The 102,564-nt window shown below is 72.8% G+C and carries 86 protein-coding genes and 3 pseudogenes (1 of these 89 cut by a window edge); 41 read left to right on the top strand and 48 right to left on the bottom strand.

From position 1 onward, the window contains the following. Nucleotides 1-382, top strand: a pseudogene (locus tag EMA09_RS28580) (NAD-dependent epimerase); the annotation flags it as partial. Between the two features lie 162 nt (nucleotides 383-544). Here the strand turns inward: EMA09_RS28580 and EMA09_RS27965 are convergent. After that, the gene (locus EMA09_RS27965; protein ID WP_129843738.1) at nucleotides 545-1,459 is read right to left on the bottom strand and encodes a helix-turn-helix transcriptional regulator; all 915 of its coding nucleotides are present in this window, start codon (nucleotides 1,457-1,459) and stop codon (nucleotides 545-547) included. 147 nt (nucleotides 1,460-1,606) lie between these two features. Here EMA09_RS27965 and EMA09_RS27960 point away from each other — a divergent pair, with 147 nt between their 5' ends. Then, entirely contained in the window at nucleotides 1,607-2,560 is a 954-nt protein-coding gene (locus EMA09_RS27960; protein ID WP_129843737.1) for an aldo/keto reductase, read from the top strand. 302 nt (nucleotides 2,561-2,862) lie between these two features. Here the strand turns inward: EMA09_RS27960 and argG are convergent, their stop codons facing one another. The 3 genes from argG to EMA09_RS27945 all read right to left on the bottom strand — a co-directional run bounded on the left by argG (nucleotide 2,863) and on the right by EMA09_RS27945 (nucleotide 7,577). Beyond that, nucleotides 2,863-4,311, bottom strand: coding sequence for an argininosuccinate synthase (gene argG / locus EMA09_RS27955; RefSeq protein WP_129843736.1), 1,449 nt, complete (start codon nucleotides 4,309-4,311; stop codon nucleotides 2,863-2,865). Between the two features lie 236 nt (nucleotides 4,312-4,547). Continuing rightward, entirely contained in the window at nucleotides 4,548-5,594 is a 1,047-nt protein-coding gene (locus tag EMA09_RS27950) for a hypothetical protein (RefSeq protein ID WP_129843735.1), read from the bottom strand. Between the two features lie 600 nt (nucleotides 5,595-6,194). Then, a complete protein-coding gene (locus EMA09_RS27945; protein ID WP_129843734.1) occupies nucleotides 6,195-7,577 on the bottom strand; it encodes a serine/threonine-protein kinase in 1,383 nt (460 codons plus the stop codon). A 158-nt stretch (nucleotides 7,578-7,735) separates the two neighbouring features. Here EMA09_RS27945 and EMA09_RS27940 point away from each other — a divergent pair, with 158 nt between their 5' ends. Next, the gene (locus EMA09_RS27940) at nucleotides 7,736-9,325 is read left to right on the top strand and encodes an NAD(P)/FAD-dependent oxidoreductase (RefSeq protein WP_129843733.1); all 1,590 of its coding nucleotides are present in this window, start codon (nucleotides 7,736-7,738) and stop codon (nucleotides 9,323-9,325) included. Between the two features lie 52 nt (nucleotides 9,326-9,377). Here the strand turns inward: EMA09_RS27940 and EMA09_RS27935 are convergent, their stop codons facing one another. After that, nucleotides 9,378-11,852 carry a hypothetical protein gene (locus EMA09_RS27935; protein WP_129843732.1) on the bottom strand — a complete coding sequence of 825 codons (2,475 nt, stop codon included), beginning with the start codon at nucleotides 11,850-11,852 and terminating at the stop codon, nucleotides 9,378-9,380. Between the two features lie 446 nt (nucleotides 11,853-12,298). Between EMA09_RS27935 and EMA09_RS27930 the strand changes: the two genes are divergently transcribed. The 3 genes from EMA09_RS27930 (at nucleotide 12,299) to EMA09_RS27920 (ending at nucleotide 15,264) form a co-directional block, all read left to right on the top strand. Further along, nucleotides 12,299-13,672 carry a hypothetical protein gene (locus tag EMA09_RS27930; RefSeq protein WP_129843731.1) on the top strand — a complete coding sequence of 458 codons (1,374 nt, stop codon included), beginning with the start codon at nucleotides 12,299-12,301 and terminating at the stop codon, nucleotides 13,670-13,672. Nucleotides 13,673-13,863: 191 nt separating this feature from the next. Continuing rightward, nucleotides 13,864-14,298, top strand: coding sequence for a peptidoglycan-binding domain-containing protein (locus EMA09_RS27925; protein ID WP_129843730.1), 435 nt, complete (start codon nucleotides 13,864-13,866; stop codon nucleotides 14,296-14,298). 81 nt (nucleotides 14,299-14,379) lie between these two features. Continuing rightward, nucleotides 14,380-15,264, top strand: a complete 885-nt coding sequence (locus EMA09_RS27920) for a GNAT family N-acetyltransferase (RefSeq protein WP_129843729.1) — start codon at nucleotides 14,380-14,382, stop codon at nucleotides 15,262-15,264. Between the two features lie 63 nt (nucleotides 15,265-15,327). Here EMA09_RS27920 and EMA09_RS27915 read toward each other — a convergent pair whose 3' ends face one another. Next, the gene (locus EMA09_RS27915) at nucleotides 15,328-15,801 is read right to left on the bottom strand and encodes a pyridoxamine 5'-phosphate oxidase family protein (RefSeq protein WP_129843728.1); all 474 of its coding nucleotides are present in this window, start codon (nucleotides 15,799-15,801) and stop codon (nucleotides 15,328-15,330) included. 11 nt (nucleotides 15,802-15,812) lie between these two features. After that, nucleotides 15,813-16,649 carry an HAD family hydrolase gene (locus EMA09_RS27910; protein WP_129843727.1) on the bottom strand — a complete coding sequence of 279 codons (837 nt, stop codon included), beginning with the start codon at nucleotides 16,647-16,649 and terminating at the stop codon, nucleotides 15,813-15,815. Between the two features lie 265 nt (nucleotides 16,650-16,914). Here EMA09_RS27910 and EMA09_RS27905 point away from each other — a divergent pair, with 265 nt between their 5' ends. From EMA09_RS27905 to EMA09_RS27895, 3 genes are all read left to right on the top strand, one after another. Further along, nucleotides 16,915-17,751: an MBL fold metallo-hydrolase gene (locus EMA09_RS27905; RefSeq protein ID WP_129843726.1), complete on the top strand. Its 837-nt coding sequence runs from the start codon at nucleotides 16,915-16,917 to the stop codon at nucleotides 17,749-17,751. Nucleotides 17,752-17,850: 99 nt separating this feature from the next. Continuing rightward, nucleotides 17,851-18,060: a hypothetical protein gene (locus EMA09_RS27900; RefSeq protein WP_129843725.1), complete on the top strand. Its 210-nt coding sequence runs from the start codon at nucleotides 17,851-17,853 to the stop codon at nucleotides 18,058-18,060. Between the two features lie 220 nt (nucleotides 18,061-18,280). Further along, nucleotides 18,281-18,745: a DUF6194 family protein gene (locus tag EMA09_RS27895; RefSeq protein WP_129843724.1), complete on the top strand. Its 465-nt coding sequence runs from the start codon at nucleotides 18,281-18,283 to the stop codon at nucleotides 18,743-18,745. Between the two features lie 59 nt (nucleotides 18,746-18,804). Here EMA09_RS27895 and EMA09_RS27890 read toward each other — a convergent pair whose 3' ends face one another. Together EMA09_RS27890 and EMA09_RS27885 are read right to left on the bottom strand one after the other, a co-directional pair. After that, the gene (locus EMA09_RS27890) at nucleotides 18,805-20,409 is read right to left on the bottom strand and encodes a carbohydrate-binding protein (protein WP_129843723.1); all 1,605 of its coding nucleotides are present in this window, start codon (nucleotides 20,407-20,409) and stop codon (nucleotides 18,805-18,807) included. A 355-nt stretch (nucleotides 20,410-20,764) separates the two neighbouring features. Next, nucleotides 20,765-22,450, bottom strand: a complete 1,686-nt coding sequence (locus EMA09_RS27885; protein WP_129843722.1) for a cellulose binding domain-containing protein — start codon at nucleotides 22,448-22,450, stop codon at nucleotides 20,765-20,767. Between the two features lie 492 nt (nucleotides 22,451-22,942). Here EMA09_RS27885 and EMA09_RS27880 point away from each other — a divergent pair, with 492 nt between their 5' ends. The 3 genes from EMA09_RS27880 (at nucleotide 22,943) to EMA09_RS27870 (ending at nucleotide 25,156) form a co-directional block, all read left to right on the top strand. Beyond that, nucleotides 22,943-23,719 (top strand): SDR family NAD(P)-dependent oxidoreductase, encoded by a 777-nt coding sequence (locus EMA09_RS27880; protein WP_129843721.1) that lies wholly within the window; start codon nucleotides 22,943-22,945, stop codon nucleotides 23,717-23,719. A gap of 50 nt (nucleotides 23,720-23,769) precedes the next feature. Then, on the top strand, nucleotides 23,770-24,393 hold the full coding sequence (locus EMA09_RS27875) for a TetR/AcrR family transcriptional regulator (RefSeq protein WP_129843720.1): 624 nt from the start codon (nucleotides 23,770-23,772) through the stop codon (nucleotides 24,391-24,393). Between the two features lie 118 nt (nucleotides 24,394-24,511). Then, nucleotides 24,512-25,156, top strand: a complete 645-nt coding sequence (locus EMA09_RS27870) for an HAD-IA family hydrolase (RefSeq protein WP_129843719.1) — start codon at nucleotides 24,512-24,514, stop codon at nucleotides 25,154-25,156. A 28-nt stretch (nucleotides 25,157-25,184) separates the two neighbouring features. Here EMA09_RS27870 and EMA09_RS27865 read toward each other — a convergent pair whose 3' ends face one another. Together EMA09_RS27865 and EMA09_RS27860 are read right to left on the bottom strand one after the other, a co-directional pair. After that, nucleotides 25,185-26,624, bottom strand: coding sequence for a sulfatase-like hydrolase/transferase (locus EMA09_RS27865; RefSeq protein ID WP_129843718.1), 1,440 nt, complete (start codon nucleotides 26,622-26,624; stop codon nucleotides 25,185-25,187). Then, nucleotides 26,621-27,601 (bottom strand): TauD/TfdA family dioxygenase, encoded by a 981-nt coding sequence (locus EMA09_RS27860; protein ID WP_129843717.1) that lies wholly within the window; start codon nucleotides 27,599-27,601, stop codon nucleotides 26,621-26,623. Before EMA09_RS27860 ends, EMA09_RS27865 begins: the two co-directional genes overlap by 4 nt. Nucleotides 27,602-27,944: 343 nt before the next feature. On the opposite strand from EMA09_RS27860, the gene EMA09_RS27855 reads away from it, so the two are divergent. From EMA09_RS27855 to EMA09_RS27825, 7 genes and pseudogenes are all read left to right on the top strand, one after another. Continuing rightward, on the top strand, nucleotides 27,945-29,153 hold the full coding sequence (locus tag EMA09_RS27855) for an ROK family protein (protein ID WP_129843716.1): 1,209 nt from the start codon (nucleotides 27,945-27,947) through the stop codon (nucleotides 29,151-29,153). A 355-nt stretch (nucleotides 29,154-29,508) separates the two neighbouring features. Then, nucleotides 29,509-31,089, top strand: a complete 1,581-nt coding sequence (locus EMA09_RS27850) for an ABC transporter substrate-binding protein (RefSeq protein ID WP_129843715.1) — start codon at nucleotides 29,509-29,511, stop codon at nucleotides 31,087-31,089. Nucleotides 31,090-31,099: 10 nt separating this feature from the next. After that, nucleotides 31,100-32,044 (top strand): ABC transporter permease, encoded by a 945-nt coding sequence (locus tag EMA09_RS27845; RefSeq protein ID WP_129843714.1) that lies wholly within the window; start codon nucleotides 31,100-31,102, stop codon nucleotides 32,042-32,044. A gap of 5 nt (nucleotides 32,045-32,049) precedes the next feature. Continuing rightward, a complete protein-coding gene (locus tag EMA09_RS27840; protein ID WP_129843713.1) occupies nucleotides 32,050-32,910 on the top strand; it encodes an ABC transporter permease in 861 nt (286 codons plus the stop codon). After that, nucleotides 32,907-34,847: an ABC transporter ATP-binding protein gene (locus EMA09_RS27835; RefSeq protein ID WP_129843712.1), complete on the top strand. Its 1,941-nt coding sequence runs from the start codon at nucleotides 32,907-32,909 to the stop codon at nucleotides 34,845-34,847. Before EMA09_RS27840 ends, EMA09_RS27835 begins: the two co-directional genes overlap by 4 nt. Before the next feature lie 140 nt (nucleotides 34,848-34,987). After that, a pseudogene (locus EMA09_RS27830) lies at nucleotides 34,988-35,752 on the top strand (SUMF1/EgtB/PvdO family nonheme iron enzyme); the annotation flags it as partial. Nucleotides 35,753-35,786: 34 nt separating this feature from the next. After that, nucleotides 35,787-37,604, top strand: a complete 1,818-nt coding sequence (locus tag EMA09_RS27825) for a sulfatase (RefSeq protein ID WP_129843711.1) — start codon at nucleotides 35,787-35,789, stop codon at nucleotides 37,602-37,604. A 58-nt stretch (nucleotides 37,605-37,662) separates the two neighbouring features. On the opposite strand, the gene EMA09_RS27820 is transcribed toward EMA09_RS27825, so the two are convergent. Further along, nucleotides 37,663-38,184, bottom strand: a complete 522-nt coding sequence (locus EMA09_RS27820; RefSeq protein ID WP_129843710.1) for an RICIN domain-containing protein — start codon at nucleotides 38,182-38,184, stop codon at nucleotides 37,663-37,665. Nucleotides 38,185-38,285: 101 nt separating this feature from the next. Then, nucleotides 38,286-38,894 (bottom strand): TetR-like C-terminal domain-containing protein, encoded by a 609-nt coding sequence (locus tag EMA09_RS27815; protein WP_346655862.1) that lies wholly within the window; start codon nucleotides 38,892-38,894, stop codon nucleotides 38,286-38,288. A gap of 144 nt (nucleotides 38,895-39,038) precedes the next feature. On the opposite strand from EMA09_RS27815, the gene EMA09_RS27810 reads away from it, so the two are divergent. Then, entirely contained in the window at nucleotides 39,039-40,067 is a 1,029-nt protein-coding gene (locus EMA09_RS27810; RefSeq protein WP_129843709.1) for a zinc-binding dehydrogenase, read from the top strand. Nucleotides 40,068-40,105: 38 nt separating this feature from the next. Here the strand turns inward: EMA09_RS27810 and EMA09_RS27805 are convergent, their stop codons facing one another. The 5 genes from EMA09_RS27805 to EMA09_RS29205 form a co-directional block, all read right to left on the bottom strand. Beyond that, nucleotides 40,106-41,461: a sugar ABC transporter substrate-binding protein gene (locus EMA09_RS27805; protein ID WP_129843708.1), complete on the bottom strand. Its 1,356-nt coding sequence runs from the start codon at nucleotides 41,459-41,461 to the stop codon at nucleotides 40,106-40,108. A gap of 12 nt (nucleotides 41,462-41,473) precedes the next feature. Further along, the gene (locus EMA09_RS27800) at nucleotides 41,474-42,358 is read right to left on the bottom strand and encodes a carbohydrate ABC transporter permease (RefSeq protein WP_129843707.1); all 885 of its coding nucleotides are present in this window, start codon (nucleotides 42,356-42,358) and stop codon (nucleotides 41,474-41,476) included. Beyond that, nucleotides 42,355-43,296 carry a sugar ABC transporter permease gene (locus EMA09_RS27795; protein ID WP_129843706.1) on the bottom strand — a complete coding sequence of 314 codons (942 nt, stop codon included), beginning with the start codon at nucleotides 43,294-43,296 and terminating at the stop codon, nucleotides 42,355-42,357. The genes EMA09_RS27800 and EMA09_RS27795 overlap by 4 nt, the downstream gene beginning before the upstream one ends. Nucleotides 43,297-43,473: 177 nt before the next feature. Further along, nucleotides 43,474-43,902, bottom strand: coding sequence for a hypothetical protein (locus EMA09_RS29210; RefSeq protein WP_240796604.1), 429 nt, complete (start codon nucleotides 43,900-43,902; stop codon nucleotides 43,474-43,476). Nucleotides 43,903-44,199: 297 nt separating this feature from the next. Then, nucleotides 44,200-45,069 carry a hypothetical protein gene (locus EMA09_RS29205; protein WP_240796603.1) on the bottom strand — a complete coding sequence of 290 codons (870 nt, stop codon included), beginning with the start codon at nucleotides 45,067-45,069 and terminating at the stop codon, nucleotides 44,200-44,202. On the opposite strand from EMA09_RS29205, the gene EMA09_RS27780 reads away from it, so the two are divergent. Beyond that, a complete protein-coding gene (locus EMA09_RS27780) occupies nucleotides 45,059-45,964 on the top strand; it encodes a sugar phosphate isomerase/epimerase (RefSeq protein WP_129843705.1) in 906 nt (301 codons plus the stop codon). The genes EMA09_RS29205 and EMA09_RS27780 overlap by 11 nt on opposite strands. A 23-nt stretch (nucleotides 45,965-45,987) precedes the next feature. On the opposite strand, the gene EMA09_RS27775 is transcribed toward EMA09_RS27780, so the two are convergent. From EMA09_RS27775 to EMA09_RS27765, 3 genes are read right to left on the bottom strand one after another with little or no spacing between them, the layout of a single operon-like run. Further along, nucleotides 45,988-47,208, bottom strand: coding sequence for an ROK family transcriptional regulator (locus tag EMA09_RS27775; RefSeq protein ID WP_206306019.1), 1,221 nt, complete (start codon nucleotides 47,206-47,208; stop codon nucleotides 45,988-45,990). A 22-nt stretch (nucleotides 47,209-47,230) separates the two neighbouring features. Then, entirely contained in the window at nucleotides 47,231-48,211 is a 981-nt protein-coding gene (locus tag EMA09_RS27770; protein ID WP_129843704.1) for a sugar phosphate isomerase/epimerase family protein, read from the bottom strand. Then, nucleotides 48,204-49,367 (bottom strand): Gfo/Idh/MocA family oxidoreductase, encoded by a 1,164-nt coding sequence (locus EMA09_RS27765; RefSeq protein WP_168220823.1) that lies wholly within the window; start codon nucleotides 49,365-49,367, stop codon nucleotides 48,204-48,206. The genes EMA09_RS27770 and EMA09_RS27765 overlap by 8 nt, the downstream gene beginning before the upstream one ends. Before the next feature lie 226 nt (nucleotides 49,368-49,593). Here EMA09_RS27765 and EMA09_RS27760 point away from each other — a divergent pair, with 226 nt between their 5' ends. After that, on the top strand, nucleotides 49,594-50,178 hold the full coding sequence (locus EMA09_RS27760; protein WP_129843703.1) for a TerD family protein: 585 nt from the start codon (nucleotides 49,594-49,596) through the stop codon (nucleotides 50,176-50,178). 59 nt (nucleotides 50,179-50,237) lie between these two features. On the opposite strand, the gene EMA09_RS27755 is transcribed toward EMA09_RS27760, so the two are convergent. Then, nucleotides 50,238-50,903, bottom strand: a complete 666-nt coding sequence (locus EMA09_RS27755) for a hypothetical protein (protein ID WP_129843702.1) — start codon at nucleotides 50,901-50,903, stop codon at nucleotides 50,238-50,240. 127 nt (nucleotides 50,904-51,030) lie between these two features. Continuing rightward, nucleotides 51,031-51,663, bottom strand: coding sequence for a GNAT family N-acetyltransferase (locus EMA09_RS27750; protein ID WP_129843701.1), 633 nt, complete (start codon nucleotides 51,661-51,663; stop codon nucleotides 51,031-51,033). Between the two features lie 124 nt (nucleotides 51,664-51,787). Between EMA09_RS27750 and EMA09_RS27745 the strand changes: the two genes are divergently transcribed. From EMA09_RS27745 to EMA09_RS27735, 4 genes and pseudogenes are all read left to right on the top strand, one after another. Then, complete coding sequence (locus EMA09_RS27745; protein WP_129843700.1) at nucleotides 51,788-54,250, top strand: serine/threonine-protein kinase; 2,463 nt, start codon at nucleotides 51,788-51,790, stop codon at nucleotides 54,248-54,250. A 76-nt stretch (nucleotides 54,251-54,326) separates the two neighbouring features. Beyond that, nucleotides 54,327-54,692 (top strand): annotated as a pseudogene (locus EMA09_RS29530) (pyridoxal-phosphate dependent enzyme); the annotation flags it as partial. A gap of 47 nt (nucleotides 54,693-54,739) precedes the next feature. Continuing rightward, complete coding sequence (locus tag EMA09_RS27740) at nucleotides 54,740-55,465, top strand: pyridoxal-phosphate dependent enzyme (RefSeq protein WP_346655861.1); 726 nt, start codon at nucleotides 54,740-54,742, stop codon at nucleotides 55,463-55,465. A gap of 127 nt (nucleotides 55,466-55,592) precedes the next feature. Continuing rightward, the gene (locus EMA09_RS27735) at nucleotides 55,593-56,522 is read left to right on the top strand and encodes a dioxygenase (RefSeq protein ID WP_129843699.1); all 930 of its coding nucleotides are present in this window, start codon (nucleotides 55,593-55,595) and stop codon (nucleotides 56,520-56,522) included. On the opposite strand, the gene EMA09_RS27730 is transcribed toward EMA09_RS27735, so the two are convergent. Further along, nucleotides 56,470-57,078, bottom strand: coding sequence for a UbiX family flavin prenyltransferase (locus EMA09_RS27730; RefSeq protein WP_129843698.1), 609 nt, complete (start codon nucleotides 57,076-57,078; stop codon nucleotides 56,470-56,472). The genes EMA09_RS27735 and EMA09_RS27730 overlap by 53 nt on opposite strands. 45 nt (nucleotides 57,079-57,123) lie before the next feature. Beyond that, nucleotides 57,124-58,650, bottom strand: a complete 1,527-nt coding sequence (locus EMA09_RS27725) for a UbiD family decarboxylase (protein ID WP_129843697.1) — start codon at nucleotides 58,648-58,650, stop codon at nucleotides 57,124-57,126. Nucleotides 58,651-58,865: 215 nt separating this feature from the next. Here EMA09_RS27725 and EMA09_RS27720 point away from each other — a divergent pair, with 215 nt between their 5' ends. Both EMA09_RS27720 and EMA09_RS27715 read left to right on the top strand, forming a co-directional pair. Continuing rightward, nucleotides 58,866-60,068 (top strand): hypothetical protein, encoded by a 1,203-nt coding sequence (locus EMA09_RS27720; protein ID WP_129843696.1) that lies wholly within the window; start codon nucleotides 58,866-58,868, stop codon nucleotides 60,066-60,068. An 18-nt stretch (nucleotides 60,069-60,086) separates the two neighbouring features. Next, complete coding sequence (locus EMA09_RS27715; RefSeq protein WP_129843695.1) at nucleotides 60,087-60,671, top strand: hemerythrin domain-containing protein; 585 nt, start codon at nucleotides 60,087-60,089, stop codon at nucleotides 60,669-60,671. Nucleotides 60,672-60,723: 52 nt separating this feature from the next. Here the strand turns inward: EMA09_RS27715 and EMA09_RS27710 are convergent, their stop codons facing one another. The 5 genes from EMA09_RS27710 to EMA09_RS27690 are packed head-to-tail and all read right to left on the bottom strand — an operon-like array spanning nucleotide 60,724 to nucleotide 68,239. Then, entirely contained in the window at nucleotides 60,724-61,320 is a 597-nt protein-coding gene (locus EMA09_RS27710; RefSeq protein ID WP_129843694.1) for an HPP family protein, read from the bottom strand. Beyond that, nucleotides 61,317-62,066 carry a respiratory nitrate reductase subunit gamma gene (gene narI, locus EMA09_RS27705; protein WP_240796602.1) on the bottom strand — a complete coding sequence of 250 codons (750 nt, stop codon included), beginning with the start codon at nucleotides 62,064-62,066 and terminating at the stop codon, nucleotides 61,317-61,319. Before narI ends, EMA09_RS27710 begins: the two co-directional genes overlap by 4 nt. A 43-nt stretch (nucleotides 62,067-62,109) precedes the next feature. Continuing rightward, nucleotides 62,110-62,802, bottom strand: coding sequence for a nitrate reductase molybdenum cofactor assembly chaperone (gene narJ, locus EMA09_RS27700; RefSeq protein WP_129843692.1), 693 nt, complete (start codon nucleotides 62,800-62,802; stop codon nucleotides 62,110-62,112). After that, nucleotides 62,799-64,517: a nitrate reductase subunit beta gene (narH, locus tag EMA09_RS27695; protein ID WP_129843691.1), complete on the bottom strand. Its 1,719-nt coding sequence runs from the start codon at nucleotides 64,515-64,517 to the stop codon at nucleotides 62,799-62,801. Before narH ends, narJ begins: the two co-directional genes overlap by 4 nt. Next, nucleotides 64,517-68,239 carry a nitrate reductase subunit alpha gene (locus EMA09_RS27690; protein ID WP_129843690.1) on the bottom strand — a complete coding sequence of 1,241 codons (3,723 nt, stop codon included), beginning with the start codon at nucleotides 68,237-68,239 and terminating at the stop codon, nucleotides 64,517-64,519. The genes narH and EMA09_RS27690 overlap by 1 nt, the downstream gene beginning before the upstream one ends. 181 nt (nucleotides 68,240-68,420) lie before the next feature. On the opposite strand from EMA09_RS27690, the gene EMA09_RS27685 reads away from it, so the two are divergent. Both EMA09_RS27685 and EMA09_RS27680 read left to right on the top strand, forming a co-directional pair. Further along, on the top strand, nucleotides 68,421-69,041 hold the full coding sequence (locus EMA09_RS27685) for a PadR family transcriptional regulator (protein ID WP_129843689.1): 621 nt from the start codon (nucleotides 68,421-68,423) through the stop codon (nucleotides 69,039-69,041). Further along, on the top strand, nucleotides 69,038-70,039 hold the full coding sequence (locus EMA09_RS27680; RefSeq protein ID WP_129843688.1) for a hypothetical protein: 1,002 nt from the start codon (nucleotides 69,038-69,040) through the stop codon (nucleotides 70,037-70,039). The genes EMA09_RS27685 and EMA09_RS27680 overlap by 4 nt, the downstream gene beginning before the upstream one ends. 66 nt (nucleotides 70,040-70,105) lie before the next feature. Here the strand turns inward: EMA09_RS27680 and EMA09_RS27675 are convergent, their stop codons facing one another. Then, entirely contained in the window at nucleotides 70,106-70,882 is a 777-nt protein-coding gene (locus EMA09_RS27675; RefSeq protein WP_129843687.1) for a class I SAM-dependent methyltransferase, read from the bottom strand. Nucleotides 70,883-70,999: 117 nt separating this feature from the next. On the opposite strand from EMA09_RS27675, the gene EMA09_RS27670 reads away from it, so the two are divergent. From EMA09_RS27670 to EMA09_RS27650, 5 genes are all read left to right on the top strand, one after another. After that, on the top strand, nucleotides 71,000-71,491 hold the full coding sequence (locus EMA09_RS27670; protein WP_168220822.1) for an Lrp/AsnC family transcriptional regulator: 492 nt from the start codon (nucleotides 71,000-71,002) through the stop codon (nucleotides 71,489-71,491). Between the two features lie 354 nt (nucleotides 71,492-71,845). After that, nucleotides 71,846-72,790, top strand: coding sequence for a sugar ABC transporter permease (locus tag EMA09_RS27665; RefSeq protein ID WP_129843685.1), 945 nt, complete (start codon nucleotides 71,846-71,848; stop codon nucleotides 72,788-72,790). Continuing rightward, nucleotides 72,783-73,679 (top strand): carbohydrate ABC transporter permease, encoded by an 897-nt coding sequence (locus EMA09_RS27660; protein WP_129843684.1) that lies wholly within the window; start codon nucleotides 72,783-72,785, stop codon nucleotides 73,677-73,679. Before EMA09_RS27665 ends, EMA09_RS27660 begins: the two co-directional genes overlap by 8 nt. 43 nt (nucleotides 73,680-73,722) lie before the next feature. Continuing rightward, nucleotides 73,723-75,060, top strand: a complete 1,338-nt coding sequence (locus EMA09_RS27655; protein WP_129843683.1) for a sugar ABC transporter substrate-binding protein — start codon at nucleotides 73,723-73,725, stop codon at nucleotides 75,058-75,060. Between the two features lie 114 nt (nucleotides 75,061-75,174). Further along, nucleotides 75,175-75,804, top strand: a complete 630-nt coding sequence (locus tag EMA09_RS27650) for a polysaccharide deacetylase family protein (protein ID WP_129843682.1) — start codon at nucleotides 75,175-75,177, stop codon at nucleotides 75,802-75,804. 7 nt (nucleotides 75,805-75,811) lie between these two features. Here EMA09_RS27650 and EMA09_RS27645 read toward each other — a convergent pair whose 3' ends face one another. Both EMA09_RS27645 and EMA09_RS27640 read right to left on the bottom strand, forming a co-directional pair. Continuing rightward, entirely contained in the window at nucleotides 75,812-78,301 is a 2,490-nt protein-coding gene (locus EMA09_RS27645) for an FtsX-like permease family protein (RefSeq protein WP_129843681.1), read from the bottom strand. Then, nucleotides 78,298-79,050: an ABC transporter ATP-binding protein gene (locus EMA09_RS27640; protein ID WP_129843680.1), complete on the bottom strand. Its 753-nt coding sequence runs from the start codon at nucleotides 79,048-79,050 to the stop codon at nucleotides 78,298-78,300. The genes EMA09_RS27645 and EMA09_RS27640 overlap by 4 nt, the downstream gene beginning before the upstream one ends. 130 nt (nucleotides 79,051-79,180) lie before the next feature. Here EMA09_RS27640 and EMA09_RS27635 point away from each other — a divergent pair, with 130 nt between their 5' ends. Both EMA09_RS27635 and EMA09_RS27630 read left to right on the top strand, forming a co-directional pair. Next, on the top strand, nucleotides 79,181-79,825 hold the full coding sequence (locus tag EMA09_RS27635; protein WP_129843679.1) for a TetR/AcrR family transcriptional regulator: 645 nt from the start codon (nucleotides 79,181-79,183) through the stop codon (nucleotides 79,823-79,825). A gap of 145 nt (nucleotides 79,826-79,970) precedes the next feature. Beyond that, nucleotides 79,971-81,644 carry a catalase gene (locus tag EMA09_RS27630; RefSeq protein ID WP_129843678.1) on the top strand — a complete coding sequence of 558 codons (1,674 nt, stop codon included), beginning with the start codon at nucleotides 79,971-79,973 and terminating at the stop codon, nucleotides 81,642-81,644. Nucleotides 81,645-81,766: 122 nt separating this feature from the next. Here EMA09_RS27630 and EMA09_RS27625 read toward each other — a convergent pair whose 3' ends face one another. The 4 genes from EMA09_RS27625 to EMA09_RS27615 all read right to left on the bottom strand — a co-directional run bounded on the left by EMA09_RS27625 (nucleotide 81,767) and on the right by EMA09_RS27615 (nucleotide 86,787). After that, the gene (locus tag EMA09_RS27625; RefSeq protein ID WP_129844346.1) at nucleotides 81,767-83,131 is read right to left on the bottom strand and encodes an RICIN domain-containing protein; all 1,365 of its coding nucleotides are present in this window, start codon (nucleotides 83,129-83,131) and stop codon (nucleotides 81,767-81,769) included. A 247-nt stretch (nucleotides 83,132-83,378) separates the two neighbouring features. Then, nucleotides 83,379-84,608 (bottom strand): acyl-CoA dehydrogenase, encoded by a 1,230-nt coding sequence (locus EMA09_RS27620; protein WP_240796601.1) that lies wholly within the window; start codon nucleotides 84,606-84,608, stop codon nucleotides 83,379-83,381. Further along, nucleotides 84,542-85,231 carry a hypothetical protein gene (locus tag EMA09_RS29200; RefSeq protein WP_240796600.1) on the bottom strand — a complete coding sequence of 230 codons (690 nt, stop codon included), beginning with the start codon at nucleotides 85,229-85,231 and terminating at the stop codon, nucleotides 84,542-84,544. Before EMA09_RS29200 ends, EMA09_RS27620 begins: the two co-directional genes overlap by 67 nt. 101 nt (nucleotides 85,232-85,332) lie before the next feature. After that, nucleotides 85,333-86,787, bottom strand: coding sequence for an MFS transporter (locus EMA09_RS27615; RefSeq protein WP_129843677.1), 1,455 nt, complete (start codon nucleotides 86,785-86,787; stop codon nucleotides 85,333-85,335). A 350-nt stretch (nucleotides 86,788-87,137) separates the two neighbouring features. Between EMA09_RS27615 and EMA09_RS27610 the strand changes: the two genes are divergently transcribed. Next, complete coding sequence (locus tag EMA09_RS27610) at nucleotides 87,138-87,953, top strand: nucleic acid/nucleotide deaminase domain-containing protein (protein WP_129843676.1); 816 nt, start codon at nucleotides 87,138-87,140, stop codon at nucleotides 87,951-87,953. A 12-nt stretch (nucleotides 87,954-87,965) separates the two neighbouring features. Here the strand turns inward: EMA09_RS27610 and EMA09_RS27605 are convergent, their stop codons facing one another. The 9 genes from EMA09_RS27605 to EMA09_RS27565 form a co-directional block, all read right to left on the bottom strand. Continuing rightward, a complete protein-coding gene (locus EMA09_RS27605; protein WP_129843675.1) occupies nucleotides 87,966-88,343 on the bottom strand; it encodes an SH3 domain-containing protein in 378 nt (125 codons plus the stop codon). 128 nt (nucleotides 88,344-88,471) lie between these two features. Further along, a complete protein-coding gene (locus EMA09_RS27600) occupies nucleotides 88,472-89,296 on the bottom strand; it encodes a universal stress protein (RefSeq protein ID WP_129843674.1) in 825 nt (274 codons plus the stop codon). Between the two features lie 127 nt (nucleotides 89,297-89,423). Continuing rightward, nucleotides 89,424-90,368, bottom strand: coding sequence for an amino acid ABC transporter permease (locus tag EMA09_RS27595; protein ID WP_129843673.1), 945 nt, complete (start codon nucleotides 90,366-90,368; stop codon nucleotides 89,424-89,426). Then, nucleotides 90,365-91,009 (bottom strand): amino acid ABC transporter permease, encoded by a 645-nt coding sequence (locus EMA09_RS27590; RefSeq protein WP_129843672.1) that lies wholly within the window; start codon nucleotides 91,007-91,009, stop codon nucleotides 90,365-90,367. Before EMA09_RS27590 ends, EMA09_RS27595 begins: the two co-directional genes overlap by 4 nt. Nucleotides 91,010-91,019: 10 nt before the next feature. Beyond that, nucleotides 91,020-91,886, bottom strand: coding sequence for a glutamate ABC transporter substrate-binding protein (locus tag EMA09_RS27585; protein ID WP_129843671.1), 867 nt, complete (start codon nucleotides 91,884-91,886; stop codon nucleotides 91,020-91,022). 18 nt (nucleotides 91,887-91,904) lie between these two features. Beyond that, nucleotides 91,905-92,687 (bottom strand): amino acid ABC transporter ATP-binding protein, encoded by a 783-nt coding sequence (locus EMA09_RS27580; RefSeq protein ID WP_129843670.1) that lies wholly within the window; start codon nucleotides 92,685-92,687, stop codon nucleotides 91,905-91,907. Between the two features lie 102 nt (nucleotides 92,688-92,789). Next, nucleotides 92,790-94,274: an FAD-dependent tricarballylate dehydrogenase TcuA gene (tcuA, locus tag EMA09_RS27575; protein ID WP_129843669.1), complete on the bottom strand. Its 1,485-nt coding sequence runs from the start codon at nucleotides 94,272-94,274 to the stop codon at nucleotides 92,790-92,792. 170 nt (nucleotides 94,275-94,444) lie between these two features. Further along, on the bottom strand, nucleotides 94,445-95,119 hold the full coding sequence (locus EMA09_RS27570; protein WP_206306018.1) for a GntR family transcriptional regulator: 675 nt from the start codon (nucleotides 95,117-95,119) through the stop codon (nucleotides 94,445-94,447). Between the two features lie 174 nt (nucleotides 95,120-95,293). Beyond that, the gene (locus tag EMA09_RS27565; protein ID WP_129843668.1) at nucleotides 95,294-96,826 is read right to left on the bottom strand and encodes a PQQ-dependent sugar dehydrogenase; all 1,533 of its coding nucleotides are present in this window, start codon (nucleotides 96,824-96,826) and stop codon (nucleotides 95,294-95,296) included. Between the two features lie 298 nt (nucleotides 96,827-97,124). Here EMA09_RS27565 and EMA09_RS27560 point away from each other — a divergent pair, with 298 nt between their 5' ends. Beyond that, a complete protein-coding gene (locus EMA09_RS27560) occupies nucleotides 97,125-98,321 on the top strand; it encodes a GntR family transcriptional regulator (RefSeq protein WP_129843667.1) in 1,197 nt (398 codons plus the stop codon). Between the two features lie 237 nt (nucleotides 98,322-98,558). Here EMA09_RS27560 and EMA09_RS27555 read toward each other — a convergent pair whose 3' ends face one another. Further along, complete coding sequence (locus tag EMA09_RS27555) at nucleotides 98,559-99,797, bottom strand: SpoIIE family protein phosphatase (protein ID WP_129843666.1); 1,239 nt, start codon at nucleotides 99,795-99,797, stop codon at nucleotides 98,559-98,561. Between the two features lie 174 nt (nucleotides 99,798-99,971). On the opposite strand from EMA09_RS27555, the gene EMA09_RS27550 reads away from it, so the two are divergent. After that, a complete protein-coding gene (locus tag EMA09_RS27550) occupies nucleotides 99,972-100,475 on the top strand; it encodes a DUF4396 domain-containing protein (protein ID WP_129843665.1) in 504 nt (167 codons plus the stop codon). A gap of 18 nt (nucleotides 100,476-100,493) precedes the next feature. On the opposite strand, the gene EMA09_RS27545 is transcribed toward EMA09_RS27550, so the two are convergent. Then, complete coding sequence (locus EMA09_RS27545) at nucleotides 100,494-102,260, bottom strand: ABC transporter ATP-binding protein (RefSeq protein ID WP_129843664.1); 1,767 nt, start codon at nucleotides 102,258-102,260, stop codon at nucleotides 100,494-100,496. A 169-nt stretch (nucleotides 102,261-102,429) separates the two neighbouring features. Between EMA09_RS27545 and EMA09_RS27540 the strand changes: the two genes are divergently transcribed. Further along, on the top strand, nucleotides 102,430-102,564 hold the 5' portion of the coding sequence (locus tag EMA09_RS27540) for an MFS transporter (RefSeq protein WP_240796599.1). 1,203 nt of this gene lie beyond the right edge of the window; 135 of the gene's 1,338 nt are visible here — the first part of the coding sequence; the start codon lies at nucleotides 102,430-102,432; its stop codon lies beyond the right edge, outside the window.

Genomic DNA, 102,564 nt, shown 5'->3' with positions numbered 1-102,564 from the left:
GGTCCGCGACGGTCAACTGGCTCTTGTCCACGGCAACCCCGATGCGGCGCATTCGCTCTCCTACACGGAGGACGTCGCGGCGGCGCTGGTGGCGGTCGGCAACGACGAGCGAGCCTGGGGCCGGGCCTGGCACGCCCCGGTGATCACCACGACCGTGCGTCATGCCGCAACCGGCCTCGCCGAACTTCTCGGAGCGCCCGAACCCCGGTTGGAGCCGCTCACCGAACGGGACCTGACCCTGCTGTCCTTCACCGATCCACTGTGGCGGGAGTTCGCCGAGATGAGCTACATGTCCGAGCGGCCGTTCATCGTGGACGACAGTGATATCCGCGAGACCTTCGGTATCAAGCCTTCAACGCTCCGCGAAGCGCTGGCGGCCTGATGCGGCAGTGGGCGGGCCGGAACTCCCGGCCCGCCCAGACCGCACATGAGGGGTGCGCAGAACTGTGGGAATCCGTGGTGCAGAACAGGAAGGCGTCACACTGATCAGTCGGGCGATGCCGCCGTTGCCTCGATCCTCGGCGGGAATGGGCTGGGCCGTGCTTCAGTGCCCGGGCTGAGGGGAGTGGGTGGGGTGTGTTGTTCGGGGATGCGTAGCTGCCCACATGGTGAGGAGTTTGAGCCGGTCCTCGGATGCGGTGCCGGGCTCGGCGGTATAGATGATCAGGTCGTGCACGGCTCGGCCCGGCAAAGGTAGGACGAGGGACTGGAAGGTCACTTCCAAGGGGCCGACGTCGGGGTGCTGGAGCCGTTTGACGCCGTCGTGGCGCATCAGGACGTCGTGCGCAGCCCATTGGCTGCGAAACTCCGGGCTGAGCGTGGACAGCTCGCCGACGAGTTCGCGCAGTGCCCGGTCGCGGGGCTCGCGCCCGACCTCAGCGCGCAGCAGGGCGGCGGTGGCGACGCCGGCGGCGCCCCAGTCGACGAAGAAGCCGCGGGCACCCGGGTCGAGGAAGACGTAGCGGGCGATGTTGGGGCGGCCGCGCTTGTCGACGGTGACGCTGTCGAACATCGGCGCGAGCAGGGCTCGGGCCAGGGGGTTGCCGGCGACGATGTCCGTGCGGCCGTTGCGTACGAACGCCGAGGACATCGTCATGGAGTCGAGCATCCACTGGACCTGGGGCGGGACCTCGACGTCCCTGCGCCGCGACGGCGTGCGACGTGCGTGCCGCGATGACCGGGCCAGGTCGAACAGGTAGGTGCGTTCGTCGTCGTCCAGTCGCAGGGCACGGGCGACCGCGTCGAGGACGTCTTCGGAAACGCCACCGATGTGCCCCTTCTCCAGTCGCGTGTACCACTCCGTGCTCACGCCGGCAAGGACGGCGACCTCTTCGCGCCGCAGCCCGGCGACCCGGCGGCGGGTGCTGGTCGGCAGTCCGACCTGCCCCGGGGTGATTCTGGCGCGTCGGCTCGCAAGGAAATCCCGGATCTCGCCGCGGTTTCCGGGCTGCTGGTCCATGTCATCGATGGTAGCCGCCGGTCACAGCGTGAGGGGGGTCGAGGTTGTACCCCCCATAGACGCGACCTTCTCCGGTGGCGGCGATCGCGGTCTTCTGGGGTGCGAACGTCCCGACACGATCCCGGGAACGGGCAATGGAGGTAGGACATGACGAGCAAGGCGCTCACTGTGCCGGCGGTGGCGTTGGGCACGTGGGCCTGGGGAGACAGCGGCGAGGCGGGCGACGGCTACTTCGGCAGCGAGATGAGCGAGTCCGGCCTGCGAGAGGTCGTCGAGAAGGCGCAGTCGAACGGGTTCACCCTGTGGGACACCGCGGTGGCATACGGCATGGGCCGCTCGGAGAGCGCCCTCGCCAAGGCACTGGCGGGCTACCACCGCAGCGAGTATCAGCTGTCGACGAAGTTCACTCCGCAGATCGCGGGTGACGGCGACGATCCGGTCGCGGACATGCTGGAGCAGAGCCTCGACCGGATGCGTACGGACTATGTGGATATTTTTTGGATCCATAATCCTGCTGACGTGGCGCGGTGGACGCCGTTTCTGATCCCGCTTCTCAAGAGCGGCAGAATCAAGCATGTCGGCGTCTCGAACCACAATATGGAGGAAATTGCTCTCGCCGATCGTATTCTCGGCGAGGCCGGTTTCCGCGTGGAGGCGGTCCAGAACCATTTCAGTCTTTTGTACCGTCGGTCTGAGCGCGCGGGAATCCTCGATTACTGCCGCGAGCACGACGTGCGGTTCTTCTCCTACATGGTTCTCGAGCAGGGGGCGCTGACCGGCAGGTACGGTCCGGCCGATCCGTTGCCGGAGGGCAGCAGCCGGGCGGCGGTGTACAACGGCATCCTGCACCGGCTGCAGGCCCTGACGGACCGGATGGGGGCGATCGGCGAGGATCGCGGCGCGTCCGCCGCTGATGTCGCCACGGCTTGGGCCATCGCCAAGGGGACCACACCGATCATCGGGGTCACGAAGGCGGGTCACGTCGACGGGTTGGTCCGGGCCGGCGGCATGCAGCTCGCTGACGCGGAGATCGCGGAACTCGAAGCGCTGGCGGATGCCACGGACGTCGACACGCGCGGCTGGTGGGAGCAGGAGATGTAATAGCAGCCGTCTGACTCATCCACGATGCCTTCGGCCAGCCGCACGGTGGGAGAAGCTGGTTCGGGGGTCGGAGTCGGCTGGGCGGAGAAGGCGTGCGAGGCGGCCGGGGCGGTCCGGATCGGTCGAGGACCCGGCGGCAGGCTGATCTTGCCCGGTGTGCGGTCCCAAGGCAGTCGTCGGTGCCATGTTCGGCCCGTCTCCGCGACGTCGCGGCCGAGGCAGTGGCCCGGGATCGCCTCGGCCTTGTGCGCAGACCGACCCGTGGTCTGCGCACAAGGCTTGTGGTTCCTCGGGTGGTGTGCTCAGTCGGTGCCGAATTCCATCGCGGCGCGGTCGAGCATCTCCTCGTCGTCGGAAACCTCGCCGCGCGAGGCGATGGCCTCGGCGCCACCCTGCGGCATCGCACCGATCAGCCCGGTCGACGCCGCCTGGGCGGCACCGACGAGCGCGGACTGGCCGGAGCCGACCATGCCGAGGTCCGCGTACTGTTCGAGCCTGGCGCGGGAATCGGCGATGTCGAGATTGCGCATGGTGAGCTGGCCGATCCGGTCCACCGGGCCGAACGCCGAGTCCTCGGTCCGCTCCATCGACAGCTTGTCCGGGTGGTAGCTGAAGGCCGGGCCGCTGGTGTCGATGATCGAGTAGTCCTCGCCGCGCCGCAGCCGGAGCGTGACCTGGCCGGTGACCGCCGAGCCGACCCAGCGCTGCAGCGACTCGCGCACCATCAGCGCCTGGGGGTCGAGCCAGCGGCCCTCGTACATCAGCCGGCCGAGGCGCCGCCCCTCGTTGTGGTACTGGGCGAGGGTGTCCTCGTTGTGGATCGCGTTGACGAGCCGTTCGTAGGCCGCGTGCAGTACTGCCATGCCGGGCGCCTCGTAGATGCCGCGGCTCTTGGCCTCGATGATCCGGTTCTCGATCTGGTCGGACATGCCCATGCCGTGGCGGCCACCGATCGCGTTCGCCTCCATCACCAGGTCGACCGGGGAGGCGAACTCGCGGCCGTTGATCGTCACCGGGCGGCCCTGGTCGAAGCCGAACGTCACGTCCTCGGTGGGAATCTCGACCTCGGGGTCCCAGAACCGCACGCCCATGATCGGGTCCACGGTCTCGACGCCGGTGTCCAGGTGTTCCAGGGTCTTGGCCTCGTGGGTGGCGCCCCAGATGTTGGCATCGGTCGAGTACGCCTTCTCGGTACTGTCGCGGTAGGGCAGCCCGTGGCTGAGCAGCCACTCCGACATCTCCTTGCGACCGCCGAGTTCGGAGACGAAGTCCGCGTCCAGCCAGGGCTTGTAGATGCGCAGGTGGGGGTTGGCGAGCAGGCCGTAGCGGTAGAACCGCTCGATGTCGTTGCCCTTGAAGGTCGAGCCGTCGCCCCAGATCTGGACGTCGTCCTCGAGCATCGCCCGCACCAGCAGGGTGCCGGTGACGGCGCGGCCGAGCGGTGTGGTGTTGAAATACGCGCGCCCGCCCGAGCGGATGTGGAAGGCGCCGCAGGCGAGCGCGGCGAGGCCCTCCTCGACGAGGGCCGCACGGCAGTCGACCAGGCGTGCGATCTCGGCGCCGTACAGCTTGGCGCGGCCGGGCACCGAAGCGATGTCGGGCTCGTCGTACTGGCCGATGTCGGCGGTGTAGGTGCAGGGGACGGCACCCTTGTCGCGCATCCATGCGACGGCGACCGATGTGTCGAGGCCGCCTGAGAAGGCGATGCCGACGCGCTCGCCACTGGGCAGTGAGGTGAGAACCTTGGACATGGAGAGAGTATGCAACCCTCTGCATGATCATGCAAACACTGGTGCGGACAGCCGTGCCCGGCCCACCGGCCGGCGCCCCCGAGGGGACGCCGCGGGCTGGGCTTCGTGCCTCGAGACGGCTTCACGGCCTGGGCGGGCGGCGCGGACGGTCGGCTTCCGGCAGGCGCGGAGATGTCGATGAGGAGGAGCGGGCCGACCGGCTGCGGTCCGGCGGGTCGGCCCGGCTGCCGGTCTCCTCAGGACGGTCCCTCGCCCGCGGCGCAGCCGCTGGCCGACTCCTGCGCGGGCACGCGGTCGTCGAGGAGAACCGTGACCGGGGCGCCCTCGGCGCGCAGTCCGCGGAGGGTCTCGGCGATCCGCGCGTAGATCGTGCTGGCGAGCATCCAGTCGGCCTGGGCCGCCATACGGTCGGTGTCGCCGTCGTACGCCGTCTCCCAGCGGTTGCGCAGCGCGATCAGGGAGGCGACGACCGACCGGCCCGACAGCTCGACGGCGACCCGGCCGTCCCCGGCATCCGTGAACTGCGGAGGTGTGCGGAAGTGGGAGTGTGCTTCGGCGACGGAGGCCAGGAACTCCCAGGTGTCGCGGTGGCAGGTGAGCGTGATGCGGGAGACGCCTGCTGCGCGCAGCAGGTGGCGGGCGTGGCCGGCGCTGCTGTAGACGGGCGGCTCGCTGCCGGGGTGTGTGTCCTCGTGGGTGAGGAGGCGGGTGAGCTCCGCCTCGTCGAGGACGTCGATGTCGGAATCGTCCTGGTCCGTGACGGTGTCCCGTTCCTCTTCGGCGGCGCCCTCCAGGGGCGGCTCGGCCGGCCGGCTCTCCGGTGCGGCGTGGCCGGTGGCGTCGTGGTCGGCCTGGCGGGGCGCGGGCAGCGTGACGTCGACGGCCGGCGCTTCGGGATCGGCATGCGGGGCGGCGGCCGCGGGGTGGGGGTGCGGCCCGGTGAGCGTGGTGCATGCCTGGTGGACGTGCGCGACGGTCTGGGCGTCGCTCGCGGTCTTGCGGACGATGTCCGCGAGTTCCTGGACCGTCTCTCGCAGCGCCGTGATCTCCCGGCGCAGCGAGGCGGCCTCGTTGGTCGCTTCGGTGGCCTTGGTGACCGCAGTGACGACCCGGTTGCGGGTTTCCCGCGCGTCGGCCTTCAGCGCTTCCTCAGTCTGGCCGAGCCGATCCTGGAGGCTGCTGAACGCCCCGTCGAAACCGCTGCTGAGTTCACCTACGGCGTTCACGATGTTGTTCCGGGTGTCCACCAGGACGGTGACGAACTCGCCTGCTCCGCGTGCCACTTAGCTCCTCTGATCTTGATCGGTGGATCATCTGCCACCCGCAGTCTGCCGATGGAGGGCGCCGCGGCGGGGCGATCGGCTGGAGATCACCCGGGAGAGTGAACTCCGGCCTCTGCCGATCCCGGTGGTGGGAGGGGCGGCTGCGGTGGCCGGGCGTGGTTCTGTTCGGTGGGCCGGCTGCAGCCACGGTTTCGGTGTCCGCCCGGGATTGGTCGGTTTCCGCTTTCAGGAGCGGACCGCAGCGTCCTGAGCCACCCTCTCGGTCCTGAACGGCTCGCGCACGACTCCGCGATCACGATTCCGTGCCCGAGCAGGCTCAGCCGCTCCTCGATTCCCGCGGCGGCGGCCGCGAAGAAGCGCGGCAGGGCCTCGGCGGGTTCGTGGACGACCGTCAGCTCCTGAGTCACCTCGAAGGCGAGGTCCTCGGCCGCGGGCTCGAAATCGACTTCGGTCTCCGCGAAGTGCGGCGCGCAGTTCTGCCGCCGGTGCAGCACCCGTACGCCGCGGATCGGTCGCGGCGGGAACCGCAGCGACTCTGGTGTCATGCCGGAACGCCACTCCCCCGCCGCCGCGCCTCGGGAGCTGCCGGCTCCGGCCGTGTCACGACTCCCAGGAGCCGACGTCGACCTGGAGAACCAGCTCGCCGTCCTGGCTCTCGGTCAGGGCGAGGAGGATGGTCGGTTCGGTGTAGCCGTCCTGGAGGTCGACGGCCCAGACGCACCCGATCCCGTCGGTCATGCAGGAGGGGTTGATGGTCGGCATCCCGACCAATTCGACGCCCGGCGCAGCCTCCAGCCACCCCGCCATGTCCTGCCACTGTGTGGAACTCGGCTCGCCGGTGATAGGTCCTCCTGCGTAGACGATCCGCGCCCTGTCGCCGTCGGCACGGTTTTCGGATTGAACGGTGAAGGTCGGCGGGTGGCCCATCTCCTCGGCAGCCTGGCGATTGCGCTGGTAGGCCGCGTCCCCTCCGTGGGAGGCCAGGACGGAGGACACCACCAGGGCCAGCACTGCCGCGGCGCTCCATCCGGCCCAGCGGGGTATGCGGCGGCGGGCGGTGGGTGTTCCGCCGAGGGCCGCGGGCCGCGCCGGGACGGCGGGCGCCTGTGCGGGGGCCGTGGGCCAGTGGGCCGGGTCGACGGGCGCCGCTTTGGGAGTCGGCGGTGTGCCGACCACCCTGTCCAACTGGTCGTGGAGCTGCTCCATGGTCAGGCGCTCGGCCGGTTCCTTGCGGAGCAGGCCCGCCAGTGTGGGGGTGAGAGGCCCGGCCTGTACGGGAGGGTCAGGAGGCTCGGTCGCGACGGCGACCAGTACGGCGCTCGGGGCTGACCCGGCGAAGGGCGGGTGCCCTTCCACAGCCGTGTAGAGCGTGGCCCCGAGTGACCAGAGGTCGGAGGCGGCGGTGGCCGGCAGGCCCCGCACCTGCTCCGGCGCCATGAACGCGGGTGTACCCATGATCGAGCCGGTGGCCGTGAGGGTGACGTCGCCGTCCAGGGCTGCGATCCCGAAGTCGGTCAGGACGGCCCGCCCGTCCTCGAGGAGGATGTTGGCCGGCTTGATGTCCCGATGGGTGATTCCCTTCCGGTGCGCGGCATTCAGCGCGGCGGCCACCTGTCGTCCTATGGCAGCGACATGCTGTGGAGAGAGGGGTCCCTGCCGGCGCAACAGGTCTTCCAACGACCCTCCGGTCACCAGCTCCATGACGATCCACGGCCGCCCGTCCGCACCGGTGATCCGGTCGTGGACAGTCACGATCCCCGGGTGCTTCAGCCGTGCTGCCGCCCGCGCTTCGCGATCCATCCGGGCGATCCACGTCGCCCGCTCCTCGCCCCTCAGATGTTCGGGCAGGCGCAGTTCTTTCAGGGCCACGTCCCGCCCCAACTGTTCATCGTACGCACGCCAGACCGCGCCCATCCCGCCCTGGCCGAGCAGACTCGTCAACCGGTATCTGTCCGCGAGCAGTTGCCCGTGTTCGTGGTCCATGCGGGGAGACTAGACGGGCCGGTCGGCGCAGGGCGGGGCCACCCGTAACGACCGGCCCCCGACGGCTGCGCGGACCGGTTCCGGGGGCGCACGAATGGTGTTCGCCGTGCGTGTTCACGCCATTTCGTGAGGTGGCGAGTCGTGTCACACTCCGGACCATGGGACGCGGAGACGTGGTGGTGATCGGCAGTGGCCACAACGCGCTGGTCGCGGCGGCCTTCCTGGCCAGGGCCGGCTGGGGTGTCGTCGTCCTGGAGCGGAACGACCGGGCCGGCGGCCTGGTGCGCACCGATGAGCTGACCTTGCCCGGTTTCCTGCATGACACGTACTCCTCACTGCACCCGCTGTTCGTGTCCGGCCCGGCCTACGCCGAACTGGGCGCCGAGCTGGTCGGGTTCGGGCTCGTCTATCGCGGGTTCCGCTACAGCTTCGGTGTTTCGCTGCCCGGTGGGAGCGGCAGCGCCGTCTTCTCCACGGACGCGGCCGAGAACGTGGCGGAGGCCGAGCGGCTCGCGCCCGGCGACGGGGCCGCGCTCGCCGCCCTGTTGGCCGACTTCGAGCCCCATGCCGGTCCGGTGTTCGGTCTGTTCGGCGCCGAGCTGGCCAGCCGGGCATCGGCTCGCGTCATCCGCGACCTGATGCACGACGGCAGCACGTACTCGACGTTCGCCCGCGACTTCCTGCGCACCGCGCGCGATCTGCTGGAACACCGTTTCAGCTCTCCCGTGCTGCGCGCCCTGCTGGCCCCGTGGGCGCTGCATCTCGGCCGTGGTCCGGACGAGGTGAACAGCGCTTTTTGGGTGGTGCTCGCGCTGATCGCGGAGACCACGGCCGGGTCGCCCACGCCCGAGGGCGGTGGCGAGCGTCTGGTGCGGGCGCTGGTCGCGCTGATCGAGGCGCACGGCGGTCGTGTGGAGACCGGGCGGCGCGTCGACCGGATCCTGCTGCGGAACGGCCGGGCGGCCGGCGTGCGGACGGCGGACGGGGAGGTGGTGACGGCCGGCCGGGCGGTCATCGCGTCGGTCAACCCGGATCAGCTGTATCTCGGGCTCCTCTCGCACGAGGCGGACGTCGTACCGCCGCTGCTCCGGCGGCAGGCGAGTGAGTTCCGGTACGGCCGTGGCTGTGTGCAGCTGCACCTGGCGCTGTCCGAGCCGCCCCGGTTCGACGACGAGCGGCTCGCCGCTACCGGCCTCAGCCACCTGACCGGCGGGCTGGACGCGGTGTCGCGCTCGGTCAACGAGGCCGTCCGCGGGCTGCTGCCCGCCGAGCCGACCATCTCCTTCGACGTCCCGTCCGCGGCCGATCCGTCGCGGTGTCCGCCGGGGACGGCCGTGGCGCGCCTGCAGATCCTCGACGTGCCGCTGCGACCGCGCGGCGATGCGGCGGGTGTGATCGAGGTGGACGGTTCGGGCTGGACGGCCGGGGTGAAGGAGGCGTTCGCGGACCGGGTGATCGCGCTGGCCGGCCGGCACGTGCCGAACCTCCCGGGCGCCGTTCTCGGCCGGTATGTGATCGGGCCGGACGACCTGGCCCGCTTCAACCCGAACTGTGGGCCGGGGGACCCCTACGGGGGCAGTCACGACCTGTCGCAGAGCTACCTGCTGCGATCGCTGCCCGCCCAGCCCTCGCACCGCACTGTCGTGCCCAACCTCTACACGCTCGGCGCCGCCACCTGGCCCGGCCACGGCGTCAACGGGGCTTCGGGATACATCGTCGCGCGCGAGCTGCTGGGCGGCGACCGCTGAGCCCCACAGCACCGACGCCCTCCGGGGACGGGTGTCGCGGCCGAGGCGGACATCAGTCCTCGCGCAGCGATCCCTGATCGAAGCCCTCGACGACGTAGCCCCAGTAGCCCGGGTAGATGTTGCCCTCAAGGTCGAGGACGCCGTTCATCACGTCGCTCTCGTTGGCGCCGTGCGGGTCCGGCAGGGGGTAGTCCCCCGCGTCCTCGCCGCGCTGCGGGTTCCCGTAGCCGGCTGCCCGGGCGGCATAGGCGACGATCGAGCGTGCTTCCCAGTCGCCGCGTTCGATCGAGTTCCACTGCGCGGCCCGCACTCCGCCGTCCCCGGGATCCGGCAGGGCGTAGCGCAGGCCCTCGACCAGGCCGTAGGCGCCGACCGAGATCCCCGCGCTGACCGGGCCTGAGACGCTCGCGAGTCCGCCGGCCACCCAGAAGGCGGTGCTGATGCCGCTCATCGCCGAGATGCGCTGTTTGGCCGCGAGACCGGCCGAGTCGTTCTCCCGTTCCGCGTGGTCCATGAAGCCCGACACCCGGCCCACGGACTGGAGGGCGGAGGGCGCATGGCGGTCGTGCTGGAACGCCTCGTACGCCGTGGCCGTCTGCCAGGCGGCGACGCCGCGCCGGAACTCGTTCCCGACCTCCTCGTCCGCCTCGCCCATGAGGCCGAAGAGGTCGCGCTGTTCGGCGCCGCTGAGTTCGAAGGCGTAGCGGTATTCCGTGCCGAAGAGATTGCGGAAGGGCACATCGTCGTCCTTCGCCGCCAGGAAGCCCGATGCGCCGTCGCCCGACATCTGGGAGACGACGTTCATGTAGCGCAGCATGGTGTCGCCCACCGCGCCCTGGAGGGCCGAGTGGTCGATCGGGCCGTACCGGGCGATGGTGTGGTTTGCCGTCCCGAGGATGTCGTCGGTGTGGTTGGCGGCGTACGACAGGACGTCGTACGCCGCCTCGATGTACGGTCGCGCCGCCGGGTCGTTGTGGTCCGTGCCCTGGGGGATGGTGACGCCGCTGGTGACCACCGCCGCCGCTCCTGTGCTGTCCTCCCAGTGCACGCCGAGCAGGCTCTCCCGGAAGGGCCGCTCGTGCAGCAGTTCCGCGCTCAAGCCGCTGTTCAGCGCGACGGCGTGGAGCAGGCCGCTGCTGCCGGTGTTGGCGGTGTCGCCGTACCCGCCGTCCATGTACTGGTATTGGGTGGCGCCCTGTACGGTGACCGCGGTGTGCGCCAGGTCCCGGCCGAACGCGTCTCCCGGTGCCACGGTCGCCGTGGACATCAGGTCGCCGAAGCCGTTGAAGTCCCTGAGCGTGTCCGCGTACGCGTCGCTCGGCGGGTTGCGGACCGACACGGTGACGGCGTCGGCGAGCGCGTCGGTGAGGTCGTCCGCCCCGTAGCCGAGAACGAACGGCCGAATGCCCGCCGGTACCCGGGCCAGGTCGGCCGGGACGCGGGGGTCGAGGCCGCCGAGTTCCGGGTTCATCAGCAGGGTGATGCTGTTGGCGACGCGCTGGATGCTCGCGTACTGGTTGCCGGCCTGACCCGGCTCGAGGTCAGCAGTGTCGTCCTTCAACGCGCCGAGCGCGGCCAGGTCGGCGGCGCCGAGTTCTCCGAGGAACGCTCGCAGGTAGGCGCGTTCGGCGGGGGTGAGGGGCTGCTGGGCAGCCGCGCCGGCCGTGTTCCCGAAGCCGCCGTCCACGATGGCTCCGAGGCCTTCGGTGTACAGCAGCAGGAGGGCCGGATCGGGGTCTTCCTCGGCGAGTTCCGCGGCGAGCCGCCGTGCCGTGTACGTCGCCATCTCCTCGGTGGTCCACAGCTGAAGCGGCCCGTCGGCGACGTCGTAGCCGAGTTCGCGGAGCTCCTGGCCGTACTGGGCGAGCTTGCCCCGGTAGGCGTCGATCACGCCGGTGATGTCCTCGTGAGCCGTCGCGGCGGCGTCGGCGACGGCCCGCAGGTGCTTGTACCGGATCCGCAGCGCGGCTCCCTCGGGCCACGGATCGAGGCCCGTGTGTCCGAGGGGCGGGCGGAGCGCGGTCAGCGTGCCGTTCCCGGTCGGTCCGCCCATCATCCCGGTACCGGCCGGGGGACCGGCGGCGGCCGTCGCCCGCCACTCGTTCCATTCCGCCTCGGCCGCCTCGGTGTGCCGCAGGTAGGTCTCCTCGAGCCCGCCCGGGGCGAACACGGCGTCGCGTACCTCGCCCTCGGCGTCGAGCGCCGAGTTCATCGCGCGTACGAGGTACCGGACCGCCTCGTCCATGTCGTCACCGCCGCCGCGCAGCGCGGTGGCGGTCTCGTCGAGGCGGCCCTCGGCGTCCACCAGCGCGTCGCCGTCGAGTTCTCCGGCGGCCGCGGCGATCGCGCCGGCGTCACGTGCGAGGTCGTGGGCGCCGTGCGCCTCGGCCGCGGCACGCGTGTAGGCGGCGGCGGTGTCCGCCATGTCGTCGGGGTCGATCTCGGCGGAGAAATCCCGTGCGCGGGTCCACGGATTTCCCCCTGCTTCTTTCTCGACATCATCGCGGGTGAAAAGGACGTCGGACACGACGGAACCCCAGGAATACCGGTCGGAGCGTGCAGGAACGGTCAGCGAAAGGAGTGGCCGGACGCGCGACAGGATGTGTTGTGCAGGGAGATCCGCATGTCCTCAGAGTAGCCACTGCGGAAAGGGGTGCCGACCACGAGAAGGACCTCACGGTGCCGCCCGCCACATTCCCGTAACACTGGGCCATGAATGAGCACGCCGGAGAGGCGCGCGGACTGGGGCAGCGTCATCATGTCAACACCTCGTGAATTGCGCGCGGCCGGGGCTGATGCCGTGCGCCCGGCATGAAAGCGGGATGAAAGTGCCGTCGGCAGGCTGTGACGCGGTGGAGCGCCGAGTGCGCCGCCGACGGGGGACGGTGCGGTGGATGTCCGCCGCTCCGGGACAGGGCCGCTGGTTCGCGGCCGCCCCCGCGCCCGGGAATCGAACGTACCGAGAGTGAGAGCATGTCCGACAGTTTTCCGCCCCAGTCCCCGGGGCAGCCGCGCCCGTACGCCTACGGTGCTCCGCCACCGCAGGGCGGCTATCTCCCGGGGCCTCCCCCACCGCCGGCGCGTCGTTCGCGGGCGCTGTGGATCGTGGCCGCGGTCGTCGCCGCAGCGCTCGCCGTGGGGGGCGTGCTGTTCCTCGGTGGAGACGGGGGCGGGGAGGACCCGGCGGACGAGGTCGCGCTGACGCCTCATCCGACCCTGGAGCCGGTCGATTTCCCCGACGCCCGGGCGCTCGGCTACGAGGCGGGACCGGAGGCCGCGTGCTCGGCCGTCTCGCAGACCATGCTGGCCCGCAATTACGAGTTCCAGAGCGCGGAGACGGACGAGGGTGGCATCGAATGCCACTACAACACTCCGGGGGCGAGCACGCTCGAGGACGGCGACTACAGCATCATGACCAACGTGCACATGGCGGTCGGGGACCAGGCGGACGAGGTGTACGACCGGTTCTCCTCCGTCATCCGTTCCAGCGTGGGCGGCGGCGGGGAGAACATGACCTGGAGTCCGCTGTACGAGTTCCCCGTGGGCGACGAGGGGTGGATCGTCCACAACCAGAATCTGCAGACCGACATGGAACGCGGTGACGGCACCGCTTCGTTCCGGCAGGGGGACACCGCTTTCCACATCGTCGTCTACGGCTGGATCGGGCACCCGGACGGCGCCAACGAGCCGCTGACCGAGGAGATCACCTTCCGGGAGATCACCGACATCGTGCGGTCCCTCGGCGGCGCGTCACCGGCCGGTGAACCGCAGATCAGTCCGTCCCCCGCCGTCGAGTATCCGGGTCTTGAGGATTTCGGCGACCCCCTGCTGCCGGTGACGGGCACGGCCGAGGAGCGCTGCGCCGCCGTGACGGCGGTGGCCGTCGATCAGCTCGATGTCCAGTTGCAGGGCGCTTCGGTCTCCGAGGAACCCGACGACATCGTTCCGCAGACCGACTGCGTCTACGAACCGTCGGAGGCGGCCTACGGGCGTGTCGATGTGGGGATCCGCAACATCCGGATCCATGTGGAGGATCTGTCCCGCTCCGACGCGATGTATCCGGCGGGGGAACTCGGAGCGGACCTGCGGTTCGCCATGGAGGAACTCAGGGACTCGCCCGGCGCCGGCCCGCTCCGCATCCTGCCGGCGGGTACGTCGGGCTACCTGGTATACGAGGACGACGGGAGCGGCCATGGGAATCTCCGGGCCGGCTATGTGGTCGGTGACCACTACGTCGACATCACTCTCGGGGGCTTCTACAACGCCGGCGACTTCGACACCCGGGCGCTGACCGAGGAGGAGATGGTCGCTGATCTGTCGCTGCTGCTCACGGCGATGGCGGGCTGAGGCAGCGATGGCCGGGGGGACGTCGCGGTGCGGCGTCCCCCCGCTCCCGGTCGCGCGGCCGGCCGAGGGCGGGCTCGGCGCAGTGTCCCGCGGTGAAAGCGCGATGAAAGCGGTCGCCGCCATCCTCGGCGTGAGGGGAGGCGGTCGACACGGGCCGCGCTCCACGCCGATCACGTCCACGAGGAGGACCGTTGCGTCCGAAGAGCCGTATCACCACGTCCGTCAAGTTCGCGATCATCGCCGGCGTCGCCTGCGCCGGCCTCGGCATCCCCGGTGCGGCGCAGGCCGCGACGGCCGCACAGAGCTCCACCGTCGCCCCGCTCGCGACCGTCAATCTCGGCCTCTCCGTCCCCGAGGCGAAATGTGTCCAGACCTGGCTGGCGGAGTACTACGGCTACACCGGCCCCATCGACGGCCTGCTGGGGACCGACAGCTGGAAGGCGATGCAGCGCTGGCTCAAGGCGTACTGGGGCTACACCGGCCCCATCGACGGCATCGTCGGAAGCGGCACGGTGTCGGCCCTCCAGCGTTCGCTGCGGGATTGGGGCTACACCGGGGAGATCGATGGAATCGCCGGGCCGGACACACAGGCAGCGCTCCAGCGCGCGGCCGCAAGCGAGTGCTGACCGGGCAGCTCCCGTGCACCCGGTGCGTGATGCGCCCCGGGCACGGGGGCTCCCCCGCCGGCGGGCATGGGATCATGCCGCATGCTCTCCGACGGCTGGTGGTTCACCGAGGACATCGACGACTTCCTCGACCGGGCCGGGGATTTCCTGCGCTCGCGTCCCGCCCTGCACAACACTCCCCTCACGACGATCGAGAAGCTGCGGGCACGCGCGGACGCGCTCGGCGCCGGTCCCACGCTGTTCGGCCGGCTGGCGGAGAACGGCGAGGTCCGTGCCGTCTGCTATCGCCTCCCGACCCGTCGTCTGACGGTCACTTCCCTGTCCCCCGAGCGTGCCGACGCTCTCGCCGCCCGCCTGACCGGCCTCGATCACCGTCTCACCGGTGTCGTCGCGGATGAGGACACGGCATCCGCTTTCGCCGGGGCGTGGCAGCGGTGCACGGGCGCGGCGCCGGCGCCCTTCTGGCGGGCGCGGCTCCACCGTCTGGGCACTCTCACCCCGCCGGTGCCGTTCGCCGGGGGGCGGGGGCGCGTCGCGGCGGAGCAGGACCGGGAACGACTGGTGGATTGGTGCCGTGATTTCTGCGTGGACGTCGGGGAGCAGGGCGTGGTGGACGCCATAGCGGCCGGTTCCTGGGCCGACACGCGGTTCGCGGACAAGCGCTTCACGTTCTGGGAGTGCGAGGACGGTACGCCCGTCTCCATGGCGGGGGCGACGCCGATGGTGGGCGGCATGGTCAGGGTGGATCCCGTCTACACCCCGGCTCATCTCCGGGGGCGCGGCTACGCCGGTGCGGTGACGGTCGAGGTGAGCCGCGCGGCGCTCGCCGCCGGGGCGACGGACGTCGTCCTGTTCACGGACCCGGGCAACGCGACCAGCAACGCGCTGTACCGGCGCATCGGTTACGTGCCGCTCGGCGAGTTCGTGGGATACGCGTTCTCCCACGACGGGCCGGGAGCCGGCTGAGGGCTCAGCCGGTGCCGTCCCACCGCGCGTTCGGGCTCGGATGGGGCAGACGGACGGGTCGGTTCATCCGTGGATGCCGGCGGGCTGTGCTCCGGGTGCGGCGGAGTAGCTCAGGTCCAGTGCCGTCAGGCTCGCCGGGGCCAGGCGCAGCCACGCCGTGCCGCGTTCCGCCGGGTCGTCGTGCAGGTAGTGCACGAAACGGGGGTCCCAGGAGGTTTCGTCCGGGCCGAGGTAGCGGACGAGCTTGCGGCGCCCGCGCGGTACGTCGAAGGGCAGGAGTTCGGCGCGTCCCCTGGCGGTGACCTGGCGGACGAGGCCCGTCCCGGTGTCGCACACGTCGACGGCGAGGGCGACGCGGGGGTCGTCGCGCACCCGGTGGAACAGTCTGGTCCAGGGGCCGGTCAGGACCCAGAAGGCCCTTTCCTCCCACAGGAACCACACCGGGCGGACCGTCGGCCCGTCCGTCGCGATGCGTGCGGTGAGGGGCCGGGCGAGGAAGGCGTCGAGGTCGAACGGGGAGGAGGGCACGTGGGCCATCCTCGTGCGGGTCAGACGGTGTCGGCCAGGGTGCCGGGTTCCCGGGCTGCTCCGGCGGTGGCGGTCGTCGCGGGCGGTCCGGATTCGGCGGCCCGGGCCAGCCGGGAGATCTCGGCCGCGACCGCCACCGGGTCGGCCGCGACGGTGATGCGGGCGACGTGGTCGAGGCTCGGGTGCGCGCCGACGCGTACCGCTCGCTCGGCGTGCCGCAGCAGTTCGACGTCGTTGATGTCGTTGCCGAACGCCACGTAGTCGCCGATGCCGAGCGACGACACGGCTTCCCATTTGGTCGTCGCTCCGGGGGCGATGTCGATGACGGCCTCGTCGAGGTGGTGGTTGACCGTCAGGCCGAGCGCTCGGCCGGCCTCGGCGAGTCCGGTCATGTCCGACGCCCCGACGACGAGGAACTTGACGACCTCGGGGAGGTCCGCGAGGTCGATCCTGCTGGCGAGGCGGCCCTGGTCGACACGGTTCAGGATCGGGTGGTCCGCGGGGCCGGTGTAGGCGTAGTCCCAGGGGCCGTCGGCGAGGTAGGTCGCCCCGTAGCGGGCGACCGCCTCCATCAGCGCGGCGAATCCGGCGGGGTCGAAGGCGGCGCGTGCCCGAACCTGGCCGTCCACCGATACGAGGCTCCCGTTGCCGCCGATCAGTGTGGCGGCCGGGAAGGCGCCGCCGAGTACGGGCAGGAGGTCCCGGACGGGGCGTGCGGAGGCGAACACCGGCGTCAGTCCGGCGCGTTCGCAGGCGTGGATCGCCGTGCGGATCCGGTCGTCGATCGTCCGTCCGTCGAAGCAGAGGGTTCCGTCGATGTCGAAGATCACGGTGCGCGCGCGCAGGCTGAGCATCATCGGATGATACTCGGCTGTGCTGCGCGCTCCGCCGGTGTGCGGCGGGACTTCCGCTCGTCCGTGTGGTCGATTGCTTGCGGTACGCGGTACGGCCGCCGGGGGGGTTACGCAACCCGCATGTCGGCGAACCGTGCGTGACGCCCGGCGGATCAGCCGTGGGCGCGGAGCGGCGGCCCGGTCTCGCCGACGGGTGTAAAACGCCGGTCGCCGGATCACCCGGTCCCGGACGCGGGGGATGTCCCGAGGCGACGGAGGGAGCCCGGCTGTGCGGCACGAACCGCCCGAGGGCGCGGCGGAGATCCAGTTCATCGGCAACGCCACCATGCTGATCCGCTACGGAGAACTGACCCTGCTGACCGACCCGAACTTCCTGCACCGTGGACAGGCCGCCCACCTCGGCTACGGGCTGGTGTCCCGGCGGCTGACCGAGCCGGCCGTCGACGTGGCGGATCTGCCGCACGAGGACCTGGACGCCGTGCTCCTGTCCCACCTGCACGGCGACCACTTCGACCGGGTGGCGCGGCGCGGCCTGGACCGGGGACTGCCGTTCGTCACCACGCCCCACGCCGCCCGCTTCCTGAAAGGTCTGCACGGCTTCCGCCGCGCGGCGGGGCTGCGTACCTGGCAGAGCAGGACGCTGCGGCACGGGGACTCCTCCGTGCGGATCACCGCGCTGCCGGGCCGGCACGCGCCCGGTCCGGCCCGGCTGCTGCTTCCGCCGGTGATGGGCAGCCTCCTGGAGTTCGGCGACCGCTCCGGTGAGGTGCGGCTGGTGCTGTACATCTCTGGCGACACGGTGCTGTACGACGGTCTGCGCGAGATCGCCGAGCGCTGCCCCGGGATCCATCTGGCCGTTCTGCATCTCGGCGGGACGACGCTGCCGGGGGGCCTGGTCGTCACCATGGACGCCGCGCAGGGCGCGGGGCTGCTCGACATGCTGCGGCCGCGGCGGGCGCTGCCGGTCCACTACGACGACTACACGGTGTTCCGTTCGCCGCTGGACGATTTCCTGGCCGAGGCCGGGCGGCGGGGGCACGGTGCCCGGCTGGTGCGGTGTGCTCCGGGCGAGCGGGTCACGGTGGGGGCGGACGCCGTGGTCTGAGCGGTGTGCCCCGCGGATCCGCGGTGTCCGTTTCGCTCATCGGCCGATGGGTACCTGCGGCGGGCATCGGAACAGGTTCGACAGGAAGTGAGGGAAGTCATGCGGCAGCCGAACGACGAGGGCCGGGGACCGGGCGCCCATTCCGGGCACGAGGACGAGGCCCACGACCGGGTCGTCCCCGGGACCGCGAGCGCGGCGGAGGGGTACACCGAGAGCGCCACCGCGCAGGGGGACCCGCTGCGGGGCGTACAGGTCGGCGAGGGAGACGCGGAGGACCTGCCCGAGGAGTCCGCGGAGGAGAAGGGCTGAGGGGGGCGGTCCGGGCGTGTAGGCGCCGGGCGGGGTGCCGTCCTTCACTTCTCCGTGGAGGGATCGCCCTCATAGCGGATTGAGGGTTGTCAGCATCAGTGTCCTGGCAGGGCACGGTAGTCGAGACAAAAGTCTCACTGGGAAGCTCAATGAAAGACTCGAAGGTGCGGATCGCAGCGATCCCGGCCCATGTCCGTCCCTTCGAGGAGGAGACCCCGCCATGTCCGAGGACGAGATCATCGCCTTCACCGGTGCGCTGCCGGGCGTCGTCGCGTACACCGCCGACGCCGGTGGCGGCGCGCCCGAGATCGCGTGGGGGGACACGTTCTTCTTCCACGATCCGGACGGTGACTCACCGCGCCGTATGCCGTTCGCCACGCTCGTGACCAAGGACTACCCGGGCTTCGACACGGAGTCCGATCTCGACCGTCCCGGTGTCTTCCGGCTGAACGTGGCAGTCGGCCGCACGGTGTTCGAGCAGCTCATGGGCTACCCGCCCGCGGCGCACCAGGGCCGGCACGCCCGGTTCGACTACACCGTCACGGACCTGCTGCTCCCCCACCCCTGCTATGCCGCGCAGGGCTGGGTGTGCGTCCTCAACCCGGCGCGGAACACCGGGGAGCAGGCCCGGTCGCTGCTGGCCGGTGCTCGTGCCCGTGCTGTCAGGCGTCCGCGCCGCGCGTGAGGATGCCGGCCGGTCCGTCCGTGTGGGGTGGACGGACCGGCCGGGCGGCCGGCCGTCCGTTACGGCATGACCTGGTTGCCGCCGAACGTCACGACGAGGGTGCCGTCGGCGGTGTAGGACCAGTCGAGGGCGCCGGTGTACGCGGCGCACCCGGAGCCGTTCGTGCCGGACCAGAACTGGTTGGTGCCGTCGGCGTCGCCGATGATCCTGTCGTTCGAGCCGTCGTCGCTGCGGCAGGAGAGGTTGCCGCGGAACACCGAGGTGCCGCCGTCGAACGAGTAGTTGCGCTCCTCGTTGTCGATGCTGACGTTGTCCGTCACCTGCATCGTGCCGAGGTTCCGGTTGTAGGTGAAGCCGTGCTTCCCGTTGTCGTAGGCGATGTTGCCGCGGATGACGTGGTCGACGGAGATGTCCTCGCCGCCGAGCTTGAAGCCGTTGCGGTCGCCGCTGGAGTTCTGCGTGCCGTCGCTGAGGGTCCCGTTCCCGTAGGAGAGGGAGTCCTCGATGGTCACCGCTCCGATGGCGCCCGTGTCGGTCTTGGTGTAGAGGTCCCAGCCGTCGTCGATGTTGTTGTGGGACACGGCGTGGCGGAAGACGTTGCCGGGGCCGACGGTCAGCTTGGCCGCGAATCCGTCGGCGTCCTCACCGTCGGAGTCGGCGTTGTCGTGCGACTCGGCGCTCAGGATGAGGTTGTCGGCCGGCCACTGGTCGCGTGGCGTGGTGGAGGAGATGCGGGAGAGCTGGAGGCCGGTGTCGTGGTTGTAGCGGGTCACGGTGCGCTCGATGATGTTGTCGCTGCCGCCGACGAAGATGCCGTTGTCGCCGGCGTGCTCGACGACGATGCCGTAGACGTGCCAGAACGAGCCGTTGACGGCGAGCCCGCGATTGGCCGTGTCCTCGCTCTGCGCGGAGAAGTCCAGCACCGGGGTCTCGCCGGGCTCGGCGGTGAGCAGCGTGCGGGCGCTCGCCGTCCCGTTGTTGCCGGGCGGGATGGTGACCGTCTCCGAGAAGTGGTACGTGCCGCCGCTCAGATAGATGGTGCCGCCGGGGGTGACGCGGCTGATCGCCGAGGTGAGTGTGGTGGGATCGGCCTCGGTGCCGGTGGCGTCCGCGCTGCCGCCGGGCGCCACGTAGAGGGTGCCGGCCGGTGTCCCGGGCGGGTTGGTGGTGTCGTCGCCGTCCGCCGTGATCTCTATGTAGTCGACGTTGGGCAGGCCGCTGGAGCCCGTGGCGGTGAGGCGGACCGTGTTGGTGCCGGCCGTGAGGTCGACGGTGAGCGTCTTCGTGGTCCAGGCCGTCCAGGCTCCCGTGGACTCGAACGACGTCGACTGCGTACCCGACCCGTTGACCCGGATGTCGGTGGGGCGTGCTCCGGAGCCGCCGTTGGCGAAGCGCACGGCGAGTGTCGCCGTGCCGGAGGCGGGGGCGTCGACCGTGAACTGGACGTAGGCGCCGGTGCTGTTGTCGGAGTCGCAGAATCCGGAGCCGGACCAGCCCGCGTGCTCCGTCTCGATCGAACCGTCGCAGGAGGCGGGGGAGTCCTCCGCCTCGTACCGGATCGTCGCGGCGTGTGCCGCGTCGAACGTCACGAGGGTGGCCGCGGCGGTCAGGAGACCGGTGAACCACACCGCCACCGCCGTTCTCGCACTTCTCTTTCGAGGCATGCCCTTCCCTTCTTCCGAGGAGACGTCCCGCCGGCCATCCGGCACCGGCGCGCGCCCCGGCGCCGGCCGGGGTCGGGGTACCGCCTCACCGGGTGATGACGTGCCTCGTCCAGGGCGATCCGTGAGGTGGCGTGAGGGTGCGCGGGGCAGAGGGCGGCGTGGGCGGGGGTCCCCGCTGATGCCGTGCGGCTCGGGCATGGCCATGCTAGGGCCGCGGCTGTGGACGATATGGGCCTGCGTGTGCACTATCGCGCCCTCTGCGGGGGCGGGCCGGCCCGGTGGCGGGGTCTGGCGTGCGGATCCCGCCCCGGCGGCCGGTACGGCGCCCGGGCGGGGGCGGTCAGGCGCGTCCGCTTCAGGGGCTCGTGCAGGTCATGCCGCCGGGGGCGGTGGACGGACTGCCGCTGCCGACGAACCCGAAGGTCACGCTGCCGCCGGACGGGACGGTCCCGTTCCACGCGGTGTTCCGCACGGTGACGGTGCCGCTGGTGCCGGTGTTCCGGCCGTTCCAGAGGTTGGTGATGGACTGCCCGGACGCCAGCGTCATGCCGACGCTCCAGCCGTCGATGGCGGTGGCGCCGTCGTTGCTGATCGTCACCTCGCCCTGGAAGCCGCCGGACCAGCTGTTGACCGTACGGTAGGTGGCGGCGCAGGCACCGTCGCCGCCGCCCGGGCCACCGTCCGCATCACCCTCCGCGTCGCCGTCGGAGTCACCCTCCGCGCTTCCTTCGTCGCCGCCGGCGTCACCGTCGGAATCGCCGTCCGCGTCGCCGCCGCCGTCGTCGGTCAGCACCGGGGTCTGCCAGTTCCGCCAGGCGGACAGGTTTCCCGACTTGTTCGCGGCGATCCGGAAGACGCCGGGCTGATCGCCCGTCCCCAGCAGGAACTTCTGGATGTTCTGCTGGAGCGGCGTCCGCCACTCCGACCTGGCGGCGCAGTGGGTGCCGTCCTGGACGGCGGACCAGTACGTGATGTCGTCGCCGGCACCGAGCGCGTTGTACACCTCGGCGCCGCCCAGCGCCGACACGCTTCCGGAGCGGGCGCCCAGCCAGTCGATGTGCGGGTTCTCCATGATGAACAGACCACGCGGCGCGACCATCGCCACGATCTCGTGCGTGTCCACCGGCAGGGCGTTCGGGTTGCCCGTGTAGGCGCTGAACGCGTCACCGAGCCACGGCTGCTCCGAGTAGGCGCTGCTGAGGGGCTGCGAGCCGCTCTCCCCCGCGATGCCCCGGAGGACGGGCGCGCCGCCGGTACCCGACTCGATCGGCATCGTGAGGTCGATGCGCTGGTCGAACGCGCCGGCCACGAAGGCGCCCTTCCCGAACCGGGAGCACCCCGTGACGCCCGCCGCGTCGGTGCGCAGCACGCTGCCGTCCGACTGCTCGATGACGTCGATGATCCGGCTCACGCCCCAGGACCAGGCCATGAGCAGGCCGGTGCTGCTCGACGAGCCGTAGACGCTGTAGAAGGCACCCTGCTTGTTGCTGCGGGACGTGCCCTCCTGCCCCACCGAGTAGGGATCGAAGTTGATGACGGCCGCCCCCGATGCCTTGATGGTGGCGGTGTCCGCGCCGAGCCCGCCGAGGACGATGACCGCGGGGAACGGGCCGGAGCCGCTCGGCAGGTCGACGCTCGCGGAGAAGCTCGCGCTCCTGCCCTGGTGCGACACGTTCACGGTGATGCCGGTGCGGGAGACACTGCCCGTCACGCTGTCCGGCCTGCCGGGCTTCTGCCCGTAGATGGTCCTCTCCGCCAGTTCCCTGATCTCCGCCCGCCGGCATCGCCAGTCGGACGTGTCGGAGATGCGGGTGCCGTCCAGCCGCGTGAAGGGGTCGGGCAGGAGAGAGGTGGACGGCGACGGCCCCGGGTCCGGGACCGGGCAGTCGGCCCCGTCGTCCTCGACGGCCGCCGCCGCCGCGGCGGCGGGGACGGGCGCGGCCGTGCCGGAGGGCGGGTTGAAAAAGGTGGCGACCAGGCCGACGACGGCGACGAAGACCGCCACCGCCCATACCCGGGGCCGATATCGGTGGACACGCATGAGGGACCTCCTGAGGACGGCGTCCGCCCCGGGCGGGCGGCGGCGTCGCGGAGGCCGTCCACCCGGCGGCGCACGCCGGAAGGCGGGACAGGGGGGTGCCGGCCCGGCCCGCGGAGGGCACCGCGGAGCAGCGGAGGGCGGCAAACGACATGTCGACTTCCCGGTGGACATGCCGCGCGAGCGGGACCAGGGCTTTGGGAGCGCTCCCAGACTAGGAAGGGGGTCCGGACATGACAACACGCCGGACACACCCCCTCGCAGGTTGGCCGTTCTCCCACGCCCATCGCCCACCCCAGCCCTCGTCGGATAGCCACATAAGCGCCCGAATCCCACGTCGGCCGTCGGCTCCGCAGCCATTCCTCCTGCAAATTTCCGGACACTTTCCGGTATGGCTGGAACGTTTTCCGGAAGCCTCGCCGCCCCGAAGGGACACTGCGCTACAGATGTAAATTAGAGACGGCAGACGCCGGAATCGACGAAGGAGTCATCACCATGGACCTGAACGGCCACCGGATCATCGTCACGGGCAGCGCCCGCGGCATGGGCGCCGCCACACTGCGCGCCTACGTCGGCGCCGGCGCCCGGGTCGTCGGCATGGATCTCGACAAGGACGGCGGCGAGAAGGTCGCCGAGGACGCGCGCCGGGCCGGCCCCGGCTCGGCGTCCTTCATGGTCGCCGACATATCGGACCCCGAGGACGTGACACGCGCCTTCGACGCAGCGGCGCGGACACTGGGCGGGCTCGACGTCCTCGCGCACCCCGCCGCGATCCAGCGCCCCGGCGACGCCGCCACCGTCACCCCCGCCGACTGGGACATGATGATGGCCGTCAACGTGCGCGGCACGATGCTGGTGAACCAGGCGGCGCACCGGCTGATGGCTCCGAACAAGCGCGGCTCCATCATCAACTTCGGTTCGGTGTCCGGCCTGCGCGCCGAGCCCGTGGCGCCCGCCTACTCCGCCTCCAAGGGCGCGGTGCACTCCTGGACCCGGACCGCGGCGGGTGCCTGGGGCGCGGACGGCGTCCGGGTCAACGCCATCCTCCCCGCGATCGCCACGCCGATGTACCAGGAGGCGCGGGCACGCATGACCGAGGACCAGCTCACCGCGAACTACTGGCAGAATGAGCAGTCGATCGCCCTGGGCCAGAAGTACGGCGACCCGGACCGTGACCTCGGACCGGTGATGGTCTTCCTCGCCTCCGACGCCTCGCGCTTCATCACGGGACAGCTCATTCCGGTCGACGGCGGCCAGACGTCCGTACGCTGACCCGGGCCGGGGGCACGTCTCTTCGGTCCCCACTCCCCGGAGGGAAGCGCATGTCCGGCAGCCCGCCCCGGCGCGGAAGCGCCCTCGCCGCCGACCGCGCCGAGCCGCGCGCCGTGCGGACCAGGGAACGCGTGGTGCGTGCTCTGTTCGACGCGCTGGCGGCAGCGCCCCTCGAAGAACTGACGGTCGCGAGGCTCTGCCGCGACGCGGGGGTGCACCGGGTGACGTTCTACGGGCACTGGCCCGACATCCGGACGCTGGCGGCGGATGTGTTCGCGGAGGAGGTCGACCGTCTCGCGCGGGTGCCGGAGGACGTGATCAGTGAGGCCGCGGGTCCCGCGGAGCTGGCGGCGGCGTACGAGCGGGCACTCCGCGACCAGCTCCGGGAGATCCTTGAGCGCAGGGACGTGTACCGGACGCTGTTCGCCTCCGGTTCTGACGCCGGATTCCGGCGGCGTCTGCTCGCCGCGCAGCAGGAGCGGGCCGAGGCGGCCGTCACGCAGCTCGCGCGCGCGGGGGCCGAGGTCCCCGGGCGCGCGTCGGCGTATCCGGCGGCGTTCATCGCGGGCGGGGTCGTCGCCGCGTTCGAGGCATGGGCGGTGGGCGGGGCGACCGGTGTCGAGGCGGCGGCGCGGGCGATCACCGCGCAGCTGCCCGGCTGGTGGCCGCGGTGAGCGTGCCCGCCGTCTCCCGCTGAGGCCGTTCGGGGCGAAGCGTCCGTGCGCCCTTGCCCGGTTGCCGTGCGGTGGCGATTCTGAGGACCGTACGTGGGTCGGCGGGAAGGGGAACGGCGTGCGCTACAGGGGGCTCATTCTCGATTTCGCGGGTGTGCTGGCGACGGGGATCGGGGAGTCGGTCCGCGGTTGGTGTCTGCGCGAGGGGCTGGCCGCCGACGCGTGGAGCCACGCGCTGGAGCGTGACCCGGCGGGGCGGGAGCTGTATCTGGCGCTGGAGGCCGGGCGTCTGTCGCAGGAGGAGTGGAACGCGACCACCGCGCGGGCGCTGGGGGTGGACCGGTCGGAGAACCTCATGGGGCGGGCCTGGGCCGGTATCCGGCGGGCGGAGGACGTGGTGGCGCTGGCCGTCGCCGCCCGGGAGGCCGGGATGCGGGTGGCGATGCTGTCCAACTCCTTCGGCGTCGAGCCCTACGACCCGTACGGGCACCTCGGGGTGTGGGACCTGTTCGACGTGGCCGTGATCTCCGAACGGGAGGGGCTCGCCAAGCCCGATCCGGAGATCTACCGGCGCACGCTGGAGCGGATGGGTCTGCGGGGTGATCAGTGCGTGTTCGTGGACGACCAGGAGGTCAATCTGCCGCCCGCCGCGGCGCTGGGCATCACGACCGTGCACGCCGCGGCCGGGACGGATCTGTGCGCCCGTCTCGGTGAGCTGCTGGCCCTGGCACCGCCCTCCCGTCCGGAGGGGGCGGTGGCCTGAGCCCTCCGGCGGTGCCGGCGGGCCGGCGTCAGGGCGGGTTCCCCCCGTCGCCGCGCCGGTGGCCGAACGGGAGTCCGTCCCAGGGCAGGTCGCGCGCCTCGGGGTCGGGGCGCCGCTGCGGCAGGGTCCGTGGCGGGGCCGGCAGGATCTCGGGGGGCCGCTCCCCCGCGCGTTCGAGCCAGGCGAGCAACTGGGCGCGCAGGCCGTCGGCCACGGATCGGTGGGAGGTGAGGCCCGCCAGGTTGTCCAGCTCGTAGGGGTCGGCTGCCAGGTCGTACAGCTCGGTCTCCACGTACCGGTCGGCGGCCGGGTCGTTCCAGGCGTCCGCGTCCGGGGCGGCCACGGCGTACTTCCAGCGGCCGGTGCGCAGGGCGCGGCCGACGTGCGATTCGCTGATCTGGACGAGGACGCCGTCCGGCCGCCCGGGGTCGGCACCTCCGCCCACCAGCGGCAGGAACGAGCGTCCCTGCACGCCGGCGGGCACCGGCAGCCCGGCCGCCTCCAGCAGGGTCGGCACGAGGTCGACGGTGCTGACGGGCCGGCGGATCAGGCCGCCGCCGGTGAAGCCGGGGCCGGTCAGTGCGAGCGGGACGCGGACCGACGCGTCGTGCGCCGAGCGTTTGTACTCGTCGTTGCGGGTGCGGAAGTGGGAGCCGTGGTCGGCGGTCCAGGCGAGGATGGTGCGGTCCTCGATGCCGAGGCTGTGCAGCGCGTCGCGGAGCCGGCCCACGCCCTCGTCGACGCGTTTGAGCTGGCCGAGGTAGCCGCCGATGTGACGGTGGGCGCCGCCGCCCGGCGCGCCGGGGCCGAGGGCCGCGAGGTCCGGCGGCAGCCAGGTTCCCTCGTAGCGCTCGCGGTATCCGTGGGGGGCGGGGTAGTCGTCGGTGGCGTTCTGGTGGTGGGGTTCGAGCAGGGACAGGAACAGGAGGAACGGCTGGTCGTGGTGGTCGGCCACGAAGCGGATCGCGGCGTCGACCAGGGCGTCGGAGCGGTATCCGGGGAGCCGCACCGGCCGCTGGTCCTCGTCGTACAGCACCGTCCGGTAGGCGTCGGAGGTGAACTCCAGCAGTTCGGCGGCGAGCCAGTGGCGGTACCCGGCGCGCCGGTCGGGCGGGACGGGTCCTGCGCCGGCCGGCGCTCCCGCGAGGTGCCACTTGCCGAGGTAGCCCGTCGTCCAGCCGGCGGCGGCGAAGGCGCCGGCCAGGGTCGGTACGTCCTGCGGGAGGGGCAGTCCGTTGCGGTGGACGCCGGCCGCGGTGGGGAACCGGCCGGTCTGGAGCGCGGCGCGTGCGGGGGCGCACACCGGGTTCGGCGTGACGGCCGTCCCTGCCCAGGTGCCCGTGCGGGCGATCCGGTCGAACTCGGGTGTGACGCCCGCGGGGTTGCCCGCCACGCCGGTGGTGTCCCAGCGCTGCTGGTCGGTGAGGACGACGATGACGTTCGGTGGCCGGTGCGGCTCGGTGCTCACGGTGCGGTCGTGTCCTTCCCGGCGGCCCCGGAGGCCGGGCCGAAGGCGGGGGCGGGGACTTCCTCGGGGACCAGCAGCTCGCTGGGGCGGCCGTCGGGGCCGACGGGCACGTCGCCGTCGATGGTCACACGGCGCAGCGAGCGGCGGTGGTCGTCGGAGTCGTCGACGCCGTAGTGCTGGGTGGCGCGGTTGTCCCACAGGGCGACGTCGCCCTCGCGCCACTGCCAGCGGACGGTGTTCTCCGGGCGCTCGACGTGGGCCTGGAACAGGTCGATGAGGAGGCGGGAGTCCTTGCTGGGCAGGCCGGTGATGTGCTGGACGAAGTTGCCGAGGAGCAGGACGCGTTCGCCGGTCTCGGGGTGGACGCGCACCACCGGGTGCTCGGTGCGGAAGCGGACCGCGGTGAAGATCTCGCGGTAGCGGCGGAGTTGTTCGCCGTCGGCCTCGGGGTGGGCGGCGACGTAGTCGTAGGCGTTGGAGTGCACGGCGCGGAGGCTGTCCGCGAGGGTGCGCAGTGGCTCGGCGAGGTCGGCGTACGCGGCGGCGGTGTTGGACCACAGGGTGTTGCCGCCGTAGGGCGGGATGGTGACGGCGCGGAGGATGGAGAAGGCGGGGTAGGCGGGGACGAAGGTGACGTCCGTGTGCCACTGGTTGGCGCGGCCGCCGAAGTCGGAGTCGATCGGCAGGGCGTACCGGCCGTCGGCCGAGGGGACGGTGGGGTGGGCGACCGGGGCGCCGAGGAGGCGGCCGAACGCCTCGTGGCTCTCCTCGTCGAGGTGGTGCTGGTCGCGGAAGAAGACGACCTTGTGGGCGAGGACTGCCGCGCGGACGGCGGCGACGGTCGCGGCCGGCAGGTCGCCGCCGAGGCGGGCGCCGGAGATGACGGCTCCTATGCGGCCGTTGAGGCGGGTCACGGTGATCGGGGTGCTGTCGTCGTGTCCGGTCGCGGTGGCGGTGGTCTCGGGTGCGGTGGTCATGGTTGCGAACCTCTCGGGCGGGCCGGGCGGTCGGCCGGCGGTGGGTGCGGTGGCGCGGGCGTCGGGGGCCGCGCCGGCGGTGGATTCGTCTCGCAGCGGAAATAAAGCGCGGCGGGCGGTCCCGGTCAATCCCCTCCCGGGCGGCGCGGAGGGCGCCCGGTGATGGTTGAATCGGCGCCACGGCGACTGGTTCGCCCGGCAGGTGCGTGGCTCACCTGCGGTGATCACGTGAGGTGATGGCCTGCGTCCTGGAGGGTCGCGCCGGTGGATATTTCACCCGACCGCAATGCGGCGCAACGGGCCGGTACATCGACCGCCACATCGACAGCGAGGAGGCCATCCCATGTCCCGGCCGGGCGACGGACGCCGCGATGCCAATGCCGCCGCCGTGCTGCGGGCGGCCCTCGACCACGGGCCGGTCGCACGTGGCGCGATCGCCCGCCTGTCCGGGCTGAGTCCGGCCGCCGTGTCCCGGCAGTTCGTGGGGCTCGCGCGGCTGGGGCTGGTCCGTGAGCGTCCGGAGCTGTCGGTCGCCGGCGCGGTGGGGCGTCCGCAGGTGCCCGTCGACATCGACACGGACGGTCCCCTCGTCGGAGGGCTGCACCTCGGTGTCAGCGCGGCGACGTACTGCCTGCTGGACCTGCGGGGCGGTGTGGTGGCACGGGGCACCACCGTGTTCACCGGTCTTTCGGGGGACGCGGCGCTCGGGCCGGCCCTCGATGTGCTGCCGGGATTCCTGGAACGGCACGCGGCGGGACGTCCGGTGCTCGGTTTCGGGGCGATCGTCGGCGGCTGGGTGGACCCGGGGGCGGGGACGGTGGTGCGGCACGAGGCGCTCGGCATGTGCGGGACTCCGCTGCGGGCACCGTTGGAGCGCGCCCTGGGCCTGCCGGTGCATGTGGACAACCACGCGCGGGCCATCGCCCTTTCGGAGATCCTCTTCGGCCGCCCTGCCGCGCGGCGCAGCGTGGCGCACCTGTTCATCGGCAATGTGGTGGACGCGGCGTTCGGCATAGCCGGTGTGGTGCACCACGGGCCGCGGTCCGCCGCCGGGGACGTGGCGCATCTGCCGATCGGTGTCCGGGGCGAGCGCTGTCACTGCGGCCGGGCCGGCTGTCTGCACGCGGTCGCCTCCGACACGGCGCTGGCCGCACGGGCGGTGCGGGACGGTGTCGTCCCGGAGCCGGACGTGCGGCTGCTGGTGGACGCGGCGGCCGCGGGGGACGGACGTGCCGACCGGCTGCTGCGGGACCGTGCGCGGATGGTCGGGCGGGCCGCCGCGCTGCTGACCGATGTGCTCAACCCGGACGTGGTCATCGTCACGGAGATCTCCAGCCTGCTCAATCCGGAGTACCACGCGGTGATGGCGGAGGAGTTGGCGGCCCGTTCGCACATCTGCGACGACCCGTCGCGGCTGGTGCCGCCGCACGCCGGGCCGGCCGTCCTGCCGGTCGCGGGCGGTACGCCGGCGCTGGCGGCGCTGTACCGGGATCCGCTGCGTGCGGGGGCGGAGCGGTCTGACCTAACGCTCCGTCAGGTGGGCGCGTGTTGACCGATCGCGATCGGTCCTGTCACTCTGCTTCCCGTGAATCCGGTTCTGCGCCTCGTGTCCCGCAGGCATGTCGACCTCCGTCGGCAGGCCAGCGCGATCTGTGCCGGGCCGGTGCGCGCGCTGCTCCGCTGACCGGGCTCTCCGCCGCGCCACCACTCCCCCGCCTTTTCCATCTCCCGCCGTCGCCCCCGCGCGCCCGCGCCGGATGGCGCTCCGTCGCGCATCCACGCGCCCGCTGACCGCGACCCGGCGCCGCGCGGGATTCCTTCCCCTCGGCAAGCAATCAATCAGGAACGGCTGCCGTTCCCCGCGCCGAGCGGGCGGGTTCCGCTCCCCTCGCAACCGGTAGGCCTCCATGCACCCTTCGACATCCGCCGTCCCCCACGGGCCGACCAGGCGCCGGCTGCTGCGCGCCCTGGGCGCCGGCTCCGCGCTGCTCGCGGTCGGCGCCTGCCGGTCGGCGGCCCGCATGAACGAGAGTTCGTCCGCCGCCGGCGGCCCGCGCCGCGGCGGTGTCCTCACCGTCGCGCACGGCGTGGACTTCACCCCGGGGCTACTGTTCACCCAGGCGTCGATGAATCTCCTGCACCGTCTGGTCTTCAACACGCTCACGCGCTACGACGACGACCTCGTCCCGCAGCCCGAGCTGGCCGAGTCGTGGGAGGTGTCGGAGGACGGCAGGACCGTACGGCTGCTGCTGCGCCAGGACGTCACGTACCACGACGGCCGGCCCTTCACGGCCGATGATGTGATCTTCGCCGTGCAGAACCTCCAGAACCCGGAGCGTTCCGCCCAGTTGCGGTCCACCGCGGAGGCCGTCACCGGCTTCGACCGGCGCGGTGACCATGAGCTGGTCCTCACGCTCGACCATCCGGTGAGCAACCTGTTCGACCTCTTCGAGTTCATGATCATCGCCGACCGGGAGACCGTCGAGCAGGCCGTCACGGGAGAACACCTGAACGGCACCGGGCCGTTCCGGCTCACCGACCGGCGCCCCGGCTCCGGACTCACCCTGGCGCGCAACGACGCGTACTGGCTGCGCGGGCGGCCGTACCTCGACGGTGTCGAGATACGGATCATCGCCCAGGCCGACTCCCTCATGGCGTCGCTGCGGACGGGGCAGTCGCACCTGTCCCTCGGGCTCTCGGGCCGCGACGTGCGGACGCTGACGAGCGATCCGCAGTTCACCGTCACCAGCTACGACATCGGCTCGGGAGCGGCCTACGTCGGCGCCAACGTCGCGGTCGCGCCGACCGACGACCGCACCGTCCGCCAGGCCATCGCCTGGGCCGTGGACCGGGACCGCATCGTCGACCAGGCCCTCGGCGGCTACGGACTGGCGAGCTCCGCGCCGTGGCCGCGCTCCTCCCCCGCCTTCAGTGAGGCCGGCCGCACCCACTACGGCCACGACCCCGAGCGCGCCCGCGACCTGCTGCGCTCCGCCGGGGCGCGCGGCCTCCACGTGCCGCTCGGATACTCCGCGACGCCCGGTGACCAGGTCATCGCGGAAATGGTGCAGTACGACCTCCAGCAGGTCGGCATCGACGTCGAACTCCAGCCCTACGACCCGGCCAACGCGCAGCGCCGCCTCATCTCCCAGGACATGCCTGCCCTGTGGACCATGAACCACGGGTTCGCGCAGGTCACCCCCTCCACGCTCGCCGTCAGCGCCTACCCCTTCAACGAGGCGCACAACACCTCGCGGTTCAGCTCCGACGCGTACACGGAGGCCGTCCAGGAAGCGTGGCGGCGCACCGATCCGCGTGATGACGAGGCGCTCGCCCTCTACCGGCGGATCTCGGACACGCTGCTGGAGGAGGCGTTCATCATCGACCTGGTCGTGCGCGCGCAGCTCCAGGTGGCCCGGGCGGACGTCCGGGACGTGACCGTGAACAAGTTCGGCTACCTCACCCTCGACAACGCCTATCTGGCATGACGGAACGGCCATGACCGGTTATCTCATCAAACGTGTCCCCACCGCCCTCCTCACCCTGCTGCTCGCCTCCTTCGCCGTCTTCCTCATCCTGCGCCTGATACCGGGCGACGCGGCCACCGCGCTGGCGGGACCCGACGCGGGGCCCGAGACGGTCGCCGCGATCCGTGACCGCCTCGGCCTCGGCGAGCCGCTGGCCACGCAGTACGCGTCCTGGCTCGGCGACCTGCTGCGCGGCGACCTCGGCCCCTCCTACGCCATCGGCGGCGACGTCGCCGAACTCATCGGCAACGGCTTCGGCGCCACCATCGAACTCGCCCTCGGGGCGCTGCTCCTCGTGGTCGGGCTCGGGCTCGTCCTCGGTGTGGCAGGTGCCACCGCCCGCCGCCGTCCGGTCCGCGCCGCCGTCCGCGCTCTGACCACCGGCGCCCTGGCCGTGCCGCCGTTCGTCACGGGCGTGCTGCTGGTCCTCGTGTTCGCCGTGACGCTGCGGTGGCTGCCCTCCGGGGGCCGCCTCTCCGTCCTGGAGGCCCCGGACCTCGGGGTGCAGTTCCTCCTGCTGCCGTCCCTGTGCCTGGCTCTGCCGAGCGCCGCCGTCCTCGCCCGCTATCTGAAGGACGGGCTGGAGCGCGCCCTCGCCGAGGACTACGTGCGCACCGCCGTCGCGCTGGGCGTCCCGCGCCGCCGCATCCTGTGGCGGCACGCGCTGCCGAACGCCCTGCCGAACGCCGTCACCGTGCTCGGCATGCAGATCGGGCACCTCCTCGGCGGCGCGATCCTGGTCGAGGCCGTGTTCGCCTGGCCGGGCCTCGGCCAGCTCGCCCAGCAGGGCGTCGTCGTGCGGGACTACCCCGTCGTCCAGGCACTCCTGCTCCTGCTGGTGGCGATCTTCGTCGCCGTCCAGCTCCTCACCGACATCGCCTACGCCTGGCTCGACCCCCGGATCAGGTGGGAGTGACCACGATGACCGCACTGCTCGCCCCCGACATCCCCGCGCCCGCCCGTCGGCGCGTCCGCAACCCCTACATCGCCGGTCTCCGCACGCCCCGCGGGATCGCCGGACTCGTCCTCGTCGGCCTGGTCGCCGCCGCAGGGCTCCTCGCCCCGGTGATCGCCGGCCCGGCGCCCACCGAACAGAGCGCCGACGCGCTCACCGGCCCGGGAGCGGCCCACCTCCTCGGCACCGACGAGGTGGGCCGCGACCTGCTCAGCCGGGTGCTGTACGGCATCCGCACGGACCTCGGCATCATCCTGGTGGGGGTGCCCGTCGCCGCCGTCGGCGGCAGCGTCCTCGCGCTGGCCGCCACGGCCTGGCGCCCCGCCGACGTGGTGGTGCAGCGCCTGTTCGACCTCGTGCTGGCGTTCCCCGGGCTGATCCTCGGGCTCGCCATCACCGCCGTCCTCGGTCCCGGCTACTGGCCCGTCATCCTCGTCATCGCCCTCGCGGAGGCACCGGGCTTCGGCCGCGTCCTGCGCGGCTCCGTCCTCCTCCAGCGGGAGCGCGAGTACGCCGTCGCCGCGCGGGCCGGCGGGGCGGGGCCCGTGCGGGTCCTGCTGCGGCATGTCCTGCCGAACGCCGTCGACCCCGTCGTCGTCCAGCTCGCCGTCTCCCTGCCGGCCGCCGTGTTCATCGAGGGAGCCATGAGCTTCCTCGGCATCGGGGTGAAGCCACCGGACCCGACCCTCGGCAGCGTTCTCAGCCAGGCCATGCCCTACCTCTCGACCCACCCCCACATCGCCGTGCCGCCCCTGGTCGCGGTGACCGCCCTCGTGCTCGGCTTCACGCTGATCGCCGAGGCCCTGAACAAGGGAGTCCGCCGATGACCGCGTCCCTCGACGTCACCGACCTGCGCGTCGAGTTCGCCGGCCCCGGCGGCCGTCCCGTGCGCGCCGTGGGCGGCGTCAGCCTCACGGTGCGGCCCGGCGAGACGCTCGGCATCGTCGGCGAGTCCGGTTCGGGGAAGTCCACGACCGCCCTCGCGGTCATGCGGATGCTGCCCGGCTCGGGCCGTATCACCGGCGGGGCCGTACGGCTGGGCGGGACGGACCTCACGGCCGCTGGCGAGGACGAGCTGCGCGCCGTGCGGGGCGCCCGCGTCGCCATGGTCTTCCAGGACCCGATGACCGCGCTCAACCCGGTGCTGACCGTCCGCCGCCACCTGGACGAGGCCCTGCGCGCGCACGGCGGCGGCGACCGCGCCGCGCGGGCCCGCCGCGCCGAGGAACTCCTCGGCCTCGTCGGCATCCCCGAACCCGCGCGGCGCCTGGACGACCATCCCCACCAGTTCTCCGGCGGGCAGCGGCAGCGGATCGTGATCGCCCTGGCGCTGGCCAACGAGCCCGACGTGCTGTTCGCCGACGAGCCGACCACCGCGCTCGACGCCACCGTCCAGGACCAGATCCTCGGCCTGCTGGAGCGCCTCAACCGCGAGACGGGCACGTCCCTCGTCGTCATCACGCACAACATGGGCGTCGTCGCACGGACCTGCCGCCGCGTCGTGGTCATGTACGGCGGCACGATCGTCGAGGACGGCCCGACCGAGCAGGTCCTCACCCACCCGCGCCACCCCTACACCGCCGGTCTCCTCGCCGCCGTGCCCAGGCTGGACGCGCCGTCCGGAACCCGCCTGCACAGCATTCCGGGCACCCCGCCCGACCCGGCCGACCCGCCCGCGGGCTGCGCCTTCGCCCCGCGCTGCCCCCTCGCCGAGGAGCGGTGCCGGGAGGCCGCGCCGCCGCTGCGTCCCACGGGCGACGGGCGCACCGCGTGCTGGGTGGCGGGCGACGGCTCGCCGCTCCCGCCCGGCAGGCTCCTGCGCGCGCCGCACATCCCGGCGCCCGCGCGTCCGGAGGAGGTGCCCACCGTCACCGCCCGGACCGGCGCGGAGAGTCCGGCGGACCGGTCCGGGCCGCTGCTCGTGGTCTCGGGGCTGCGCAAGACGTTCCCCGGGCGCGGGACGCGTGCCCTGCGGCGCACGCCGTTCACGGCGCTGGACGGTGTCGACCTGACACTGGCCGCCGGGGAGACGCTGGGCATCGTCGGCGAGTCAGGCTCGGGCAAATCCACCCTGGCCCGCACCCTCGTACGGATCCACCCCGCCACCGGCGGCCGTGTGCTGCTGCGCGGCCGTGACGTCACCTCCGTCACCGGGCGGCAGCTCAAGGAGCTGCGGCGGGAGGTCCAGATGGTGTTCCAGGACCCCTACGCCTCCCTCAACCCGCGCCTGACCGTCGGCGCGATCGTCGCCGAGCCGCTCGTCGCGCACGGCATCGGCGACCGGGCCGAGCGGGCCGAACGCGTCGCCGGGCTGCTGACGGCCGTGGGGCTCGCCCCGGACGCCGCGGACCGGCACCCGCGCGACTTCTCCGGCGGACAGCGCCAGCGCATCGGGATCGCCCGTGCCCTCGCGCCCGAACCGTCCGTCCTGATCTGCGACGAGCCGGTCTCCGCCCTCGACGTGTCCGTGCAGGCGCAGATCGTCAACCTCCTCACCGACCTGCAGGGCAGGCTCGGCCTGGCCATGGTCTTCATCGCGCACGACCTGGCGGTGGTCCGCCGGATCAGCCACCGCATCGCCGTGATGCGGCAGGGACGCATCGTCGAGACCGGACCGGCCGACGAGGTCTGCGAGCGGCCCCGCCACCCCTACACGCGCGAACTGCTGGCCGCCGCGCCCGTGCCCGACCCCGCCGTCGAGGCGGCCCGCCGCACGTCCCCCGCCGCCGCGCGCGGCGCCGAGTCCGAGGCCGTGGCCCCGTGAGCGCCTGCTGCGGTCCAGCCCGCGACGGACACGGACACGGCCGGGACGACACGGAGCTGCTCGCGCTCGCGCCTCCCCCGCCGCGTGGCGCGGTGCCGCCGCGCGGGGACCAGGTGGCGCTGCCCGGCGGCACGTTCCTCATGGGTGACGCGTTCGGCGAGGGCTACCACGCCGACCGCGAGGGGCCGGTGCGCGCGGTGCGGGTGGACCCGTTCCGCATCGACACGACCGCCGTGACGAACGCCGCCTTCGCCGCGTTCGCCGGGGCCACCGGATATGTGACGGACGCCGAGCGGTACGGCAGTTCGTACGTCTTCCACCTCCTGCTCGCCCCCGGCGGCGACCGCCATGTGCTCGGCCGCGTCCCCGGGGCGCCGTGGTGGCTCGCCGTCGAGGGCGCGACATGGCGCGCCCCCGAGGGTCCCGGCTCGGGGATCGACGACCGCGCCGACCATCCCGTCGTCCACGTCTCCCACGCCGACGCCCTCGCCTACTGCGCGTGGGCCTGCGCCCGCCTCCCCACGGAGGCGGAGTGGGAGTACGCGGCGCGCGGCGGCGCCGAGGGCCTGCGGTACCCGTGGGGCGACGAGCTCGACCCGGGCGGTGAGGAGAAGTGCAACATCTGGCGGGGCGACTTCCCGCACCGCTACCGCCCGACCCGGCCGGGCGGACGGCCCGGCACGGTGCCCGTCACCGCGTACGGGGCGAACGCCTTCGGGCTGTTCAACACGTCGGGGAACGTGTGGGAGTGGTGCGCCGACGCCTGGGGACCGGGTGAACGCGTCATCCGCGGCGGCTCGTACCTGTGCCACGCGTCGTACTGCAACCGCTACCGCGTCGCCGCGCGGTCCCACAACACCCCCGACTCCTCCACCGGCCACGGCGGTTTCCGCTGCGCCGCCGACCCCGTCACCCCCGCGCCCCCGAAGGAGCCGCATCGTGAAGGCCATCATGGTCATGTTCGACAGCCTCAACCGGCATCTGCTGCCGCCCTACGGCGCCGAGTGGACCCACGCGCTCAACTTCGCGCGTCTCGCGGCACGGACCGTCACGTTCGACAACTGCTACGCCGGGTCGATGCCGTGCATGCCGGCGCGCCGCGAACTGCACACCGGCCGCCACAACTTCCTGCACCGCGGCTGGGGACCCCTGGAACCGTTCGACGACTCGATGCCCGAACTGCTGAAGCGCAGCGGCGTGTACACGCATCTCGTCAGCGATCACCAGCACTACTTCGAAGACGGCGGCGCCACGTACCACACGCGCTACAGCAGCTGGGAGTTCTTCCGCGGGCAGGAGGGCGACCCGTGGAAGGGCCGGGTGGCCGATCCCGCGGTCCCCGCGGACCTGCACTCGTCCCGCGGGGAGACCTGGCGCCAGGACTGGGTCAACCGGCAGTACCTCGACACGGAGGCGAAGCAGCCGCAGACCCTCACGTTCGACGCGGGCCTCGAGTTCCTGCGCGACAACCACGCCGATGACGGCTGGTTCGTGCAGATCGAGACGTTCGACCCGCACGAGCCGTTCTTCACCCATCAGAAGTACAAGGACCTGTATCCGCACGACTACGACGGCCCGCACTTCGACTGGCCCGACTACACGCGGGTCACCGAGACCGACGAGCAGGTCGCGCACGCGCGGTACGAGTACGCGGCGCTCCTGTCCATGTGCGACCACTCCCTCGGCCGGGTCCTCGACGCCATGGACGCGTACGGCCTGTGGGAGGACACGCTCCTGATCGTCTGCACCGACCACGGGTTCCTGCTGGGCGAGAAGGGCTGGTGGGCCAAGGTGGTCCAGCCCTGGTACAACGAGCTGGTCCACACGCCGCTGTTCCTCCACGACCCGCGTCGTCCCCGGCTCGCCGGCACGCGGCACGCGGGGCTGGTGCAGACCGTCGACATAGCCCCGACGCTGCTGGAGTTCTTCGGGGTCGAACGGACGCCCGACATGCAGGGCCGGCCCCTGGCCGAGGCGACGCGGGAGGCCGCGCTGTTCGGCATCTTCGGCGGCCACGTCAACATCACCGACGGCCGTCACGTCTACATGCGGGCCTGCGTGGACGACGACAACCGGCCGCTGTACGAGCACACCCTCATGCCGACGCGCATCCGCGGCCGGTTCACGCCCGAGGAACTCGCCGACGTCACGCTCGCCGAGCCGTTCTCCTTCACGAAGGGAGTCCGGACCCTCCGCGTCGCGGCCCGCACCTCCGCGCTGCTCGGCCCGGCCCACTTCGGGACGCTGCTGTTCGACCTGGCCACCGACCCGGCACAGGAACGGCCCGTCGTCGACGACGCGACCGAACTGCGGATGATCCGCCTGCTGGTCACGGCGCTGCGGGCGAACGACGCGCCCATCAGCCAGTTCGAACGCCTCGGCATCCCCTGGGAGCCGGACGAGGTCGGCGACGAGCACCTGCTGGTCGCCGCGCAGCGCGCCCGCGCCGACGCCGCGAGCCGCCCCACGCCCCGTGTCGGTGACTTCCCCGAGGGCACCGTCAACCTGCGGACGCCGCTCGCCGAACTGCTGCGTCACCCGCTCGCCGCCGACGCGGTGCGCCGCCACCTGCCCGGGCTGCTCGACTCCGAACTCCTCACGCTCCGCTCGGGCGGCTCCCTGCTGCAACTGGCCGCGACGACACGGGCTGTCGACCACGAGGGGCTGACCGCCCTCGCCGAGGACCTGGCCCGCCTGTTCCCACCGCCCGCCGTGTCCGGGACCGGGTCGGTGGCGCGGGCCGCGGGGCGGCGCTGATGCCGCGGGGCCGGCCGTTCCGCCCCGGGGAGGACGGAGCGGCCGGCCCTCGCGCGCGTCAGGTGTGGGACCGGCTCCAGGAGTGCGAGGAGTAGGGGATGCCGTAGGCGTTCTCGTCGACCAGCCAGTCCGACGTGTAGACGGCGTCGCTCCCCGAGGGCGACACCCGCAGACTGTTCGTGCTGGAGTAGAGGTCGAGCTGGTTGGGGACGTCGTTCGACCACCACAGGCCGACCTCGTCACCGTCGCAGGCGCTCAGCCAGACGGAGTTGCGGTCGGTCTTGAAGTCGGTCATCAGGCATTCGCCGGCGGCCCGGTTCTTCAGCATGTGGTACGACTGGCCGAGGTACGACCTGCCCGTTCCGACCCAGTCCCACTGCTGCGACGACCCGCCGTTGCAGGACGCGACCCACACGGCGCCGCTGGATGACCCCGTGAGGCATCTGCCGTTGTGGGAACTCTTGAAGGTCCAGTAGGTGGTGGCGGCCGATGCCGTCGACAGCGTGCCGGACAGGGCCAGCAGCAGTGCCGCGAGACCGGCCACGATGACGGAACGCCTGTGGCGTGTGAGGGAGTTCATGTCGTGGGACTCTCGCCCCGGCGGGTGAGGGCGAGGCGTCGTGCAGGTGATGCGCGGGTGTACTCCCGGTGCGGTCGAGGCGTCCGGTGCGCGGCCGCCGGTCACCGCGGGGCGGCGCCGTCCACCACCTGGTCCACGAGGCGGGCGACGAAACCGTCGTCCATCGTGCCGCCGGCGAGGAGCGCGCGTGTCAGGAGCGGCGCGCAGAGCGCCTCGATGACGAGGGCGGCGTCGCGGTCCGCGCCGATCTCGCCGCGCTCCTTGCCCCGGTGGACGAGCGTCTCGGCCCTGGCCAGACGGTCCGCCCAGAAGGCGGCGCGGCGCTGAGCGTCGGCCTTCGTGCCCGGGGCCTCGTCGGCGGGCCGGACGGCGATGCGCAGCAGCGCCCGGCCCTCCGGCGAGGCGAGCAGCCGCACGAGCGATGCGGCGAGCGTCCGCAGGTCGGTGCGGACGTCACCGGTGTCGGGCAGCGGGAGTGCCCGGTCGGCACAGGCGCGCGCCGCGTCGTGGATGAGGTTCTCGCGGGTGCGCCAGTGCCGGTAGACGGTGGTCTCGTGCACGCCTGCGGCCTGCGCGACGGCCGCGACCGTGACGTCGCCGTAGGGCCGGGAGACGAGGAGCCGGACGGTGGCGGCGAGGACGGCCCGCCGCATCGGCTCGCCCCGCCGCCGCAGGGGTGCCGCCGCTGTGTGCCCGGTGCGTTCGTCCACGGCACCAGGCTAACGCCAGGCTCCTTGCATTGCTCGCGAGCGGGTCGTACCGTCCAATGCAGGAAGACTTGCGTTGGGGCGCGGCCGGGTCCGCCGGGGGACGATCCGGGGCCGCGGCTCCGGACCGGACGAGAGAAGACCGCCATGGGAGAGACCACCGGGGAGACGATGCGCGCGGCACGGCTGCACTACCCCGACCGCGTGCTGCGCGTGGAGGACGTGCCGAAGCCGGTGCCGGGCGCGGGCGAGGTGCTGGTGCGCGTGGCGGCGGCCGGGGTCTGCCTCTCGGACGTGCACCTGATCGACGGCACGCTGACCGGGGGCCGCTACCGCACGGGCGACAGCGTCGTGCTCGGGCACGAGGTCGCCGGCACGGTGGCCGCCCTCGGCCCCGGGGTCGCCGGATGGCAGGAGGGCGACCGGGTGGTCCTCCAGGCCGGGGAGCACCGCGGTGAGCAGCTGTGGACGCGCGGCGTGGACTACGACGGCGGCTGGGCCGAGTACGCCCTCGCCTCGGTGGGCACGCTCACCGCGCTGCCCGGGTCGATCCCCTTCGAGCAGGCCGCGATCATCCCGGACGCGGTCTCGACGCCGTGGGGAGCGATCACGGAGACGGGCGCCGTCCGTCCCGCGGAGGCCGTCGGAGTGTGGGGCGTCGGCGGTCTCGGGGCGCACGGGGTGCAGTTGCTGCGGGCGGTCGGCGCGTACCCCGTCATCGCCGTGGACCCGGAGCCGGTGGCGCGCGAGCGCGCCATCGCCTTCGGTGCCGACGAGGCCCTCGACCCCGGCGATCCGGACTTCGCCGCGCGGGTGGCCGGCCTGACCGGCGGGCAGGGGCTGCGCGCGGCGTTCGACTTCGCCGGTGTCGAGGCGGTGCGCGCGCAGGCGCTGCGCGTGCTGGGGGTCGGCGGCCGGCTCGTGCTGGTCGGGCTCACCGGACGCCCACTGCACATCGAGGACAGCACCGGCCTCAGCTTCCTGCGGCAGCAGGTGCTCGGCCACTACGGGTCGGGGGACGACGCCGTGGGGCAGCTCGTGGGGCTGACCGCGGGCGGGCGGCTGGACTTCTCGCGCTCGGTCACGGACGTGCTGCCGCTGGAGGACGTGCACCGGGCGGTCGAGCGGATGCACACCAAGGAGGGGTCGCCGATCCGGCTGGTGCTGCGGCCCTGAGACGCCGGGCGGGCGGGGGTCTCCCCCCGCCCGCCGTGTCATTCCCGGAGGGTGAACCCCTGCTCCTCGCCGTAGGAGCGGATCTTCTCCTCCCAGTTCCGCAGGCCCTCGCTCAAAGACACAGCGCCCGCGTACGCCTGGCCGACCGTGTCGCTGAAGACGCTGTTGGCGTACGGCTCGAACGGCAGGTACTGCCAGCCGGGCAGCACGGAGGCGGACGCCCGGGCGTACACGCGGTTCACCTGCTGGCCCCCGAAGTAGGGGGCTTCGGCGTCGAGCCAGGCGTCCGAGGCGAGGACGTCGGAGACGGCCGGGACCTGTCCGGCGTCGGTCCAGATGCCGTTGGCCCGTTCGCTGGTCGTCATCCACTGGACGAAGCCCATGGCGGCGAGTTTGTCGTCGCTGCCGGCCGGGATCGTCAGCCCCGAGCCGCCGCTCTCCGACCCCGCGTCCTCCCCGGGGGCGTACTGGGGGATCGGCGCGACGCGCCACTTCCCGGCGGCGCTCGGCACATGGCTCTCCAGGGCCGAACCGCCCCAGGCCCCGGCGACCCAGGTGGCGTACGTGCCGTCCGCCATGCCGCGCAGCCACTCGTTCGACCACTGCGCCACCCGGTCGGCGATCAGCCCCTCGTCCAGCAGGCCGCCCCACATGTCGGCCCACGCGGCGCTGCCGGAGTCCTGGAGGTCCACCGACAGGTCGCCGCCCGAGGAGGCGAACGGGCGCCCACCGGCCTGCCAGATCATGGCCAGGGCACCGTTGCCGTCCCCCGCGTCGGCGGTGATGTACGCGCTCGGGTCCTCCTCGTGCAGGGTCCGGGCGGCCGCGGCGTATTCGTCCCAGGTGGTCGGGACGTCGAGCCCGTGGGCCTCGAAGACGTCGGGCCGGTAGTACAGGACGAGCGGGCCGGAGTCGAGAGGGACGCCGTAGACGCCGTCGCGGGTGGCGACCTGCGACCAGATCTCGTCGGAGAACTCGTCCTCCAGCGTGTCCCGCGTGTACTCCTCCAGGTTGGTGAGCGATCCCTGGAGGGCGAACTGCGGCATCGCCAGGTACTCCATGTAGACGACGTCCGGGATGCCGGACTCGGCCTTCATGGCGTTCTGCAGCTTGGTGTAGGCGACATCGCTGCCGCCGACGTTCGTCACGTTGACGGTGATGTCCGGGTACTCCTCCTCGAACGCCTCGGCCATCTGCGCCGCCTGCGGCGACCAGGACCAGAAGTCGATCGAGGTCTCGGTGTGCAGCGCCCGGTCGATCTCGGCGGCGGTGGCGGTGAATCCGGTGTCGAAGTCCCCGGCCGAGCAGCCCGTCAGGGCCAGCGTGGCCGCGGCGGTGGCGGCGAGTGCCGCACGGGGAAGCGCCCTGCGTACGGGCCTGGTGGAGAGGTGCATGCGGCTCGGTTCCTATTCCTTGACGCTGCCGGCGACGAGGCCGGACTCCCAGTAGCGCTGCAGTCCGAGGAACAGCACGATCGTCGGGACGACCGACAGGAGGGAGCCGGTGACGATGATGCTGTCGATCGCGTGCCCGGTGGCCGTCACCGCCTGCTGGTTCTGCATGCTCCAGTTGTTCAGGCCGACCGTGAGGGGCAGCCAGTCGGCGTCGTTCAGCATGATCAGCGGCAGGAAGTAGTTGTTCCACGCCGTGACGAAGCTGAAGAGCAGGACGGGCACGAGGGCCGGCATCAGGAGCCGCAGGGCGATGGTCCGGAAGATGCGGAACTCGCCGGCGCCGTCGATGCGCGCGGCCTCCAGCAGTTGCTCGGGGACGGCGTCCTCGGTGAAGAACCACACCAGGTACAGGCCCAGCGGGTTGATGAGCGACGGGATGATCACCGCCCACGGGGTGTTCGTGAGCGCCATGTTGCTGAAGAGCAGGAACGTCGGCACGGCGAGGGCGGTGGCGGGGATCGCGATGGCGCCGAGCAGGACGGGCAGGAACGCGCGCTTGCCCGGGAAGTCGAAACGCGCGAGCCCGTAGCCGGCCAGGGTGGCCAGGACGGTGCCCCCGCCCGCGCCGACGACGACGTACAGCAGAGTGTTCAGCAGCCAGCGGCCGAACTGGCCGTCCGCGTAGGTGAAGGTGTCGACGATGTTGTCCCACAGCGCGAAGTCGCCGGAGAACCACAGGCCGAAGGACGACAGCAGCGAATCCTGGGTCTTCGTCGCGTTGATGACCAGCCACAGGATGGGCACCACGGTGTAGAGCAGCAGCAGGCCCATCATCAGGGTGAGCAGGATCGACTTGCGTCCTCCCGGCTGTCCGGGCAGAGCGTGCGGACGTCTCATCGTGCCCCCTCCCGGCGAGTGCCGAAGTACTGGATCACATAGGCCACGATCATGGTGATCAGGCCGATGAGGATGGAGATGGCGGCGGCGTAGTTGAACTGCTGGCCGGCGAAGGAAAGGTTGTAGGCATAGAGATTTGGGGTGTAGGCCGACGAGATGGTGTTCGGCGCGAGGGACTTGAGGACGCTCGGTTCGTTGAAGAGCTGGAAGCTGCCGATGACGGAGAAGACGACGGCCAGGACGAGCGACTGCTTCATCGCCGGGAGCTTGATGTGCCGGACGATCCGGACGCGACCCGCGCCGTCGAGCGTCGCCGCCTCATAGCGCTCCCTGGGTACGAGCTGCAGGGCGGAGTAGAGGATCAGCATGTTGAAGCCGACGAACTCCCAGGTGGCGACATTGCCGATCGCGACGAGCACCCAGCTGCTGGAGAGCGGGTCGGGCAGGACGACGCCGAGGAGGTCGTTCAGGTCGCCGACGAGGCCGGACTGGGAGCCGTACATGAAGCCCCACATGAGCGCGGCGACCACGGCGGGCACGGCGTACGGCAGGAAGAGGGCTATCCGGTAGAGCGGCCGGAAGTGGAGGCGCGCGCTGTCGAGGGCCAGTGCGGCGAAGACGGACAGGGCCAGCATCACGGGGACCTGGACCAGCATGTAGCCGCCCACGCGTCCCAGCGATGACCAGAACTCGGGGTCCTGCAGGGCCTTGAGGTAGTTGTCGGCGCCGACGAAGATCGTGCCGCCGATCAGCCGGTCGCGGAAGAGACTGAGGTAGACCGCGTACAGGATCGGCGCCACGATCACGACGAGGAAGACGCACAGGAAGGGCGCGACGAACCAGAGCCCCGTCCAGCTGCGCCGTTTCCGGGACGGGCGGGCCGGGACCCGTGTCGCCGCGGGGGTCCGCGCGGGGGCCGTGGTCGGGACGGAGGTCATCCGACCGGTTCCGCGCTGTGCATGAAGAAGCACTCCACATGCTCCCCGGCTGTTCCGGGGGACCGTAGCGTTGTGCGGTCGTCCAACTGCACCATGACGCAGAGTCCTTTCACCGTTGAATAAGCACCATCTGCGGGCAAGTCGTATTGAAATACTTTGTTGTTGGTGCCAACATGTCTAGCAGTCGGGTGCGCGGCGACGCAAGCATCCGTGTGGAATCCATCCGGGCCGGCCCGCGCGCCCCCGCCGGGGCAGCTCCCGTGCCCGGAGCACGGCGAGAAGGGACCGGGAATGCCTCTCCAGCACGTCGAGGTGCGGCGCGACCCCAGTGACGGCGCAGTCCTGCGGGCTGACGTGGCCGTCATCGGCTCGGGCGCCGGTGGTGCCGCCGTGGCCGGCGAGGTCGCCCGCGCGGGCCTCACCGCCGTCGTCCTGGAGGCGGGCGACCGGCCGCACGACTCCGGTCTCGGCACCCACCTGCGCAACGCCTACCCGCGCGAGGAACAGCTCCTCACCGAGTTCGGCCCCCGCGTCCTCGCCGGTCTCGTGCCCTACGGGAACGCCGAGCGCCCGCTGCCCGGGCTGCGCGGGCAACGGTTCGCCCATGGCATCGGCGGCATGATGACCCTCTGGTCGCACGTCTGCGCGCCCCCCGACCACGCGACGGAGGCCGAACCGTCCGTCCCCGAGGAGGAGATGCGCGCGCTGTGGTCCGAGGCCGCCGCCCTCCTGTGGTCCAACGAGCAGGTGGGCGCGGGCGGAGTGCGGCAGCGCCGGCTGCTCGCCGCGCTCGCCGAACGCTTCCCCGGCCTGCCGCCGGGGCGCGGGGTCCAGCCGCTGCCCATCGGCATGCGCCGCACACCCGCCGGCGTCATCGAGTACGCCGGCATCGACGCGCTGCTGTCAGCGCCGGGCGGCGGAACCGCGGGCCGGGTGACCATCGTTCCCGGCCTGGCCGTCCGGCGCGTCGAGATGGCGGGCAGCCGCGCGACGGCCGTGATCGCGGGGGACGCCGCCGGACGGCGCGGGCTGCGCGTCGAGGCCGGCGAGATCGTCGTGGCCGCAGGGGCACTCGGCTCCCCCCTCATCCTCCACGCCTCGGGCGTACGGCCCCCCGCGCTCGGCCGGTACCTGACCGATCACACGATGGTCAGCTCGCGCGTACGGCTCGCGGACCACCTGCTCGACGGGGCGGGCGACGACGAGTCGTTCGGCGTATGGATCCCGTCGAGCCGTATGCGCGGCCCCCACACGCAGATCGTGCCGCCCTGGACGGAGGTCCCCGGGTTCCCCGCCGGCGTGCCGGTCCGCGAGACCGCCGACATCGGCCAGTTCGTCGGGGTCGACCCCGACCCCGGCAACCGGCTGGTCTTCGACGGCGAACGGCGCGACGGCTGGGGCCTGCCGCTGGTCACGGCCCGCTTCGTCCTCGGCGATGAGGACCGCGCCCGGCTGCACGCCGCGGTCGCCGACCACGCCGCCGTCGCGGACGCCGTCCGGGACACGACGTACGGGCTCGCCCTGTCGGTCGCGCCGCCCGGCGGCAGCCTGCACCTGATGGGGTCGACCCGCCTCGGCACGGAGGAGACAGGGGTCGCCGACAGCCACGGAAAGGTCTGGGGCACCGACAATCTCCATGTCGCGGGCAACGGCGTCGTCAGCACCCGCACGACGACCAATCCCACGCTGAACGTCGTCGCCCTCGCCCTGCGCACCGCGCGGGCCATCACCGGCACGGCCGCCCCCGCCCCCGGGCGGCGGTGTGACGCGCATCGGACGGCACCCCGTCGCCGTCAACCCGCTGCAGTACTTCGCCACGGCGGACGGCTGGTTCGACTTCACGTCCCCGCCACCGCTCGGCGAGATGCTGGACGCGGTCGCCGCCGCAGGCTTCGACGCCGTGCAGCCCGCACCACCCGAGGGGCAGTCCGCGGCGTCCTACCGGCGGGCGCTCGCCGGCGCCGGGCTGACCGCCGGCCCCGGGTACGCGGCGCTCGGCCGGCACAGCGGGGCCGCCGGACGGCGCGCGGCCCTCGACCACGTCCGCGCCCAGGCGGCCACCGCCGCCGCGTGCGGCGCGACCGTCGTCTTCCTCGGGCTCGACCTGGACGCCGGCAACCCGCGGCTGCGCCGGCCGGCGCTCGGCCGGGAGTTCACGGCCGAACGCCTCGCCCGCATCACGGCGGACGTGCGGGAGGCCGCCGGACTCGTGCGCGCCGAGGGCACCGTGCCCGCGCTCCACCCGCACGTGGGCACGTGGATCGAGACCGAGCGGGAGACGGACGCCGTCCTGGAGGGGGCCGGCCCCGCCCTGGACTTCGGCCCCGACCTCGGGCACCTCGCCTGGGCCGGGGCCGACCTGGAACGGCTGCTCGGGACCCACCGGGCGCGCGTCGCCGGCGTCCACCTGAAGGACATCGCCACCGACGTGGCCGCGCGCTCCCGCGACGAGGGCCTCGACTACCGCGCCACCGTCGCGCGCGGCCTGTGGCGCGAACCGGGCCTCGGCGACCTGCCGCTCGCCGGCCTGATCGCCGGGCTCGGCGCGGAGAGCGACTGCTGGATCGTCGTCGAGGTGGACCACTCCCCCAGGCCGCCCCGCGAGAGCCTGGCCGTGTGCGGGCGTGCCGTACGCGCCCTGGACGCCGCGCTCGCCGGACCGGTCTGAGCAGGCCCGCGCGCACCGGGCCGTCAGGGCGCGGTCGGCCCGGTGCGCGTGGGCGTGTGGCCGGCGGGGTCGGTGAGCAGGTCGGAGAACGCCAGCTCGGCCGTGCCGATGGTCAGTTGGTCGGCGCCCAGTTCGGCGGTGGCGATCGTCAGCGACTCCCGGCTGGAGCGGATCGCGTCCCCGGCGAGGACCGCGTCGTCCGGGCGGTTGCGGTAGAGCGCCGCCAGGAATCCGCCCAGCACGACCAGGCGGGGATTGAACACGTTGACCGCGTTCCGGACGGCGATGCCGAGCAGGTCGAGGTCGCGCCGGACGACGTCGAGCACCGCCGCGTCGCGCGTGGCGGCCAGGGCCTCGTCCAGCCGGTCCGCCCGGTGCGCGGCGAGCCCGACGGCGTCCAGCAGCTCGTGCTGGGTGACCTCGATCTCCAGGCAGCCCCGCGCACCGCACGGGCAGGTCCGCCCGCCGCCGCGGACCATGAAGTGCCCCAGCTCGCCGCCGTATCCGGAGGCGCCGCGCACCACACGGCCGCCGCTGATCACCCCGCCGCCGATGCCGCTGGCGCCGCCGATGAAGTACACCAGGTCGTCCACGCCCCGGCCGGCGCCGAACGCGCTCTCACCGGTCATGCCGAGGGAGGCCGCGTTCGCCGCCCTCGTCGGCAGACCCGTCGCCTCGGCCAGCCGCGCCGCGAGGGGTTCCTCGCGCCAGCCGAGGTGCACCGCGTCCCGCACCTGGCCGTCGCGCTGCCTGACCTGCCCCGGGACGGCGATCGCCACGCCGGCGACGGCGAGCGACCGGCCGGCGAGCAGCGCGCGGATCGCCGCCGCACTGCGGGTGACGACGTCGCCGGCGGTGAGGCCGGCCGAGATCTCGATGCGCCAGCGTTCCAGGACCCGGCCGCCGAGTCCGACGAGGCCGATCGTGAGGGCGTCCACCTCGGGGTTCACGGTGACGGCCACGGTGTCCGGCGACGGCTGGAAGACCGGGCTCGGGCGGCCCTTGCGCGGGCTGGCCTCGGGCTGCCCCTCGACCACGAGCCCCAGCGCCGCCAGGTCGGCCAGACAGGCGCCGACGGTCGAGCGGTTGAGGCCGGTGCGCCGGGTCAGCTCGGCCCGGGACAGCCCGCCGCTGTGGTGCACGAGCCCCATGAGCAGAGCGAGGTTGTCGCGGCGCAGGTCGTCCGCCGTCCTGCCGGCCGCGGGGCGCGCCCCGCCGTTCACCGCGGAGACGGGAACCACCACGATGTCGACCTCCGGTCCGCCGTCACGGCGACGGCCACTGCAGGGAACGGATGTGTGCGAGGGCCGCGGCGGCACCGTGGGCGCGGTCCATCCCCATGTCCTCCCACTCCACGGAGACGGGACCGGTGTACCCGATGGCCGTCAGCGCCCGGAAGGCATCCTCCCACGGGACGTCACCGTGCCCGATCGTGACGAAGTTCCACGCGCGCCTGGGATCCCCCCACGGCAGATGCGAGCCGAGGATACCGGCGCGGCCGTCACGCGGGCGCAGCCGGGTGTCCTTGCAGTCGACGTGGTGGATGCGGTCGGCGAAGTCGGTGATGAAGCCGACCGGGTCGATGCCCTGCCACATCAGGTGGCTCGGGTCCCAGTTGAAGCCGAACGCGGGGCGGTGGTCCACCGCTTCCAGGGCGCGGCGCGCCGTCCAGTGGTCGTAGGCGATCTCGCCGGGGTGCGGTTCGTGGGCGAACACGACGCCCTCGGCGTCGAACACGTCGAGGATCGGGTTCCAGCGGGCGGCGAAGTCCTCGTAGCCGGCCTCGATGACGTCCTCGGAGACGCCGGGGAAGCCGATGGCGTAGGGCCAGATCGACGAGCCGGAGAAGCCGACGATCCGCCGGACGCCGAGCTTCCCGGCGACCCTGGCGGCGCGCTTCATCGACTCGGCGGCGCGTGCCCGCACGCCCTCCGCCTCGCCGTCGCCCCAGATGTGGGGCGGCAGGAGGCCGGCGTGGCGGAAGTCGAAGGCGGGGGTGCCGACCGCGTTGCCCGCCGCGTGGTGGGACAGCGCCCATACGCCGAGGCCGTGTTCGTCGAGGACGGCGCGGAAGCGGTCCAGGTAGCGCGGGTCCTCCTCGGCGCGCACGAGGTCGAGGTGGTTGCCGCAGTCGACCTCGACGCCGTCGTAGCCCCAGGCCGCCGCGTCGGCGGCGATCCGCTCGAACGGGACGTCGTACCACTGGCCGGTGAACAGGGTGACGGGACGGTTGCTCGGCTCACCCATGGGCGGGGACCTCCTCGGTCGGTGGGGTCGGTGGGGTCAGTGGGGGCTCGGGGGTGCCGACCGGCACGCGGGCGCCGGTCGCCGCTGCCTCGATCACGGCCTGGGTGAGCCGGACCATCGCCAGTCCGTCGCGGAACGTCGGCAGCGCGGGGCTGACGCGGCCGCGCACGGCGTCGTGGGCGTCGCGGACGAAGGCGTTGAACGCGTCCTGGTAGCCCATGGGGTGTCCTGCGGGCAGGACGGACAGCCGGGCGGCCTCCGGGGACAGGCGGGGGGCGTCGCGCGGGATGTGCCGCGCGCCGGCGGCGCGGTCGGCGTACCAGAGCGACTCGGGATTCTCCTGGTCGAAGGCGAGGTTGGCCTCGGTGCCCGAGATCTCGACGCTGAGGCGGTTCTTCCGGCCGAGGGCCATCTGGGACACCATCAGGGTGCCCACCGCGCCGCCGGCCAGTTCGACGGTGAGCGCCGCGATGTCCTCGGTGGTGAGCCTGCGGCCGCCGGGGCTGTGCTCGCGCACGGTCCGGGTGACGGCCCCGACCCGGACGACGCGGTCGCCGGAGATGAACTCGACGAGGTCGCCGAGGTGGGAGCCGATGTCGCCGAAGGCGCGGGACGGTCCCGTCGCCGCCGGCAGGCTCCACCAGCCGTCCTCGTCGTAGGCGAGCCGCCACTCCTGGAGGTAGGAGCCGCGGACGCCGACGAGCGGGCCGAGCGCGCCGGCGGCGACGCGCGCACTGGCCTCGGCCGCCATCGGGTGGTAGCGGTAGACGAAGGGGACGGCGGCCACCAGGCCGCTGCGCTCGGCGAGCGCGGTGAGTTCCCCGGCGGCGGACGGGGTGGTGGCGAGGGGCTTCTCGCAGACGACGTGCTTGCCGGCCGCCAGGGCCGCGCCCGCGTACGCGGCGTGCGTGCCGTTGGGGCTGCAGATGTGCACGATGTCGATCGCGTCGTCCGCGATCAGGTCGTCCGGCGAGGGGTACCAGCGGGCCGCTTCGAACCGCTGTGCCGCCGCGCGCGCACGTTCCGGGGCACTGGAGGCGACGCCCCGCAGCGTGCCGCCGGCGGCACGGATCGCGCGGCTGTGCACCTCCGCGATGGAACCTCCCCCGATCACGCCGGCCGTGAGGGAATCCGTGCCCGAGTCGGCTATCCACATGGGCTCATCGTGCCACGATTAAGTTGTAGGGGCAAACAATTGAGGGGCCGGAACCGGCCGCAGGACGGCGGTGAACCACCCGGCCCCGCGCGGACGTACGCACACGACACGAACACCGGGCGCGGAACGTCCCATACCGGACCTGATGCGCCGGAGCCGGAGACGACCAGGCAGACTGCACTCATACACGGCACTCCTACCCGGCCACCGAAGACGAGGATCACCCATGATCACTTTGACGAAGGACGACGGACCCGCCGACCTGGACGGCGTGACCCACCTGTCCATCGGAGTCTCCTGGGACCCGACCGCGGGCAGCAGCGGCGGCGTGATCGGCAAGCTCCGCCGCAAGATGGGCACCGACCTTGACCTCATAGCCATCGCCATGCAGGGCGACGACCCGGTGCGGCTCGCCGGTCTCGACTCCACCGACCCGCTGGGCAACGGGGCGCTGCTCCACTCCGGGGACAACCAGTCGGGGCGCGGCGAGGGCGACGACGAGACGGTGACCGTCGAGTTCGACCGCCTGCCCCCGAACATCACCGCGATCGTGTTCGTCGCGGCCGCCTTCAAGAAGATGAGTTCCTTCCAGAAGGCGCGCAACGTCAGCATCAAGGTCTACGACGCGACGGGCGGCAGCAGCCAGCAGGTCGCCGACATCTGGCCGAGCCTGCTCACGAACGACAACGGCTGCGCCGTCGCCAAGGCCATCCGGGTCGGCCAGAGCTGGAAGCTCCAGGTGATCAACGAGACCGGCAAGATCAAGCAGGGCGACGAGATCTCCCTGATGCGTTTCGCCGTCAACAAGTGAGGTCCCGTGCGCCGGTCCGCCCCACGCGGCGGGGGCGGACCGGCGCGGTGCCCGGCGGTTCAGAGTCCGAGCGCGCGTGCCACCCGCCCGGTGAGTCCGTCCTCGCTCAGCGGGGCGTCCACCTCGATCGACCGCAGGCCGAGGCGCCCGGTCCCGGCGGCGAGGCGGTCGGTGAACATCCCGTCGCGCTCCAGCAGGTTGCGCGACGCGCGCGCGGGGTCGCTGGTCCTGCCCGGGATGTCCCAGGCCGTGCCGCGGCTCTCGAACGCCGCCTCGCGGAACCGGGGCGTCGGCAGCAGCCACACCGCCTGCTCCGGTCCTGACAGCAGCGGCGCGACGAGGTGCGGCAGGAGCCGGAAGCCCTCGGCGACCACTCCCCTGCCGGCCGGCAGCCGCAGCAGGTCCTCCACGATCAGCCCGAAGCACTCGCCCCGGTACCAGTGGAAGGTGTCCAGCATGGTCCGGGGAGAGCGGTGCGCCCACCGCTCGTCCATGTCCATCGCCATGAAGCGGGCCAGTTCCGGGGCTTCTTCCGGTGTGCTGCGGCGCGCGTGGTCCGGCATGACGTCGTCCGTCGCGTACACGGTCAGGCCGTGCCGTTCCGCCAGGCGACGCGCGACCGTCGACTTGCCGCCGCCGCTCCCGCCGCCGATCCAGCGGACGTGCCGCAGCCGGTCCCGCAGCAGTGCCGCGTCGGCGGCTCCTCGATGTTCCCCGGTTCGCATTCCTCGCCCCACGTGCTCGTGCCCCGGCGTCGCGCCGCCGCGGGTCCCGTACTCCTGACAGTACGGCGGTCGGCCTTGGGGCACGCGCCGCCCGGCGCAGTCGCCCGGGCCGTCGGACGGTGGCGGTTCAGGTGGCCGGAAAGGGCCTCGGGGCGTTCTCCTGCCCGTCTTCGTACGAGGGGCGGGGCAAGGACGCGGGGGCCTGGTGGCGCCAGGTCAGCAGTGGCCCGCGCCCCCTGGTGACCGGGGCGGCGTCGGTGACGTGGAAACCGGTGGCGCGGGCCACAGCCGTGCTGGCCGCGTTGTCGGGGTCGATGCGCAGGACGACCTGCTGCAGTGCCAGGGCGTGGTAGGCGTAGTCGGTCATCAGCCGTACCGCGCGGGCTGCCAGGCGCTGCCGCCGATGACGGCTGCCGACGGCGTAGGCGAGTTCGGCGTACGGGCCGCCATTCGAAGGCCCGTCGGGACCCGCGACGAACAACAGGATCTCGCCGAGCGCGGTCCGCCCGTCACTGGTGATGGCGAGCTGGATGCTGCGCCCCTCGGCACGGCGGGTGCGGGCCTGGTCGAGATAGGTGCGGGCGGCGGCCAGGTCGAACGGGTGCCGCAGGGGCGTCCACCGGCCGACCTGGGGTTCGTCGAACAACTCCACCATCACCGGCGCATCGGCATCGTCCCACTCCCGCAACTGCAGGCCGAGACCCGTGATGTTCACGGCTCCGGGCAGGCGGCCGCCGGCGGTGGGTACGGGATCGGTCATCCTTGCTCTCCTTCGTCGCGGCACGCGGGTGCGCCGGTGGTGGGCTGTCGGCGGCGGAGCACTGATGCACCGGTGTGACAAACGGACGCCACCGCCATCACGTTCGTATCAGTAGGCTTGCCGCGTGCGGGAGTTGAGAGCGCAAGACCCACGACAGATCGGCCGGTACCGGATCGTCGCCTGGCTCGGCGCTGGTGGCATGGGGCAGGTCTACCTGGGGCGCTCACCCGCCGGGCGCTGGGTGGCGGTCAAGGTGGTGCGCCCGGAGCTGGCCGACGAGCCCGGGTTCCTGCGGCGGTTCGCCCGCGAGGTGGAGACGGCCCGCCGGGTCGGCGGTGCTTTCACCGCGGCCGTCGTCGACGCGGATCCGGAGGGCGATCCCGCGTGGCTCGCCACGACGTTCGTCGCCGGCATCCCGCTCGACGACGCGATCGCGGCGTACGGAGCCTGGCCGCCGTACGCCGTCCGCGCGCTGGGCATGGCCATCGCCGAGGCGCTGCAGGCCATCCACGCCGCCGGTGTCGTCCACCGGGACCTCAAGCCGTCGAACGTGCTGCTCGGCCCGGACGGCCCGCGCGTGATCGACTTCGGCATCTCGATGAGCGTCCACGCCAGCCGCCTCACGTCCACCGGCGCGCTCGTCGGGACACCCGGCTTCATGTCCCCCGAGCAACTGACGGGCCGTGCCGTCGGACCGCCCGCGGACGTGTTCGCGCTGGGCGTCCTCCTGGCCCATGTCGCGTCGGGCTCCGCGCCCTTCGGCGAGGGCGAGGCGCACGGCGTCAACTTCCGGATCGTCTACGAGCAGCCCGATCTGGCGGCCGTCCCCGGCGAGTTGCGCGGCGTGATCGAGGCGTGCCTGGCGAAGGAGCCGGAGCGGCGGCCCACGCTGGACGGCATCCTGCGGCTGCTGGCCGCCGCGCCGGACGGGGACGCCCCGCCGCCGCCCACCACGGAGAATTTCCAGCGCGCCGGCTGGCTTCCCGCACCCGTGGCCGCCGCGATCCAGGAGCGTGTGTCGGCCGTGCCGGCCGAACCCGCACCGGGCGCGGCCCCGCCGGTCGTTCCGCCACCGCCCGCATCGCCTCCCCCGGGCTCGTCCCCCGCTGTCCCGCCACCGCCGGCGACGCCTCCTGCCGCGTCCACTCCGCAGGGTGTCGTACGCCCGGACTGGTACGCGCCCCTGCCCACGCCGCTGCCGCTGACCCAGGCCCCGGGACCGCCGGCCCGTACCGCCCGCATCACCCGGCGCCAGGCGTTGTTCGGCGGTGCGGCGGTCGGGGCCGCCGGCGCGGCCGCCCTCGGCGGCTGGTGGCTGCTGGGGCGTGACGACGGCGGCGGCGCGGTGGCGGACGACGACCCCACCCCGCCCGGTGAGGCGGACGACCCGAGCACCACGCCCGGTGACGATTCCGCGCAGTCGGCGCCCGTGACCCTGACGTGGGCGTACCCCGCCGACGACGCGAATCAGGACGTCTACGACGGCTGGGCCGACGAGTTCATGGCCGAGCACCCCGGTGTCACCATCGAGAAGTTCCTCCCCGACGCGGCGAACTACGACGCCCAGGTGACGACGAGTGTCGCGGCGGGCAGCGGCCCCGACGTCCTCCGGGTCTCCCCGGCGCTGGCCGCCGAACTCGCGGGCATGGGCCACCTGGCCGATCTCGCGGTCGCGGTGGAGCCGGCCGCCGAGGCGCTCAACCCGCACCTGCTCGACGTCTTCCGCGCGGAGGACGGCGGCGCCCTCCACGCCGTGCCCCAGCAAGCGGGTGTGATCGGTTTCTGGTACCGGCAGGCGCTCTTCGAGGATTGGGGAGTCGCCGTCCCGGAGACGTGGTCCGCCTTCCTCGACGCCGTGCGCACCTTCAGGGACGCGGGGGTCACACCCATCGCACTCGCCCTCGGCGAATCCTGGCCCAGCGCCTACTACTGGACGTACCTGGCGCTGCGCACGGCAGGCGGGGAAGCGTTGACGAACGCCGCCCGGACGGCCGACTTCAGCGCGCCCGCCTTCACGCGGGCGGGTGAGCTGCTCCAGGAACTCGCGGCACTCGATCCGTTCCCCGCACAGGCTGAAAGCGCCGACTACATGACGGGGCAGGTGCCGGTGTTCGCCCGCGGTGAGGCCGCGATGGAGCTGACGGGACAGTGGGCGCCGAGGTACTACGCCGAGGAGGACGGCGGGGCGGACGGCATCGGCTTCTTCCCCTTCCCGGCCGTCGAGGACGGTGCGGGCTCCGCCACGGAGATCCTGGGGTACGCCGAGGGCATGGCCGTCTCGGCCGGTGCCCCGCCGGAGGCGGCCGCCTTCGCCCTCTTCCTCGCGGAACGCCCCCAGCAGTCCGGCGTGACCGGGACGGGTGCCCTGCCGATCCTGGTGGACGCGGCCGACGTGGTCCCGGACGAACCGCTGGCGGCCCCGGTCGGCGTCCTGACCGCGGCGACCGGCTTCCAGCCCGACTGGGAGCAGCTCGGGATCCCCGGCCTGTCGGCCGCCGTCGGGGAGAGCGCGCGGAGCGTGATCCTGGGCGAGGCGACACCGGCCGAGGCGGCCACGGAGATCGGTGATGCGGCCGATGTCGGGTGAGCCGCGTTCTCGAACACGCGAGCCCGACCATCCCGTTGGGGTACGAATCCCTGTCTACTAGGGAGACATGTGATGTATGGGGCTTGTCGTCGAGCTGTGCCGGGGGAGGGCTCGTGCCATGAGTGAGAGGCGTTACGACGCGTGGGCTCGCGCAGCCGTCCGGCGGCTGTATGCCGATGCTTCCGGGAGCGTCCCCACGCCGCTGCGGCGTCTCGTTCTGCCCGGTGCCGATGGTGTCGATGTGTATCTCAAGGACGAGTCGGTGCTTCCCACTGGTAGTTCGAAGTACCGCCTGATGCGCGCGATCTTCTCCCATGCGATCACCGCGGGCGAGATCGGCCCGGGGACGCCGGTGTACGTGGCCACCGGTGGGGCCGTCGCCGTCGCCGGGGCGCGGCTTGCCGCACTGCTCGGACTGCCATTCACCGCCGTCGTGCCGGCGAAGACCCCGCCGGCCGTCCTGGAACGGGTCGAACGGGCAGGAGGCGGGTGGCAGGTGGCCGGGGGCCGCCCGCCGCGGTGGCGGAGGAGGCCCGGGAAGTGGCGGACCGCGCGGGCGGCTGCTTCCTCGACCACTTCGCGCGCGCCGCCGCCGCGACGGTCGGTGACGACGCGCCGTCCGTCGCCGAGGAGATCATCGGCCAGCTCCGGGAGGAACCCCACCCCCTCCCGACGTGGATCGTCACCGGCGCCGGTACGGGAGCCACCTCCGCCACCGTCGGGCGCCACCTGCGGCGTCACGGTCTGCCCACCCGCCTCGCCGTGGTCGATCCCGAGAACTCCGCGTACTTCCCCGCCTGGGCCACCGACTGCGCCGACTACGCGACGGGCATGCCGTCCCGCATCCCCGGCATCGGCCGCCCGAGGACCGAGCCAGCCTTCCTCCCGTCGGTGATCGACCTGGTGATCCCGGTGCCCGACGCCGCCTCCGTCGCGGCAATGCGGTGGCTGCGCGACGCGGCGGACGTAGACGCCGGCCCCGCGGCCGGCACCGGTCTGTGGGGCGTGTGCCATCTGGCGGCCCGCATGCGGGAATCCGGGACGCGCGGCAGCATCGTGACGCTCGTCGGAGACGGCGGCGTGCCCTACCGACGCACCCACGGGGACCCGGCGTGGGTGCGCGCGCGAGGGCTGGATCCCGCGCCGTACGAGACCCTGCTCGCGGACTTCGTACGGACCGGAACGTGGGCCTGGCTGGCCGCCGGCCGTCCCTGATCCCGGCCCGGGCCATCGGTGAGGAGCGGGCCGTGCCGTGCGGGGGTGTGGCGGCGTTCTCCGTGTGACACGGCCGACCGACCACCACTCCCCCGGCGGTCGCCCGCCGGGGAGCCGGGAGACAGCCATGACCGACCACGCCCCCGCCCCGCCCACCGGACCGTTCGACGCGGAGCGCTCCGCCGAGATCGTCGCAGGCAGCTTCGCCGGTACGCCCGACGCCCGGCTGCGCGCCGTCCTCACCTCGCTGGTGCGGCACGCGCACGCCTTCGTGAAGGACGTCGGGCTCACCCCCGGCGAGTGGGCGGCGGGCATCAGGTTCCTCACCGAGACCGGCCACGCCTCCGACGCCACGCGCCAGGAGTTCGTCCTGCTGTCGGACGTGCTCGGCGTCTCCTCGGTGGTCGAGACGCTCGGCAACCCGGCGGACGACGGCAGCACCGAGTCGACGGTGGAGGGTCCCTTCCACCTCGTGCCCTCGCCGCGCCGCGCCACAGGCGACAGCATCGACGAGCGCGAGGCGGCGGACGGCGAGCCGTGCCTCGTCACCGGGCGCGTCGTGGACACCGCCGGCGCGCCCGTCGCGGGCGCACTGGTCGACGTGTGGCAGGCCGACGAGGAGGGCCGCTACGACGTCCAGCGGCCGGGCGACGTCCCCGACCGCAATCTGCGCGGGCTGTTCACCGCCGACGAGGACGGCCGGTTCCGGTTCCGCACCGTCGTGCCGCGCCACTACGCCATCCCCACGGACGGGCCGGTCGGACGGCTGCTGGCGGCGACCGGCCGGCATCCGCACCGGGCCGCGCACATCCACCTCCAGGTCCGCTCACCGGGGATCCGGACCCTGACCACCCACCTGTTCGTCGCCGGTTCGCCCCATCTGGACTCGGACGCCGTCTTCGGTGTCAAGGCCGGTCTGATCAGGGAGTTCACCACGGTGGACGATCCGGCCCTGGCGGCGGAGCTGGGAATCGCGAACCCGTTCCGGCACGCCGACTTCCCCATCACCGTCCGCCGCGGCCCCACTCGTACGTGTCGTCGTCGTGCAGACCGATGAAGCCGAGCAGGCGGGAGGCGAATTCCTCGTCCATCTCCTCCACGGTGCGCGGAACGTTGTAGTACGTCGGGATCATCGGGTAGACCACCGCTCCCGCCTCGGTGACCTGTGTCATGTTGCGCAGGTGGATGAGGTTGAACGGGGTCTCGCGGACACACAGGATCAGGGGACGCCGCTCCTTGAGACAGACGTCCGCCGCCCGTTCGACGAGGGTGTCCGCCTGGCCCTGGGCGATGCGGCCCATCACCCCCATCGCGCAGGGGAGGACGATCATGCCCCAGGTGCGGTAGCTGCCGGACGACGGCGGCCCGGCGAAATCCTTCTCGGGGTCCAGGACGGTCACTTTCGGGGACGGCGCGCCCAGCAGGCAGCGGACCGGGTCGGCCGCCGCGTCGGCACCGGATTCGTGGGCCATGAGCCGTCGCCCGTTCGCCGAGACGAGCAGGTCGACGTGGCCGACCCGGTCCGACGCCGCGAGGGCACCGAGGGTGCGGCCGGCCAGCCGGGTACCGCCGGCTCCGGTCACGGCGAGGACGACACGACGCTGTTCGGGCATGGATTCTCCTGCGGCTCGGAAAGGGTGGGTGCGCGACGGGCGGAGTCAGTCACGGTGACCGCTCCCGCCGTCGCCCGACGGCTCGGGGAAGAGATCGGGCGCGTACGGGTGCGGGTCGACGTCGCGGAAGGGCGCGCGGACGAACATCTCGCGGTGCTCCCACGGCACGGTGGCGTCGAAGATCGTCTTCGCGGTGACGCCCTTGGCCGGCAGCAGCGGGTTGTACTCCGGGGTCTGGGACGGATCCAGTACATGGCCGGCGATGCCGGGCAGGGTGAGGATGTCCCGGTCGCCCTGCATCCGGGTCTGCATCGCCCACAGGACGTCGTTCGTGTCGAAGATGTCGACATCCCCGTCGACGAGGATGACGTTCTTCAGCTCGGCGTAGGTCCCGAGTGCCACGAGGGCGGCCTGGCGGGCGCGGCCGTCGTCGAACGCGGCCGACTTGTCGACCTTCATGACGGCCAGGAACTTCCCGCCGCCGGCCGAGTGGGAGTAGACCTCGGTGACGAAGCCGGGCATGGCCGCTTCGCAGGCGTTGTAGATGCTGGCCTCGGTGGGGATGCCGGCCAGGCTGACGTGCTCCTCGCCGGGCCCGACCAGGGTCTGGAGGATGGGGTTCTTCCGCGTGGTGATGGCCGTGACCTTCATGACCGGCAGGGCCGGGTTGGCCGGGCCGTTGTAGCCGGGGAACTCCGGCATCGCGTGGCCGGAGTGCGTATTGCGGTCCTCCGCCATGCGGGTGTCGGGGAGGATCTCGCCCTCGATGACGACCTCGGCGGCGGCGATGCACTTCTGCCGGACGGTGAGACAGTCCACCAGCTCCACCGGCCTGCCGCGCAGCCCGCCGGCGATGGCCAGTTCGTCGTAGCCGTACGGGGTGGTGGGTGCCTCGAAGGTGGCGCCGATGTGGATGGCCGGGTCGAGGCCCATGTTGACCGACACGGGAAGCGACCTGCCCTGTGCCTCCGCTCTCCGGCGGAAGTTGTCGATGTGGCGGCCCGGGGCGAAGAAGATCGTCAGTTCGTCCTTGCTCTGCACGCACAGCCGGTGGATCGTCACGTCCGTGCCCATGTCCGGGTCGCTGCCGAGCACGAGTCCCAGGCAGAAGTACGGGCCCGCGTCCTCCTCGGTGTTGGTCGGGGCCGGCAGCAGTTTGCGCAGATCGAAGCCAGGGTCACCCGCGCGGTGCACGACCTCCTGGCACAGTGCCTTGTCCCGGCCGACGTCGACGGGGCCGATGGCGTCCTTGACGGCCTGGCCCATGCGCTGGGTGAGACGGCGCGGCGGCGCGTCGAGGAGCAGTCCGACCCTCTCGCGACTGGCCATCAGGCCCACCAGTACGCGGGAGCCGGCGTACCCGCTGATCCTGTTGAACATCATGGCGGGGCCGATACGGGTCGGCCTGAGGACCGTGCCGCCCGCCCCGACACGGCGGTAGACCCCGGCGAGGTCGGCGATCGGGTCCACCTCGCGGTCGGTTTCGAGGAGCTGCCCGGGATGCCGGCGCAACCGGTCCAGAGCCGAACGCAGGTCATGGACTCCGGACTGCTGCTGTGAGGATCCTGCCATGCTCCGCCTCCGTGACGCCGACTGTCACACCCAGTTCATCACGATATGTCCATGTCGCTGGGTTTTGGCGAGGGTGTGCCTCCGCAGGGGGCGGCCAGCCGGACGGGTGCTGTCGCGGCGCGCCCGAACGGGCCGGATGAGGCGGTGTCCCGGCACGTCGCGTGACCATCGTGGCGCCGCCCGCGTAGGAAGGGGCCCCATTTCCAGGAGGACCCGTGACATTCAATCCGCTCGAGCAGCGGGGCATTCCCCTGGACCGGCAATTGCGCAACTGGCGGGAATTGTCGGTCACCCCCATCGATCCGGACCGCTGCGATCCCTACACCCGCTGCCGTGTCATCACGATGAACGGCATCGAGGTCGAGGCGCTCCTCTTCAGCCACCACTTCACGCGGCACTGCCCCGACATGGAGGTGAAGCGGCAGCTCGCCGAGGTCCGCTACATCGAGGCGCAGCAGCAGAAGGCCGTGAACTGGCTGCTCCCCGGCGTCTCCTCCGTCCTGGAGACGACCATCGCCTACGAGCAGGTAGCGGTGGACCTCACCGCCTGGGTCGCCCGCATGGAGCCGGACCCGTACCTGACGCAGGCCTACCAGTTCGGTGTGCTGGAGGACTTCGACCACCTGTACCGGTACGCCAACCTGTACGAGATGATCGAGCACCGCAAGGCGGAGGAGATCGTCGACCAGCTCACCGAGGTCATGCCGGGCCGGCCGACCCCGCTGCACCACCGGAACCCGGTGGACAACCTGCGCGAGCCGTACGACCGCACGACCGTGTCGCCGCTGTCACGCCTGCACGCGCTGACGGTCATGTCGGCCGAGCAGCAGACGATGAACTTCTACATGAACGTCGGCCCGACGTACATGGAGCCGATCGCCCGCAGCCTCTACCAGGAGATCGGGCTGATCGAGGAGGAGCACGTCACTCACTACGAGTCGCTCGTCGACCCGGGCGAGACCTGGTGGGAGCAGCTCGTCCACCACGAGTACAACGAGTGCTACCTGTACCACTCCTTCATGGAGCAGGAGAGCGACCGCCGGGTGAAGGCCCTGTGGGAGCTGCACCTGAACATGGAGCTGGAGCACCTGCGGATCGCGTGCGACCTGATGCGGCGCCACGACGGGCGCGAGCCGGCCGAGGTGCTGGCGCCCGAGCTGCCGAACGTCCTCACCTTCGAGCCGAACAAGCAGTACCTGCGGGACCTGATCGCGGAACAGCTCGACCTGACGACGCTCGGCACCGGGTACGTCCGTGAGGCGCACGAGCGGTTCGAGCGCATGCAGCAGGAGCTGAACGGGGACGGCCCGGCCCCCAGCGACGAGGTCCTCGCGCGGCACCGGGAGATGTTCGGTACCGACTACCGCGTCGAGACCGAGGGCGAGCACCCCGTCCCCGCGTTCCGTGCGCGCGGCTGATCCGCGGAGGCTGACGCGATGACACAGATGGCCAGCAGGGTCGAGACCTCGGAGCAGGAGGACGTGGTGGCGCTGCTCATGCGCCAGCACGGCGACATCCGGAACCTGTTCGACGAGGTGGAGCGTTCGACCGGCGACGACCGGCGGTCGGCGTTCCGCAGCCTGGTGCAGCTCCTGGCGGTGCACGAGACGGCCGAGCAGGAGGTCGTCCACCCGTATGTGCGCGGTCTCTTCGACGGCGGGGACGGTGTGGTGGACGACCGGCTCGCCGAGGAGCGGGCGGCCAAGGAGCAGCTGAGCAGGCTGGACGGCATGGATCCGGCGGCGCCGGGCTTCATGACGGAGCTGAAGCAGTTGCGCACCGCCGTCACCCGGCACGCGCGGGCGGAGGAGCGGTACGAGTTCGCGCAGATCCGGCGGCGTGCCGATCCGAAGCGGCTCGCGGCGCTCGCCCGCGGGGTGAAGGCGGCGGAGGCCATGGCGCCGACCCGGCCGCACCCCCGGGTGCAGGGCGCGGCGGCGAACCTGGCGGCGGGGCCGGTCGCGGCGCTGATCGACCGTACGCGCGACGCGATCCGCCGGGCGATGGGCAGCGACGGCTGATCCGGCGGCGGCGCTCCCGGGCCGGACGGTCCGGGGGTGCCGCGCGGCGGGATCAGGAGGGACCGGGGGCGCGGGCGGGGCGCCACAGGGGGTAGGGGATGCCGGCGAGCCGGTTGATGGTGAGGCCCTGGACACACAGCAGGACCACGGCCAGCATCATGACGGCGAGTTCCGCCGGGGTGCGCAGCAGGCCGAGGGCGACGATCAGGGTGGTGGCTCCGGCGGGCGGGTGGGCCAGGCCCAGGGGCGGCATGAGGGCGCAGGTCAGCCCGAGGGCCAGCGCGGCGGCCAGGGCGCGGCGCCAGGTGACGCCCTCCAGGTTCGGTTCGGTGCCGGTCAGGCCGGTGACCGCGAGGGCGAGCCAGCCGGCCGCCACCCCGATCAGGTGGCCGCCGACCGAGTTGCGCGGCGCTGCGGCCGGGGCCTGGGGTGTATGGAAGAGGAGGAACGCGGTGGGGCCCAGGGAGGGGAAGAGGAACGGCGCGTGGGTGATGAGGGCGAGCAGTGCCATCACCAGGAGTGCGACGAAGCCGTTGAGGCCGCAGTAGAGGGCGCGCACGGGGGTGCGGGGGAAGCGTTCCGTCAGGGCCGTCAGGCGCAGCGCGCGCAGGCGTCGTGCCCACGGGTCCCGGGGCGTGGGGACGGTCATCGGGGGGCGCCGGCCCGTGTCGTGGCACGCCGTCCGGGATCGCCGGCCGTGGCGGCGCGGGAGCGGTAGACCATGTAGGGGCGGAAGAGGTAGCCGACGGGGGCACTGAAGGCGTGCACGAGCCGGGTGTAGGGGAACACGGCGATCAGTGCGAAGGCGACCAGCGCGTGTGCCCGGTACGCGAGGGGCGCGTCGGCCATCAGATCGGCTTCGGGGGCCAGGAGGAACAGGCTGCGCACCCAGGGGGACACGGAGCCGCGGTAGTCGTAGTCGCCCGCCGCCCCCGTTCCCGAGGCGTTGAGGAAGGTGGTGAGCAAGCCGGTGACCAGCGCGGCCACCAGGACGACGTACATCAGTTTGTCGTTGCGGGTGGTGGCGAGGAAGACGGGACCGCGGGTGCGCCGGCGCCAGATCAGGAGGGCGATGCCGCCGAGGGTCATGACGCCCGCCGCGATGCCGAGGGTGAGGGCCATGATGTGGTAGCCGTCCTCGCCGAGTCCGGCCGCGTCCGTCCAGGACTCGGGGATGAGCAGGCCGATGACGTGGCCGGCGACGACCAGCAGGAGGCCGCAGTGGAACAGCGGGCTCCCGACGCGCAGCAGCCGCGATTCGTACAGCTCGGACGAGCGGGTGGTCCAGCCGAAGCGGTCGTAGCGGAAGCGCCACACCGTTCCGGTGATCAGGAGGCCGACGGCGAGGTAGGGCAGTGCGCCCCACAGGAAGACGTCGGTGGGTGTGAGGGTCACTTCGGCCTCCGGTGGGGGGTCGGTCGCGCGGTGCGGGCGGAGCTCACGCGGATGCACCCGGGGGAAGCGGGCCGGGTTCGACACCGACGCGTTCGGGTCCCGCGAGATCGGCCGGGGCGAGGGTGTCGCGCCGCAACAGTGCCCGCGCATCCGCCTCCGTGGACGGTGAGGTGCCCGGCAGGGTGGCGCACACCGCGGTGAGCGGGAGGGCGTACGGCGTGCCCGCCGTGACGAGGGCGAGCCGCAGCAGTTCGATCGCCCCGCGGTGTTCGGTGAGGAGGGCGGCCCCGTCGTCCGGGCGCAGGGCGGCGTATTCGAGGACGGCCGGGAGGTGGTCCGGCAGTTCGCCGGAGTCGCCGGGGTGGAGTCCGTGGGCGCGGTAGCGCTCCTTCAGCGCGGCCAGCGACAGGCCGCGGCGGCGGGTGTCGCCGTCGCTCCACCAGGTGAGGTGCAGGGCGCGCCGGGCGCGGAGGTCGAAGACCTCGACGTGGTGCTGCTGCGCGCGCAGCGGGTCCTCCTCCGCCAGGTACCGCGCGAACTCGGTGACCTCGGCCGCGCCCGGGGCTTCCGGGATCTCGGCGAGCGCCGCCCGTACCAGCGGGACGCGTGCCAGGACGGCGCTGTCCGGGTACTCCAGGCAGAGTCCGGCGGCCCGCCGCACCACCCGGTGGGCGCGGGTGCCGGTGGCCGGAGCGCGGCGGTCGCGGCGGGTGAGGGCACCGGGCAGGCGGCTCATCGGGGCGGCTCCGTCTCCCCGGCCGTCCGCTCCGGTTCCGCGTCCCGGCCGTCCGGCCGGTGCCGGGCGGGGAAGAGGCCGTGCGGTCGTCCGTTGCCGTCCCAGTTGAGGAGGTTGAGGCGGCCGCGGCCCGAGACGTCGGCCGGCCTGTCGTCGGCGGCGCGCGACCGCAGGGCGTGGAAGTCCTCCACGGCGGCGGGCGCCGGCCGCCCGGACGCCTCGCCGAACGGGCCGGACCCGCGGCCCCCGCCCATGCCGGGGCCGCCCGCGACGTCCAGACTGCACCCGGAGAGCGACTCCTCCAGCGCCCGAGCGTCCCCGGCGGCGGCGGTCGGGATGACGTAGCGCTCCTCGTACCGCGCGAGGGCGAGCAGCCGGTACATGTCGTCCATCTGCGCCACCGACATGCCGACGGACGCGGCGATGCCCGGGTCGGGGTCGTCACCGAGGTTCAGGCGCCTGCGGTGCGCCCGCATGGCCGCGAGCCGCCGCAGCGCGTCGCGCACCGGTGCCGGATCGCCCGCGGTGAACAGCTCCGCCAGGTACGCGACGGGGATGCGCAGGGCGTCGATGGCGCCGAACAGGTTGCCGGGGTCCTCCCCGTCGTGTCCGGTGCGGGCGAGCGCCTCGACCACCGGGGAGAGGGGCGGCACGTACCAGACCATCGGCATCGTCCGGTACTCCGGATGCAGCGGCAGGGCGACGCGGTGGGTGACGATGAGGTCGCGGACCGGGGAGCGGCGCGCGGCGTCGAGCCAGGAGTGCGGGATGCCGGCCGCCTCGGCAGCGGCGGCGACGTCCGGGTCGTGCGGGTCGAGGAACAGGTCGCGCTGCGCGGCGTACAGGTCCTGCTCCCGCGGGGTGGCCGCCGCCTCGCGCACGCGGTCGGCGTCGTACAGCAGCACGCCGAGGTTGCGCAGGCGGCCCACGCACGTCTCGGAGCAGACGGTGGGCAGGCCGACCTCGATGCGCGGGTAGCAGAAGGTGCACTTCTCGGCCTTGCCGGTGCGGTGGTTGAAGTACACCTTCTTGTACGGGCAGCCGGTGACGCACATGCGCCAGCCCCGGCAGCGGTCCTGGTCGACCAGGACGATGCCGTCCTCCTCGCGCTTGTACAGCGCGCCCGACGGGCAGGCCGCCACGCACGACGGGTTGAGGCAGTGCTCACAGATCCGCGGCAGGTAGAACATGAACGCCTGCTCGAACTCCAGGCGGACCTCGTCGGAGACCCGGGAGAGGACCACGTCGTCGGTGCCGTGGGCGGGCATGCCGCCGAGGTTGTCGTCCCAGTTGGCGGACCAGCCGATGGTGTCCATCCGCTCCCCCGAGATGAGGGAGCGCGGTGGGGCCGTCGGGAAGTCGTCGCCCGCCGGGGCCTCGGTCAGCGTGCGGTAGTCGTACGTCCAGGGCTCGTAGTAGTCGCGGATGCCCGGCATGACGGGGTTGGCGAACAGGGAGGCCATGCGGCGCAGCCGGCCGCCGGAGCGGGGACGGAGCCGGCCGCGCCGGGTCAGCTCCCAGCCGCCGCGCCACCGGTCCTGGTCCTCGTAGCGCCGGGGGTAGCCCTGGCCCGGGCGTGTCTCGACGTTGTTGAACCAGACGTACTCGACGCCCGCGCGGTTGGTCCACGTCTGCTTGCAGGTGACGGAGCAGGTGTGGCAGCCGATGCACTTGTCCAGGTTCATCACCATGGCGATCTGGGCCATGACACGCATCAGTAGCGCACCTCCTGGGAGCGGCGGCGGATGACGGTGACCTCGTCGCGCTGGTTGCCCGTGGGCCCCAGGTAGTTGAAGGCGAACGTCAACTGGGCGTAGCCGCCGATGAGATGGGTGGGTTTGAGGAGCAGCCTGGTCAGGGAGTTGTGGGTGCCGCCGCGTCGGCCGCCGGTCTCGGCGCGGGGGACGGCGATGGTGCGGTCCTGGGCGTGGTGCATGTAGACGGTGCCGGTCGGCATCCGGTGGGAGACGACGGCGCGGGCGACGACGACGCCGTTGCGGTTGACGGCCTCGATCCAGTCGTTGTCGGCGACGCCGATGGCCCGGGCGTCGGCCGGGCTGATCCAGATGGTCTGGCCGCCGCGGGACAGGGCCAGCATGAGCAGGTTGTCCTGGTACTCGCTGTGGATGGACCACTTGTTGTGCGGCGTGAGGTAGCGGACCGTCACCTCGCGGGTGCCCGTGGGGCCGAGGGCGGGTTCGCCGAAGAGACGGTGCATGTCGAGGGGCGGGCGGTAGACCGGGAGCTCCTCGCCGAGTTCGCGGATCCACGCGTGGTCGAGGTAGAGGTGCTGGCGGCCGGTGAGGGTGTGCCACGGCTTGGCGTGCTCGACGTTCAGGGTGAACGGGCTGTAGCGGCGGTCCTCGGCCTCGATGCCCGACCACTCGGGCGCGGCCAGGACCTGCTGGGGCCTGGCCCGGGTGTCGTCGAACAGGATGCGGCGGCCCGCCTCGCCCGTCGCGGGCATCGCCCGGCCCGTGCGGTGCGCCAGCGACCGGTAGCCCTGCTCGGCGAGCCGGCCGTTCGTCGAGGCGGACAGGGCGAGGACGGCCTCGCAGGCGCGGGGTGCCGTGTCGATGAGCGGACGGCCGTCCGCCGGGCCGCCGGTGGCGGTGCCGTTGCGCCGTGCCAGATCGGCGACCTCCTCCCGTACGTCGTAGGTGACGCCCTTGACGGGGATGCCGAGCCGGTCGGCGAGCGGGCCGAGGGTCCGCATGCGGGCGGCGACGGCGCCGAAGTCGCGCTCGACGACGGTGAGGGCCGGCATGGTGTCACCGGGCACGGGGCGTTCGCCGCCGGTGCGCCAGTCCCGGTCCGTGCCGGCCGGATCGGCCGTCTCGCCGGGTGTGTCGTGCTGGTGGGGGGTGGCCACCACGTCGTGCCGTACGCCCAGGTGGCGGGCGGCGAGCGCGGAGAACGTGCCGGCCAGGGCGTGGAAGGCGTCGAAGTCGGTGCGCGCCTGCCAGGGCGGGTCGATCGCCGGGTTGAAGGCGTGCACGAAGGGGTGCATGTCGGTCGTGGACAGGTCGTGCTTCTCGTACCAGGTGGCGGCGGGCAGCACGATGTCGGACAGCAGGGCCGTCGAGGTCATGCGGAAGTCCATGGCGACCAGGAGGTCGAGCTTGCCCTCGGGCGCGGTGTCCCGCCAGGCGACATCGCGCGGGCGGGCGCCGGGCGGCGCCTCGCCGGCCCGCACGGTGGCGTCGGTGCCGAGCAGGTGGCGCTGGAAGTACTCGGCGCCCTTGGCGGACGAGCCGAGGAGGTTGGAGCGCCACACGATGAGGACCCGGGGCCAGTTGCGGGGATCGTCGGGGTCCTCGCAGGCGAACCGCAGGCGTCCCGCGGCGAGTTCGGCCGCGACGTGCTCCGCCGGGTCGAGGCCGCGCTCCCGTGCCTCGTCCGCGAGGTCGAGGGGATTGCGGTCGAACGCGGGGTGGGACGGCATCCAGCCGAGCCGCGCCGACCTGGCCAGGAGGTCCACGGCCGACATGCCCGCGAACCGGCCGTCGCCCAGCGGGGAGGCGAGAACGTCCGCGCGGAAGGGGTCGTAGCGCCACTGATCGGTGTGCAGGTAGAAGAAGCCCGTACCGATCATCTGTCGGGGCGGGCGCTGCCAGTCGAGCGCCCCCGACAGCGCGGTCCAGCCGGTCAGCGGGCGGCACTTCTCCTGGCCCACGTAGTGCGCCCAGCCGCCTCCGTTGCGGCCCTGGCAGCCGGTGATCAGCAGCAGGGTCAGCATGGACCGGTAGATGGTCTCGGCGTGGAACCAGTGGTTGGCCCCCGCGCCCATGATGATCATGCAGCGGCCGCGCGTGCGCTCGGCCGTCCGGGCGAACTCCCGGGCGACGCGGACGGCCGCCGCGGCGGGGACGGAGGTGATGCCCTCCTGCCAGGCGGGCGTGCCCGGGGCGTCCGCGTCGTCGTAGCCGGCGGGCCAGTCGCCCGGCAGTCCGGGCCGCGTCACGCCGTAGCGGGCGAGGAGGAGGTCGAAGACGGTCGTCACGAGCGGGCCGTCCGGCGCCAGCCGCCGGGCGGGCACGCCGCGCCGCAGCAGGGCGCCCGAGCCGTCGGGGGTGTCGAAGCGCGGCAGCAGGACGCCCACGCCGCCGGCCGCCGGGTCGTCGATGAGGGTGAGCCGCGGCACGAGGTCCCCGAGGTCGAGGTTCCACCGGCCCGCCGTCCCCGACCAGCGGTCGGCGACGGTGCCGTTCGGCACGACGGGGCGGCCGGTCGCGTCGTCCAGCACGACGGTGCGCCAGGCCGCGTCCGCCGCATCCGCGTGCTCGCCGGCGAGCTCCCCGGGAAGTTCGGAGACCCGCAGGAACCGGCCGGGGACGGTGGCGCCGTCGCGTTCCTCCAGGGTGACGAGGAACGGAAGGTCGGTGAAGCGCCGCACGTAGTCGTCGAAGTACGGCACGCGCCGCTCGACGAAGCACTCGCGCAGGACGACGTGCCCCATGGCCAGTGCGAGGGCCGCGTCGGTGCCCGGATGGGGGTGCAGCCACAGGTCGGCGAACTTGGCGCTGTCGGCGAAGTCCGGGGCGATGACGACGACCTTCTGCCCGTTGTAGCGGGCCTCCGCCATCCAGTGGGCGTCGGGTGTGCGGGTGACCGGGACGTTGGAGCCCCACATGAGCAGGTAGGCGGCGTCCCACCAGTCGCCGGACTCGGGGACGTCCGTCTGGTCGCCGAACACCTGCGGCGAGGCCACGGGCAGGTCGGCGTACCAGTCGTAGAACGACAGCATCTGGCCGCCGGTCAGCGACAGGTACCGCGCCCCCGCCGCGTGGGAGACGATCGACATGGCGGGGATGGGTGAGAAGCCCGCGACGCGGTCGGGGCCCCATCGCGCGATGGTGTGGACCTGCGCGGCGGCGATCATCTCCAGCGCCTCGTCCCAGGTGGTGCGGACGAGCCCCCCTCTGCCGCGCGCCCGCTGGTAGCGGCGGCGGCGCTCCGGGTCACCCGTCACCTCGGCCCAGGCGGCCACGGGGTCGCCGAGGCGGTCCCGCGCCTCGCGGTACATCTCGGCGAGGACGCCGCGGACGTACGGGTGGCGCACGCGGGTCGGCGAGTAGGTGTACCAGGAGAACGCGGCTCCCCTCGGGCAGCCGCGCGGCTCGTACTCGGGCCGGTCGGGGCCGGCGCTCGGGTAGTCGGTCTCCTGCGTCTCCCAGGTGATGACGCCGTCGCGGACGTACACCTTCCAGGAGCAGGAACCCGTGCAGTTGACGCCGTGGGTCGAGCGGACGATGCGGTCGTGCGCCCAGCGGTCGCGGTAGTAGACGTCGCCCTCGCGGCCCCCGCGGTAGTGGACGGCGCCGAGGTCGTCGTCGAACGTGCCGCGGCGGAAGAACCGTCCCACCCTCAGCAGGGCGTCGGCGGCCCCGCCGCCGTCCGGGCCGCGGACCTCCTCGTCGGCGGTGCGCTCGGGCATGGCCACCCTCCCGGACGGTCTCCTCCGGCTCCCGGCCGCAGGTGCCGGGACGGTCACGACGGCCATCCTTACCGCCGGTCGCGCCCGGGGGCGCGAAGGCCACGCCGGTGGGGCCGCGCGCCCCCCGCACGGGCGGAACCGCGACACCCCGATAGTCTATTTGGACTGATAGAGTTCGACCATGCCACGACGCGCACTCGACAACCCCATCGCACTGGCCGTCCTCGGCCTGCTGCTCGAGAACGAAGCGCATCCGTACGGGATGCTGTCCGCGCTCCACGAACGCAGCGACCACCACGCCGCCGGCATCACCCGCGGCACGCTGTACAACACGGTCGCCGCGCTCGTGGACGCCGGCTGGGTGACCCCGCGCGGTCAGCACCGCACCGGCAACCGCCCCGAACGGACCGTCTACGCCCTCACGCCGGCCGGCCACGCGGAGCTGGTACGGCGGCTGGACGCCCAGATCCGCGATCCCGCGCGCGAGTTCTCACGGTTCCTCGGCGCCGTCAGTCACCTCGGCGCCCTCGGCCCCGCGGGCGCGGCCGAGGCGCTGGGCGAACGTGTGCGGCGGCTGCGGGAGCGCACGGCGGCGGACGAACGGCGGCTCGCCGGCGCACTGGCGGCCGGGGTGCCGAGGCTGCACGTGATCGAAGCCGAGTACGCGCTGTCGCTCGCGCGCGCGGAGGCGGCGTGGATCGACGCGGTGATCGACGACATCCGCGCCGGAGCACTGGAGTGGCCCGCCGCCATGGCGGTGCCGCCCACCGGCGCGCCGACACAGGAGGAGACGGACGCATGACGGTGACAGCGAGCGGAAAGCTGCTGTTCGGGGTGTATCCGGGGGGCGTGGCCGGGGACGACGCGGGCGGACTGGCCAGCGGCCCGCCCGACGACCCCGACCGGATCACGGCGGCGCTCGACCGGCTCCAGGGCACGCCCGGCCGCCCGTTCCTGGTGCGTGCCTACACCGGGTTCGACGGGACGACCCGCCTCGGCGGGCCGCACCGCACCGCCGCTCCGGCCGACGCCGCGCGGTACGCCGTGCGGGGCCGCCGTCTGGACCTGGTGGCCCAGTACCGGTCACCGAGCGGGGACGTGGACGGGTATTGCGCGTTCCTGCGCGAGCTGATCGACCAGTACGGCGACGTGACCGACATGCTGCAGGTGACGGAGGAACCGAACGACACCTCGAACCCGATACTGGACGGCTGCTACCCGCGGGTGCGCGAGGCCATCGTCCGCGGCGTGACGACCGCGAAGGCGTACGCGCGGGAACGCGGGCACACCCACCTGTGCGTGGGGTTCAACACCACGCCGCTCTTCGGCCCGGGCGCGGCCTTCATCGCGGACCTGGCGGAGGAGGGCGGCCCCGGCTTCGTCGCGGCGCTGGACTACGTGGGCCTCGACTTCTTCCCGGACGTGTTCCGGCCGATCGCGGCGGCCGAGCTCCCGTCGGGCGTCGCGGGCCTGCTGCGGCACCACAGGGAGGCCGTGATGGAGCCGGCCGGCATGGGCCTGCTGCCCCTGCACATCACCGAACACGGCTGGCCGACCGGGCCGGAACGCCCGCCGCGGCGACAGGCGGAGGTCGTGGAGACGGTGATCGGGACGATCGCGGAACACGCGGCGGAACTCGGGCTCAGCGGCTACACGCACTTCTCGCTCCGCGACGCGGACAGCGGGAGGGACGGCCTCTTCCACCGGTTCGGGCTGATGACGGACGACTACACGCCCAAACCGGCCTTCGAGACCATGCGCCGCCTCATCGACCGGTGGGGCATACGGCCCGCCGGGTGACGAGCTCCCCTCCGGAAGACCGGTGCCGCGCCGCCCGGGCCTGCGGCGCGGCACCGTCCGGACGGCTCAGCGCGCCGGGGCGTGTTCGAGCACGACCGTCCGCATGCCGCCCTCGCCCGGCGTCTCCCGGGTCACCCGCAGTCCCGCGGCCCGGCACTGGTCCAGGACCCAGGCGTGCGACAGCCGCAGCTTCCGGTAACTCCCCGCGTGCATGGTCCAGTCGCCACCGGCCCCCGCGCGCGTGTGGATCACGTCGTGCACGACCACGGTGTAGTCGTTGTAGTCGTCCGGGTATTCGAGGAAGCACGTCATGATGCGGTCCTCGTCCGACCGCACCGGCAGGAACCGGTCGGTACCGGTCAGGGCGGCACTCAGGTCGCGGTACGACAGGACGGCCGTACCACCGGGGAGGAGGACGGCGGCGATGTCGTGGAGCAGCGCCGCCACGTCGCCCCGGGTCGGCAGGTGCGTGAGCGTGTCCCCCAGGCAGACGACGACGCTCGCGGAGCCGGCGGGCAGCAGGTCCCGGACGGCGGTGCGCAGGTCCGCGTGCACGGGCCGCACCGCCGGCTCGTGCGAGGCGTGCACGGCCAGCTCGTCCAGGAGCTGACGGCTCAGGTCGACGGCCAGGACCTGGCCGAAGCCGAGCGCGGCCAGCGCCAGACTGGTGTGCCCCGGGCCGCAGCCGAGATCGACCGCCAGCTCGTCCTCCTCCCCCGCCGTGATCCCGGAGTCCGCGAGGACGAGCCGCTGCGCCGCCGCGAGGGCGGGGAGATCACCGCCCAGCATCCAGGTGTAGTGCTCGGCGAGGAGCCGGTCGTAGTGCTCACCCACGGTCGTCATGAGGCGGCGATCCCCTTGTTTCCGGAATCCGGCAGGACGGCGGTGAATCTAGAACAGCGGACGGCCCGTTGGCGCCCCCGCCGCACGGCGTTCGGAACGGTCCGGAGAATGACGGCCATGGACGACATTGATTCGGCGATCCTGGGCCATCTTCAGCGCGACGCACGGCTCACCAACCGTGAACTCGCCCACCTGGTCGGCGTCGCGCCCTCGACCTGCCTGGAGCGGGTCCGCCGGCTGCGCTCGCGGGGTGTCATCACCGGGTACCACGCGGCCGTCGAACCGCGCGCCCTCGGACGCTCGTTGCAGGCGCTCGTCTTCGCCCGGCTGCGCCCGCTGAGCCGTGAGGTGATCACGGGCTTCCGCGCGTATCTGTCCCAGCTGCCGGAGGTGGTCTCGATCCTCGTGGTGTCGGGCGACGAGGATTTCGTGGTCCAGGTCGCCGTGCCCGACATCGAGCAGTTGCACGCCTTCCTGATGGACCGGTTCAGCGCCCGGCGGGAAGTCGTGAGTTTCCGCAGCTCGGTGATCTACCAGCAGACCACGACGCGCGTTCTCACACCGATCGACCCGGCCACCGGCAGGCTCGTCGATCCCGGCACGCGGTAGCCCGGACCGCATGCGCCGTGACGAGGTGGCCAACTCGTGGAGGCGTGAGCCATCGTGAACCCCATCCGCGGCACAGTCAACCCTCCCCTCGTCATTTTTTGTCGTTTGTTGATTGGACAGCGCGGGGTAACCGTTTGAATTCGGGGAAGTCCGAGGTGCTCATGCCTTGACACCGCGCGGAACCCGCGGAGATCCTGCCAGGCATCCAGGAAGGGACACACGGACCACCGATTCACCGCCGCACCGGATGAATCGATTCACTCCCGGCCGCCCACGATACGAAGGAGTACGGATGGGCATATCAGGCGCCCGGCCCCGGCCGACGGGACCGCTCCCCGGCCGGTGGTGCTCCCGGTGAGCGCGCTCGGCGAGTTCCGCTCGCTCCGCCGCACGCGCGGCCGGCGCGGCGAGGGCAGGGACCCGGAGCAGAATCGCGACAACAAGGCGGCCGCCGTCTTCCTCGCCCCCTGGGTGCTGGGGCTGCTCGGCATCACGATCGGGCCGATGATCGCGTCCCTGTACCTCGCGTTCACCGACTACAACCTGCTCCAGGACCCCCACTTCACCGGCCTGGACAACATCCGGCGGATGCTGACCGACGACCGGCTCGCGCAGGCGCTCAAGGTCACGTTCACCTACGTGATCGTGGCGGTGCCGCTCCAGCTCGCCGTCGCCCTCGGGCTCGCCCTGCTGCTGGACCGCGGCGTCCGCGGGCTGTCCCTCTACCGCTCCATCCTCTACCTGCCCTCGCTCCTCGGCGCGAGCGTCGCCATCGCCGTGCTGTGGCGCCTCGTCTTCGGCACCGACGGACTCGTCAACGCGTTCCTCGCGATCTTCGGCATCGAGGGACCCGGCTGGGTGTCCGACCCCGACACGGCGCTCGGGACCCTGATCATCCTGCACGTGTGGACCTTCGGCGCGCCGATGGTCATCTTCCTCGCCGGGCTCCGCCAGATACCCCGCGAGCTGTACGAGGCGGCCTCGACGGACGGCGCGTCACGGCGCCGGCAGCTCTTCTCGATCACGCTGCCCCTGCTGAGCCCGATCATCTTCTTCAACCTGGTCCTCGGGCTGATCGGTTCGTTCCAGTCGTTCACCCAGGCGTACATCGTCTCGAACGGCACGGGCGGGCCGAGCGACTCCACGCTGTTCTTCTCGCTGTACCTCTACCAGGAGGGCTTCACCAGTTTCCGGATGGGCTACGCCTCGGCCCTGGCCTGGCTCCTGCTGGTCATCATCGGAGCCTTCACGGCGCTGAACTTCTGGGCCTCCAAGTATTGGGTCTTCTACAATGACTGACGCCCTCACCGCCACCCCGCCGCGCGAATCCGCCCCCGCACGCGCCCGCTCCCGTGCCGTCCGGCGCCGCACCGCGTCCGTGCTCAAGCACATCTGCCTGATCATCATCGCGCTGATCATGCTGTACCCGCTGCTGTGGATGGTGACGAGTTCACTGCGGCCGAACGACGACATCTTCACCAGCTCCGGGCTCTTCGTCGACACGTTCGACCTCGACCACTACCCCACCGGATGGGACGCGCTCAGCTACCCGTTCAGCACCTACCTGCTGAACTCGGCGATCGTCGTGCTCGGTTCGGTGATCGGCAATCTGATCTCGTGCTCGATGGCGGCGTACGCGTTCGCGCGGCTCCGGTTCCGCATGAAGCGGCTGGCGTTCATGGCGATGCTCGTCACGATCATGCTGCCGATCCACGTGCTGATCATCCCGCAGTACGTCGTGTACGCCCAGCTCGACTGGATCAACACGTACCTGCCGCTCATCGTGCCGAAGTTCCTCGCGACGGACGCGTTCTTCATCTTCCTGATGGTCCAGTTCATCCGCGGCATCCCGAGGGAACTGGACGAGGCGGCGCGCATCGACGGCGCCGGCCACGCGCGGATCTACGGCCAGATCATGCTGCCGCTGATGGTGCCGGCGCTGGCCACCACCACGATCTTCACGTTCATCTGGACGTGGAACGACTTCTTCACGCAGCTCATCTTCGTGACCAAGCCCGACCTCTACACCGTGCCCGTGGCGCTCAGGTCGTTCATCGACGCGCAGTCGACATCGGACTTCGGCGCCATGTTCGCGATGAGCGTCGTCTCGCTGGTCCCGGTGTTCCTGGTGTTCCTGTTCGGGCAGCGGTTCCTCCTGCGCGGCATCGCCACCACCGGCGGCAAGTAACCACCGAGCGACCGGCCGCGGGAAGGGCCAGAGAGGAAAGAACATGTCCGACGTTCAGCCACCGCGCCGGGCGCGGCGCCGGGGAACGCGCGCGGGCGTCGCCGCGGCCGCGGGACTGCTGCTCGCCGCCTGCGGCGTGGGGGCGGACCCCGTCGTCAACCCCGAGCTGTCCGACGACGACGTGACCATCACGATGAACTGGTGGGGCGCCGACGCGCGGACGCAGCAGACCCTCGCCGCGATCGAGCTGTTCGAGCAGGAGCACCCCACCATCCACGTGGAGCCGACGTACTCCGACTGGACCGGCTACTGGGACCGGATGGCGACCACGACGGCGGCCGGCGACATGCCCGACGTCAGCCAGTTCGACCAGTTGTACCTCGCGTCGTACGCCGAACGCGGCGCTCTGCTCGACCTCTCGACCGTCACCAACATCCTCGACACCTCGGCGCTCGGCGCGAACGTCCTCGACTCGGGGCGCGTCGGCGACGACCTGTACGCCGTCCCGACGGGCGCCACGTCCAACGGCATCATCATCAACACCTCCCTGTTCGAGCAGTACGGCGTCGAGCTCCCCGACACGGAGACCTGGACGTGGGACGACTTCGAGCGGACCTCGGTCGAGCTGACGGAGGCGTCGGGCGGCGAGGTGCACGGCGTGAGCCCGTTCGGCTACGACTCGTTCAGCCTCACGGTGTGGGCGCGGCAGCACGGCGGCTCGGTGTTCGACGCGGACGGCGACCTGACCCTGACCCCGGAGCTGCTCGCCTCCTACTGGCAGCGCGAGCTGGACTTCGTGGAGAGCGAAGCCGCGCCGTCGGTCGCGCACCTGAGCGAGGTCAGCGGGCTGCCGCTGGACCAGACCGACCTCGTGACGGGGAAGACGGCCATGGCGTTCATACCCGCCGGGCAGTTCACCGCCTACCAGTCGGCGGCGCCCGACTTCGACTACGACCTGGCGCCCTGGCCGGCCGACAGCGACGCCCCGGAGGGCTTCCAGTACCTCAAACCCTCGATGTACTGGGCCGCGGCGTCGACCTCGGAGCATCCCGCGGAGGCCGCGCTACTGATCGACTTCCTGACGAACGACACCCGTGTCGCACCGCTCTTCGGCCTGGACCGGGGCGAGCCGGGCAACCCGGCGTTCCGCGCGGCGCTCGAAGGGCAGCTCGACGAGAGCGGCGAGGAGTCCCTCGCGTTCACGGAGGCGATGAGTGACGAGGTCGGTGACACGCCCCCCATCACGCCGAACGGGGCCAGCGACATCGAGATCCTTCTCACGCGCTACAACCAGCAGGTGCTGTTCGGGGAGTCGTCGCCGCGCGAGGCGGCGGACGCGTTCCTCGGCGAGCTGGGGGACTCGATCACGGCCGCCGGCTGACCGCCGCGCGGAGCCCCCCCGTTCCGTCTTCCCGTCGGTCCGGAGGGCGGGAGGCGGCTGCGGCGCGACGCGTAGAGTCGTGCCACCTCCCTGCCGGACCGATGAGGGGACACTGTGGCCAGCGACGGGATCACGACCGTGACCGGGGACGACCGTACGATCGCCCTCACCTTCGACGACGGACCGAACCCGCGGGACACCCCGGACCTGCTGCGGGTGCTGCGGGAACACGGCGCGCGGGCGGTGTTCTGCCTGTGGGGCGACCATGTGCGGACGCACCCGGAGATCGTGCGGGAGATCGTGCGCGAGGGCCACCAGCTCGGGAACCACTCCATGCACCACGACGACATGTCGGCGTGGAGTCCCGAGCGGGTGCGGGCGGATCTGCTGGAGGCGGACGCGGCGATCCGCGAGGCGGCGCCCGGGGCCGGCGTGCCGTGGTTCCGCGCGCCGTTCGGTCACTGGGGGCGCAGCGCGGAGGTCGCCGCCGGCCTCGGCATGCGCCCGCTCGGGTGGCGTCTCGCCATCGGCGACTGGGACCCGCCGGGCACCGGGGAGCTGGTGCGGCGCCTCGAGGAGGGGCTCACCCCGGGCGCGGTCGTCGTGCTGCACGACGGCGGCGGCGACCGGAGCCAGACCGTGGCGGCCGTGGACCGGATCATCCCCGCCTTCGCCGCCCGGGGCTGGCGGTTCGACGTGCCGGCGCCGGACGGGGCCGTCGCCGGCGCCGAGCACCCGGCCTGACACCGGTTCACGCGCCCGGGCGGTGCGCCGCCGGGGAGCGGAGCTGCCGGCGGACGGGCAGCAGGGTCGCCGCCACCGTCAGGACGAGGGCGGCCAGGACGGCGGCGCCCACCGTGGCGCCGGGGACGACCAGGGCCGTCGTGCCGAACACCCGCTGCTGGGCGACCTGGAGCGCGGCGAGGTTCACTGCCGTCGCGGCCAGCGCCAGGACGCAGCCGACAGCCGTCACCAGCACCGCCTCGGCGGCCAGGAAGCGGAAGGCCTGGCGCGGGGTGGCGCCGGACAGCCGCAGGAGGGCGAGATCCCCGCGTCTCCCCGCGGTCGCCATGAGGAGGGTGTTGACGATCGCCACGCAGCAGAAGAGCGCGATGAGCGCCGCCGTCGAACGCTGCCGCACGTCGGTGAGGTGACGCGCGTACGCACCGTCCGACGCGGCGAGTCCGCCGCTCGTCAGCAACCGGGCACCGGTGTCGCCGAGCACGCCGCGGACGGCCGCCGCGGCGTGCGCCGTGTCCGTGCCCGGGGCGAAGGAGACGTAGGCGCGCCGGACGAGGCCGTCGCGCGCGTACCGCGCGGTGCCGGCGAAGCGCGGGGGGAGGTAGGCCACGTCCTCCCCGCGGAGGGCGCGGTAGGTTGCGGCGATCCGCAGGGGCACGACCTGCCCGTCCCCCATGCGCACCTCGACGGTCGTCCCCGCGGTGAGGCGCCAGGAGGCGGGGACGACCATGCTGTCGTCGCCCGGGCCTTCGGGCCCTTCGAGGGTCCCGGCGACGATGTCCAGGCCCATGGTGCGGCGCAGGCCGGCGGGGTCGACGACGAGGGCGTCGTTCTCCTCGCGGCGTCCCTCGTCGTCGGTCCAGATGGTGGTCGGCAGCGGCGCGGTGACCTCGACCCCGTCGACGGCGGCCACGCGTTCGACCACCTCGGGGCTGATGCCGGGTGTGCCGTCCGGCGCGAGGGCGTACGGCGCGGTCACCCGGCCCTGCAGGGCCGCCTCCCTGGCGGCCGTGAGCGAGTCGGTGCCGGCGACGAGCGAGAACGTGAGCCCGATCGTGAGCAGCACCGGTGCCGCGGTGGAGGCGACACGCCTGCGGTCGGTGAGGGCCGCCGCCGCGGCCAGCATGACGGTGGGCGAGCGCAGCCCGCGCAGGGGCCGGGTGAGGAGCCGGGCGAGAGGCGCGACGGCGAGGGGGGCGAGGAGCGCGGCCGCCAGTACGGGGACGGTGAGGGAGAGGACGTACTCGGTGGGCGACAGGATGGCGGCGGGTTCGACGACGGCCGTCCGTACCGTCCAGCCGATCGCGCACACGGCGGCCGCGATGCCGGCGATCCACCGGCTCCGGGGGAGGCTGTCGTCGACGGCGGCCTCGCGCAGGGCCTCGGCGGGGCGGACCCGGCCGGCCCGCCGCGCGGCGGCGACGGCGCCGGCGAGGGACACGGCCACGCCGGTGAGGCAGGCACCGGCGAGCGGTGCGCAGACCGTCCAGTGCCATGAGGGTCGGACGGTGAGCCAGTCCGGCGAGACGCCGAGGCCGGTGAGCAGGGCGGCGACGGCCCGGGCGCCGGGGACGCCGAGGGCCGCGCCCGTGGCCGAGGCGAGTGCCCCGACGAGCAGCGCCTCGCCGTGGACCAGCCGCCGCACCTGTCGCGGTGTCGCGCCGACCGCGCGCAGCAGGGCGATCTCCCGGCGGCGCTGCGCGACGGCGAACGCGAAGGTCGACGCCACGACGAAGACGACCGTGACGCCGACGACCGCCGCCATGACCGGGACGAGGGTGACCGTGTTGTCGAGCGCCTCCCGGTCGCCGGCGGCGCTGCCGTCGGCGCGGTGCCGGTCCTGGCCGGTGAGCACGGCGGCCCCGCCGGCGACCGCGTCGCGCACCCGGTCCCGGGGGCCGGCGGCGACGAGGCCGTCCACGCGCGGGGACAGGCGTGCGGCCTCGTCGCCGGTGAAGAAGACGGCGTCCTCGTACGGCACGGCGCCGACCGTGCCGCTGACGGTGTAGTCGGTGATCCCCGCCGCGGTCATGACGGTCACCCGGTCGCCGGTGCGTGCCTGTCCCTCGGGAACCACGATCTCGCCGTCGCGCGCGGGCGGGCCGCCGTCGGTCAGCTCGTAGCCGCCGTACCGGGCGACCGGCCAGGGGTGGCCGACCTGGTCCTGCGAGCCGCCCCGGAGCTGGGCGTAGAAGGTGCGGTCCACCGTGGTGGGGCCGGTCGCGGCGACATCCCGCAGGAGGTCGCCGGACAGTCCGGTGGCCGCCGGCCAGGAGCGGACGCCGAGGTCGTGGTGCGCCGGGTTCCAGCCGGGTTCGGACGGCAGGACGACGGCGGGGGCTCCGGCGAAGCGCTCGGGCGGCCGGTCGGGCTGGTGGAACGTCGCGGCCAGCAGGAGCCCCATGGCGGCGAGCTGGGCGACACCGAGCACCAGGGCGACCGCGGTGCCGAGGAACGCGGCCCACCGGTTGCGCAGCGTCTGCAGGGCGATCCCGATCACCGGGCCGCCGCCGAACCGGTCATGCGGGCGGCGATGTCACCGGCGGTGGGGGCGGCCAGCTCGCCGGCCGGGCGGCCGTCCGCGAGGAACACGACCCGGTCCGCGTACGCCGCGACGTTCGGATCGTGCGTCACCATCACGACGGTGGGCGGCGGGCCGCCGTCCGCGCCGTCGGCAAGGGCGCGCAGCATCGTCATGACCTCGCGGCCGGTCTCCAGGTCGAGGGAGCCGGTGGGTTCGTCGGCGAAGAGCACGGCGGGCCGGGTGACCAGGGCGCGGGCGATCGCCACGCGCTGCTGCTGGCCGCCGGACAGCCGGCCGGGCAGGGTGTCCGCGCGGTCCGCGAGACCGACGTGCCCGAGCGCCGTCAGGATCCCGTCCCGGTCGGGGACACGCCCGGCGAGGCGCAGCGGGAGGGCGACGTTCTGGGCGGCGGTGAGCGAGGGCAGCAGATTGAACGACTGGAAGACGAACCCGATGGTGGCCCTGCGCAGCTCGGTGAGCGCGCTCTCGCTCAGCCCGGTGGTGTCGGTCCCGGCCAGTACGACGCGGCCGGACGTGGGACGGTCCAGGGTCGCGGCGCACTGGAGGAGCGTCGACTTGCCCGAGCCGGAGGGTCCCATCACAGCGGTGAACGTACCCGTCCGGAAGGCCAGGTCGACACCGCGCAGGGCGGTGACCGCGCCGCCGCGCACGGCGTAGGTCCTGGTGAGCGCTTCGATGCGTACGGCGTCGCGTACCGCGTCCATGGGTCCCCCGGGGCAGAGGTCGAGAATCGTGGGAGTCCGGCCCGTGCGGAGCCGTCGCCGACGGCCCCCGGGGCGGACACCGGGTACGCTACACCACATGTAAACACTGTCCACATATGCAGGAGCGGCGATGACGTCCCGTCCGCGGACCCCCAGGCGGACCACCTACCGGCACGGCGACCTGCGGAACGCCCTGATCGAGGCCGGTCTCGAACTCGCACGCGCGGACGGCCCCGAGGCCGTCGTGCTGCGGGAGGCGACGCGGCGGGCGGGTGTGTCACCGAACGCGGCCTACCGCCATTTCGCCGACCGGAGCGCGCTGCTGCGGGAGGTGGCCCAAAGATCGCTGGCCGAGCTCGCCACCGCACTGGAGCACCGGGCAGCCGATGAGCGGCGCGACGCCGGCGAGCCTCCGGCCGATGCCGCGCGCGCCCGGCTCCGGGCGCTGTGCCACGGGTACATCGGCTTCGCGCGGACCGAGCCGGGGCTGTTCCGCACCGCGTTCGCCACCAGCCGGATGCCCGAGGAACACCACGCCCCGGCCGCCGGTGAGAGCGGAAACACCGCGCTCGAACATCTCACGGCCGTGCTGGACGACCTCGCGGCGGCCGGCACCCTGCCCGCCGAACGCCGCCCCGGCGCCGAGTACTTCGTCTGGTCCGCCGTGCACGGTCTCGCCTCCCTCCTCATCGACGGACCGCTTCGGGGCCTCCCCGCCGGCCGGGACGAGGAGGTGGCACAGCGCCTCGTCGCCGCGATCGAGCGCGGCCTGTGACGAGGCCGGCCCGCCGCCGTACTGCGCCTTTCGGTGGACGGCGGGGCCTCGGGTGGCCGTATCGGGGCGCGGCCGGGCGGCCACCGGGCGGCGGGGCGGGTTACACAGGGCCGCGGGGGGCCGCACCACTCTTGAGGAGCCACCTGTGACGGACGTGTCGAAGCAGGGTCCGCGCCCCGGCGACGACCGGCCGGTCCTGACCAACCGGCAGGGCCATCCGGTCTACGACAACCAGAACCAGCGCACCGTCGGCGCCCGCGGGCCCGCCACGCTGGAGAACTACCAGTTCCTGGAGAAGATCAGCCACTTCGACCGCGAGCGCATCCCCGAGCGCGTCGTCCACGCGCGCGGCGCGACCGCGTACGGGTACTTCGAGGCGTACGGCGCCTGGGGCGACGAGCCGATCGCCCGGTACACACGGGCCAAGCTCTTCCAGGAGCGCGGCAGGCGCACCGACGTCGCCGTCAGGTTCTCGACCGTCATCGGAGGGCGGGACTCCTCGGAGGCCGCGCGCGACCCGCGCGGCTTCGCGGTGAAGTTCTACACCGAGGACGGCAACTGGGACATGGTCGGCAACAACCTCGCCGTCTTCTTCATCCGGGACGCCATCAAGTTCCCCGACGTCATCCACGCCCTGAAGCCCGACCCCGTCTCGCACGAGCAGAAGCCGGCGCGCATCTTCGACTTCATGTCGCAGACGCCGGAGTGCATGCACATGCTCGTCAACCTGTTCAGCCCGCGCGGCATCCCGTCCGACTACCGCCACATGCAGGGCTTCGGTGTCAACACCTACAAGTGGGTGAACCAGGAGGGCCGCACCGTCCTCGTGAAGTACCACTGGATGCCCAAGCAGGGTGTGCGGTCGATGACCGAGGAGGACGCGGCGAACGTCCAGGCGGGTGAGCTGGGCCACGCCACGAAGGACCTCTACGAGGCCATCCGGCGCGGCGACCACCCCGAGTGGGAACTGCTGGTCCAGATGATGGACGACCACGACCACCCGGAGCTCGACTTCGACCCGCTGGACGACACCAAGGTGTGGCCCGAGCAGGAGTTCCCGCCGCACCCGGTGGGCCGCATGGTGCTGAACCGGAACGTCGCCGACTACTTCGCGGAGAACGAGCAGATCGCTTTCGGCACCGGCGTGCTGGTGGACGGCCTCGACTTCTCCGACGACAAGATGCTCGTCGGGCGCACGTTCTCCTACAGCGACACGCAGCGCTACCGTGTCGGCCCGAACTACCTGCAGCTCCCCGTGAACTCCGCCAAGAACGCCCCCGTGCGCACCAACCAGCGCGACGGGCAGATGACCTACGGCGTGGACGAGTCGGGCAGCAACCCGGAGGTCAACTACGAGCCCTCCATCACGGGCGGGCTGCGCGAGGCCCAGTATCCGACCGAGGACGACGAAGGTCCGGAGATCCGCGGCCGCGTCACCCGCAAGCGCATCCCGCGCACGAATGACTACCTCCAGGCCGGGCAGCGCTACCAACTGCTGGAGAAGTGGGAACAGGACGACCTGGTCACCAACTTCGTCACCCTCATCTCCCAGTGCGACCGCGCCGTCCAGGAACGCATGGTGTGGCACTTCCTGCTCGTGGACAACGATCTCGGTCTGCGCGTGGGCGAGGGGCTCGGCATCGGCCCCGACGACGTGGCGGGTCTCGAACCGCTCGCGTCCCAGACCCTCACGGACGAGGACCGCCGCCGCCTCGCGAATCTCGGCCGCAACGAACCGCGCGACGTCACCGGCCTGACGATGACGCACTGCGTACCGAACGAACGCCACGTCGTCCCCCGCCCCGGCGCCCAGGGCTGACGCGGGGCGGGGGCCGGGCGCGGATCGCGCCGTGTCCGAGTCGGCGCACCGTGCCCCCGATGACCGGCTGTGCCGCCCGCTGCGACAGCGGGCGGCACAGCCGGGAGAGGGCAGGGCCGGCGTCAGACTCCTATGTTCGCCTGCGGTCCCGCGTAGGTCCTGAGCAGGCCGGGCACCTCACTCGCGGGGTCGAGAGTGTAGGAGTAGTAGTCGGACGGCCGGAACGTGGTCCCGTTCGTCGTCTGCTTGCCCGTGCAGTTCACGAGGATGCTGCCGCTCTGGGTGAGCGACGCCGCGGACGTGTCGGGGTAGTAGGGATTGTTCACGTTCTCGAAGTAGCTGTTCTCGATCACGGTTCTGGACGCACCGCGCGAGAGATTGCCGTAGGAGTCGATGTCCTCCAGGTAGTTGTTGTAGAGGTGCGCCAGGGCGACGTTGTCGATGCTGGGGTTGCGCTGGTTCGTGTCGCGTATCCAGTTGTGGTGGATGGTCATCCGCGCGGTGACGTTGTCGGTCCAGCCGATACCGAACGTCTTGTTGTTCTCACCGAGGATGTTCCACGACACCGTGAGATAGGTCGTGTCCTTCCGGCTGTCGATGAGCCCGTCGTTCATCCGCTCGATGGTGTTGTGGTCGATCCAGATGTGATCGGCCGTGTCCATCTGGATGCCGTCGTAGTCGTATTCCTTGTCGTCGGGGTCGTCGTCGGCCATCCGGGTGTCACGGATGGTGAGATTGCGGATGATCACGTTGTGCACGCCGGAGCCCAGGAAGAAGCCGCCGGCCACGATCTCGCCCGCGGTGCCGACGCCCACGATCGTCTTGTCCGAGGTGACGGGGATCTCGCGCCCATAGGGGCTGACCGTGATCGCCGCGGCGACCCTGATCACGTAGGGGCCGCTCGCGGTGGCGTACCGGACGAGGTCCTGGTAGGTGGTGACGGTCACCGTCGTACCGCCGGCGCCACCCGTCGTGCCGCCGCCGGTCGAGGCGAAACCGTCGGGTGTACCGGGCCAGGTCCGCGTGCCGTTGTCGCCGGTGGTCTCGAAGCGCCACTGCTTGTGCGCGCTGGCCGAACACGAGTCCTGGACGACAGCGGCACCACTCCCCGTCGAAGCACCCTGCACCGCCAGACACAGACCACTGCTCACATTCACCAGCCGATACCGGCCCGACCCCACCGACACCAGACGAAACTCCTGCCACGGCGAGTCATCCGTACACCCCCACTGCTGCAACAACTCGCCACTCGAATCCGACGCCCCCGGCACATCCACACACTTGCCACTGTGCGAAGCCACCAACCGATACACACCACCGGCCGACGGAACATCCACCGCGACACCCGTTGCCGCGGAGGCCGGGGAGCCGATGCCGGTGAGCGTGGCTGCCGCGACGAACAGCGCGACACACGCGGCGCCCAGGCGGGCCGCCCGTCCGCGTACCTCGCGGAGGATACGAACAGCCACCTTTAATGTCAGGTGCATGTCAATGAATCCTTTCAATTTCACGCCGTTCCCGTCCATGAGGGACTTCAACAGCGGCACCGACTCCGCATGGGAGCGCTTCCACTCGGTGTGCGGGGGAACGTACTCAAGCGTCGTCTCCCCGTCAAGAAGCCCCGTCGGACCGGTGGCGGGCTTTCCGCAGCCGCTCCTCGGCCGCGGGCACCGGGTGCTGTGGCCCGTGTGGCGGCCATGGTGCCCGGTGCCCGGATCCCCGTCGTGCGGTCCTTCAGGCCGAGGGGGCGGTGTGCCAGTGGGCCTCCGGGTCGTCGAAGGCCCGGTGGTGGTCGCCCGTGGCGATGGGGCGGGTCCGGAGGAACTCCTCGGGCAGGCCGAACGCGTCGACCAGGGTCAGGGCGTGCTCCGCGAGGAGGGCGATGGACTCCTCGATCGCTTCCGGGATCCGGTGGACGGCGCTCGGGGTCAGGTGCCCCTCGGCGAGCAGCGGGCCGCTCCTCGGGTTCAGGTGGTGCAGCGCGAACAGGCGGTGCAGTGCGAGCAGCAGCCGGTGCGCGGTGGGGTCGGCGGCCCTGTGCGCGGCCGTCAGGAGCGCCTCGGCCGCGAGGCGTTCGGCGCGGGCCGTGACGGCGGCGAGCGCCCAGGGGGCGGCGGCGTCCCAGCGGCGGCCCCCTCCGGTGCCGGTGGCGCCGCGCAGGGCGGCCCTCGCGCGGGCCATGTGCTGCCGTTCGGCGGTCAGCATCAGGCTGTTCAGAACGTCCGGGTCGGCCAGCCGCCCGGCATCGGCCGTCCCCGGGACGCCCGTCTCGGCGGGGTCCTCCGCGTCCGGGTCGGCGGCCAGCAGGAGTTCGGCGCCGGCCTTCGCCCACAGCGCGAGGTTGTCGCCCTCGGCGGTGATCGTGCCCTCGATGTCGTGGGCGGCGGTGATGATGCCGTTGGCGGGCAGCAGGCCCTGGGCGCCGCAGCGCTCCCGGCACTCGCCGAGGACGGAACGGGCGCTCCAGGTCGTCCAGCCCTTCGCGACGGCGACCAGCCGTTCGGTCTCGGCCGCGTCCGCCGGGTCGTCCGGGTCGTGGCCGGCGAAGCGGTCCAGGGCCGCGCGGTGGAGGGCGTGCATGGCGTAGGTCGTGGCGAGGGCCACCAGCAGGGGCCCGTGGTGGCTGCGGTGTGCCCAGACGGGGACGCGCTCTCCCCTGCGCCGGCCGCTCACCAGCCGGTGGTGGCTGTAGCGGACGGCGGTGGTGACCCCGACGCGGGCTCCGCCGACCGCGCAGCCGCTCATGCAGAGTTTGCCGATCGTGACGCGCCCGATGCTCGTGAGGAACCGTTTGCGCGGGCTGCCCAGCGCGCTGGTGAAGGTGCCGTCGTCGGACAGGCTGCCGTGATCGCCGCTGAGCAGGGCCTCGAACGGCAGCAGCACCTCGTCGAAGGACGTCATGCAGTGGTCCACCGGGCTGCCGGGGCGCCGGGGCAGCGGGCGCACCGTGACGCCGGGCAGCATGCCGTGCTCGTCCGACAGGGGACCAGGAAGAGGAAGATGCCCCGGTCCCGGCCCGCGACGATCAGCCGGGCCGCGACCACCGCGTCCTTCGGCCCGCCGGCCATGGACGTGTTGGGCATGAACTTCTGCGCGGCGGCCGAAGGCGTGTGCAGGGTGAACGTCCGGGAGTCGGGGTCGTACACCGCGGTGGTCTCCAGGGCCGCGGCGTCGTTGCCGTGGCCGAGTTCGGTGCACAGGAAGGTTCCGATGCGCCGCATCGCCGCGTAGTCGTCCAGTGGCCGCTTCTCGTGCGGGGTGTGGTCGAGCAGGCTGCCGAGGAACAGGTTGTAGTGGATGCCGGTCACCACCGCGAGGGCGCCGTCCAGCGGGGCGGTCCACTCGTGGGCGGCGGCGAGCCGGTACGGGTCGGTGGCGAGCGCGAGGGCGTCGACCGACCCGTTGAGCAGCCGCAGGCGTTCGTAGGAGGCCGCGACGCGCTCGTCGGGGGCCGCCTCCTGGTCGGGGTGGAAGCGGCGGTCGGCCGCCAGGCGGCGGAAGGGTCCGTGCACGTGCTCGTGGTCGTCGCCGAGGAGCAGCCCGGTGAGCTCGGCGACCGTGGCGGCCGCCTCCGGTGAGGTGGTCATGCCCGTTCTAAAGATCGTGCGGGGGCCTGGACACGGCCATGCGACCGGCGTCACACCACATCTCCGTTGCGTGTCACCGCCGTTGCCCCCGCCGGGCGGGTTCACGGCCGTGGCGCGGCCGCCTCGCCGGCCGTGCGGCTGCTCACCACGGGCGACCGCGCGGCGCTCCCGCGGGCCGGGATGGCCAGGGCGACGGCGGCGGCCACGAGGGACACGGCGCAGCCGATCAGCATGCCGGTGCGGAAGCCGCCCTCCGTGGGCACGGCGTGCCCGGCGCCCCGGACGCTCATCTGCGCGAGGACGACACCGACGACCGCCGCCGACACGGAGGTGCCGATGGAGCGCATCAGGGTGTTGAAGCTGTTGGCCGACGCCGTCGCGCTCCTCGGGACGGCGCTCATGATCAGGGCCGGCATGGCCCCGTACGCGAGGCCGACACCGGCGGCGCCGACACACGTGACGGCGAGCAGTCCCCAGACGGAGCCCATGAGGAACAGGGAGGAACCGTACCCCGCGGCGATGACCAGGCTGCCCGCGCACAGGGTCGTACGGGGGCCGCGGGCGGCCGACAGGCGGGCGCCGAGAGGTGAGACGGCCATCATGACGAGACCGGCCGGGGCCATCCACAGGCCCATCGCGAGCATGGACTGGCCGAGGCCGTAGCCGGTCTCCTCGGGCAGCTGGAGGAGCTGCGGGACGATGAGGGACTGGGCGTACATGGCGAAACCGACGACGACGGACGCGGCGTTCGTCAGGAGCACCTGCGGTACGGCGGCGAGGCGGAGGTCGACGAGCGGGGCGGCGGAGCGCAGTTCGGCCCATGCCCAGGCGAGCAGGACGACGACCGCTGCCGTGAACAGGCCGAGGGTGATGCCGCTCCCCCACCCCCAGTCGGCGCCCTTGGAGATCCCGAGCAGCAGGCAGACGAGGCCGGCGCCGAGCCCGGCGGCGCCGATCGCGTCGAAGCGGCCGGGCTCCGCCGGGGCCGGGACGTCCGGCAGGAGCAGCCGGATGAGCACGGCGATCAGGACGCTCAGGGCGGCGGAGCCCCAGAACAGGACGCGCCAGCCGGAGTTCTCGGCGACCGCGGCCGCCAGGGGGAGGCCGAGGGCGCTGCCGATGCCGAGGGACGAACTCATGAGGGCGATGGATCCGCCGAGGCGTTCCGGCGGCAGGATGTCACGCAGGGCGCTCATGCCGAGGGGGACGAGCCCCATGCCCATGCCCTGCAGGCTCCGGCCGGCGATCATCGGCGCGAGGGACGAGGAGAGGGCGCAGACCACCGAGCCGAGTGTCAGGGGGACGCAGCACAGCAGCAGGATGCGGCGCTTCCCGTGGAGGTCGCCCAGGCGGCCGGTGACGCAGGTGGTGACGGCGGCGGCCAGGAGGGTCGCGGTGATGACCCAGGAGGCGTCGGCCGCGGTGGTGTGGAGGATGCGCGGCAGGTCGGCGATCAGCGGTACGACGAGGGTCTGCATGAGCGCGGCGACGATGCCGGCCGCGGCGAGGACGGCGACGATCCCGCCGGAGCGGACGGCGGGCGCTGGACGGTCCACGTGGGGTCTCCCCTCGGTCGGAATGCCCTGCCCGCTCCGGGGCGTGGGCGCGCCCGCGCGTGCCCCGCGCGCGTGCGCGCGCCGGTGACGCGGGCTGGTGCGCTGTGCACGATACGCAACTGTATGTAGTGGAAACAACGCGTGCAGGATGCATACGGGCGTGCGCGGAGCCCGCCGTGCGCCCTTGACGCACGCCCCTCGCGCCCCGGTTACATCACCGGCGGGGCGGTGCTCCCGGCGCGTGTGCGCGTGGGGCGGTCGCCGAACGCGAGGCGTCCGTGCCCCGTGCCGCGCGTGCACGACCTTCCAGTTTCGCGGGGCGCGGCGTGGACAGGGTGAGGAGAACCGTCATGACAGCGCATGATCTGCCGCTCCGGCGCTTCGCGGACCGGGGTGGTGACGTCCCGGGGATCGCGGGCCTCGCGCTGCCCGTCCGCGTCGGTCCCTACTTCTCCACCGACGGGGCGGATCCCGTACCGCTCGGCGCGTACGCCGCCTCCGTCGGGCGCGGGATCACCGGGCGCGGGCGGGAGGCGTGGGCTCGGCTCGGGACGGACCGCGGCACCGAGCTGTGCGCGGCGCCGGACGGGAGCGTGCTGTCCGTACCGCTCGTCGGGGACGGGCCGCCGCGATTCGTCAACTCCTCTCCCCCGGCCTTCGCGCGGTCCTTGGCCGCGCTCCACCGGGCGCTCGGGGACGTCCTCGGCGCGGAGGACGAGGAGCGGGGGCGTGCGGCGATCCGGCGGTTCGCCGGCGAGGTGGGGGAGGCCGATCCCGCGGCGCTCGCCGATCCCGGGCACTGGTGGCCGCTCGTCCTGGACGACATCAGAGACACCGCGGGCCCCGGGGCGCGCGCAGTGTTCGAGATCGCGGATGAGGACGGCGGGAGACGGGTCGTCACGGCGACGGGCGGGCTCGCCGTCCACCCCGAGGAGCGGCTGTGGGGGCGGCTGAACGCGGCCGGGGTGTCCCCCGGCCGCGTGCTCGGCGTGCGCACGGATCTCGGTGCGTGCCACCTTCCGGGGCACTACTGCGCCATGTGGCTCGCCGCGGTCTTCCCCCGCGCCGAGATCACGCACCGCTTCCCCTACGGGCCGTCGGCCGCGTCCCGGGCGGAGGGCATGCGGCTGTTCCGCGAGGCCGCGCGGCAGCCGGCGGGCGGCTGAGGGGACGCGCCGTCAGCAGTAGTAGTTGGAGCCTCCGTCGTTCAGGTGCTCGTCCCAGATCCATCCATTGACGCTCTTGCCGACGGAGTTGACGAAGCGGATGTGGGTCCAGGTGTTCCCGTAGGAGTTGGCGACGAAGCAGTGGTAGTAGGCCAGCTCGTAGTGGAGGTAGCCGACGGCCGGGCAGGCGGAGTAGGGGCCGCTGCGGACCGCCGCCTCGGTCTCCGAGCCGCGCAGTTCCCCCGTCCCCGCGTCCTGGTTGCTCCACGACGGGTGCGTGCAGGCGCTGGCTCCGGCCTCCGCGGCGACGGCCGAGGGGGCCGCGGCCAACGCGGTGGCGGCGAGGACGAGGGGCAGGACGGAAGCGGCCAGGCGGGCGCGGAACGTCATGAACTCTCCGAACGCTGGGGATGCCGTGAAGGTGAACAGTCCGACAGCGTAGGGGCGTTCGGTGCGCGCGGCGCCGCTCCTGCCGTTGCCCGCTGTTGCCCGAGTGGGGAAACGCCGCCCGGTTCCGGTCAGCCGTGCGGGACGACGGCCACCGGGGCCGGCGCGTGGTGGAGCAGGGCGTGCGCGACGGCGCCGAGCCGGGCGGGGCGGGTGGAGCGGCGGCCGACGACCACCAGGGCGGCCCGCCGGGACGCGGCGACGAGGACCTCGCCCGCGCTGCCCGGTTCGACGGACTCGGTGACGCGGACGTCCGCGTGGCGCTCGCGCCGGGCGGCGAGGGCGGCCGTGAGGCCGGTGCGGGCCCGGTCGGCGGTGGACGGGTCGGCGTCGTCGCCGCCCGTGGTGTGGAGCACACGCAGCGGCAGGCCGCGCCCGGCGGCCGAGGTGAAGGCGAAGTCGAGCAGTGCCGGGTCGGGGTCGGAAGCGGCCTTGACGCCGAGGACGATCTCCGCCGCCCGCTCCGGGGCCGCCGTGTCCGCCGCGCGGACGGTGACGACCGGGCAGGCGGCGCGGGCGACCACGTGGGAGCTGATGGAGCCGAGGAGGAACCCGCCGAGCCTGCCGAGACCGCGTGAGCCGACGGCCAGGACCTGCGCGCCGTCGGCGGCGTCGAGCAGCGCGGCCGCGGGGCGCTCACGGACGGCACGGGCCTCGACGCGCACACCGGGGTGGCGGGCCGTCAGCTCGTCGCGGGCACGGTCGACGAGATCCTGCGCTGCGTCCTGCCGCGACGTCTCGGGCAGGACGCCCACCGGGTAGGCGGCCGCCGCGAGCACCCACGCGTTGACCAGGTGCAGCGGCGCCTGCCTGAGGGCCGCCTCCCCCGCCGCCCACTCGGCGGCCGCCATGCTCTCGGGGGAGCCGTCGATCCCCACCGCGACGGGCCGTGTCATCGTCCATCCTCCTCGCTCGGCCCCGGTCGCGGGCCGGCTGCCCGGCGACCGGAGCGGCGAGTGTAGCCCCGGCCGTGCGGCGCGGCCGGACAGGCGCACGGGCGTGTCAGCCACCGGGCGGCCCGGCTCAGCGCGCGCCGCCCACGGGGGCTTCGAGTTCCGCCTCGTCCGCGGCGACGACGGCGCGGCCGAAGCGGCGACGCTGCCGGTTCTCCAGGGCGTGGGCCAGGGCGGTGAGGCCCAGGTTGACGGCCATGAAGAGGAGGGAGGCGACGACGTACGCCTGGAGCACCGAGGCGCCGAAGTACTGGCCGATGATCGTGGCACTGCGCAGCAGCTCGATGTAGCCGCCGAGGACGAAGGCCAGGGCGGTGCCCTTGAGGAGGATGACGAGCTGGCTGACGAGCGCCGGACTCATCGCGCGGAGCGCCTGCGGCAGCACGACGTGGACGAGCGTCGCGGCACGGCTGAAACCGAGGGCGAGCGCGGCCTCGGACTGGCCGCGCGGCAGGGCGAGGACTCCGGCGCGCACGATGTCCGCGATCACCACGCCGTTGAACAGGGTCAGGCCGACGACGAGGAACCAGAAGTCGGAGAGGCGCAGGCCCCAGGAGGGGAGGACGAGGGAGAGGAAGTACAGCAGCAGGAGGAGGGGGACGCTGCGGAACAGCTCCACCACTGTTCTGACGGGCCAGCGCAGGGCGCGGCCGCGTGCCATGAGGGCGAGGCCGAGGAGGACGCCGACGATCATCGACAGGAGCATGCCCATGGCCGCGGCGCGCAGGTTGTTGAGCAGTCCCTCGGCGATGAACCGCCACAGCCGCGCGTCGCCGAAGGGGCGCCATGCGTCGGCGGACAGTTCACCCGCGTCGGCGCACCGGTGGACGGCGTACGCGGCGGCCGCTGCCAGGAGCAGCCAGGTGGCCGCGCCGAGCAGGCGGTTGCGGGCGCGTGCCCGGGGGCCGGGGATGTCGTGCAGTGGATTGCGGCGCGGGGCGGACGGCGCGCGTCCCGCCGCGGCGGGGCGCGGGGCGGTGCGGGCGGGCGTCGTGTCCGTGGCGGGCGCGGTCATCGGCGGAACGCCACCTTTCGTTCCAGGGCGGTGAAGCCGGCGCCGAGGGCGACGCCGAGGAGGACGTAGGCGATGACGGCGCCGCCGAAGACGGTGAACGTCTCCGCCTCCTCGACGGCCACCTTGTTCGCGGTGAAGGTGAACTCGGCGACGCCGATGATGGCGGCCACCGACGTGTTCTTGAGCATCGTGATCATGACCGAGCCGAGGGGCTGTACCACGGTGGCGAACGCCTGCGGGAGCGCGACGGCCGCCAGCACGCGCACCGGCCCGAATCCGAGCGCGCGGGCCGCCTCGATCTCGCCGCGCGGGACGGTGTTGATGCCGGCGCGCAGGGTCTCGGCGACGAACGCGGAGGTGTAGAGGACGAGGACGACGACGGCCGAGGTGAACAGCGAGTAGCTGATGCCGAGGACCGGCAGGCCGAACACGAAGAGGACCATCTGCATGGGCAGCGGGATGTTCCGGAAGACGCCCGTGTAGGCGACGGCGAGGAGGCGTGCCGGCCGGACGGGGCTGAGCTGGAGCGCGGCGACGAGGGTCCCGATCAGGAGGGAGCCGATCGCCGCCAGCAGGACGAGCAGTGCGGTGACGCCGAGGGCCTCGGCGAACTCGGGGGCGTGGGTGCGGAGTACGGTCATCGCGGATGCCTCACAGGACGGGTTCCGGCGGGGTCGGGCTGTCGTGGGTGACCCGGCCGACGGTGTCGGCGTACGCCTGTTCCCACGCGCCGTTCCGGGCGATCTCGGTGAGCAGGCCGTCGAGGTAGTCGTGCATCGCCGCGTCGTCCTTCGTGAAGCCGATCGCGGCCTCCTCGGGCTCCAGGTGGCCGGGCACGACGGCGAGTTCGTCGGGGTTCTGCTGGGCGAGACCGATCAGGATGGACTCGCTGGTGACGACGGCGTCGACCCGGCCGTCCTTGAGCGCCTGGGCGCAGTAGCTGTAGGCGCTGAACTCGGTGAGCCGCGCGCGGGGCGCCACTTCCGGCACCACGTGGGCGGACTGCGAGCCCTGAGCGACGCACACCGGCCGGTCGTTGAGGTCGTCGGCGCCTCGGATGGTCCGGTCGTCCTTCCGGGCGAGGATGGAGATGCCGGTGTCGTAGTACGGGCCGGCGAACGAGACCTGGCGCAGGCGGGCGTCGGTCACCACGTAGCTGGCGACGACCATGTCCACCTTGCCCTGCTGGATGAACGCCTCGCGGTTCGCCGTGACGGTCTCGACGAAGGAGATGTTGTCGCGGCTGCCGGTGAGGTCCTCGGCGACGAGCCGGGCGATCTCGATGTCGAAGCCCTCGGGTTCACCGGTCAGCGGGTTGAGCAGGCCGAACGCGGGCTGGTCGAACTTCACGCCGACGACGAGCGTCCCCCGGTCCTGGATCTCCCGCAGGGAGGTGCCTTCGGGGAACAGGTGGTCGGGGCGTGCTCCCTCGCCGGACGGGTCGCCGGCGGAGCAGCCGGCGGCCCCGGCCAGGAGGAGGACGGCGGCGAGGGCGGCGATGCGGCGCGGACTGCGCATGGTGCGGCTCCCGGTGGGTCAGTTGACGGAGGACAGGAAGTCACGGGCGCGCGCGGTGGCCGGCGCGGTGAAGAACGTCTCCGGGTCGGCGCTCTCGACGACGCGGCCCCCGTCCATGAAGACCACGCGGTCCGCGCAGTCGCGCGCGAAGCCCATCTCGTGGGTGACGACGAGCATGGTCGTGCCCGCGTCCGCGAGTTCCCGCATGACGGCGAGCACCTCGCGGGTCATCTCCGGGTCCAGGGCGGAGGTGGGCTCGTCGAAGAGCAGGACCTTGGGTTCCATGGCGAGGGCACGGGCGATGGCGGCGCGCTGGCTCTGCCCGCCGGAGAGTTCGGCCGGGTAGGAGTCGACGCGGTGGCCGAGGCCGACGCGCTGAAGGAGGCCGCGGGCGCGCCGCTCGGCGTCGGCGCGGCTCAGGCCGAGGATGCGGCGCGGGCCCATCGCGACGTTGGCGAGCACCGTGCGGTGGGCGAAGAGGTTGAACGACTGGAAGACCATGCCGACCTCGGCGCGGAAGCGGTAGAGGTCGCGGCCCTCCAGGGGCTGGGGGCGGCCGTCGACGCGTATCTCGCCCTCGTCGGCGGCCTCCATGCGGTTGACGCACCGGCACAGCGTCGACTTGCCGGAGCCGGACGGGCCGAGGACGACGACGACCTCGCCGCGGTGGACGGTGAGGTCGACGCCGGTCAGGGCGGTGAAGTCGCCGAATCTCTTGCCGACGCCGCGGATCTCGACCAGGCCGTGTCCGTCGCGCGGTTCGGCGGGGGCTGGGGTCTGCGCGGGGCTTGCGGTGCTCATCTTCCGTCCTCCTTGACGGTGTGGCGGCGGGGAGTCGGGGCGGGGACGGCCCGGCCGTGCCGGGCCGTCCGTGCACTGCGGGTGTCGCCGGTGTCGCGGCCGTTACGGGCGGTCCGTGAGGGCGGTGCCGCCGGCGAGGCGGCCGAGGACGGAGCCGGCCGTGAGCCCCGATCCGCCGGGGTAGTTGAACCAGAACAGGCCGCCGACCATCTCGCCCGCCGCGTACAGGCCGGGGACGGGGGTCCCCGAGGTGGTGAGGACACGGGCCTGCCCGTCGACCCGGACGCCGCCGAACGTGAAGGTGATGCCGCAGGTCACGGGGTAGGCGTGGAACGGCGGTGTGTCGATGGTCTGCGCCCAGTTGGACTTCGGCGGCGTGACGCCGACGGTGCGCTTGCCGTCCTTCACGGTCGGGTCGAAGGCGTCGTCGCTGACGGCGGCGTTGTACTCCTTCACGGTGCCGAGGAACCGCGCCGTGTCGACGCCGAGGCCGACCGCCAGTTCCTCCAGGGTGTCGGCCGTCACCCGGGCGACGCCCTCGGAGCGGTACTCCTCGGGGCGCAGCAGCGGCTCCGCCTTGGCGTCGAAGACCTGGACGGCGAGACCGCCGGGCTGCCGGAGGATCTCGGCGCCGTACTTGGCGTAGGTGTAGTTGCGGAAGTCGGCGCCCTCGTCGAGGAAGCGGCGCCCCTCGGCGTTGACGACGATGCCGAACGGGTAGCCGCCGCGGGTGAGCTGGTTGGTGCGTTCCAGGTCGCCGGTGGGGGGCGCGCCGGCGTCCCAGGCGACGGAGTGGCAGCCGCTCCAGTTGCCGTACGGCTGCGCGCCGGCGTCGAGCGCCATGCGGATGCCGTCGCCGGTGTTGTAGGGGGTGCCGCGCACGAGGGCGAGGTCCCAGCCGGGGCCGAGGTAGCCGGCCCGCATCTGCGGGTTGGCCTCGAAGCCGCCGCTGGTGAGGACGGTCGCCCGGGCAGTGATCTCCTCGGTGCCGTCCTCGCCCTCGACCCGTACGCCCCCGACCGCGCCGCCGGGTCCGCCGGTCAGGAGGCCGGTGACGCGGGCGCCGAAGCGGACCGTGACGCCGCCGGCCTCGGCCGCCGCGAGGTGCTGGGCGATCATGCCCTTGCCGCCGCCGAGGACGCCGAGGGCGAGGCCGCCCCAGAAGCGGAACCGGCCGTCCACCTCGTACGCCTGCCGGTGGAACATCAGCTCGAAGCGCAGCCCGGTGCGGTGCAGCCAGGTGATCGTGTCGCGCGACGCGTCCGCGACGAGGCGGGCGAGGGCCGCGTCGGACCGGCCGCGTGAGACGCGGTCCAGGTCGGCGACGAAGTCGTCGGCGGAGTAGGGGTCGAGGTCCACGCGGCCGCGGCGTTCGGGTGGCAGGGGTTCCAGCACGGGTGCGAGGTCGTCGACGCCGCCATGCGCGGTGCGCATGGCGCCCGCGGTGAAGTAGGAGTTGCCGCCGGCCCAGGCGCGGGGCGCCTTCTCCAGCAGCAGCACGCGACCGCCGCCCTGCGCTGCCGCGTGCGCGGCGGAGAAGCCGGCGTTGCCGCCGCCGACGACGATGACGTCCCACGGTTCGGTCATGAGTTCTTGTCTCCCGGACATACCGATCACGTCGTTGTATACCGTTGTATGCAACGGGGACCATTTGTATGCCCGAGGGTGTGCGGCCGCAAGGGGTCGCGCCGAATCTTTTGCGGAGGAACCGGGAAAGCGCTGGTCGGAGGGGGTACGCGGCAGGGGCGCCGGGCGCCTCAGTGCGCCGCGCCGGCCTCCGGGGCGGCGCCGGAGCGGGTGCCGTCGGGCGCGTCCGAGGTGTACATGGCGAGCCGGATGTCCCGCGCCGCCGTCATGTGCTCCGCCGCGATCCGCGCCGCGTCGTCGGCACGCCGCTCGCGCACCGCCTCCAGCAGCGCGCCGGTCTCCGCCAGCACGGCCGTCCACCGCCCCGGGTGGCTGAGCGTGGTCTGCGGGTAGCGCCGCAGGTGGTCCCCGAGCCGCTCCAGGAGGTCGATCAGCGTCGGGCTGTGGCTGGCGTTGCGCAGCCGTTCGTGGAACACCCGGTTGGTACGGGCCTGTTCGGCGTGGTCGTGCGGCGCGACGGCCCGCATGTCCTCGTACGCGCGCGTGAGCAGTCCGATGTCGAGCGGCGTGTGCCGCAGCGCGGCGCCGCGCCCGGCGGCCTCCTCCAGGATGATCCGCACGTCGTAGATGTCGAGGATCTCCTCGGGCCGGTGCAGCCGCACATGCATGCGCCGGCCGATCCGCTCGACCAGGCCGTCCTGCTCCAGGCGGCGCAGCGCCTCCCGGATCGGGGTGCGGGAGACGCCGTACCGCTCGGCGAGCGCCACTTCCCCGAGGTGCGATCCCGGCGGGATCGTGCCGGCCACGATGTCGGCACGCAGGCGGTCGTACGCCGTTCCTGCCACTGGATCTCCTCGCACCGTCCCGGTCACACCGTCCCGCCCGGGCGCCGCCGTGCCCGGCACCGCCGGGCGGGCGGCGGGCGCCCAGGCCAGGAGGCTACCGCGCGGGCCCCGGCCGTGGCGCGGCGCGGGGGCCGGGAAGCGCCTCCCCCGCCGCCCGGCGGGGGAGGCCGGCCGTCACGCCCCGGTGCCGCAGGGGTGCCCGTCGAGCGAGAAGCGCGTGGGCGGCGCCGTGTCGCCCGTGTGCTCCGCCAGGTAGCCGATGGTGACGGATTCGCCCGGCGCGATGGTCGCGTTGTGCGCGGCGTTCGTGGCCGTCACGACATTGGCGCCCTGGGTGGCGGTCGTGTTCCAGTCGGACACGAGGGTCTGGCCCTGCGCCAGCGTGTACTGGAGGGTCCAGCCGCTGACCGGCTCGGTGCCGGTGTTCGTGATGGTCAGGTCGGCGGTGAGGCCGGTGCCCCAGGTCGTGGCGGAGTACGCGACGCGGCACACGGGCTCCGAGCGTTCGAACGCGACCCGGTGCAGGCCGCCCGGCAGGTCGTTGACGACGTAGAACTCGCCCTCGGGCGTGGTCCCGAACGCCGTGACCTGCGTCGGCATCTCCCCGATCTCGGCCGTCTCGTACTGCCCGCCGGCCGTCTCGCGGATCGCCCAGACCGTGGAGGAGCAGTAGTCGGTCGCGATGTAGGTGCCGCCGACGAGGTCCGCGTACGTCTGGCCCCGGTACACCCCGCCGCCGATGACGGCGCAGCCGCCGGTGTAGGGCGAGTAGTACGACACGGGCTCGACGTAGTCCGCGGACGGGTCGCACTGCGTCGCGTCGAACACCTCGGGCCCCTCGTAGCAGGACCAGCCGAGGTTCGCGCCCCCCTGGCCCGCGGCGAGGTGGTCGAACTCCTCCCAGCGGCCCTGGCCGACGTCGGCGATCCACAGCGAGCCGTCGGCGGGGTCGAACGAGAAGCGCCACGGGTTGCGCGCGCCGTGGACCCAGATCTCCTCGCGGGCGCCCTCGACCCCGGCGTACGGGTTGTCCGCCGGCACGCAGTAGGGCAGGTCGCCGCACGCCGCCGTGACGTCGATGCGGAGGATCTTGCCGAGCAGGGTGTCGAGGCGCTGGCCCGTGTCGAACGGGTCGCCCGAGCCGCCGCCGTCGCCGATGCTCCAGTAGAGGTAGCCGTCGGGGCCGAAGGCGAGCTGCCCGCCGTTGTGGTTGGTGTTCTCGGCGTGCGGCTGGCTCAGCAGGACGTCGAGGGTGCCGCCGTCGAGGCCGTACCTGGCGAGGGTGACGGCGCCGTCGGGCAGGGCCGTGTAGGCGAGGTAGACGTCCTGGCTCTCCGCGAAGTCGGGCGCGAGCGCGATGCCGAGGAGACCGCGTTCGTTGCCCGACTCGTCCACGACGCCGGTCAGGTCGATCAGCGGGTCGGCGGCGAGGCCGGTGTCCGGGTGGTAGACGCGGACCCGGCCCGGCTTCTCCGTGATGAACAGCCTGCCGGTGCCGTCGTCCGGCGCCACGAGCGCCGTCGGGCGCCGCAGGCCGAACGCGACCTGGGTGGTGGTCGCCGTGACGTTCTCCAGCGGCACGGTGGCCTCGCGAGGGGCGGCCGGCGGGTCGGCGGAGTCGTCGGCGGACGCGGGCAGGGGGGCGAGGAGGAGCGTGAGCAGTGCGGCGAGCGCGAGCAGCAGGGCGCCGATCGGACGGCGGGGCATGGCGGCTCCAGTGTGGGGTGGCTGAGGCGTGCGGGCAGGGGGCGACACCGGCGGCCCCCGGGGCGTGCGCGGTCAACTCGACCTATGATCGGGGGAGTTGGGGCAGTTGACCAGGTCCCTGCAGCACCTTCGCGGCGGGCGCGGACGCCCCGCGCGCAACGGGCGGCGCGCGCCGGATCCGTGCTTCGTGCCGGGAGTTCCGCGCGAATCGGTGCCGCGCGGCCGGTCCGGCCCGTAGCGTGGTGACGCAGCAGTGCGAGAGCAGCGTGAGAAGCGTCTACGACGGCCCGGGAGGCCCGTGTTGGAGAACTTCTTCACCCCATGGCGGATCTGGCCGGGCGGCGGTCCCCGGCTCCACTTCATCGTTCCCCTCGGCGACGCCCCCGGGTACCGGGGATACGTCCAGGCGCATGCCGCGCTCCTCGCCCGCCATCCGGGGCTCGGGGCCGTGCCCGGCCGGTGGGCGCAGGTGACGCTCCTCGGCATCCCCGGCCCGGCGGACGGGGAGCGGGCCGCGCGGCTGGCGGACGCGGCGCGCGAGGCGCTGCGGGGCGCACGGCCGTTCGTCGTGCAGCTCGGCCCGGTCTGGCCGGGCGCCACGACGATCGGCGCCGCCGTCTACCCGGAGCGGGACATGGCGGATCTCGCGGCGCGGCTGGCCGCGGCGGCCGGCGCCGACAGGGAGCCCGGGGACGAGGGGTTCCGGCCCCGGGCCGTCCTGGCGTACGCCCGCGCCGACTTCGACGCGCCCGACCTCACGGGGGCGCTCGTGGCGCTGCGGCCCGAGCGGGTGGACGTCCTGGTGGACCGGGTGCTGCTCGTCGGGATGCGCCGGGATCCCGTGGCGGGGTCCCACACCTGGGAGACGGTCGCGGAGTTCCGGCTCGGGGCGGCGCCCGCCGCGTCGGCCGCGCGGGTGGCCGAGCTGTACCGGCGGCGCATCCGGCGGGGCCGGCCCGCGGCGGGCGATCCGCTGCCGCCGGGCGCGCGGATCGCCCGTGACCTGCGGGTCTCCCCCGCGACCGCGCGGGCCGCGGTGCGGACGCTGGCCGACGAGGGCTGGGTGCGGCTCTCCCCGGGCCGGGGCGCGCGCGTGGCGCCACGGGCGGAGTGGCCGGGCGTGCCGCGGGCACTGGCCCCGGAGGAGGTCCCCGACGGCACCGATCCCGCGCGGTACGAGGCTGCCTTCCGCAGGGCGCGGGCGTCGGCGGACCCGTTCGTCTGCGTCTTCGCGACGGAGGACGGCTGGCGCGTCGAACTGGACCTGCTGACGGCTCCGGGGAGCCGCCTGCCCACGGAGACGGAGGCCCTCCTCGCGGACCTGCCGCCGGCGCCCGGTGGCGACCGGTGTTCACCGGCCGGGGCCATGCGGTCCGGGCACGTCCTCGTGCCCGGGCTGGCCACGGAGCCCGAGGCCAGGACACTCGCCGCGGCTCTGCACGCCGCGGCGACCGGGGGGCGCGTTCCCGCACCGGCCACGAGCGGGGCCGGCTGACGGCAGCGGAGAAGCGACTGCCGCCTCAGCGGCCGGAGCACTGCGCCCGGGACACGCGCCCGGTCCGGCCACGGGGAGCGGGGCCGGGTTCCGGACGGCAGCCCGCTCCGCGCCCGTGATCGTGCTCGCTGCCGATCCGCCGCGCGGCGTCACTCCGGCGTGGGCGGACGCCGGCCGGGCGCTCGTCCGAGTCCGGCGGCGGCCGCTGGGCCGTTCGGGGCATCCGCTCCGGGCGTCTCAGAGCTGGACGACGATCAGCGCCGTGTCGTCCGGTCCGCCGCCGCTCACGCCGAGACGGTCGAGGAGCGTGTCGGCCAGCTCCGCCGCGCCCAGCCCGCGGTTCTCGCCCAGATGGCGGATGAGGCGTTCGAGCCCGGTGTCGATGTCCTCGTCACGGCGCTCGATGAGCCCGTCCGTGTACATGACGAGCGTGTCCCCCGGCGCGTAGTTCAGGCTCGCCTGGGGCCGGGGGACGTGCTGCGGACGGGCACCGAGTGGCGGGTCCGTGGCGGCGTCCAGCAGTTCGTACGACTCGTCCGCGTGCATCAGGACGGACGGCGGATGACCCGCGCTGCTGTACGTGATGAGGCGGCTGCGCCGGTCGATCAGCAGGTTGACGGCCGTGGTGCCGAGCGCGCCATCCACGAACCTGGCGTACAGCCCGAGCACCTCAAGAGCCTGCGCCGGCCGCTCCAGAGCCCGGGTGGCGGCGCTCAGGGCGCTGCGGAGCATGCCCATGACGGCCGCCGCCTCCAGACCGTGGCCGACCACGTCGCCGACCGCGACGGACATCCGGTCGGGCGGCAGGTCGACGACGTCGTACCAGTCGCCGCACACGTTCAGGGAGCGGGTGGCGGGCAGGTAGCGGACGGCGACGTCCCGGTGGTGCTCCAGGTCGGGCGCGTCGAGCATGGCCCGCTGGAGCGTCACCGCCACCTCCCGCTCGCGGGCGTGGGCGCGGCGCAGCTCCTCGTTCAGCCGCTGCAGCTCCGATGCCCGGGCGAACAGCTCCGCCTCCAGGAACTCGGTGGCCTCCAGGCGCTTCCCCTCGGGGTGCTGCGAGCGGTGGGCCTCCACGAACGGCGTCACGTCCTCGACGCGGTGGATGATCCACCGGACGGAACCGTCGTCGTCGCGCACGGGCGTGTTGACGGGGGACCACCAGCGTTCGACGACCGTGCTCGGACGGGTCGGATCCGGTGCGTCGTAACGCTGCAGGACCATGGTGTCCGGCTCGCCCGTGTCGAGGACGCGCCGCAGGGAGGCGTCGAGTGCCCGCAGTGTGTCGGTCTCCGGGGTGTCCCCCTGCCGGGGGAAGACGTCGAAGATCGGTCTTCCGAGCAGTTCCGGGCGGGTCCGTCCGGTGGCCCGGAGGAAGGCGTCGTTGGCGTCCGCGATGACCAGGCCGGTGTCGAGGACCAGGTAGGGACTCGGCGTGGCGGCGAACAGCGCCGCGTGGTCCACTTCCCGTGTCATCCCGCACTCCCTCGCGGCCGCCTCCGCTTCCGCCTTCAACGTAAGAGAAACGCCGCGTCCGCGCGCGGCGGGACGGGCCGCGGCACCGGGTACCCCCACCTCTGGAATACCCCCCGGGGGTATAGCGTTGAGCCGGTCGACCACCGAGTCCGGCCACGAGGGAGAGGACCGACGATGGAACACACGGGGCACGACGACCGGCACGCACACACGGAGCACGCGCACGGCGGCGCGGCGGCCGGCACCAGCTGGGGCACCGCCGCCCGCGCGACGCTGCACTGCCTCACCGGCTGCGCCATCGGCGAGGTCCTCGGCATGGTCATCGGGACGGCGGCCGGGCTCCACGACGCGAGCACCGTCGTACTGTCCGTCGCACTCGCGTTCGTCTTCGGGTACGCGCTGACCATGCGCGGCGTGCTGCGGGCCGCCGTCCCGTTCCGGCAGGCGCTGCGGATCGCGCTCGCCGCCGACACCGTGTCCATCGCCGTCATGGAACTGGTCGACAACGCCACCATGGCCGGCCTGCCCGGCGCGCTGGACGCGGGGCTCCCGGACCCGCTGTTCTGGGGCTCGCTCGCCTTCTCGCTCGCCCTGGCCTTCCTGGTCGCCACGCCCGTCAACCGGTGGCTGATCGGCCGCGGCAGGGGCCACGCCGTCGTCCACGCCCACCACCACTGACGAGCGGCGGACGGCACGTCAGGCCGCGGCGGCTCCGTGCAGCGCGGTGTAGGCACCGCCGCGCCGCAGGAGTTCGTCGTGCGAGCCGATCTCCTGGATCCGGCCGTTCTCCATCACCACGATGCGGTCGGCGTTGCGGATGGTGGAGAGCCGGTGGGCCACGACGAAGGTCGTGCGGCCGTGCACCAGCCGTCCCAGCGCCTGCTGCACGAGCGCCTCGGAGCGCGTGTCCAGGGCCGAGGTCGCCTCGTCGAGGATGAGGACGCGCGGGTCGCGGATGAGGGCGCGGGCGATGGCGAGCCGCTGCCGCTGGCCGCCCGACAGGCGCGCGCCGCCGTCGCCGATGACGGTGTCGAGGCCCTGCGGCAGCCGCTCGACGAACTCCAGGGCGTTCGCGTCGCGCAGGGCCGCCCGCACGGCCTCCTCGCCGGCGTCCGGCATGCCGTAGGCGACGTTGTCCCGCACGGTGCCCTCGAACAGGATGGACTCCTGCGGCACGACGGACACGAAGTGGCGGTACGTGCGCAGGTCGAGCGTGCTCATGTCGGTGCCGTCCAGCAGCAGGCGGCCCGTGGTCGGGCGGATGAAGCCGATCAGCAGGTTCAGGACCGTCGACTTGCCCGCGCCGGACGCGCCGACGAGGGCGATGGTCTCCCCCGGCCGCACGGCGAGGGAGAAGTCGCGGACGGCCGGCTCCTCGCCCTCCGCGTAGCGGTGGCCGACGCCCTGGAAGTCGACGGCGCCCTCGACGGCGCGCACCACGGCCCGGCCGTCGTTGTCCTCCAGTTCGGGCGCCTGGAGGACCTCGCCGATGGAGCGCACCGACTCGAGTCCCTTGGTGATGACGGGCGTGAGGCTCATGAGGGTCGTCGTGGAGTTGGTCAGGGTGGTGAGGAAGGCGCTCAGCATCACGACGTCGCCGGCCGTGATGGGCCACACCCCCCAGTAGGAGATGAGGGCCGCCACGGTCAGGAAGCAGATCCCGAGGGTGTTCAGGAACACCCAGGCCATCGACGCGAAGCGGCCGTTGAGGAGGTCGAGGCGACGGCCGGAGTCCAGGACGCGGGTCAGGGTCGCGTCCATGCGGCGCAGCGCGTCGTGCTCGAGACCGTGGGCGCGCGTCACGGAGATGAGACGCGTCATCTCCGTGACCCGGGCCGACATGTGCTCCACCTCCTGGCGGAAGATCTCGTTGTGCGTCCGCAGCCGGCTGCGCATCCGGAACACGAGCGTGGCGGCGACCGGGACCACGAGCAGGAAGACGGGGAGGAACTCCGGGGTCCGCACGCCGATGATGATCAGCCCGCCGGTGAGCACGGTCACCGCGCCGAGGCCCGTCTCGGACGTCTGCTGGACCATCTGCTCGACGGTCTCCACGTCGCGGACGACCTTGGTCTGCAGGACGCCCGCGCTCACGCGCCAGTGGTAGCCGATGGACAGGTGCTGCATGCGCGTGCACAGGGCCGAACGCAGCGCGGTGCCCGTGCGGCGGACGCTGCCGTGCATCAGGCGGACCCACACCAGGTGCAGCGGGGTGTTGATCGCGAGGATCACCATGATCAGGCCGGCGCTGGTCCACAGCCGGCCGAGCGGGAGGTGCTGCACGACCGTGTCCACTATGGCCGCGGTGACCATGGGGAGCAGCCAGATCGGGCTGTGCTTGACGGTGAAGACGAGACAGGCCGCCAACAGCCGCCAGCGGTGGGGGCGGAAGAGGTAGGCGAGGGTACGGATCGGATGTTCACCTTGGTAGCGGTGATCGAGGGGGCCTTCCCACGACGCCACGGCTGCGACCTCTTTCGTTGTCCGGGCGGCACGGCGCCGGGCGTGGTGCGCACCGGTGCCGGTCCGTCCCCGCTTCTCCCCACCTGACCGTGTACGGAAACAGCCCGGTATGTTCATCGGACGCCCAACCTCAGCGCACCGCGGGGGAACACGAACGACCGGGACAGCCGTGGACACCAGCAGAACAGACCCCGACGACCGCCGGCCCCGTGAGCACGCGGAACACGTACGCCCCAACGCGTCGGCCCCCGCGCCCCGGCGCGCCGTGTGGCGGCGCTTCGCGATGGACACCCGGCCGCTGCGC

The organism is Streptomyces sp. RFCAC02, from assembly GCF_004193175.1.
GTDB lineage: Bacteria > Actinomycetota > Actinomycetes > Streptomycetales > Streptomycetaceae > Streptomyces.
The sequence above is the reverse complement of the archived record's forward strand: the minus strand, read 5'-3'. Positions and strand labels throughout refer to the sequence as shown.

Coding starts and splice junctions, on each gene's coding strand:
- EMA09_RS27840 (WP_129843713.1), top strand. CDS start 32,050: ATGACCGCACTGCTCGCCCCCGACATCCCCGCGCCCGCCCGTCGGCGC.
- EMA09_RS27835 (WP_129843712.1), top strand. CDS start 32,907: ATGACCGCGTCCCTCGACGTCACCGACCTGCGCGTCGAGTTCGCCGGC.
- narH (WP_129843691.1), bottom strand. CDS start 64,517: ATGCGTGTCATGGCCCAGATCGCCATGGTGATGAACCTGGACAAGTGC.
- EMA09_RS27860 (WP_129843717.1), bottom strand. CDS start 27,601: ATGACCACCGCACCCGAGACCACCGCCACCGCGACCGGACACGACGAC.
- EMA09_RS27945 (WP_129843734.1), bottom strand. CDS start 7,577: ATGGACCACGAACACGGGCAACTGCTCGCGGACAGATACCGGTTGACG.
- EMA09_RS27585 (WP_129843671.1), bottom strand. CDS start 91,886: ATGCGCAGTCCGCGCCGCATCGCCGCCCTCGCCGCCGTCCTCCTCCTG.
- argG (WP_129843736.1), bottom strand. CDS start 4,311: ATGTCCAAGGTTCTCACCTCACTGCCCAGTGGCGAGCGCGTCGGCATC.
- EMA09_RS27590 (WP_129843672.1), bottom strand. CDS start 91,009: ATGACCGTACTCCGCACCCACGCCCCCGAGTTCGCCGAGGCCCTCGGC.
- EMA09_RS29200 (WP_240796600.1), bottom strand. CDS start 85,231: ATGACCACCTCACCGGAGGCGGCCGCCACGGTCGCCGAGCTCACCGGG.
- EMA09_RS27655 (WP_129843683.1), top strand. CDS start 73,723: ATGTCCGACGTTCAGCCACCGCGCCGGGCGCGGCGCCGGGGAACGCGC.
- EMA09_RS27800 (WP_129843707.1), bottom strand. CDS start 42,358: ATGAGACGTCCGCACGCTCTGCCCGGACAGCCGGGAGGACGCAAGTCG.
- EMA09_RS27675 (WP_129843687.1), bottom strand. CDS start 70,882: ATGACGACCGTGGGTGAGCACTACGACCGGCTCCTCGCCGAGCACTAC.
- EMA09_RS27640 (WP_129843680.1), bottom strand. CDS start 79,050: ATGGACGCGGTACGCGACGCCGTACGCATCGAAGCGCTCACCAGGACC.
- EMA09_RS27930 (WP_129843731.1), top strand. CDS start 12,299: ATGTCCGACAGTTTTCCGCCCCAGTCCCCGGGGCAGCCGCGCCCGTAC.
- EMA09_RS27845 (WP_129843714.1), top strand. CDS start 31,100: ATGACCGGTTATCTCATCAAACGTGTCCCCACCGCCCTCCTCACCCTG.
- EMA09_RS27885 (WP_129843722.1), bottom strand. CDS start 22,450: ATGCGTGTCCACCGATATCGGCCCCGGGTATGGGCGGTGGCGGTCTTC.
- EMA09_RS27625 (WP_129844346.1), bottom strand. CDS start 83,131: ATGCACCTGACATTAAAGGTGGCTGTTCGTATCCTCCGCGAGGTACGC.
- EMA09_RS27680 (WP_129843688.1), top strand. CDS start 69,038: ATGACGGTGACAGCGAGCGGAAAGCTGCTGTTCGGGGTGTATCCGGGG.
- EMA09_RS27810 (WP_129843709.1), top strand. CDS start 39,039: ATGGGAGAGACCACCGGGGAGACGATGCGCGCGGCACGGCTGCACTAC.
- EMA09_RS27850 (WP_129843715.1), top strand. CDS start 29,509: ATGCACCCTTCGACATCCGCCGTCCCCCACGGGCCGACCAGGCGCCGG.
- EMA09_RS27875 (WP_129843720.1), top strand. CDS start 23,770: ATGTCCGGCAGCCCGCCCCGGCGCGGAAGCGCCCTCGCCGCCGACCGC.
- EMA09_RS27690 (WP_129843690.1), bottom strand. CDS start 68,239: ATGCCCGAGCGCACCGCCGACGAGGAGGTCCGCGGCCCGGACGGCGGC.
- EMA09_RS27750 (WP_129843701.1), bottom strand. CDS start 51,663: ATGACCGATCCCGTACCCACCGCCGGCGGCCGCCTGCCCGGAGCCGTG.
- EMA09_RS27795 (WP_129843706.1), bottom strand. CDS start 43,296: ATGACCTCCGTCCCGACCACGGCCCCCGCGCGGACCCCCGCGGCGACA.
- EMA09_RS27685 (WP_129843689.1), top strand. CDS start 68,421: ATGCCACGACGCGCACTCGACAACCCCATCGCACTGGCCGTCCTCGGC.
- EMA09_RS27730 (WP_129843698.1), bottom strand. CDS start 57,078: ATGCCCGAACAGCGTCGTGTCGTCCTCGCCGTGACCGGAGCCGGCGGT.
- EMA09_RS27965 (WP_129843738.1), bottom strand. CDS start 1,459: ATGGACCAGCAGCCCGGAAACCGCGGCGAGATCCGGGATTTCCTTGCG.
- EMA09_RS27960 (WP_129843737.1), top strand. CDS start 1,607: ATGACGAGCAAGGCGCTCACTGTGCCGGCGGTGGCGTTGGGCACGTGG.
- EMA09_RS27880 (WP_129843721.1), top strand. CDS start 22,943: ATGGACCTGAACGGCCACCGGATCATCGTCACGGGCAGCGCCCGCGGC.
- EMA09_RS27920 (WP_129843729.1), top strand. CDS start 14,380: ATGCTCTCCGACGGCTGGTGGTTCACCGAGGACATCGACGACTTCCTC.
- EMA09_RS29205 (WP_240796603.1), bottom strand. CDS start 45,069: ATGCGCGTCACACCGCCGCCCGGGGGCGGGGGCGGCCGTGCCGGTGAT.
- EMA09_RS27760 (WP_129843703.1), top strand. CDS start 49,594: ATGATCACTTTGACGAAGGACGACGGACCCGCCGACCTGGACGGCGTG.
- EMA09_RS27635 (WP_129843679.1), top strand. CDS start 79,181: ATGACGTCCCGTCCGCGGACCCCCAGGCGGACCACCTACCGGCACGGC.
- narJ (WP_129843692.1), bottom strand. CDS start 62,802: ATGAGCCGCCTGCCCGGTGCCCTCACCCGCCGCGACCGCCGCGCTCCG.
- EMA09_RS27755 (WP_129843702.1), bottom strand. CDS start 50,903: ATGCGAACCGGGGAACATCGAGGAGCCGCCGACGCGGCACTGCTGCGG.
- EMA09_RS27555 (WP_129843666.1), bottom strand. CDS start 99,797: ATGACACGGGAAGTGGACCACGCGGCGCTGTTCGCCGCCACGCCGAGT.
- EMA09_RS27910 (WP_129843727.1), bottom strand. CDS start 16,649: ATGATGCTCAGCCTGCGCGCGCGCACCGTGATCTTCGACATCGACGGA.
- EMA09_RS27895 (WP_129843724.1), top strand. CDS start 18,281: ATGTCCGAGGACGAGATCATCGCCTTCACCGGTGCGCTGCCGGGCGTC.
- EMA09_RS27805 (WP_129843708.1), bottom strand. CDS start 41,461: ATGCACCTCTCCACCAGGCCCGTACGCAGGGCGCTTCCCCGTGCGGCA.
- tcuA (WP_129843669.1), bottom strand. CDS start 94,274: ATGACCGAACCGTGGGACGTCATCGTCGTCGGCGGCGGCAACGCCGGC.
- EMA09_RS27620 (WP_240796601.1), bottom strand. CDS start 84,608: ATGCTGCCCGGCGTCACGGTGCGCCCGCTGCCCCGGCGCCCCGGCAGC.
- EMA09_RS27550 (WP_129843665.1), top strand. CDS start 99,972: ATGGAACACACGGGGCACGACGACCGGCACGCACACACGGAGCACGCG.
- EMA09_RS27735 (WP_129843699.1), top strand. CDS start 55,593: ATGACCGACCACGCCCCCGCCCCGCCCACCGGACCGTTCGACGCGGAG.
- EMA09_RS27660 (WP_129843684.1), top strand. CDS start 72,783: ATGACTGACGCCCTCACCGCCACCCCGCCGCGCGAATCCGCCCCCGCA.
- EMA09_RS27940 (WP_129843733.1), top strand. CDS start 7,736: ATGGGACGCGGAGACGTGGTGGTGATCGGCAGTGGCCACAACGCGCTG.
- EMA09_RS27765 (WP_168220823.1), bottom strand. CDS start 49,367: ATGTGGATAGCCGACTCGGGCACGGATTCCCTCACGGCCGGCGTGATC.
- EMA09_RS27915 (WP_129843728.1), bottom strand. CDS start 15,801: ATGGCCCACGTGCCCTCCTCCCCGTTCGACCTCGACGCCTTCCTCGCC.
- EMA09_RS27770 (WP_129843704.1), bottom strand. CDS start 48,211: ATGGGTGAGCCGAGCAACCGTCCCGTCACCCTGTTCACCGGCCAGTGG.
- EMA09_RS27710 (WP_129843694.1), bottom strand. CDS start 61,320: ATGACCGTCCCCACGCCCCGGGACCCGTGGGCACGACGCCTGCGCGCG.
- EMA09_RS27715 (WP_129843695.1), top strand. CDS start 60,087: ATGACACAGATGGCCAGCAGGGTCGAGACCTCGGAGCAGGAGGACGTG.
- EMA09_RS27595 (WP_129843673.1), bottom strand. CDS start 90,368: ATGACCGCGCCCGCCACGGACACGACGCCCGCCCGCACCGCCCCGCGC.
- EMA09_RS27605 (WP_129843675.1), bottom strand. CDS start 88,343: ATGACGTTCCGCGCCCGCCTGGCCGCTTCCGTCCTGCCCCTCGTCCTC.
- EMA09_RS27890 (WP_129843723.1), bottom strand. CDS start 20,409: ATGCCTCGAAAGAGAAGTGCGAGAACGGCGGTGGCGGTGTGGTTCACC.
- EMA09_RS27855 (WP_129843716.1), top strand. CDS start 27,945: ATGTCCCGGCCGGGCGACGGACGCCGCGATGCCAATGCCGCCGCCGTG.
- EMA09_RS29210 (WP_240796604.1), bottom strand. CDS start 43,902: ATGGGCGAACCGTTGCCCGCGCAGCCCGGGCAGCGGGCGCTCGGCGTT.
- EMA09_RS27580 (WP_129843670.1), bottom strand. CDS start 92,687: ATGAGCACCGCAAGCCCCGCGCAGACCCCAGCCCCCGCCGAACCGCGC.
- EMA09_RS27565 (WP_129843668.1), bottom strand. CDS start 96,826: ATGCCCCGCCGTCCGATCGGCGCCCTGCTGCTCGCGCTCGCCGCACTG.
- EMA09_RS27610 (WP_129843676.1), top strand. CDS start 87,138: ATGACAGCGCATGATCTGCCGCTCCGGCGCTTCGCGGACCGGGGTGGT.
- EMA09_RS27900 (WP_129843725.1), top strand. CDS start 17,851: ATGCGGCAGCCGAACGACGAGGGCCGGGGACCGGGCGCCCATTCCGGG.
- EMA09_RS27820 (WP_129843710.1), bottom strand. CDS start 38,184: ATGAACTCCCTCACACGCCACAGGCGTTCCGTCATCGTGGCCGGTCTC.
- EMA09_RS27725 (WP_129843697.1), bottom strand. CDS start 58,650: ATGGCAGGATCCTCACAGCAGCAGTCCGGAGTCCATGACCTGCGTTCG.
- EMA09_RS27670 (WP_168220822.1), top strand. CDS start 71,000: ATGGACGACATTGATTCGGCGATCCTGGGCCATCTTCAGCGCGACGCA.
- EMA09_RS27600 (WP_129843674.1), bottom strand. CDS start 89,296: ATGACACGGCCCGTCGCGGTGGGGATCGACGGCTCCCCCGAGAGCATG.